Annotated in this window: 97 protein-coding genes and 1 pseudogene (2 of these 98 cut by a window edge); 56 read left to right on the top strand and 42 right to left on the bottom strand. The window is 71.5% G+C overall.

All coding sequences use genetic code 11. The annotated features are described in order from the left end of the window. Window positions 1-164, bottom strand: the 5' portion of a protein-coding gene (locus EDF42_RS10465) for an HAD family acid phosphatase (RefSeq protein WP_123672279.1). Its footprint begins 1,504 nt before the window's first position; 164 of the gene's 1,668 nt are visible here — the first part of the coding sequence; the start codon lies at window positions 162-164; its stop codon lies off the left edge, out of view. Window positions 165-293: 129 nt separating this feature from the next. Between EDF42_RS10465 and EDF42_RS10460 the strand changes: the two genes are divergently transcribed. The 4 genes from EDF42_RS10460 to EDF42_RS10445 all read left to right on the top strand — a co-directional run bounded on the left by EDF42_RS10460 (window position 294) and on the right by EDF42_RS10445 (window position 5,059). After that, window positions 294-1,289: a Gfo/Idh/MocA family protein gene (locus EDF42_RS10460; protein WP_123338902.1), complete on the top strand. Its 996-nt coding sequence runs from the start codon at window positions 294-296 to the stop codon at window positions 1,287-1,289. A 73-nt stretch (window positions 1,290-1,362) separates the two neighbouring features. After that, window positions 1,363-2,871: a D-alanyl-D-alanine carboxypeptidase/D-alanyl-D-alanine-endopeptidase gene (gene dacB / locus EDF42_RS18950; RefSeq protein WP_185040886.1), complete on the top strand. Its 1,509-nt coding sequence runs from the start codon at window positions 1,363-1,365 to the stop codon at window positions 2,869-2,871. A 23-nt stretch (window positions 2,872-2,894) separates the two neighbouring features. After that, entirely contained in the window at window positions 2,895-3,515 is a 621-nt protein-coding gene (locus EDF42_RS10450; protein ID WP_111084202.1) for an isochorismatase family protein, read from the top strand. 74 nt (window positions 3,516-3,589) lie between these two features. Continuing rightward, a complete protein-coding gene (locus EDF42_RS10445) occupies window positions 3,590-5,059 on the top strand; it encodes an NAD-dependent succinate-semialdehyde dehydrogenase (RefSeq protein ID WP_123672487.1) in 1,470 nt (489 codons plus the stop codon). Window positions 5,060-5,078: 19 nt separating this feature from the next. On the opposite strand, the gene EDF42_RS10440 is transcribed toward EDF42_RS10445, so the two are convergent. From EDF42_RS10440 to EDF42_RS10390, 10 genes and pseudogenes are all read right to left on the bottom strand, one after another. Continuing rightward, entirely contained in the window at window positions 5,079-6,932 is a 1,854-nt protein-coding gene (locus EDF42_RS10440; RefSeq protein WP_123672278.1) for an ABC transporter ATP-binding protein, read from the bottom strand. A 7-nt stretch (window positions 6,933-6,939) separates the two neighbouring features. Then, the gene (locus tag EDF42_RS10435) at window positions 6,940-7,155 is read right to left on the bottom strand and encodes a helix-turn-helix domain-containing protein (RefSeq protein ID WP_123292166.1); all 216 of its coding nucleotides are present in this window, start codon (window positions 7,153-7,155) and stop codon (window positions 6,940-6,942) included. A 245-nt stretch (window positions 7,156-7,400) separates the two neighbouring features. After that, window positions 7,401-8,780: an MFS transporter gene (locus EDF42_RS10430; RefSeq protein ID WP_123672277.1), complete on the bottom strand. Its 1,380-nt coding sequence runs from the start codon at window positions 8,778-8,780 to the stop codon at window positions 7,401-7,403. Window positions 8,781-8,968: 188 nt separating this feature from the next. Beyond that, a pseudogene (ribA, locus tag EDF42_RS10425) lies at window positions 8,969-9,616 on the bottom strand (GTP cyclohydrolase II); the annotation flags it as partial. Window positions 9,617-9,645: 29 nt separating this feature from the next. After that, complete coding sequence (gene ribD / locus EDF42_RS10420; RefSeq protein WP_260235429.1) at window positions 9,646-10,770, bottom strand: bifunctional diaminohydroxyphosphoribosylaminopyrimidine deaminase/5-amino-6-(5-phosphoribosylamino)uracil reductase RibD; 1,125 nt, start codon at window positions 10,768-10,770, stop codon at window positions 9,646-9,648. 180 nt (window positions 10,771-10,950) lie between these two features. Next, window positions 10,951-11,508: a GNAT family N-acetyltransferase gene (locus EDF42_RS10410; RefSeq protein ID WP_185040885.1), complete on the bottom strand. Its 558-nt coding sequence runs from the start codon at window positions 11,506-11,508 to the stop codon at window positions 10,951-10,953. Window positions 11,509-11,510: 2 nt separating this feature from the next. Then, window positions 11,511-12,521: a tryptophan--tRNA ligase gene (trpS, locus tag EDF42_RS10405; RefSeq protein WP_111084195.1), complete on the bottom strand. Its 1,011-nt coding sequence runs from the start codon at window positions 12,519-12,521 to the stop codon at window positions 11,511-11,513. Between the two features lie 42 nt (window positions 12,522-12,563). Continuing rightward, entirely contained in the window at window positions 12,564-13,406 is an 843-nt protein-coding gene (locus EDF42_RS10400; protein ID WP_123672273.1) for an exodeoxyribonuclease III, read from the bottom strand. Between the two features lie 273 nt (window positions 13,407-13,679). Beyond that, window positions 13,680-13,952 (bottom strand): HPr family phosphocarrier protein, encoded by a 273-nt coding sequence (locus EDF42_RS10395; RefSeq protein WP_123338909.1) that lies wholly within the window; start codon window positions 13,950-13,952, stop codon window positions 13,680-13,682. A 69-nt stretch (window positions 13,953-14,021) separates the two neighbouring features. Further along, on the bottom strand, window positions 14,022-14,792 hold the full coding sequence (locus tag EDF42_RS10390) for a DeoR/GlpR family DNA-binding transcription regulator (protein ID WP_111086639.1): 771 nt from the start codon (window positions 14,790-14,792) through the stop codon (window positions 14,022-14,024). Between the two features lie 252 nt (window positions 14,793-15,044). On the opposite strand from EDF42_RS10390, the gene ptsP reads away from it, so the two are divergent. The 4 genes from ptsP to EDF42_RS10375 all read left to right on the top strand — a co-directional run bounded on the left by ptsP (window position 15,045) and on the right by EDF42_RS10375 (window position 19,995). After that, window positions 15,045-16,700 carry a phosphoenolpyruvate--protein phosphotransferase gene (gene ptsP, locus EDF42_RS10385; RefSeq protein WP_123672272.1) on the top strand — a complete coding sequence of 552 codons (1,656 nt, stop codon included), beginning with the start codon at window positions 15,045-15,047 and terminating at the stop codon, window positions 16,698-16,700. Between the two features lie 65 nt (window positions 16,701-16,765). Next, a complete protein-coding gene (locus tag EDF42_RS10380; protein WP_185047005.1) occupies window positions 16,766-18,304 on the top strand; it encodes a PTS mannitol transporter subunit IICB in 1,539 nt (512 codons plus the stop codon). Between the two features lie 90 nt (window positions 18,305-18,394). Continuing rightward, window positions 18,395-18,832, top strand: coding sequence for a PTS sugar transporter subunit IIA (locus EDF42_RS19240; RefSeq protein WP_027466426.1), 438 nt, complete (start codon window positions 18,395-18,397; stop codon window positions 18,830-18,832). Beyond that, window positions 18,829-19,995: a mannitol-1-phosphate 5-dehydrogenase gene (locus EDF42_RS10375; RefSeq protein WP_123672271.1), complete on the top strand. Its 1,167-nt coding sequence runs from the start codon at window positions 18,829-18,831 to the stop codon at window positions 19,993-19,995. The genes EDF42_RS19240 and EDF42_RS10375 overlap by 4 nt, the downstream gene beginning before the upstream one ends. Window positions 19,996-20,067: 72 nt before the next feature. Here the strand turns inward: EDF42_RS10375 and EDF42_RS10370 are convergent, their stop codons facing one another. Then, window positions 20,068-21,027, bottom strand: coding sequence for a diacylglycerol kinase family protein (locus EDF42_RS10370; RefSeq protein ID WP_123672270.1), 960 nt, complete (start codon window positions 21,025-21,027; stop codon window positions 20,068-20,070). 186 nt (window positions 21,028-21,213) lie between these two features. On the opposite strand from EDF42_RS10370, the gene EDF42_RS10365 reads away from it, so the two are divergent. From EDF42_RS10365 to EDF42_RS10345, 5 genes are all read left to right on the top strand, one after another. After that, complete coding sequence (locus EDF42_RS10365; RefSeq protein WP_185040884.1) at window positions 21,214-22,479, top strand: ice-binding family protein; 1,266 nt, start codon at window positions 21,214-21,216, stop codon at window positions 22,477-22,479. Between the two features lie 10 nt (window positions 22,480-22,489). Next, window positions 22,490-23,422, top strand: coding sequence for an NADP-dependent oxidoreductase (locus tag EDF42_RS10360; RefSeq protein WP_123672486.1), 933 nt, complete (start codon window positions 22,490-22,492; stop codon window positions 23,420-23,422). 132 nt (window positions 23,423-23,554) lie between these two features. Beyond that, window positions 23,555-24,100, top strand: a complete 546-nt coding sequence (locus EDF42_RS10355) for a DUF805 domain-containing protein (RefSeq protein WP_123672268.1) — start codon at window positions 23,555-23,557, stop codon at window positions 24,098-24,100. A gap of 70 nt (window positions 24,101-24,170) precedes the next feature. Beyond that, complete coding sequence (locus EDF42_RS10350; RefSeq protein WP_111086632.1) at window positions 24,171-24,749, top strand: DUF805 domain-containing protein; 579 nt, start codon at window positions 24,171-24,173, stop codon at window positions 24,747-24,749. Further along, on the top strand, window positions 24,746-25,447 hold the full coding sequence (locus EDF42_RS10345) for a DUF805 domain-containing protein (protein WP_185040882.1): 702 nt from the start codon (window positions 24,746-24,748) through the stop codon (window positions 25,445-25,447). Before EDF42_RS10350 ends, EDF42_RS10345 begins: the two co-directional genes overlap by 4 nt. Window positions 25,448-25,517: 70 nt before the next feature. Here EDF42_RS10345 and EDF42_RS10340 read toward each other — a convergent pair whose 3' ends face one another. From EDF42_RS10340 to EDF42_RS10315, 6 genes are all read right to left on the bottom strand, one after another. Beyond that, complete coding sequence (locus EDF42_RS10340) at window positions 25,518-26,162, bottom strand: TNT domain-containing protein (protein ID WP_111086631.1); 645 nt, start codon at window positions 26,160-26,162, stop codon at window positions 25,518-25,520. 52 nt (window positions 26,163-26,214) lie between these two features. Beyond that, window positions 26,215-26,985, bottom strand: coding sequence for a succinate dehydrogenase iron-sulfur subunit (locus EDF42_RS10335; RefSeq protein ID WP_123292177.1), 771 nt, complete (start codon window positions 26,983-26,985; stop codon window positions 26,215-26,217). Window position 26,986: 1 nt separating this feature from the next. Next, complete coding sequence (sdhA, locus tag EDF42_RS10330) at window positions 26,987-28,780, bottom strand: succinate dehydrogenase flavoprotein subunit (RefSeq protein WP_123338916.1); 1,794 nt, start codon at window positions 28,778-28,780, stop codon at window positions 26,987-26,989. A gap of 49 nt (window positions 28,781-28,829) precedes the next feature. Continuing rightward, the gene (gene sdhD, locus EDF42_RS10325; RefSeq protein WP_111086628.1) at window positions 28,830-29,276 is read right to left on the bottom strand and encodes a succinate dehydrogenase, hydrophobic membrane anchor protein; all 447 of its coding nucleotides are present in this window, start codon (window positions 29,274-29,276) and stop codon (window positions 28,830-28,832) included. A gap of 11 nt (window positions 29,277-29,287) precedes the next feature. Continuing rightward, complete coding sequence (sdhC, locus tag EDF42_RS10320; protein ID WP_123672267.1) at window positions 29,288-29,737, bottom strand: succinate dehydrogenase, cytochrome b556 subunit; 450 nt, start codon at window positions 29,735-29,737, stop codon at window positions 29,288-29,290. Between the two features lie 78 nt (window positions 29,738-29,815). Then, window positions 29,816-31,051, bottom strand: coding sequence for a glycosyltransferase family 1 protein (locus EDF42_RS10315; RefSeq protein ID WP_235035928.1), 1,236 nt, complete (start codon window positions 31,049-31,051; stop codon window positions 29,816-29,818). Window positions 31,052-31,207: 156 nt separating this feature from the next. Here EDF42_RS10315 and EDF42_RS10310 point away from each other — a divergent pair, with 156 nt between their 5' ends. The 16 genes from EDF42_RS10310 to EDF42_RS10230 all read left to right on the top strand — a co-directional run bounded on the left by EDF42_RS10310 (window position 31,208) and on the right by EDF42_RS10230 (window position 48,911). Next, window positions 31,208-32,323, top strand: coding sequence for a mannose-1-phosphate guanylyltransferase (locus EDF42_RS10310; RefSeq protein ID WP_123672266.1), 1,116 nt, complete (start codon window positions 31,208-31,210; stop codon window positions 32,321-32,323). A gap of 84 nt (window positions 32,324-32,407) precedes the next feature. Then, window positions 32,408-34,342, top strand: coding sequence for an alpha/beta hydrolase (locus EDF42_RS10305; protein ID WP_221181019.1), 1,935 nt, complete (start codon window positions 32,408-32,410; stop codon window positions 34,340-34,342). Window positions 34,343-34,478: 136 nt separating this feature from the next. Further along, on the top strand, window positions 34,479-34,856 hold the full coding sequence (locus EDF42_RS10300) for a hypothetical protein (protein WP_148053795.1): 378 nt from the start codon (window positions 34,479-34,481) through the stop codon (window positions 34,854-34,856). Window positions 34,857-35,381: 525 nt separating this feature from the next. Next, window positions 35,382-35,741, top strand: coding sequence for a hypothetical protein (locus EDF42_RS10290; RefSeq protein WP_148053796.1), 360 nt, complete (start codon window positions 35,382-35,384; stop codon window positions 35,739-35,741). Window positions 35,742-35,975: 234 nt separating this feature from the next. Further along, window positions 35,976-37,040, top strand: a complete 1,065-nt coding sequence (locus tag EDF42_RS10285) for a BMP family protein (protein ID WP_123292183.1) — start codon at window positions 35,976-35,978, stop codon at window positions 37,038-37,040. Between the two features lie 140 nt (window positions 37,041-37,180). Further along, window positions 37,181-38,701, top strand: a complete 1,521-nt coding sequence (locus EDF42_RS10280) for an ABC transporter ATP-binding protein (protein ID WP_123338925.1) — start codon at window positions 37,181-37,183, stop codon at window positions 38,699-38,701. A gap of 55 nt (window positions 38,702-38,756) precedes the next feature. Next, on the top strand, window positions 38,757-40,118 hold the full coding sequence (locus EDF42_RS10275; RefSeq protein ID WP_185002773.1) for an ABC transporter permease: 1,362 nt from the start codon (window positions 38,757-38,759) through the stop codon (window positions 40,116-40,118). After that, a complete protein-coding gene (locus EDF42_RS10270) occupies window positions 40,115-41,404 on the top strand; it encodes an ABC transporter permease (protein ID WP_123672263.1) in 1,290 nt (429 codons plus the stop codon). Before EDF42_RS10275 ends, EDF42_RS10270 begins: the two co-directional genes overlap by 4 nt. Window positions 41,405-41,570: 166 nt before the next feature. Further along, entirely contained in the window at window positions 41,571-41,969 is a 399-nt protein-coding gene (locus EDF42_RS10265; protein WP_123339066.1) for a cytidine deaminase, read from the top strand. Window positions 41,970-41,974: 5 nt separating this feature from the next. Then, window positions 41,975-43,273 (top strand): thymidine phosphorylase, encoded by a 1,299-nt coding sequence (locus EDF42_RS10260; protein ID WP_123672262.1) that lies wholly within the window; start codon window positions 41,975-41,977, stop codon window positions 43,271-43,273. A 120-nt stretch (window positions 43,274-43,393) separates the two neighbouring features. Further along, entirely contained in the window at window positions 43,394-44,506 is a 1,113-nt protein-coding gene (locus EDF42_RS10255) for an adenosine deaminase (protein WP_123672261.1), read from the top strand. 3 nt (window positions 44,507-44,509) lie between these two features. Then, entirely contained in the window at window positions 44,510-44,956 is a 447-nt protein-coding gene (locus EDF42_RS10250; RefSeq protein WP_123672260.1) for a PTS sugar transporter subunit IIA, read from the top strand. Then, window positions 44,953-45,231, top strand: a complete 279-nt coding sequence (locus EDF42_RS10245) for a PTS sugar transporter subunit IIB (RefSeq protein ID WP_123672259.1) — start codon at window positions 44,953-44,955, stop codon at window positions 45,229-45,231. Before EDF42_RS10250 ends, EDF42_RS10245 begins: the two co-directional genes overlap by 4 nt. A 53-nt stretch (window positions 45,232-45,284) precedes the next feature. After that, window positions 45,285-46,127 carry a purine-nucleoside phosphorylase gene (locus EDF42_RS10240; RefSeq protein ID WP_123338930.1) on the top strand — a complete coding sequence of 281 codons (843 nt, stop codon included), beginning with the start codon at window positions 45,285-45,287 and terminating at the stop codon, window positions 46,125-46,127. Beyond that, window positions 46,124-47,800, top strand: a complete 1,677-nt coding sequence (locus EDF42_RS10235; protein ID WP_123338931.1) for a phospho-sugar mutase — start codon at window positions 46,124-46,126, stop codon at window positions 47,798-47,800. Before EDF42_RS10240 ends, EDF42_RS10235 begins: the two co-directional genes overlap by 4 nt. A 157-nt stretch (window positions 47,801-47,957) precedes the next feature. After that, the gene (locus EDF42_RS10230; RefSeq protein ID WP_123338932.1) at window positions 47,958-48,911 is read left to right on the top strand and encodes a hypothetical protein; all 954 of its coding nucleotides are present in this window, start codon (window positions 47,958-47,960) and stop codon (window positions 48,909-48,911) included. 114 nt (window positions 48,912-49,025) lie between these two features. Here the strand turns inward: EDF42_RS10230 and EDF42_RS10225 are convergent, their stop codons facing one another. Both EDF42_RS10225 and EDF42_RS10220 read right to left on the bottom strand, forming a co-directional pair. Continuing rightward, complete coding sequence (locus tag EDF42_RS10225) at window positions 49,026-50,810, bottom strand: biotin carboxylase N-terminal domain-containing protein (RefSeq protein ID WP_123338933.1); 1,785 nt, start codon at window positions 50,808-50,810, stop codon at window positions 49,026-49,028. A gap of 79 nt (window positions 50,811-50,889) precedes the next feature. Beyond that, window positions 50,890-51,684: a nucleoside triphosphate pyrophosphatase gene (locus EDF42_RS10220; protein ID WP_123672258.1), complete on the bottom strand. Its 795-nt coding sequence runs from the start codon at window positions 51,682-51,684 to the stop codon at window positions 50,890-50,892. A gap of 14 nt (window positions 51,685-51,698) precedes the next feature. On the opposite strand from EDF42_RS10220, the gene EDF42_RS10215 reads away from it, so the two are divergent. From EDF42_RS10215 to EDF42_RS10200, 4 genes are all read left to right on the top strand, one after another. Beyond that, window positions 51,699-52,958: a class I SAM-dependent RNA methyltransferase gene (locus tag EDF42_RS10215; RefSeq protein WP_123672257.1), complete on the top strand. Its 1,260-nt coding sequence runs from the start codon at window positions 51,699-51,701 to the stop codon at window positions 52,956-52,958. 131 nt (window positions 52,959-53,089) lie between these two features. Beyond that, complete coding sequence (locus EDF42_RS10210; protein WP_111086608.1) at window positions 53,090-53,806, top strand: response regulator transcription factor; 717 nt, start codon at window positions 53,090-53,092, stop codon at window positions 53,804-53,806. Between the two features lie 242 nt (window positions 53,807-54,048). Then, complete coding sequence (locus EDF42_RS10205; protein ID WP_148067723.1) at window positions 54,049-55,224, top strand: sensor histidine kinase; 1,176 nt, start codon at window positions 54,049-54,051, stop codon at window positions 55,222-55,224. Then, a complete protein-coding gene (locus tag EDF42_RS10200; protein ID WP_123338937.1) occupies window positions 55,221-56,270 on the top strand; it encodes a hypothetical protein in 1,050 nt (349 codons plus the stop codon). Before EDF42_RS10205 ends, EDF42_RS10200 begins: the two co-directional genes overlap by 4 nt. 767 nt (window positions 56,271-57,037) lie before the next feature. On the opposite strand, the gene EDF42_RS10195 is transcribed toward EDF42_RS10200, so the two are convergent. Both EDF42_RS10195 and EDF42_RS10190 read right to left on the bottom strand, forming a co-directional pair. Continuing rightward, complete coding sequence (locus tag EDF42_RS10195) at window positions 57,038-57,292, bottom strand: acyl-CoA carboxylase subunit epsilon (protein ID WP_123292197.1); 255 nt, start codon at window positions 57,290-57,292, stop codon at window positions 57,038-57,040. Window positions 57,293-57,305: 13 nt separating this feature from the next. Next, the gene (locus EDF42_RS10190; RefSeq protein WP_123672255.1) at window positions 57,306-58,901 is read right to left on the bottom strand and encodes an acyl-CoA carboxylase subunit beta; all 1,596 of its coding nucleotides are present in this window, start codon (window positions 58,899-58,901) and stop codon (window positions 57,306-57,308) included. Window positions 58,902-58,975: 74 nt separating this feature from the next. On the opposite strand from EDF42_RS10190, the gene EDF42_RS10185 reads away from it, so the two are divergent. The 4 genes from EDF42_RS10185 (at window position 58,976) to EDF42_RS10170 (ending at window position 63,666) form a co-directional block, all read left to right on the top strand. Further along, window positions 58,976-59,776: a biotin--[acetyl-CoA-carboxylase] ligase gene (locus EDF42_RS10185; RefSeq protein ID WP_123672254.1), complete on the top strand. Its 801-nt coding sequence runs from the start codon at window positions 58,976-58,978 to the stop codon at window positions 59,774-59,776. Between the two features lie 4 nt (window positions 59,777-59,780). After that, the gene (locus tag EDF42_RS10180; protein WP_185002771.1) at window positions 59,781-60,329 is read left to right on the top strand and encodes a PH domain-containing protein; all 549 of its coding nucleotides are present in this window, start codon (window positions 59,781-59,783) and stop codon (window positions 60,327-60,329) included. 65 nt (window positions 60,330-60,394) lie between these two features. Next, window positions 60,395-61,702 (top strand): UDP-glucose/GDP-mannose dehydrogenase family protein, encoded by a 1,308-nt coding sequence (locus EDF42_RS10175; RefSeq protein WP_123672253.1) that lies wholly within the window; start codon window positions 60,395-60,397, stop codon window positions 61,700-61,702. A gap of 74 nt (window positions 61,703-61,776) precedes the next feature. Next, a complete protein-coding gene (locus EDF42_RS10170) occupies window positions 61,777-63,666 on the top strand; it encodes a glycosyltransferase family 39 protein (RefSeq protein ID WP_148067721.1) in 1,890 nt (629 codons plus the stop codon). Here the strand turns inward: EDF42_RS10170 and EDF42_RS10165 are convergent. Further along, window positions 63,641-65,188: a DUF2142 domain-containing protein gene (locus EDF42_RS10165; protein ID WP_123672251.1), complete on the bottom strand. Its 1,548-nt coding sequence runs from the start codon at window positions 65,186-65,188 to the stop codon at window positions 63,641-63,643. The genes EDF42_RS10170 and EDF42_RS10165 overlap by 26 nt on opposite strands. Window positions 65,189-65,198: 10 nt before the next feature. After that, window positions 65,199-65,714, bottom strand: a complete 516-nt coding sequence (locus EDF42_RS10160; RefSeq protein WP_123672250.1) for a GtrA family protein — start codon at window positions 65,712-65,714, stop codon at window positions 65,199-65,201. 116 nt (window positions 65,715-65,830) lie between these two features. On the opposite strand from EDF42_RS10160, the gene EDF42_RS10155 reads away from it, so the two are divergent. The 5 genes from EDF42_RS10155 to EDF42_RS10135 all read left to right on the top strand — a co-directional run bounded on the left by EDF42_RS10155 (window position 65,831) and on the right by EDF42_RS10135 (window position 71,925). Beyond that, on the top strand, window positions 65,831-66,967 hold the full coding sequence (locus EDF42_RS10155) for a 5-(carboxyamino)imidazole ribonucleotide synthase (RefSeq protein ID WP_123672249.1): 1,137 nt from the start codon (window positions 65,831-65,833) through the stop codon (window positions 66,965-66,967). 274 nt (window positions 66,968-67,241) lie between these two features. Then, the gene (locus tag EDF42_RS10150; RefSeq protein ID WP_123672248.1) at window positions 67,242-69,215 is read left to right on the top strand and encodes a glycoside hydrolase family 6 protein; all 1,974 of its coding nucleotides are present in this window, start codon (window positions 67,242-67,244) and stop codon (window positions 69,213-69,215) included. Window positions 69,216-69,281: 66 nt separating this feature from the next. Then, complete coding sequence (locus EDF42_RS10145; RefSeq protein WP_123672247.1) at window positions 69,282-70,403, top strand: glycosyltransferase; 1,122 nt, start codon at window positions 69,282-69,284, stop codon at window positions 70,401-70,403. A gap of 55 nt (window positions 70,404-70,458) precedes the next feature. Beyond that, window positions 70,459-70,926 (top strand): 5-(carboxyamino)imidazole ribonucleotide mutase, encoded by a 468-nt coding sequence (gene purE, locus EDF42_RS10140; RefSeq protein ID WP_123339067.1) that lies wholly within the window; start codon window positions 70,459-70,461, stop codon window positions 70,924-70,926. Window positions 70,927-71,163: 237 nt separating this feature from the next. Then, entirely contained in the window at window positions 71,164-71,925 is a 762-nt protein-coding gene (locus EDF42_RS10135) for a glycoside hydrolase family 16 protein (protein WP_123338947.1), read from the top strand. A gap of 24 nt (window positions 71,926-71,949) precedes the next feature. Here EDF42_RS10135 and EDF42_RS10130 read toward each other — a convergent pair whose 3' ends face one another. Together EDF42_RS10130 and EDF42_RS10125 are read right to left on the bottom strand one after the other, a co-directional pair. Then, window positions 71,950-73,092: a glycosyltransferase family 1 protein gene (locus tag EDF42_RS10130; protein WP_123338948.1), complete on the bottom strand. Its 1,143-nt coding sequence runs from the start codon at window positions 73,090-73,092 to the stop codon at window positions 71,950-71,952. Window positions 73,093-73,149: 57 nt separating this feature from the next. Continuing rightward, window positions 73,150-74,205: a YbhN family protein gene (locus tag EDF42_RS10125; RefSeq protein WP_123338949.1), complete on the bottom strand. Its 1,056-nt coding sequence runs from the start codon at window positions 74,203-74,205 to the stop codon at window positions 73,150-73,152. Between the two features lie 29 nt (window positions 74,206-74,234). Here EDF42_RS10125 and EDF42_RS10120 point away from each other — a divergent pair, with 29 nt between their 5' ends. Then, a complete protein-coding gene (locus EDF42_RS10120) occupies window positions 74,235-75,413 on the top strand; it encodes a glycosyltransferase family 4 protein (protein WP_123672246.1) in 1,179 nt (392 codons plus the stop codon). 4 nt (window positions 75,414-75,417) lie between these two features. Here the strand turns inward: EDF42_RS10120 and EDF42_RS10115 are convergent, their stop codons facing one another. The 6 genes from EDF42_RS10115 to EDF42_RS10090 are packed head-to-tail and all read right to left on the bottom strand — an operon-like array spanning window position 75,418 to window position 83,333. Then, window positions 75,418-76,575 (bottom strand): acyltransferase, encoded by a 1,158-nt coding sequence (locus EDF42_RS10115; RefSeq protein ID WP_123672245.1) that lies wholly within the window; start codon window positions 76,573-76,575, stop codon window positions 75,418-75,420. Window positions 76,576-76,598: 23 nt separating this feature from the next. Next, window positions 76,599-77,549: an NAD(P)-dependent oxidoreductase gene (locus EDF42_RS10110; RefSeq protein WP_123672244.1), complete on the bottom strand. Its 951-nt coding sequence runs from the start codon at window positions 77,547-77,549 to the stop codon at window positions 76,599-76,601. After that, window positions 77,546-78,397, bottom strand: coding sequence for a dTDP-4-dehydrorhamnose reductase (gene rfbD / locus EDF42_RS10105; protein ID WP_123672243.1), 852 nt, complete (start codon window positions 78,395-78,397; stop codon window positions 77,546-77,548). The genes EDF42_RS10110 and rfbD overlap by 4 nt, the downstream gene beginning before the upstream one ends. A gap of 44 nt (window positions 78,398-78,441) precedes the next feature. Then, entirely contained in the window at window positions 78,442-79,428 is a 987-nt protein-coding gene (rfbB, locus tag EDF42_RS10100) for a dTDP-glucose 4,6-dehydratase (protein WP_123338954.1), read from the bottom strand. Between the two features lie 49 nt (window positions 79,429-79,477). Then, window positions 79,478-82,402 (bottom strand): hypothetical protein, encoded by a 2,925-nt coding sequence (locus EDF42_RS10095; RefSeq protein WP_123672242.1) that lies wholly within the window; start codon window positions 82,400-82,402, stop codon window positions 79,478-79,480. Beyond that, on the bottom strand, window positions 82,392-83,333 hold the full coding sequence (locus EDF42_RS10090; RefSeq protein WP_123672241.1) for a glycosyltransferase family 2 protein: 942 nt from the start codon (window positions 83,331-83,333) through the stop codon (window positions 82,392-82,394). Before EDF42_RS10090 ends, EDF42_RS10095 begins: the two co-directional genes overlap by 11 nt. A gap of 129 nt (window positions 83,334-83,462) precedes the next feature. Here EDF42_RS10090 and EDF42_RS10085 point away from each other — a divergent pair, with 129 nt between their 5' ends. The 3 genes from EDF42_RS10085 (at window position 83,463) to EDF42_RS10075 (ending at window position 86,888) form a co-directional block, all read left to right on the top strand. Further along, the gene (locus tag EDF42_RS10085) at window positions 83,463-84,071 is read left to right on the top strand and encodes a dTDP-4-dehydrorhamnose 3,5-epimerase family protein (RefSeq protein ID WP_123338957.1); all 609 of its coding nucleotides are present in this window, start codon (window positions 83,463-83,465) and stop codon (window positions 84,069-84,071) included. 22 nt (window positions 84,072-84,093) lie between these two features. Then, window positions 84,094-84,957: a glucose-1-phosphate thymidylyltransferase RfbA gene (gene rfbA / locus EDF42_RS10080; RefSeq protein WP_123338958.1), complete on the top strand. Its 864-nt coding sequence runs from the start codon at window positions 84,094-84,096 to the stop codon at window positions 84,955-84,957. 128 nt (window positions 84,958-85,085) lie between these two features. Then, a complete protein-coding gene (locus EDF42_RS10075) occupies window positions 85,086-86,888 on the top strand; it encodes a glycosyltransferase (protein WP_123672240.1) in 1,803 nt (600 codons plus the stop codon). Between the two features lie 33 nt (window positions 86,889-86,921). Here the strand turns inward: EDF42_RS10075 and EDF42_RS10070 are convergent, their stop codons facing one another. From EDF42_RS10070 to EDF42_RS10050, 5 genes are all read right to left on the bottom strand, one after another. Further along, entirely contained in the window at window positions 86,922-87,776 is an 855-nt protein-coding gene (locus tag EDF42_RS10070; RefSeq protein ID WP_123672239.1) for a glycosyltransferase family 2 protein, read from the bottom strand. Then, window positions 87,773-88,945, bottom strand: coding sequence for a glycosyltransferase family 1 protein (locus EDF42_RS10065; protein WP_221181018.1), 1,173 nt, complete (start codon window positions 88,943-88,945; stop codon window positions 87,773-87,775). The genes EDF42_RS10070 and EDF42_RS10065 overlap by 4 nt, the downstream gene beginning before the upstream one ends. 92 nt (window positions 88,946-89,037) lie before the next feature. Further along, window positions 89,038-90,153, bottom strand: a complete 1,116-nt coding sequence (locus EDF42_RS10060; protein WP_221181017.1) for a glycosyltransferase — start codon at window positions 90,151-90,153, stop codon at window positions 89,038-89,040. Next, window positions 90,072-91,301, bottom strand: a complete 1,230-nt coding sequence (locus EDF42_RS10055) for an ABC transporter ATP-binding protein (protein WP_123338962.1) — start codon at window positions 91,299-91,301, stop codon at window positions 90,072-90,074. Before EDF42_RS10055 ends, EDF42_RS10060 begins: the two co-directional genes overlap by 82 nt. Before the next feature lie 3 nt (window positions 91,302-91,304). After that, window positions 91,305-92,204 (bottom strand): ABC transporter permease, encoded by a 900-nt coding sequence (locus tag EDF42_RS10050; RefSeq protein ID WP_123338963.1) that lies wholly within the window; start codon window positions 92,202-92,204, stop codon window positions 91,305-91,307. A 206-nt stretch (window positions 92,205-92,410) separates the two neighbouring features. Between EDF42_RS10050 and EDF42_RS10045 the strand changes: the two genes are divergently transcribed. Together EDF42_RS10045 and EDF42_RS10040 are read left to right on the top strand one after the other, a co-directional pair. Further along, window positions 92,411-92,977, top strand: coding sequence for a hypothetical protein (locus EDF42_RS10045; protein WP_123672237.1), 567 nt, complete (start codon window positions 92,411-92,413; stop codon window positions 92,975-92,977). Then, window positions 92,977-95,490, top strand: coding sequence for a hypothetical protein (locus tag EDF42_RS10040; protein ID WP_123338965.1), 2,514 nt, complete (start codon window positions 92,977-92,979; stop codon window positions 95,488-95,490). Before EDF42_RS10045 ends, EDF42_RS10040 begins: the two co-directional genes overlap by 1 nt. A 256-nt stretch (window positions 95,491-95,746) precedes the next feature. Here EDF42_RS10040 and EDF42_RS10035 read toward each other — a convergent pair whose 3' ends face one another. After that, a complete protein-coding gene (locus EDF42_RS10035) occupies window positions 95,747-97,063 on the bottom strand; it encodes a glycosyltransferase (RefSeq protein WP_260235428.1) in 1,317 nt (438 codons plus the stop codon). Here EDF42_RS10035 and EDF42_RS10030 point away from each other — a divergent pair. Beyond that, complete coding sequence (locus EDF42_RS10030) at window positions 96,986-99,697, top strand: glycosyltransferase (protein WP_395865419.1); 2,712 nt, start codon at window positions 96,986-96,988, stop codon at window positions 99,695-99,697. The two genes, EDF42_RS10035 and EDF42_RS10030, sit on opposite strands and share 78 nt — an antisense overlap. After that, entirely contained in the window at window positions 99,694-100,446 is a 753-nt protein-coding gene (locus EDF42_RS10025) for a polyprenol monophosphomannose synthase (protein ID WP_123338967.1), read from the top strand. Before EDF42_RS10030 ends, EDF42_RS10025 begins: the two co-directional genes overlap by 4 nt. Window positions 100,447-100,518: 72 nt before the next feature. On the opposite strand, the gene EDF42_RS10020 is transcribed toward EDF42_RS10025, so the two are convergent. Together EDF42_RS10020 and EDF42_RS10015 are read right to left on the bottom strand one after the other, a co-directional pair. After that, the gene (locus EDF42_RS10020; RefSeq protein ID WP_123672235.1) at window positions 100,519-102,396 is read right to left on the bottom strand and encodes a hypothetical protein; all 1,878 of its coding nucleotides are present in this window, start codon (window positions 102,394-102,396) and stop codon (window positions 100,519-100,521) included. Window positions 102,397-102,515: 119 nt separating this feature from the next. Then, the gene (locus EDF42_RS10015; protein WP_123338969.1) at window positions 102,516-103,817 is read right to left on the bottom strand and encodes an O-antigen ligase; all 1,302 of its coding nucleotides are present in this window, start codon (window positions 103,815-103,817) and stop codon (window positions 102,516-102,518) included. A gap of 103 nt (window positions 103,818-103,920) precedes the next feature. On the opposite strand from EDF42_RS10015, the gene EDF42_RS10010 reads away from it, so the two are divergent. Then, entirely contained in the window at window positions 103,921-105,300 is a 1,380-nt protein-coding gene (locus tag EDF42_RS10010) for a hypothetical protein (protein WP_148067719.1), read from the top strand. A 9-nt stretch (window positions 105,301-105,309) separates the two neighbouring features. On the opposite strand, the gene EDF42_RS10005 is transcribed toward EDF42_RS10010, so the two are convergent. Together EDF42_RS10005 and EDF42_RS10000 are read right to left on the bottom strand one after the other, a co-directional pair. Continuing rightward, window positions 105,310-106,689: an O-antigen ligase gene (locus EDF42_RS10005; RefSeq protein WP_185040878.1), complete on the bottom strand. Its 1,380-nt coding sequence runs from the start codon at window positions 106,687-106,689 to the stop codon at window positions 105,310-105,312. Window positions 106,690-106,719: 30 nt separating this feature from the next. Next, window positions 106,720-108,852 carry an acyltransferase family protein gene (locus tag EDF42_RS10000; RefSeq protein ID WP_123338972.1) on the bottom strand — a complete coding sequence of 711 codons (2,133 nt, stop codon included), beginning with the start codon at window positions 108,850-108,852 and terminating at the stop codon, window positions 106,720-106,722. A gap of 45 nt (window positions 108,853-108,897) precedes the next feature. Between EDF42_RS10000 and manA the strand changes: the two genes are divergently transcribed. From manA to EDF42_RS09975, 5 genes are all read left to right on the top strand, one after another. After that, window positions 108,898-110,106, top strand: a complete 1,209-nt coding sequence (gene manA, locus EDF42_RS09995; RefSeq protein WP_123338973.1) for a mannose-6-phosphate isomerase, class I — start codon at window positions 108,898-108,900, stop codon at window positions 110,104-110,106. Between the two features lie 75 nt (window positions 110,107-110,181). Continuing rightward, the gene (gene galE, locus EDF42_RS09990; RefSeq protein WP_123339070.1) at window positions 110,182-111,144 is read left to right on the top strand and encodes a UDP-glucose 4-epimerase GalE; all 963 of its coding nucleotides are present in this window, start codon (window positions 110,182-110,184) and stop codon (window positions 111,142-111,144) included. A gap of 188 nt (window positions 111,145-111,332) precedes the next feature. After that, window positions 111,333-111,665, top strand: a complete 333-nt coding sequence (locus EDF42_RS09985; RefSeq protein ID WP_395862573.1) for a WhiB family transcriptional regulator — start codon at window positions 111,333-111,335, stop codon at window positions 111,663-111,665. 96 nt (window positions 111,666-111,761) lie between these two features. Further along, window positions 111,762-114,599, top strand: coding sequence for a glycosyltransferase family 2 protein (locus tag EDF42_RS09980; protein WP_148067717.1), 2,838 nt, complete (start codon window positions 111,762-111,764; stop codon window positions 114,597-114,599). Then, window positions 114,596-115,343 carry the 5' portion of a DUF5719 family protein gene (locus EDF42_RS09975; protein ID WP_123672232.1) on the top strand. 656 nt of this gene lie beyond the right edge of the window, so 748 of the gene's 1,404 nt are visible here — the first part of the coding sequence; its start codon is at window positions 114,596-114,598; its stop codon lies off the right edge, out of view. Before EDF42_RS09980 ends, EDF42_RS09975 begins: the two co-directional genes overlap by 4 nt.

Here is a 115,343-nt window from a genome sequence, read left to right as displayed (position 1 = left end):
GCCATCGTGAAGTGCGTCCGCGGCGTCAGGCCGGCGTCGGCCGAGTGCCCCGGTCCGTGTCCTGGGTCGCCCCACCCGTGTGCACTGGCCGGACCGCCGACGAGGGTGGACGTGAGGACGATCGCCGCGCTGGTGGCGACGACGGAGAGGACGGAACGGCGCATGGAGGACCTGCACACCTTCGACTCGAGGAGGAGTGACCCCCAGATGGGGGACCTCGCAGCACGTTAGCTGGCAATCACCCGTGGAGTCCATACCAAAGTGCTGCGGCCGGTCCTGGTAGACATGGCCGCATGACGGTTCGCTGGGGAGTCATCGGCACGGGCGGCATCGCCCGGTCCTTCGTGGGCGACTGCGTCGCCGCGGGCATCGAGTTCACGGCGGTCGGCAGCCGCACCCGCGACGGTGCCGAGGCGTTCGCGGCGGAGTTCGGCATCCCACGGGCGCACGGCTCCTACGAGGACCTCGTCGCCGACGACACGGTCGACGCCGTGTACGTCGCGACCCCGCACGTCCGGCACGCCGAGGACGCCCTGCTCGCGATCCGCGCCGGCAAGCACGTCCTCGTCGAGAAGGCCTTCACGATGACGGCGGCCGAGGCGCGGACCGTGGTCGATGCCGCCCGTCGAGCGGGCGTCGCGGTGACCGAGGCGATGTGGACCCGGTTCCTGCCGCAGATGGCGATGATCCGCGAGGTCCTGGCCGAGGGGCGCATCGGCCGGCCGGTGCTCGTCGAGGCGACGCACCACCAGGCCCTGCCCACCGACCCGTCGCACCGGCTGCGCGATCCCGCCCTGGGCGGTGGAGCCCTGCTGGACCTGGGCGTGTACCCGGTGTCCTTCGCCGTCGACGTGCTGGGCGTGCCCACCTCGCTCGTCGCGGCCGGCACGCTGAGCGAGCAGGGCGTCGACACGCAGATGGGCATCGTCCTGACGCACGAGGGCGGTGCGCAGTCGGTGATCCACTTCGGGATGGACGTGCGCAGCCCGAACACGGCCTCGGTCATCGGCGAATCGGGGCGCATCGACGTCGACTCGACCTGGTACACCCCGACAACGTGGCGGATCCGGGACCGCGACGGTGTCGTGGTCGAGGAGTTCGACGCGCGTGAGGAGCTGGCCGGCTACGGCCACGAGGCGCGCGCGTTCGAGGCGATGGTCACGTCCGGCGTGCACGAGGGCGGTCCGATGGACGCCGAACAGTCGGTCGCGATCATGGCCGTCATGGACGAGGCCCGCCGCCAGGTCGGCGTGCACTACCCGGCGGACGACCCCTCCACAGCGCCCTGATCCGGGTCGCGTCGTCCACATCGGGACGATCCGGCCTGGAGGCTCCTGCCGCAGTTCCGTAGGATCGGTCGCGATGTCCGAGCAGCAGCCCACCCCGCCTTCCGTACCGGAGCGTCTCCGCGCCGCCGTCGCCGCCGCGCGCGCCTCCGCCGTGCGCCGCCCGGTGCCCTGGATCGCCGGTGGGCTCGCAGCCCTGCTCGTGGTCGGTTCGGGCGGGGCCGTCGCGGTCGCCGCGGCGATGACACCGGACACGGGCACGACGGCCGCGCGGGAGACCACGTCGACCGCGACCGCGACGCCGAGCCGGTCGACCGCCACCACGAAGCGACCGACGAGCACGCCGACACCGACCCCGGACGCCCGCGCCGTGCCGAAGGACCCGGCGGGCCCGTCCGCCCTGCGCACCTGCTCGATCGCCGGTGCGGCATCGGCGAGCGGTCTCGGCGCGTTCGAGGGGTACGTCATGGACGCGAAGACCGGCGAGGTCCTGTTCTCGAAGGACGGCGACAAGGCTGCCCAGACCGGCAGCGTCATGAAGACCCTGACGACGGCGACGGCGCTCGCGGTGCTCGGCGGCGACCACCGCATCCCGACCACGGTCACGCAGGAGTCCGGCGGGACCATCGCGCTGGTCGGGCACGGCGACGCCACCCTGTCGGCCGGCAACGGCACGGTCTACCCGGGGGCCCCGACGCTCGCGCAGCTCGCCCAGCAGGTCAAGGCGACGGTCGGCGACACCCCCGTCACCACCATCGTCACCGACGACACGTACTGGAGCGACGCCGACGCGTGGGACCCCACGTGGCCGGTGTCCGAGCGCACCATCGGGTACCAGCCGAAGGTGACGGCGCTCATGGTCGACGGTGACCGGGCGAACCCGGCCGCGGCGACCTCGCCCCGGTCCGAGGACCCGGTCGGCCGTGCGGGCACCGCGTTCCGGACGGCACTGGCGAACGCCGGGGTCGCCGGGGCGGGGTCGGCACAGATCGTCAAGCGCGCCACGACGAGCACGAACACCATCGCGACGGTGTCCTCGCAGCCGGTGTCGACGCTGATCGGGCAGATGATCCCGAACTCGGACAACACCCTCGCCGAGATGCTCGCCCGGGTGTCGTCGAAGGAGTCCGGCTCGAACGGGTCGGCGGCGTCGCTGACCTCGGTGTACCGGTCGGCGCTCGGTTCCTACGGCGTCGACCCGGCCGGCATCGTCATCAAGGACGGCTCGGGCGAGAGCGCCGCCAACGCGGTGTCGCCGAACTTCGTCGCTCATCTCATGGTGCAGGTCGCCGCCGGTGCGAAGGGCCTCGGTACCCTCGCGAATGCCCTGCCCGTGTCGGGGCAGTCCGGCACGCTGGCCAGCCGCTTCACCGGTGCGAACGCCGTCGCCCGCGGCAAGGTGCACGCGAAGACCGGGTGGATCGACAGCGCGAACACCCTCGGCGGGTACATCGACGCCGCAGACGGATCGCGCCTGACCTTCGCGTTCTACGCCATCGGGTCGTCGCGCGCGGCCGCGCTGCCGGCGCTCGACGCGGTGACCGCGGCGGCCTACTCGTGCGGGAGCAAGCTCACCGACTCCTGAGTCACCGGGTGTTGGATGGGCCCATGGCACGGGCTCTCCTCATCGTCGATGTCCAGAACGACTTCACCGAGGGCGGTGCGCTCGGTGTCACCGGGGGCGCGGCCCTCGCGGAACGGATCAGCGCGTTCCTCGGCCGGCACGCCGAGGAGTACGACCTGATCGTCGGCTCCCGCGACTGGCACCACGGCGACGACGACAACGGCGGACACTTCGCCGGACCCGAGGGCCCCGACTTCGTCGACACGTGGCCTGTGCACTGCGTGGCCGGCACACCGGGCGCCGAGTACCACCCGGAGCTCGACACCGAGCCGATCGACGTCGACGTCTTCAAGGGCCAGGGCACGCCGGACTACTCGGCGTTCCAGGCACGGACCGAGGCGGGCGTGCCGTTGCCGGAGATCCTGACCGAGCACCGGGTGCACTCCGTCGACATCGTCGGCATCGCCACCGACCACTGCGTCCGGGCCTCGGCCCTCGACGCCCGTGCTGCCGGCATCGACGTCGCGGTCTACGAGGACCTGGTGGCCGGCGTCGACGACGAGCGCAGCGCCCGCGCGCTCGACGACATCCGAGCGGCCGGCGGGCACGTCGACCGCAGCGACATGGACGAGGGGCTTGCGAACCCCGGAGGAGCTCAGCTGTGACCGAGACCAACACCGACACCAGCACCGAGACCGACACCGGCAAGAGCGGCACGACCGGCGACCTCACCGCGACCGTGGGCGACGACCACGTCACCGTGCACGGCGTCCCGACCGGCCTGTTCATCGGCGGGTCCTGGCGCCCGTCGGCGAGCGGCGCGACGTTCGCCGTCCGCGACCCCTCGACCGGCGACGTGTTGGCCGAGGTCGCCGACGCCACCCCCGAGGACGGCATCGCCGCGCTCGACGCCGCGGTCGCCGCGCAGCAGGAGTGGGCGGCCACCGCACCGCGCCAGCGCTCCGACTTGCTGCGCCGTGCGTTCGACCTGGTCCGCGCGCACGAGGACGACCTGGCTGCCCTGATGACGCTCGAGATGGGCAAGCCCCTGGCCGAGGCCCGCGGCGAGGTGGTCTACGGCGGCGAGTTCCTCCGCTGGTTCTCGGAGGAGGCCGTCCGCATCGGCGGCGACTACCGCACCAACCCCGAGGGCACCGGACGCGCGATCGTCCTGAAGCGTCCGGTCGGCCCGGTGTACGCGATCACCCCGTGGAACTTCCCCCTCGCCATGGCGACCCGCAAGATCGGCCCCGCACTGGCGGCCGGCTGCACGGTCGTCGTGAAGCCGGCGGACCTCACGCCGCTGACCACGCTGTTCCTGGTCGAGCTGTTCCGCCGTGCCGGGCTGCCGGACGGCGTGCTCAACGTGGTGCCGTCCCTCGACGCCAAGGGCCTGTCCGAGCCGATCATCGCCGACCGCCGCCTCCGCAAGCTCACCTTCACCGGGTCGACGCCGGTCGGGTCCGCGCTCCTCAAGCAGGCGGCGGACAACGTGCTCAAGACGAGCATGGAGCTCGGCGGCAACGCCCCCTTGCTGGTGTTCGACGACGCCGACCTCGACGCCGCCGTCACCGCTGCGATGCTCGCGAAGTTCCGGAACGTCGGCGAGGCCTGCACGGCCGCCAACCGGTTCTTCGTGCAGGAGGGCATCGCCGACGCGTTCGTGGCCGCCCTCACCGCGAAGGTCGACGCGCTCCGCATCGGCCGGGGCACCGAGGACGGCACGACGATGGGGCCGCTCATCGACGACCGTGCAGTGGACAAGGCTGCCGGCCTCGTCGACGACGCGGTCACCCGCGGCGCGCGGCTCGTCACCGGCGGACACCGCGTCGAGCGGCCCGGCACCTACTACGCGCCCACGGTGCTCGACGACGTGCAGCCGGGGTCGGAGATCCTGACGACCGAGATCTTCGGACCGGTCGTGTCGATCACCCGCTTCGCGACCGAGGACGAGGGCATCCGGCTCGCCAACGACACCGAGTTCGGGCTCATCGCCTACGCGTTCACGACGGACTTCCCGCGCGGGCAGCGGCTCGCCGAACGCCTGGAGACCGGGATGCTCGGGCTGAACACCGGCGTCGTGTCGAACGCAGCGTTCCCGTTCGGCGGGGTGAAGTCGTCCGGTCTCGGCCGCGAGGGTTCGCACGAGGGCATCGAGGAGTACCTCGAGACCGTGTACGTGCTCACCCCGGACCCGTTCGCCGCCTGAACGGGCCCGACGGCGGGGCTCAGACCAGCAGCTGGTGCTTCGCCAGGTCGCGGTAGAGCGGCGTCGACTCGACGAGCTCGGAGTGCGTGCCGGCGCCGACGACCCGGCCGTGCTCGAGCACGACGATGACGTCGGAGTCGACCACGGTGGACAGGCGGTGCGCGATGACGAGCAGGGTGCGGTCCTCGGCGACGGCATCGATCGCCAGCCGCATCTTCTGCTCGTTCACGCCGTCGAGCGACGACGTCGACTCGTCGAGCAGCAGGATCGGGGGAGCGGCGAGCAGGGCGCGGGCGATGGCCAGCCGTTGACGCTCTCCGCCCGAGAGCATCACGCCGTCCTCGCCGACCTGGGCGTCGAGTCCACGCGGGTCGCGGTGCAGGACCTCGCCGAGGTTGACCGCCTCGAGCACGCGGACGCAGTCGTCCTCGGTCGCATCCGGCGAACCGAGCAGCAGGTTCGCGCGGATGGTGCCAGCGAGTACCGGTGCGTCCTGCTCGACGTAGCCGATCTGGGCGCGGAGCTCCTGGCGGTCCATGCCCCGGACGTCGATGCCACCGAGCCGGATGACGCCCTCGGTCGGGTCGTAGAACCGCTCGATCAGGGCGAGGGTCGTCGACTTGCCAGCACCCGACGGACCCACGAGTGCGACCCGCGAGCCGCGGGGAACGCGGAACGACACGTCGTGGAGCACCACGTCGTCGGCCGGACGTTCGTCGGCGAGGCGATCCGGGCCTCCCGGTCGATCCACCGCGCCGGACGCGACGGCGCCGTCCGGACCGGACGCATCCGCTGCAGCCGTGTACCGGAACGTGACGTGCTCGAACGTGATGGCGTCGTCGGAGGCGACCGCGGCGGCGGGGCGCGCAGCGGCGTCGTCCTGCGCCTCGGTCGGCAGGTGCAGGATCTCCTCGATCCGGCCGAGCGCACCGAGCGCCTGGGCGACCGCGACAGCGGCGCCCATCGCCTGGCCGAGCGGCATGATCATCATGAAGAGCAGCAGGATGAACGTGATGAGCGTGGCGATGGTGATGGTGCCCGCGGCGACCTGGGCCCCGCCGACGCCGAGCACGGCGATGAACGCCACCTGCATGACGATGCTCGCGACCGGCACGACGAACGCGGACATCTTCGCGATGTCGAGGCCGCGCTGGTAGGCCTCGGTCGCGTGTCCGTCGACCTCGTGCACCTCGCGCTCGGTGGCACCCGCCGCGCGGATGGTGCGGACGGCGCCGATGCCGCGCTCGACCGCCGCGGTCAGGTCGCCGACCTTCTCCTGCGCACGCTTCGACGCGACCCGGATGCGCCGGCTCAGTCCGCCGACGACCACGATCGCGACCAGGACGATGACGACCACGATCACGAGCAGCAGCGGGTCGATGATCGCCATCGCGATGATCGCGCCGATGAACGTGAGGGCGCCGCCGATCGACTCGATCAGGCCCTGGGTCAGCACGGCGCGCAGGAGCGTGGTGTCGCTGCCGACGCGGGACACCAGGTCGCCGGTGCGACGGGTGTCGAACTCCGAGATCGGCAGGTTGAGGATGCGGGCGATGAGCTTGCGGCGCGTGGAGAGCACGACGCCCTCGCCCGCACGCTGGAGCAGGAAGTGCTGCACACCGTTCAGGACGCCGGCGACCAGGACGAGTCCGACGAGCAGCCAGACGAGCGTGCTGAGCGTGTTGCCCTGCTGCACCGCCGTGACGACCTGGTTGACGAGCAGCGGCTGCGCGAGCGACGCCCCGGCGCCGAGGATGCTCAGCACGATGATGACGACCATCGCCGGCTTGTTCTCGAACAGGTAGGACAACAGGCGGCCGAAGGTGGCGCGGGGGCCGTCGGTCTTCTTGGGGCGCGCGAAGGGGAGACTCATCGTGTTCCTAGTTTCTGCCGTACTTCTTGTGCACTGCCTGTCGGCTGACACCGAGCAGGGTCGCGATCTCCTGCCACGACGCCCCGGCGTTCCGGGCGGCACGGGCAGCGAGCTCTTCGGTCCGGTCGAGTTCACGGCGGAGCTCGCGCACGTTGGCGAGGGCGGAGAACGGGTCGTCCCCGGAGGCTCCGGCCGCGAGGCTCGTGATGGTCGGTCGGTCCATGGGTGTCAACCTACATTGACGCGCCGACAACTGTCAACCTGAGTTGACGGACAGGGTCGGTGTGTCGGCATCGGAGACGCCGGCGGCTTCGTTCGACGCCTCCGAGTTCGCGAGACGCCGCCGCATTCGGCGGCGTCTCGCCGACACGACGGCGTCTCGCGCCGGGAAGTGGGCGTGCGCGCACGACGGACGGGAGGCCCGGTGCCAGCTGGCACCGGGCCTCCCGTCCATCAGGTGGTCGCGTTTCAGGCGTCGGTGAAGTCCTCGCTCTTCGTCTCGCGGACGAAGAGCAGCGCGACGAGCGTCACGACGGCGGCGATCGTCAGGTACAGCCCGACCAGGAAGATGTTGCCGTCGGCCTGCCACAGCGCCAGGGCGATCGTCGGTGCGAGCGAGGCACCGAGGATCGACGCGACGTTGTACGCGATCGCCGAGCCGGTGTACCGGACGTTCGTCGGGAACAGCTCCGGCAGCAGCGCACCCATCGGCCCGAAGGTCAGCCCCATCAGGGACAGGCCGACGATCAGGAACGTCACCACCGTGATCGGACCCTGCGACGCCGCGAACCAGAACTGGAACGTCAGACCGAACAGCGCGATGCCGATCGTGGTCGGGATGAGGGTCTTCCGGCGCCCGAACTTGTCGGCCAGGATTCCGGCGATCGGGGTGAAGATGCCGAAGAACACGACGCCGATCATGAGCAGCGTCAGGAACTCACCGCGGCTGTAGCCGAGGCCGACCTTCGGGACGAGCGGACCGGCCTCGGCACCGGTGGTGCCGTACGACAGCGTGAACGTGGTCATGAAGTAGAAGAGGACGTACGTCGCGACCATGCCGAACGTGCCGACGATGAGCGCCTTCCACGAGGTGCGGAACACCCGGCCCAGCGGGATCTTCGCGACCGTGCCGGACTCCTGCACGCCGCGGAACACCGGCGACTCGACGAGCTTGAAGCGCACGTAGAGCCCGACGATGACCAGGACCGAGGAGAGCAGGAACGGGATGCGCCAGCCCCACGCCTGGAAGTCGGCGTTCGGGGTGCCGTCGGCACCGGCGGGCATCGCGGCGTTGATCGCGATGAACAGGCCGTTCGCGAGCAGGAAGCCGATCGGTGCGCCGAGCTGCGGCATCGAGCCGAAGACGCCGCGCTTGCCCTTGGGGGCGTTCTCGGTGGCGAGCAGTGCCGCACCGGACCACTCGCCGCCGAGGCCGACGCCCTGGGCGAAGCGCATCACGGCGAGCAGGACCGGTGCCCACACGCCGATGGTGCTGAACGTCGGCAGGCAGCCGATCAGGAACGTCGCGGTGCCCATGACGAGCAGCGACGCGACGAGGGTGGTCTTGCGGCCCACCCGGTCACCGAAGTGCCCGAAGATGATCGACCCGATCGGCCGCGCGAAGAAGGCGAGGGCGAACGTCACGAACGACGACAGCTGCGATGCCGTGGGGTCCTCGTTCGGGAAGAACAGCGTCGGGAAGACGAGGACCGCGGCCGTCGCGTAGACGTAGAAGTCGTAGAACTCGATCGAGGTGCCGACGAGACTGGCGATGACGACGCGCGAGCGCGGGTTGCCTGCTGGTGCCGGAGCTGAGGTCGGGGTTGCTGGTGCCGGTGCGGCGGTCATGGGTGTCGTGTGGTCTTCCGTGGTGCGCACTCCTGGTAGGGAGCACGGATACCCGAAACGGCGGACACCGATCGGTTCGCGCAGGGTGGCGCGGGCACCGATCGGGTGCGTTCGGTTGGTGGGGGACCGCTTGTGACGGAAGACAACATCGTACGACAGATGTCGCCCACCTGCGAATCAGCCCAGAGTCAGCTGGCGGCTCCTGCGCTGGCGCCCGCCCCGGCGCCGGCCTCGAGGTGGGCGGGCAACTGGTGCCCCATCCGGTCGCGCTTGGTGTCGAGGTAGCCGGCGTTCTGCGCCGAGACACCGACCACCAGCGGCACGAGTGACTCGACGGTGATGCCGTGCTCCTCGAGCTGGCGACGCTTCTCGGGGTTGTTCGAGAGCAGTCGCACGCGGGTGATCCCGAGTTCGGCGAGGATGCCCGCGGCGCCGCCGTACGCACGGGAGTCGGCCGGCAGCCCGAGCGCCAGGTTGGCGTCGAGCGTGTCGAGGCCGTCCTCCTGCAGGCGGTAGGCCTTGAGCTTGTTGATGAGCCCGATGCCGCGTCCTTCCTGCCCGCGCAGGTAGACCACCACCCCGCCTTCGGCAGCGATGGTGTCGAGCGCGGCGTCGAGCTGGGGCCCGCACTCGCACTTCAGCGAGCCGAACGCCTCGCCGGTCAGACACTCGGAGTGCACGCGGACCAGGGCGCCGTCGGACGGGGCGGACCCGTCGGGCAGCGCGCCGATGATCGCGACGTGCTCCGCGCCGGTCACGAGGTCGCGGTAGGCGCGCATCTGGAACGTGCCGTGGGTGGTGGGGACGTTCGTCGACACCTCGAACTGGACGGGGCTGCCCGGGGTGGAGGAGGTCAGCGCGTCGGTCATGGGGTGCTCCGGTCGTTCGTGGGCCCGTCGTCTCCGAACCCGGGTGCTGCGTCGTGCTGCTGCGGTGTCTGCTGCTGCGCTGTCTGTGGTGGCGCTGTCTGTGGTGGCGCTGCCTGCGGCTGCGCTGTCGCGCTGCGTTGCGGTCGGGCTCGGACCAGCAGGTCAGGGCCCAGGCTGGTGGTCGATAGTACGTCCAACCGCCGACGCCCGGACATGCTTCCCACCCCGAGGTCGTCGAGGGCGACCCGGGGTCCGCCGAGCAGGATCGGGGCGACGTACACGAGGTACTCGTCGACGAGCCCGGCGGCGATGAGCGCGGACGCGACGGTGGGGCCGCCCTCGACGAACACCGAGTGCACCCCGTGCCCGCGCAGGGCAGCGAGCGACGCGGCGAGGTCGTGCCCCGGCAGCGTCACGAGCCCACGGGGGTGTCGACGGACCGCGGCGTCGTCGGGGACGGCGCGGTCACCGAGCACGACCGCGAGCGGCTGGTCGGCGAGGAGTTCACCCGCGTCACCCCGAGCGGTCAGGCTCGGGTCGTCGGCGAGCACGGTGCCGGTGCCGACCAGGATCGCGTCGTGCGCGGCACGCTGCTCGTGGACGTGCTGTCGGGCTGCGGCGCCGGTGATCCACTTGCTCGTGCCGTCGGCCGCTGCGGCGCGGCCGTCCAGGCTCGAGGCCCACTTCACGGTCACCCACGGGCGTCCGAGGCGGACCGACAGGAGCCACCGTTCGAGGAACGCCTCAGCCTCGTCGGCGAGCACACCGGACACGACGTCGACCCCGGCGACGCGGAGTCGGTCGGCACCGCCGTGCACGTCCGCGCCCGGATCGTCGATCGCGTACACGACACGGGCGACCCCGGCCTCGATCAGGGCGACGGCGCAGGGGCCGGTGCGGCCGGTGTGGTTGCAGGGCTCGAGGGTGACGACGGCCGTCGCGCCGCGGAGCTGTGCCGGATCGACCTTCGCCATCGCGTCGACCTCGGCGTGCGGGGTTCCGGCGCCCTTGTGCCACCCCTCGGCGAGGACGTCGCCGGCGGGGGAGAGGATCACGGCGCCGACCCGTGCGTGGTCGCCCACGACGGGCCCGAGGGCCGCGAGTTCGAGCCCGCGGCGCATCGCCCGGACCTCGGTGGGTCGTGCCGTGTCGCTCACGGATCGAGCCTACCGGCGGTGGATCGGTGACGCGTCATCGTCGGGAACGCGGCGTCATGCGGGACCGGGTCACGGAGCGCTGCGTCACGCGGGGCCGAGTCACGGAGCGCTGCGTCACGCGGGGCCGAGTCACGGAGCGCTGCGTCACGGAGCGTCGGGCCACGGGAGGTCCGATGCGGGCGCACCGTCGGCTCGGCGCAGGGCGGTCCACGCGGTCGTCGGCCCGCCGTCGCGTCCGGGGATCCGGGCGGGCCCGGCGCCGGTGAACGAGAACCCGGCGCTGCGGGCGACCGAGGCCGACGCCGTGTTGCCCTCGTAGCACTCCCAGTAGACGTCCGGAGCACCGTCCTCGAACGCCCAGTCCACGACGAGCTCCACCGCATCGTGCATCAACCCGGCACCGCGGGCCGAGGGCGCCAGCCAGAAGCCGAGGTCGCGGCCGGCGGTGCGGTAGCCGATGATCCCCTCGAGCCAGGAGGACCCGCTGCGACGGATCGCCCAGGTGTACTCGCGGTCCGACGCCCAGCCAGGACCGACCAGGGCGTCGACGAAGGTCCGTGCGTCCTGTTCGCGGTACGGCGTGGGGATCGTCGTCCAGCGGACGATGTCCGGGTCCTGACAGGCGTCGGTGATCGCCGCGGTGTCCGCCCGGGTCGGGACGTCGAGTCGGACCCGGGCGGACTCCAGCGTGACCGGCAGCACGGTCAGCCGCGCGAGCGCGGGACGAACCCGATCCGGTCGTACACGCGCGCCAGGGTCTCCTGCGCGATGGACTCGGCACGGTCCGCGCCGACGGCGAGCAGTCGGTCGAGCTCCGCCGGGTCGTCGAGCAGCTCGAGCGTGCGGGTGCGCACCGGCTCGAGCTCGGCGACGACGGCGTCGGCGACCGCGCCCTTGAGGTCCCCGTAGCCCTTGCCCGCGAACGATGCCTCGAGCTCGGCGACGGGGGTCCGGCTGAAGGCGGACAGGATCGCGAGCAGGTTCGTCACGCCCGGCTTCGCCTGCCGGTCGGAGCGGATCTCGCGCTCGTCGTCGGTGACGGCCGACTTGATCTTCTTCGCGGTGCGCTTCGGGTCGTCGAGCAGCCGGATCAGGCCGCTGTCGGACGCCGCCGACTTGCTCATCTTGCTCGTCGGGTCCTGCAGGTCGTAGATGCGCGCCGTCTCGGTGCCGATCCGGGCCTCGGGCACGACGAACGTGTCGCCGAACCGCGAGTTGAAGCGTCCGGCGAGGTCGCGGGTGAGCTCGACGTGCTGCCGCTGGTCGTCGCCGACCGGCACGACCTTGGTGTCGTACAGCAGGATGTCGGCGGCCATCAGGACCGGGTACGTGAAGAGCCCGACCGACGCGGCTTCGGACCCCTGCCGCGCCGACTTGTCCTTGAACTGGGTCATCCGGCTCGCCTCACCGAACCCGGTGAGGGTGTTGAGCACCCAGGCGAGCTCGGCGTGGGCCGGCACGTGTGACTGCACGAACAGCGTCGACTTCGTCGGGTCGATGCCCGACGCGATGTACTGCGCGGCCGTCGCCCGGGTGCTCGCGCGGAGCTCGGCCGGGTCCTGCGGCGAGGTGATGGCGTGCATGTCGACGACGCAGTAGATGGCGTCGAAGTCGTCCTGCAGGTCGCGCCACTGCATGAGCGCCCCGACGTAGTTGCCGAGGTGCAGCGAGCCGGCGGACGGCTGGATGCCCGAGAAGATGCGGGTCTTGGTCATGGTGGTGTTCCTGTGGGTCAGGTGGAGCGCAACGAGTGGGGATCAGAGTTCGTAGTCGACGACCACGGGGGCGTGGTCGGACCATCGCTGGTCGTACGCCGCGGCGCGGTCGACCGTGTACTCCGTGACCTTCGCCGCGAGGTCGGGCGTGGACATCTGGTAGTCGATGCGCCAGCCGGTGTCGTTGTCGAACGCCTGGCCGCGCCAGGACCACCACGTGTACGGTCCGTCGACGTCGCCGGCCTGCGCACGCCCGACGTCCACCCAGCCGAGCCCCGGGCCCGTCGAGCCGTCAGCGCCCTCGACCGGTTCGCCGTCGGCACCGAAGAAGCGCGAGAAGTAGGCACGCTCGCGCGGCAGGAAGCCCGCTCGCTTGACGTTGCCCTTCCAGTTCTTGATGTCGCGCTGGTCGTGCCCGACGTTGAGGTCACCGACGACGACGGCGAGTGGGTTGTGCGCGCGGAGGGCGGGCAGCCGCTCGGTCATGGCGTCGAGGAACTTCCACTTCTCGTCCTGCTTGGGGGTGTCGACCTCGCCCGAGTGCACGTAGGTGGACACGACCGTGACCGTGGTGCCGCCGATCTCGTAGTCGGCTTCGAGCCAGCGGCCGGCGGAGTCGAACTCGTCCGGTCCGAGGGCGACGCGGTGGATCTGGGCGGAGTGTCGCGAGGCGATCGCGACGCCGGCCCGGCCCTTGGCGGTCGCCGGGTCGTGCACGATGTCCCACTCGTCGCCGAGCAGACCGGCCAGGTCCTCGCTCGACGCACGCACTTCCTGCAGGGCGAGCACGTCGACGTCGCGGGTGGCGAGCCAATCGCCCATGCCCTTGCGGAAGGCGGCGCGGACGCCGTTCACGTTGACGGATGCGAGGCGCAGGCGTGTCATGCCGACCACCTTATCGGCGGGCGCCGACAGCCCCGGACCGCACCGGTTCGAGGTTCCACGACTCGCCGCGTGCCGTCCGCCGAGGTTCCACAGACCGACGTGGGGGACGCCGAGATGACGAGATTTCGGAACCTCGGGGAACGGGGCGGGCGCACCCCGGGGCGGGCGGGGCGGGCGGGGCGGGCTCGGGCACGGCAGTGCGGGGGACCGCACGACGGACGAGAGGCACGGTGCCAGCTGGCACCGTGCCTCCCGTCCGTCGGATCCGCGCGATCAGGCCGCGTCGTGGTCCGTCTGCAGGAACTCGACCAGGCTGTCGGCGGTGGTCTCGGCGTCGTCGCCGGTCACGGTGAGGCCGACCTCGTCACCGTTCTCGATGCCCAGGCCGAGCAGGGCGAGGATGCTGCCGGCGTTGCCGGACTTGTCGCCCTTGGCGATCGTGACCTGGTGGCCGGAGGCCGTCACGGTCTGGACGAAGAGGGACGCGGGGCGCGCGTGCAGGCCGGACGCGCTGGCGACGGTCACGGTGCGGGTGGCTTCGGACATCGATGTACTCCTGTCGATGGGTGGTGCGCTCATGCTAGCGAGCGCCGGATGGGTGGGTCGGGCGAGCGGTCAGGGTCGACCGGGCCAGAACACCTCGGTGCCGGCGGCTTCGACCTCGCGGACCAGGTCGAGGTTGACGGCGGGATCGGTGATGATCGTGTCGATGGCGGCGAGGGGTGCGACGCGGCCGAACTCCTCGCGGCCGAACTTGGTGTGGTCGGCGAGCAGGATGCTGCGGCGGGCGGACTTGATCATCGCCGACTTCACCGCGGCCTCGGCCATGTTGTGGGTCGTCAGGCCGCGCTCCGGGGTGATCCCGTTGATGCTCACGAAGGCGACGTCGACGCTCACCATGCCGATGAGCTGGTGCGTCCACGTGCCGACGCCGGCCAGGGAGTCGCTGCGGATGTTGCCGCCGAGCAGGTGCAGGTCGATGCCCGGCCGGTTCGCGACGGCCATCGCGACGGGGAGGGAATGCGTGACGACGGTGAGTCCGCGGTCCGTCGGCAGCATCTCGGCGAGGCAGATGGTGGAGGTGCCGGCGTCGATCATGATCGAGCCGTTCTCCGGCAGCTCCTCGAGCGCGGCCTCGGCGATGACCATCTTCTCGGCCTGGTTGATGCCGCCCCGGTCGCCGACACCGGGGTGGATCGTGATGCGTTCGACCGGGATGGCGCCGCCGTGGGCACGTCGGACCAGTCCCCGTCGCTCCAGCGAGGTGAGGTCGCGGCGGATGGTCTCGGGCGTGACCTCGAGCAGCTCGGCGAGGTCCTTGACGTCGACCCGCCCCTGCGCGCGCGCCTGCTCGACGATGCGCTGGTGGCGTTCTGGTGCGTACATCGGACCTCGTCGTCTCCTGGTCGGAACGGAACGGACATGACCGGGCACGAACCCGACGGAAACGAGCCGGAGCGGCGGGCCGTCAGACGCAAACGGGCATCTGTTTCTGCATTTTTATCCCCGGATGTGTTTGTTTGTCAACGCGGATCGGGGTAGTGTGCTGCTCAGCCGCACCGGCGAGGTCCCGTCTCAGCCGTGCGCGCACCGAACGAACACCCCACCGCAAGCGCGTGTGAGATGAAGGAGTCTCGAATGTCCGAACTGCTCGGCACCGGCGTCGGCCGCGGCGTCGCCCACGGCCCCGTGCTCCGCATGGCGGACCCGCTCGGCGAACCGTCGAAGGACGCCCTGACCGGTTCGGCGGACGACGCGAAGCAGGCCGTGCACGACGCACTGGCCGCGGTGGCCGAGGACCTCAACAAGCGCGGACAGCTCGCCGGCGGCGACGCCCAGGCCGTGCTCGAGGCGCAGGCGCTCATGGCGCAGGACCCGACCCTCCTCGACGACGTGCACACGCGCATCGACGGCGGCACCAACGCCGAGCGTGCCGTGTACGAGGCGTTCGCGCAGTTCCGTGACCTGCTCGTCGGCATGGGCGGCTACATGGGGGAGCGCGCAGCCGACCTCGACGACGTCGCCCAGCGCATCATCGCGAAGCTCCGTGGCGTGCACGCCCCCGGTGTCCCCGAGTCGGACACCCCGTTCGTCCTCGTCGCCCGTGACCTCGCTCCGGCCGACACCGCCCTGCTGGACCTCGACAAGGTCCTCGCGCTGGTCACGCGTGACGGCGGCCCGACCTCGCACACCGCGATCCTCGCCCGCGCCAAGGGCATCACCGCGATCGTCGGCGTCACCGGTGCCGACGACCTGGTCGACGGGCAGTCGATCGTCGTCGACGCCGTCGCCGGCACCGTCGTCACCGAGCCGTCCGACGCCCTGGTGGCCGACGTCGAGCAGCGCATCGCCGACAGGCTCGCCGCGGCCGCCGCACCGCTCACCGCCGGTGCCCTGGCCGACGGCCACGTCGTGCCCCTGCTCGCGAACCTCGGCAGCCCCGCCGACGCCGCGGGCGCCGTTGCTCTCGGTGCGGAGGGCGTGGGGCTCTTCCGCACCGAGTTCCTCTTCCTCGACTCGCCGAAGGCGCCGACCGTCGACGAGCAGACCGAGTCCTACCGTCAGCTCCTCGCCGCGTTCCCGGGCAAGAAGGTCGTCGTCCGTGCGCTCGACGCCGGTGCCGACAAGCCGCTGCCGTTCCTGACCGACAAGGACGAGGAGAACCCGGCGCTCGGCCGTCGCGGACTCCGTGCGCTGCGCAACCACCCCGAGGTGCTGCGCGACCAGCTCGTCGCGCTGGCCCAGGCGGACGCCGCGACCGAGGCCGACCTCTGGGTCATGGCCCCGATGGTCGCCGACGCCGAGGAGACCGAGTACTTCGTCACCCTGGCCCGCGAGCTCGGCATCCGCACCGCCGGCGTGATGGCCGAGGTGCCGTCGCTCGCCCTGATGGCCGAACAGGTCTTCCAGAACGCGGACTTCGTGTCGATCGGCACGAACGACCTGACCCAGTACACGATGGCCGCCGACCGCATGCTCGGCACCGTCGCGTCCTACCAGGACCCGTGGCACCCCGCCGTCCTGCGCCTCGTCGCCCAGCTCGGAGCGGCCGGTGCCGACGCGGGCAAGCCCGTCGGCATCTGCGGTGAGGCCGCAGCCGACCCGCTGCTCGCCGTCGTGCTCGTCGGCCTCGGCGCCACCACCCTCTCCATGACCCCCGCGGCCCTGGCCGACGTGCGCGCCGAACTCGGTCAGCACACGCTCGAGCAGGCCCGCGAGATGGCCCAGGCGGCACTCGCCGCGTCCACGGCGGCGGCCGCGAAGTCCGCCGCAGCGGCCGCGCACGCCGTCTGAGCCGCACCATCCCCAACACCCCGTCCGCACCAGCAGCAGCTCCACCACACAGAAAGTCACCGCACATGACAACGTCGTCCGTTGCAGCGCCCGACGCACCCGCGAAGTCGCGGGGCGGCGCACGCGTCGCCGTTCAGAAGTTCGGCACGTTCCTCTCCGGCATGGTCATGCCCAACATCGCGATCTTCATCGCGTGGGGCCTGATCACCGCCTTCTTCATCGAGACCGGATGGACCCCCGTCGGGATCCTCGGCGGGTTCGGTGAGACGGACGGTGTGGCCAACATCGGTCTCGTCGGCCCGATCCTGACGTACCTGATCCCGCTCGCGATCGCCTTCCAGGGTGGCCGGATGATCTACGAGACCCGCGGCGCCGTCGTCGGCTCGATCATGGCGATGGGTGTCATCCTCGGCGCCAACGGCACGATCATGATCCTCGGCGCGATGATCTGCGGGCCGCTCGGCGCGTACCTCATCAAGCAGATCGACAAGATCTGGGACGGCAAGATCAAGCCGGGCTTCGAGATGCTCGTCAACAACTACGCGGCCGGCATCCTCGGCTTCGGGCTGGCGATGGTCGGGTTCTTCTGGCTCGCCCCGCTGTTCAAGCTCATCGCCGAGGGCCTCGGCGACGCGGTGAACTTCCTCGTCCAGCACTCGCTGCTGCCGCTCGCCAGCGTCATCATCGAGCCGGCCAAGGTGTTCTTCCTGAACAACGCCATCAACCACGGTGTGCTCGACCAGCTCGGCGCCCAGCAGGTGCAGGACTCCGGCAAGTCGATCCTGTTCCTGCTCGAGGCGAACCCCGGCCCCGGTCTGGGCATCCTGCTCGCCTTCACCTTCTTCGGTGTCGGCATCGCCCGCTCGACCGCTCCCGGTGCGATCCTCATCCAGTTCTTCGGTGGCATCCACGAGATCTACTTCCCGTACGTGCTGCAGAAGCCGGTCCTGTTCATCGCCGTCATCCTCGGTGGTGCGACGGGCGTCGGCACGAACGTCCTGTTCGGCTCCGGCCTGGTCGCCCCGGCATCGCCCGGATCGATCTTCGCCGTGCTGACGGCGACGGCGAAGGACAGCTACGTCGGCGTCATCCTGTCGGTCGTCCTGTCCGCAGCGGTCACCTTCGCGGTCGCGTCGTTCTTCCTGCTGGCCAGCCGCAAGCGCGACCTCGCCAACGGCGGCGGTGACATGACCGCAGCGTTCGACAAGATGCAGGCCACCAAGGGCCGCGACGCGAACGCCGCGACCGCCGGGCTCTTCGGCGGCACCGCCCCGGCCAACTCGGAAGAGGCAGCCGCCGCCGGCACCACCGCCACCGCGACGAAGGTCCAGAACCTCGTGTTCGCCTGCGACGCCGGCATGGGCTCGAGTGCGATGGGCGCCAGTGTCCTGCGCAACAAGATCAAGAAGGCGGGCATCGAAGGGGTCACGGTCACCAACAAGGCGATCGCGAACCTGTCCGGTGACGAGGACCTGATCATCACGCAGGAAGAACTGACGGACCGCGCCAAGCAGAAGAACCCGAACGCGCAGCACGTGTCGGTCGGCAACTTCATGAACGCGCCGCAGTACGACCAGGTCGTCGACCAGCTCAAGAACCAGTAACGCCACCACCAGTAACGAAGTGCAGTATCGGAGGGGACGGGGACATCCCCGTCCCCTCCCTCACGTCCTCGAACACCAAGGAGAACCACGATGCCCGTCCTGCAGGAGAGCCAGATCCGGATCCACACCGAGGACACCGCGCCGACCAAGTCGGAGGCGATGAAGGAGGCGGCCGAGATCCTCGAAGCTGCGGGCGCGGTCACCGCTGACTACTACCCGGCGATGCTCGAGCGTGAGAAGAGCGTGTCCACGTACATGGGCAACTTCCTCGCCATCCCGCACGGCACGAACGACGCGAAGGACGCCATCAAGTCGTCCGCGCTGTCGTTCATCCGCTACGCCAGCCCGATCGACTGGGACGGCAACCCCGTGCGCTTCGTCGTCGGCATCGCCGGCGTGAACAACGAGCACCTCGACATCCTGTCCAAGATCGCGATCGTGTTCTCCGACGAGGACGAGGTCCAGAAGCTCACCGACGCGGCCGACACCAGCGCGATCCTGTCGATCCTCGGCGAGGTCAACGAGTGAGCACCACCGACCGGGGCACCGCCGTCCACTTCGGTGCCGGCAACATCGGCCGCGGCTTCGTCGGGCTCCTCCTGCACGAAGCGGGCTACGAGGTCGTCTTCGCCGACGTCGCCGCGCCGCTCATCGACGCCCTCGCCGCCGCCGACTCGTACACCGTGCACGAGGTCGGCACCGGAGCGCAGGACCACGAGGTCACGAACTTCCGCGCCCTGAACAGCGCGCAGGACGAGGACGGCGTCGTCGCCGAGATCGCCGCTGCCGCGATCGTCACCTGCGCGGTGGGCCCGAACGTCCTGAAGTTCATCGCCCCCGTCATCGCACGGGCGCTGCAGCAGCGCGACGCGGACGCTGCGCCCATCGCCGTGATGGCGTGCGAGAACGCGCTGAACGCCACGGACCGTCTGCGCGAGTTCATCGTCGGCGCGCTCCCGGCCGAGGGCCGTGACGCGGCGCTCGCGAAGGCCGTCTTCGCGAACACCGCCGTCGACCGCATCGTGCCGGCCCAGCCCGAGGGCGCCGGACTCGACGTCACCGTCGAGACCTACTTCGAGTGGGCCATCGACCGCACGCCGTTCGGCGGCAACGAGCCGGAGATCCCCGGCGCGCACTACGTCGACGGCCTCGCTGCCTCCATCGAGCGGAAGCTCTTCACGGTGAACACCGGGCACGCCACCGTCGCGTACCACGGCTTCGTCGCCGGGGCCGACAAGATCTCCGACGCCATCGCGATCCCCGCCGTGCGTTCCGAGCTCGAGTCCGTCCTGGCCGAGACGAGCGACCTGCTCGTCCGCCGCCACGAGCTCGACCCCGAGGTGCACCGCGCCTACGTCCAGGCGATCATCGCCCGGTTCGAGAACCCGCACCTGCCCGACACGGTGACGCGCGTCGGCCGACAGCCGCTCCGCAAGCTGTCGCGCGACGAGCGCTTCGTCTCGCCCGCCGCGGCGCTGGCCGAGGACGGCACCGAGCCGACCGCACTGCTCGACGCGATGGGCGCGGCGCTCCGCTTCGACGTCGCCGACGACGAGCAGAGCGTCGAACTGCAGGCGCTCCTGGCCTCGGACGCGTCCGATGCCGACGTGGTGACGCAGATCACCGGCCTCGCCGCGGAGCACCCGCTGCACGCAGCGTTCGCGGACCGGGTGCGTGTCGCGCGCGGCTGACGCTCTCGACGTGGCCCAGTGATGACGGGAGGCCCGGTGCCAGCTGGCACCGGGCCTCCCGTCTTCACGTGGTCACCGCGACCGCCCCGCCCGGATGGTGAGTCCGCCGTGGTCCACCGTCAGCCGCACCGCCACCACGGAGCCGAACGGGTCGCCGTCGAGCTGGACCTGCTCGGGCTGGTCCAGCTCGAGGTCGAGGACCCGTGCGCTCGTGTACCGCAGCGTCCGGGTGGCCGGGATGAGCCACGACAGGAACCGGCCGAACCCGGTCCGGTGGAAGAAGCGGTTCAGCGACAGGCCGTAGCCGACGCCGGCCCAGCCGACCGTCCGACCGGGGCGGAACGCGACCGCGTCGAGCACCCCGTCGTCCGGCTTCGCGGCGGGCAGCAGCAGGACGCCGGCGGTCAGGGTGCCGCAGTTGCCGACGATGACGGTGTGCGCCCGCATCGTCCGGGTGTCACCGTCGTCGAGGCGGTACCGCAGGTCGATCTGCCGGTTGCCGATCACGGACCGCATGATCGGGTCCGAGTACGCGAGCCAGCCGAACCGCTTCTTGAGCCGCGCGTTGGTGTTGGCCGCCATGTTCGCGTCGAGGCCGATACCTGCCATCACCAGGAAGGCGTGGCGATTCGTCGTGCCCTGCGGGTCGGTGAGCTCGGCGAAGGCGAGGTCGACCGGCCGATCGGTCCCGCTGAAGGCGGCTCGGACCGAGCCGGCGACGTCGTTCAGCGGGATGCGGAGGTTCCGGGCGTACAGGTTCCCGGTGCCGACGGGGAGCACGGCGAGTGGCACGCCGGAGCCGTGCAGCACCTCGGCTGCGACGCGCAGTGTGCCGTCGCCACCGACGACCAGGACGACGTCCGGCGCGGTGGCGAGCGCATCGAGCGCGGCGGCACGGCCGTCGTCGGACGCCGCGGTCTCGAACCACGTCGTGGGATCCCAGCCGTTCCGGCCCGCCTCGGCCCCGACGGTGTTGCGGAGCACCCGCAGGTCGACCTTGGACGGGTTGACGACGATCGCGGCGCGCGGCATGGAAGGACGATACCGAACAGCCGTCGCGGTCCAGATCGGACGGATCCTGTCCACCATCGGCTGATCCGGGCGAAACTGGGAGTCCGGAGCGCAGATCGCATGTGATCAGAACACACTCGGGACACGGTGAACGCCGGGTGTCTCCGACGTCCGATCGGCTCTTCGCCATCTCAGGCAGGGGCCTCCGTGGCCAGATCGCCCATCTTCCGTTCCATCGTCGTCGTCAGTACCGGGATCGGGTTGGCCGCGGTACTCGCGCTCGGCGCCTCCTCGGCCGCGTCGGCCGCCACCATCATCGACGGCCCCGTCGGTCTCGGGACCGCGGCGAGCTACGGCGTCCTCGGCGCGCAGACCGTGACGAACACCGGGCCGACCGTGGTCAACGGTGACCTCGGCGTCTCGCCCGGTACCTCGATCACCGGCTTCGGCGGCACCGGCAACGGGACCGTGAACGGCACCGTGCACCAGACCGACGCCGCGGCCGCGCAGGCCCAGTCGGACACCACGACCGCGTACAACGTGGCCGCTTCGCTGACGCCGACCCGGACCGGGCTCCAGGAGCTCAACGGGCTCAGCCTCAGCCCGGGCGTCTACAACGGCGACACGCTGCAGCTCGCGAACACCGGCCAGCTGACCCTGGCCGGCAGCGCAGACTCGGTCTGGGTGTTCCAGGCCGCGTCGACCCTGACGATCGGGTCCGGCACGAGGATCGTCATCACCGGTGGCGCGAGTTCGTGCAACGTGTTCTGGCAGGTCGGCAGTTCCGCGACCATCGGCAGCGCCGCCCAGTTCCAGGGCACCGTCCTCGCGGACCAGTCCGTGACGGCGACGACGGGTGCGACGGTCGTGGGCCGGCTGCTCGCCCGGAACGCTGCGGTGACGCTCGACGACAACACCATCACCCGTCCGACCAACTGCCCGGCTGCCGGCACGCCGTCCGAGAGCGTCGCACCGACGATCACCTCGGGCACGCCGACCGACGCCACCGCGGGCACGCCGTACTCGTTCCCCGTCACCGCGACGGGCAACCCGGCACCCACGTACTCCGACGGCGGGACCCTGCCCCCGGGCCTCACGATCAACCCGGACACGGGTGTCATCTCCGGGACGCCCACCACGCCGGGCACCACGACGGTGACGATCACGGTCGACAACGGCACGGCACCGCCGGACACCGAGACCTACGTCGTGACCGTCCGTGCGCCGGCACCGACGCCCACGGCGACGCCGACCGCTTCGGCTCCCGTGCCCACCGCTCCCACGTCGACAGCACCCGCGGTCCCGGTCATCGGTGGCGGCGACACCGGCGGCGGCACGACGGAACTGGCCTTCACCGGCAGCGACCCGACGATCCCGCTCGCCGCGGCAGGCGCGATGCTGCTCGCCGGCATCGCCGTGATGGTGCTCCGTGCACGGACCCTCCGTGCACACCGCCGGCGGATCGGGGCGTAGCGTCGGCCGCATGACGAAGCACTGGGTGGCACCGCGGTTCGGCGGCAGCGAGGTCCTCGAGTTCGTGGACACCGAGGTCGCCGCACCCGGACCCGGCGAGGTCACCATCGCGGTCCGCGCCGCCGGCATGAACCCCGCCGACACGAAGCACACGCGGCAGGGCGACCCGGCCGACCTGCCGGTGCCCGTCGGCTACGAGGTCGCCGGCGTGCTCACCGCGGTCGGACCGGACACCACGATCGCGTCCGGCGGGGGAGCGGTCGGCGACGAGGTCCTGGCGTTCCGGGTCGCCGGCGGTTGGACGTCGTCCCTCACCGTCCCGGCGGCGGACGTCTTCGCGAAGCCCGCCGGGCTCGGCTTCGCCGAGGCGGCGAACCTGTTGCTCGCGGGCTCCACCGCAGCCGACATGCTGCGTGTCACCCGTGCCGCGGGCCGCGACACCGTGCTGGTGCACGGTGCCTCCGGAGCAGTCGGCGTCAGCCTGCTGCAGCAGCTCCGCCTGCTCGGCGCGCGCGTCATCGGCACCGCCTCCGAGCGGGGTGCGGACGTCGTGCGACGCTTCGGCGGCGAATGGGTCGCGTACGGCGACGGCCTGGAGGTACGGGTCCGGTCGCTCGCACCCTCCGGCATCGACGTGGCACTGGACTGCGTGGGCACCGACGAGGCCGTCGACGTCTCGCTCGCCGTGGTCGCGGACCGCGACCGGATCGTCACGATCGCCGCGCAGGCGCGCGCCGCCGAGGCGGGGTTCGCCGCAGTCGGTGGGGCGCAGCCCGCGAGCAAGGCGTTCCGCGACTCCGTGCGACAGCGACTGATCGACCTGGCCGGGGCCGGACAGCTCGAAGTGCCGGTGGCGCGGACGTTCCCGCTCGCCGAGGCGAAGGCGGCCGCGGAGCTGCTGGAGTCCGGGCACCCCGGCGGCAAGCTGGCACTGCTGCCCTGAGTCGGTCGGAGCGCCGGTCGGAGCGCTGTCGGAGCGCAGTCGCTGCGCTGTCCTCCGCTGGGGGGACGCGTCCGGTCGCCGCCGCTGCCAGACTCGACGGTGATCGCAGTCGGCCCCGGAAGGAACGAACCAGTGAGTGACCAGTACCCGCCGCAGAACCCGTACGGCCAGCAGCCCGGACCGTACGGCCAGCAGCCCGGACCGTACGGCCAGCAGCCCGGACCGTACGGCCAGCAGCCCGGACCGTACGGCCAGCAGCCGACCGGCCCGCGCCAGCCCCCGCTGTGGGCGCCGTGGTACGGGATCCCGTTCGTGCAGGCGTTCCCGCGGTTCTGGAAGAAGTACGTCCGGTTCGACGGCCGCGCGAGCCAGTCGGAGTTCTGGTTCTGGGCCCTGTGGTACGTCATCGGCTCGGCGGCCACCGGCATCGTCGGTGGGTTCTTCAACGTGCTGCCGTTCTTCGACGACGCGTCGAACGGGTTGAGTGGGTTGTGGGCCCTGGCCTGCGCACTCGGCTTCATCGCGCTGACGGTGCGACGACTGCACGACGTGAACCTGAGCGGGTACTTCGCCTTCCTCTTCATCATCCCGCCGCTCGGCGTCCTGTTCTCGCTGATCGTCGGTCTGATGGGCTCGAACCCGCAGGGGCAGCGGTACGACGAACCCCACCGCGGGTAGCGAGCGACGGCCGCGCGACGGTTCTGGTTGACTCGGACCCGACTACCAGCCAACGATCGAGGGGGACACCGTGAGTGACCAGTACCCGCAGAACCCGTCCGGCCAGCAGCCGGGCGGCCAGCCGAACCCGTACAACGGAACGCCGCAGTACGGCCAGCAGCCGGCGACCGGCCCGAACGGCGAGCCGCCGATCTGGGCCCCCTGGTACGGGATCTCCTTCGGCAAGGCCGTCGGACGCTTCTTCAAGAAGTACGCGACCTTCAGTGGCCGGGCGAGCCGCAGCGAGTTCTGGTGGTGGTACCTGGCGAACGCGATCGTCGGCATCGTCCTCGGCATCCTGTACGGCATCGGCATCGCCACGTCGGAGCGTTCGACGGTGTCGATGTCGACCGCGACCTCGGCGAGCGTGCAGTCGACCGTCACCAGCCCGTCCGCGCTCTTCGTGATCGCCGGCATCCTGATCGGGCTCTGGGGCCTCGCGATCATCATCCCGACGCTCGCCCTCGGCTGGCGACGCCTGCACGACGCGAACCTGCCCGGTGCCCTGTGGATCATCGCGATCTTCGTCGGCATCGTCGGCATCGTGTTCGGCCTGCTGCCCTCGAACCCGCAGGGGGAGCGCTACGACCGACCGACCGGCGCTCGATGAGCAACGACACACCGCAGTGGGGCCAGCCCGGCGGCGACCAGCCGTCGGGGCCGCCCGACCCCGGGCAGCAGCAGCCGGGGTACGGGCAGCAGCCCGGTCCCTACGGGCAGCAGCCCGGGTACGGCCAGCAGCCTGCCCAGTACGGTCAGCAGCCCGGGTACGGCCAGCAGCCCGGGTACGGCCAGCAGTACGCCGACCCGTACCCGCAGGCCGGCCCGCCGATCCCGGTCGGGCCCGACGGGGCTCCGCCGCTGTGGGCACCCTTCTACAGTGCCGGGTTCCTCGACGCCTTCACCCGGTTCTTCAAGAAGTACGCCCGGTTCGACGGGCGCGCCAGCCGCAGTGAGTACTGGTACTGGGTCCTGGCGAACGCGATCGTGACCCTCGTTCTGTACGGCGGGTTCATCGCCGGCATCATCTCGTGGAGCGTCTCGGCCTCGACCACCGACGAGTACGGCTACACCCAGACCGAGGGTGCACCCCCGGCGTGGATCTTCATCCTGCTCGTCTTGTACGGCCTGTGGTGGCTCGCGACCCTCATCCCGAACATCGCACTGGGGTGGCGCCGCGTCCACGACGCGAACCTCGCCGGGCCGCTCTGGCTCATCGGGATGTTCGTCGGCATCGCCGCGATCGTGTTCGGCTGCCTGCCGCCGAACCCGGCCGGTGCGCAGTACGACCGTCCCGACCAGGCGTAGCACCACACAACGGCAATCGGCCCGCACTGCGCGAACGCGCGGTGCGGGCCGATCTGCGTCGTGCGCGGACTCAGACCACGCGGAGTCGAGCCAGTGCACCGTCGACGACGAGGTCGCGGACGGTGACCGTCGGATCGGCGATCTGGAAGCGGAGCGCGCCGCCCGGCTGCTCGAACCACGGCTGCACGAAGCGGACGTTCACCATGAACGGGCGCTCGACCAGGTAGCGGTGGGTCTCCGGGACGCCGGCGACGTGCGGCGGCAGCGACCGGCTCGGCAGCGGGGTGTCGAGGGGGTGCAGCAGGTAGCCGTCCGGACCACCGATGCGGTCGACGGGGACGCCCGCGGGGATCTGGATGGTCAGCCCCTGTTCGCCGGCCTGCGACACCTGCTGCGCCAGCTGCGGGTACGTCGACGCCGCACGGTCACGGAGCCCGTCGAGCTCGTGCCGGGCGATGTCGCGCGGAGCCGGGAACGGCCGGTTCAGGAACCGACGGAGCATCTCGACCGCGTCCTCCTCGCCGCGCGCGGTGGCGAGGCGGCGGGCCGTGCCGTAGTCGACGACCTCGAGCGCGAACTCGTCGGACGCCTCGGCCGGGACCACGCGGAGCGCGCCCTCGACCGGCGGCTCGTGCAGGGTCTCTCCGGGGAGCTGCACGTAGCGGATCGTGTAGCCGAGCTGGTCGAGGATGGGGCGGGTGGCCGCGAACGTCATGGAGCGGAGCCTATCGGTGGAGTCGATGTCGAGTCTTGGACGCCCCCGAGTGTCAGGCGCGACCCCGCATGACGGCCTGCTTGACCTCGGAGATCGCCTTCGTCACCTGGATGCCACGGGGGCAGGCGTCGGTGCAGTTGAAGGTGGTGCGGCAGCGCCAGACCCCTTCCTTGTCGTTGAGGATGTCGAGGCGGACCTCGGCGGCGTCGTCACGCGAGTCGAAGATGAAGCGGTGCGCGTTCACGATCGCGGCCGGGCCGAAGTACTGCCCGTCGGTCCAGAACACCGGGCACGACGAGGTGCACGCGGCGCAGAGGATGCACTTCGTGGTGTCGTCGAAGCGTGCGCGGTCGGCCACCGACTGGATGCGCTCCTTGCCCGGGGTGGGCGCCGTCTTCGGCTGCAGGAACGGCTGGACCTCGCGGAAGGACTTGAAGAAGGGCTCCATGTCGACGACGAGGTCCTTCTCGAGCGGCAGGCCCTTGATCGCCTCGACGTAGATCGGCTTCGAGACGTCGAGGTCCTTGATCAGGGTCTTGCACGCCAGCCGGTTCCGCCCGTTGATGCGCATCGCGTCCGAGCCGCAGACGCCGTGCGCGCAGGAGCGGCGGAACGTCAGGGAGCCGTCCTGGTCCCACTTGATCTTGTGCAGGGCGTCGAGGATGCGGTCGGTCGGCAGCATCATGACGTCGAAGTCCTGCCAGCGCGGCTCGTCGTCGACGTCGGGGTCGAAGCGCCGGATGATGAGCGTGACGGAGAAGGACCCGGGAGGCGCGTCGGTGGTGTCGGTCCGGGGTGCGTCGGAGACCAGGGTGTCGGTCATCTCAGTACTTCCTCTCCATCGGCTGGTACCGGGTCACGACGACCGGCTTCCAGTCCAGCGTGATGTGGTCGTCGGCGAGTGACGAGTGCGGGTCGCCCGTCAGGTACGCCATCGTGTGCTGCATGTAGTTCTCGTCGTCGCGCTTCGGGTAGTCGTCGCGCATGTGGCCGCCGCGGCTCTCCTTGCGGTTGCGGGCCGAGTAGACGACCACCTCGGCCAGGTCGAGCAGGAACCCGAGCTCGACGGCCTCGAGCAGGTCGGTGTTGAACCGCTTGCCCTTGTCCTGCACCGAGACCTGCATGAAGCGGTTCCGGAGCGTGTGGATGGTCTCGGTGACGCGGGCGAGGGACTCATCGGTGCGGAACACCTGGGCGTTCTTGTCCATCTCGTCCTGCAGCTCCTTGCGCAGGACGGCGATGCGCTCGGTGCCGGTCGAGGCGCGCAGCTGGTCGAGCATCGCCCGGACGCCGGCAGCGGGGTCTTCGGGCAGCGGGAGGAACTCGGCGGTCTTGACCCACTCGGCGGCGTTGTTGCCCGAGCGCTTGCCGAACACGTTGATGTCGAGCAGCGAGTTCGTGCCGAGACGGTTCGAGCCGTGCACCGAGACGCACGCGCACTCGCCGGCGGCGTAGAGGCCGGGGACGACGGTGGTGTTGTCGTAGAGCACCTGCGCGTCGGTGTTCGTCGGGATGCCGCCCATCGCGTAGTGCGCGGTCGGCATCACCGGCACCGGCTCGACGACGGGGTCGACGCCGAGGTAGGTGCGGGCGAACTCCGTGATGTCCGGGAGCTTGGTCTCGAGGACCTCGGCACCGAGGTGCGTGCAGTCGAGCAGGACGTAGTCCTTGTTCGGGCCGGCACCGCGGCCCTCTGCCACCTCTTGCACCATGCACCGGGCGACGATGTCGCGTGGGGCGAGGTCCTTGATGGTGGGGGCGTAGCGCTCCATGAAGCGTTCACCGGAGGCGTTGCGCAGGATCGCACCCTCGCCACGAGCGCCCTCGGTCAGCAGGATGCCGAGGCCGGCGAGGCCGGTCGGGTGGAACTGGAAGAACTCCATGTCCTCGAGCGGCAGGCCCGTGCGCCACACGATGCCGACGCCGTCGCCGGTCAGGGTGTGCGCGTTCGAGGTCGTCTTGTACATCTTGCCGAAGCCGCCGGTCGCGAAGATCATCGCTTTGGCGTGGAACACGTGCAGCTCACCCGTGGCGAGCTCGAACGCGACGACGCCGGCCGGCTGCTTGCGCGTGACGCCGTCTTCGCCCACGACGTCGACCATGATGAGGTCGAGCGCGTAGAACTCGTTGTAGAACTCGACGCCGAGCTTGACGCAGTTCTGGAACAGCGTCTGCAGGATCATGTGACCCGTGCGGTCAGCCGCGTAGCAGGCGCGACGGACCGGTGCCTTGCCGTGGTCGCGGGTGTGGCCGCCGAAGCGACGCTGGTCGATCTTGCCCTCGGGCGTGCGGTTGAACGGCAGGCCCATGTTCTCGAGGTCGATGACGGCGTCGATGGCTTCCTTCGCCAGGATCTCGGCGGCGTCCTGGTCGACCAGGTAGTCGCCGCCCTTGATCGTGTCGAAGGTGTGCCACTCCCACGAGTCCTCTTCGACGTTCGCGAGGGCCGCGGCCATCCCGCCCTGCGCCGCACCGGTGTGCGAGCGGGTCGGGTAGAGCTTCGAGATGACGGCCGTCTTCGCCTTCGGGCCGGCCTCGATCGCGGCACGCATGCCCGCGCCTCCTGCGCCGATGATGACGATGTCGAACTGGTGGTGGTGCACGGTGGTCTCGGTCACAGGGGTCTTTCCGTAGACGGTGGGAAGGCGGTCGGCAGCGGGGATGGTGCTACTGCGCCGGGCAGAAGGAGGGCAGGTCCGCGGCGGCTGCGCCGGCGGGGCACGGGTCGAACGTCCAGCAGACGAGCAGGCCGAGGACGATCAGCACGACGCACGCGATGAGGATCGCGGCGAGGAGCGTCTTCCGGATGCCCGGCTTCGACACGTAGTCGTTGACGATCGTGCGCATGCCGTTCGAGCCGTGGATCAGGGCCAGGACGAGCATGAGGGAGTCCCACACCTGCCAGAACGGGTTCGCCCACTTGCCGGCGACGAAGGCGAAGTCGATCTGCTTGACACCCTCGCCCGCCACCATGTTGACGAAGAGGTGGCCGAAGATCAGCACGACGAGCAGGACGCCCGAGCCGCGCATGTAGATCCAGCCCCACTTCTCCCAGTTGGTGGAGCGGCGGGCGGCCGAGGCGGAACGGGGAGGTTCGACGATCTGCGTGGTCATCAGGTGCCCCTCTAGTTGAAGTCCGCGAAGAGGTTCATGAGCTGGCGGGGCAGGAAGCCCGCGATCGCGATCGCCCACAGGACGATGACGACCCAGAACATGGCCCGCTGGTACTTCGGCCCCTTGGACCAGAAGTCGACGAGGATGATCCGGAGCCCGTTGAACGCGTGGAACACGATGGCCATCACCAGGGCGATCTCGCCGATGTTCATGATCGGGGTCTTGTACGTGCCGATGACCGCGTTGTACGCCTCGGGTGAGAGGCGCACGAGAGCCGTGTCGAGGATGTGCACGAGCAGGAAGAAGTAGATCGCGACACCGGTGATCCGGTGCAGGACCCACGACCACATGCCGGTCGACCCGCGGTACAGCGTGCCCTCGAGTTTCCGAGAGGCGCGGGGCGCCTCGATCGTGACTTCGGGGACGGCGGTCGCCGTACCGCCGCCGGTGGGCTCAGCCATGAGCTCGTCCTTCCATAGGACGGGCTCGCCCGATCGGCGAGCCCTTGCCGTTCGTGTTCGTGTGGAACACGTCCCATCCTATGCGCGGGTGCTGACCTTCTCGTCCCGACCGGCCCGCAGGCCCCGACCCACGGGCGGCGCGCCGATGTTCCTGGCCGTGTCGTGGTGCCCCAGGAGCTGGTCGCCGACGGCCTCCCACGTGGTGCCCTCGACCCGGAGACGACCCGCCGATCCCATCCGTTCCGCGAGTGCGCGGTCGTGGTGGAGCCGCAGGACCGCCTGTCGGAGGGCCTGCGGTGCGTCGGTGTCGTAGAGCTCGCCGTCGAGTCCGGGGGCGACGAGGTCGAGCGGACCACCCGACGCCGGCGCGATCACCGGCAGCCCCGAGGCGTGCGCTTCCTGGAGGGTCTGCCCGAAGGTCTCGGCCGGACCGGTGTGCACGAAGAGGTCGAGCGAGGCGTACGCGTCGGCGAGGGCGTCGCCGCGCAACGGTCCGGTGAAGGTGACGTCGAGGTGCCGCAGGCGTCGCTCGAGCAGCGCCCGGGACGGCCCGCCGCCGGCCACGACGACGCGGATGCCGGGGATCCCGCCGAGCTCGGCGAGCCGTTCGACCTCCTTCTCCGGCGCCAGCCGCCCGACGTAGCCGACGATCGTCTCGCCGTGCGGGGCGATCCGGCGCCGGAGCGCCCGGACGTGGGCGGACTCCCGTCGGGCCGGGTGGAAGAGCTCGGTGTCGACCCCGCGCCCCCAGCGGGCGACGCGGGGGACCCCGTCCTCGGCGAGCATCGCGGCGGTCGCGCTCGACGGTGCGAGCGTCAGCGAGGCGCCGGCGTGGATGCGGCCGAGGATCCTGCGGACCAACGGGACGGTCGCCGTCAGGCCGTTGCGGCGGGCGAAACCGGCCACGTCGGTCTGGAAGACGGCGACGGAGGGGATGCCGAGCCTCCCGGCTGCCGTGATCGCGCGTCCACCCAACAGGAACGGACTCGCGGCGTGGAGCACGTCGGCGCCGGAGGCGGCGAGGATCGTGTCGAGGACGGGGTGGGGGAGTGCGACGGGGAACTGCCGGTACGCGACGGCGGGGATCCGGTGCACGTCGAAGGAGCGGTAGCGCTCGACACTGCTGCGGGACCGGAACTGCGCGAGCCCCGGGGTGTCCGGTGCGATCACGACCGCGCGGTGGCCACGGCGTTCCAGGTGGTCGAGGACCGCCAGGACGCTGGTGGTCACGCCGTTGAGGGTGGGCAGGAAGCTCTCGGTCACGACGGCGACGGTCCGGGGGGACGTGCCGCGCTCCACGCTGCGTGCGCTCATGGTGCTGCCCATGCTCCGGGCGTCACGTGACCCCGCGGGGCCGACGACGTGAACGGGGCGGAGGCGGCGGGTGAACAACGACGTGCGGGAGCCCGCATGCGGGAATCGTGCGGAGACCACCCAGGATCCGCGCGGCAGGACCGGTACGGTGAGCGCGTGGCTGACGCTCTCGAAGACTTCTACGCGATCATCCCCGCAGGGGGCATCGGATCGCGCCTGTGGCCGCTGTCGCGCGCGGACGCACCCAAGTTCCTGCACGACCTGACCGGGTCCGGCACCTCGCTGCTCCGGCAGACCTGGGACCGGCTCGCTCCGCTCGCGGGCGAGCAGCGGATCATGGTCGTGACCGGACGGGCGCACCGCGTCGCCGTCGAGTCGCAGCTTCCCGGGGTCGAGGACCACAACGTGGTGCTCGAGAGCGAGCCGAAGGACTCCACGGCGGCCATCGGCCTCGCCGCGGCGATCCTCGTGCGCCGCGAACCCGACGTCGTCATCGGCTCCTTCGCCGCCGACCACGTCATCGGTGACGCCCGCGGCTTCCGCCGTTCCGTGCGCGAGGCCGTCGCCGTCGCCCGCGCCGGGTACATCACCACCATCGGCATCACGCCGACCGAGCCCGCGATCGGCTTCGGGTACATCCACGCGCACGGCGACACCCTGGACATCGAGGGCGCACCGACCGCGCACGCCGTCCGGTCGTTCGTCGAGAAGCCCGACCTGGACACCGCACGCTCGTACGTCGAACAGGGCACGTACCTGTGGAACGCGGGCATGTTCATCGCCCGCGCCGACGTGCTGCTCGAGGAGATCGGCCGGAACAACCCGACGCTGCTGGCCGGCATCAACGAGCTCGCGGACGCCTGGGACACCTCGGCCCGCGGGGCGGTCGTCGACGCGGTGTGGCCCACGCTCGAGAAGATCGCGATCGACTACACCGTCGCCGAGCCGGCCGCCGCGGCCGGCCGCATGGCGGTCGTCCCCGGTGACTTCGACTGGGACGACGTCGGCGACTTCGCCTCGCTCGCCAAGCTGCAGTCCGGTGGTCGCCCGAACAACCTCGCCGTGCTCGGTGACGGCGCGCGGATCCTGGCCGACTCGTCGAGTGGCATCGTGATCTCGCACAGCCAGCGGCTCATCTCGCTCATCGGGGTCGAGGACATCGTCGTCGTGGACACCCCCGACGCGCTCCTCGTGACCACCAGCGCGAACGCGCAGCGGGTCAAGGGTGTCGTGGATGCGCTCAAGATCAGCGGCCGCGGCGACGTCCTCTGACGACGTCGCACCGGTCGTTCGTCCGGTGATGTTTCAGGTGTAGGGTCACTGGGGGAGCGACACGGGGAGGACACGGGGGCGATGGTGGACATCGAGTTCGACGCGGGGGACGCGTCAGCACTGGCAACGGCGGTACGGGCAGCAGCAGCGACCCTCCGCGGGCAGGGCGGGAGCCGTTCGGGAGCGGCGGAGTCGGCGCTGGCGGACTTCGCAGGCTCGTACGCCGACCGATTCCGTGACGCCGTCGTCATCGAGGCGGAGGACCGAGGCAAGCTCGTCGGGGTGCTGACCGATCTCGCGTCCGGGGTCGACCGAGCCGCCCAACGCGCCGAGCAGGAGCGTGAGCGCGTCCGCGCGCACGCCGCCTGGAAGGTCCGAGAATCCGAGCGTCAGCGGTCGGCCGCGGACGCGCTCGCCGGACCGTTCTCGGGAGCGGCGGTCGATCTCTGGGGGACGTTGGTCGACCGGGAACCCTCGAACGAGCCGCTCACTCGACCAACCGTCGACGCCGAGTTCCGCGGCCGTGAACGTGCTCGGTACGGAGCCGGCGCGAGCCGAGGGAAGAGCTCCGCCGACCCGGCGGCACTGCGCGCGTTCGTCTCGACGGTGGCAGGGCTGGACGCCTCGGCTTCGGCGGAGGCGGCGCGAGTGCGATCGGCTTGGTCGTCGTTCCGGTCCTCGTGCGCATGGGTACAGGTCGACCGCGGCAGCATGCCCGCCGGATTCGATCGGTACACCGGGGAGAACGACGAGGACCGGTCCTGGATCGCCAAGACCGCCCAGGCGTTCGAGGATGCAGGCGGCGGCGCGCTCGCCGACGCGGTGCTCGACATCGCTGCCATGGGACGGGCAGCCCCCGCCGTCCAGGGGTTGCTCGCGGCGGGCCTGACGCCGGCGCAGGTCGCTGCGAGGTGGGCAGCGCTCGGTCTGACCAAGGCAGACGCCGATGCCCTTCGCGCGCTGCCGATGTCGGTGCTGTCCGAGCTCGGCAACCTGGAGGGCATTCCGTACTGGGCTCGGAGCACGGCAAACGTCGTGCTGTTGAACCAGCGATTGGGCGACGTCGAGCTCGAGATCGAGAGTCTTCTGGCATCAGTGGCGTCCACGGGCGACGAGGGTGCCGCACGCGCGGCGGCACAGCGGATCGCGGCGCTGAAGACCGAGCTGAAGTCCCTGCGCAACATCAACGCGACGATGGCGAAGAAGGGGGCGGAGGGGGAGCGGTACCTCATCTCGCTCACCGACGACCAGCCCCCGCTGGCGGCCGTTTCGATCGGTGACCTCGACACGGCTGACTCCGTGACGTGGGCCGTTCCGGGGATGGACACGACGACCGCGGACATGAGTTCGTGGACGATGGCGGCGCAGAACATCTACGACGAGCAGGGGCGAGCTGCTGTCGATGGCGGGTTCTCCGGGACCCACGCAGTCGTCTCCTGGATCGGGTACGACACGCCGACGCCCGCAGAAGTTCTCTTCATGGGGAAGGCGAAGCGGGGCGGAGGGCAGCTTGCCGAGTCAATCCGTGGATTGGGGGCCGTGCGCACAGAGCGGATGCCGGAGACGAATGTCGTCGCGCACTCGTACGGCACGACCACGACGGCCGTCGCGTTGTCGCAACGAGGCGTTCACGTCGATCGGTTCGTGGCGCTCGGTTCAGCGGGGCTGCCGGACACTGTCGATTCAGCAGACGAACTGCACGCCGGACACGTGTACGCGGCACAGGCGAAGGACGCACCAGTGGGGCAGGCCGGTCAGGGTGACGAGTGGGCTGTCTTCGGACGAGACCACAGCGTTGCGCATCATGTCGACCCAACGTCCGGGGACTTCGGGGCAACCGTGTTCGGTGCCAACGGCACGACGGCGGCTGACGGCAGGAAGCTGAAACCGGTCTTGCACCACGACCCGTTGAACAGTGACCTCAAGGGGTACCTCGACCGTGACACGGAGACGATCTACAACGTCGGGCGAGCGACGATCGGTTTGGACGACGAGCTCACCCCGCCAGGATCACGGTGACCGTGCGCAAGCAATGAGGAGAACGATGACCGTCGTAACGCCCGTCGGACGCGTGGCTGCGAGCGCGATGGCGCTCGTGGCGCTGGTGACCGTGCTCGCTGGGTGCGCCCGGCACCCCGAGGAGAGGAAGCCGTCCGTGAACCCTGAGACCGCGAAGCAGCAGATGATCGACGCCGTCGACGAAGTCACCGGGCGCCTGGGCGGTGAGTGGAAGCCCCGGACCGGGCCGGATTACGCCGAGAGATGTCAGCTGCCGGACGGTGAGGACGGTGCGCACTGGGTGTACCTCACTGGCCGGGCGGACGGCGGCGACCCGCAAAATGACGCCGCGGAGACGGCTGATCGCTGGGAAGCACAAGGGATGACGATCGAACGCTGGGGCAAGGGAGACCGCCCGGCGATCGTCGGTCGTGGCGGAGGCTCGGTGGAATCGATCAGTCTGTACGCTTACCCGGGCAACTACACCGTGCAAGCCCTCTCGCTCTGCTTCCCGGGCGACGCCGACGAGCTGTGACGCAGGGCCGTCTCCCGGGCCCTGCGACGGGCACATCCGCCCGCGCGACCGTCTCGGGGATGACTGGGAAGCCCGTACGGGACCGGACGCGCCGGAAGGCTGCACACTTCCGGGCGGTGAGCCGGGCGCCCACCTGCGATACCTGACGGGCAGCGCGCGGACAGGGAGTCCCGAGACCGACGCTGCTGGAATGGTGCAGCACTGGGAGGCGCCGGGCACGGGCATCGTCCAGCGCGACTCGAGTGATGGACGCGCGGTACTCAGGAGTGGAGGAGGCAATGTTTTGTCCATCAGCGTCTACGCCTACTCGGGGAACTCCACGGTCCAAGCCGTCTCGCTGTGTTTCCCGGGCGACGCGGACCGTCTGTGATGCTCGGTCAGGGCCGCCGGTGCAACTCCTCCGCCGTCGCGTTCGTCCTGGGCGCCGTGGCGATAACGCTCGCCGGGTGCGTTCTGCGCGAGCCGGACGTGAGTGCGCCACCTCCGACGGAGCCTCCAATCGACGCTGACACCGCGAAGCAGCAGATGATCGATGCCATCGACGACGTCACGAAGCATCTGGGCGGCGTGTGGAAGCCTCGCACCGGCCCTGACGCTCCTGAGCACTGTGAGCTGCCTGACGGGACGCAGGGCGCCCACTGGGTGTACCTCACCGGCCGGACTTCAAGGGGCGACTCGCAGGACCCGGAATCTGACGCGAAGGCGACGCTCGCCCGCTGGAAGTCCCAGGGAATGAAGGTCGAGCGCTGGGCTGACCCCGATGGACCTGCGATCGTCGGCCGCGGAGGTGGCTCGATCGACTCGATCAACCTCTACGCGTTCCCCGGCGACTACACCGTCGAAGCCATCTCGCTGTGTTTCCCTGGTGACGCCGACGAGCTGTGACCTCCAGGGATCCGCCGCTTCGGCGACGTCCTGTAGCGCTCCACCGACAACCCCCTCGAACTGGGGGTCCGAGCGTGACCCCGCGTTACGGGCGCGTTTCGGCGCGGTCGCGATCCCGTAACTGATCCGTCCGGTGCTCAGAACGGGTCCTGTACCGGCCGGGCGGTCGTGTACTGTCGCCACGATCGCCCGGAACGCACGTGGTCCGGGCACGCTCCCCGGAGGAACCCACCCGTGACATCTCGTACCCGACGCGTCGTCCTCAGCGGCTTCGCGCTCCTCGGCACCGCCGCCGTCCTCGCAGGCTGCGCCTCGGCGCCGTCCGACACGACGACCGCCAAGAAGACCGACTTCCGCCCCTGCATGGTCTCCGACGCCGGTGGCTTCGACGACAAGTCGTTCAACCAGCTCGGCTACGAGGGCATGAAGGACGCCGCCAAGGACCTCGGTGCCACCTACAAGGAAGCCGAGTCGAAGGACGCCACCGTCTACGACTCGAACATCCAGCAGCTCATCGGCCAGAACTGCAACCTCGTCGTGACCGTCGGCTTCAACCTCGCCGACGCCACGAAGAAGCAGGCCGCCGCGAACCCCGACACCGACTTCGCGATCATCGACGACAGCTCGATCGACGCGAAGAACGTCAAGCCGATCACGTTCGACACCTCGCAGGCCGCGTTCCTCGCCGGCTACGCAGCGGCGTCCTACTCGAAGACCGGCGTCGTCGGCACCTTCGGCGGCATGCAGATCCCGACCGTCACCATCTTCATGGACGGCTTCGCGGACGGCGTGAAGTACTACAACGAGCAGAAGGACAAGGACGTCCAGGTCAAGGGCTGGAACGTCGACACCGGCAAGGGCTCGTTCACCGGTGGCTTCGAGGCCGGCACGCAGGCCAAGTCCGTCGCACAGACGCTCCTCGACCAGGACGCCGACGTGATCCTGCCCGTCGGTGGCCCGATCTACCAGTCGGCTGCCGAGGCCATCAAGGACGCCGACAACGGCTCCGTCCTGATCGGTGCGGACAGCGACCTCTACGAGGCCGACCCGCGCTACAAGGACATCGCCTTCACCTCGGTCGAGAAGGGCATGCGCCCGGCCGTGAAGGACGTCGTCGAGCAGGCGGCCGACAAGAAGTTCTCGAAGACCCCGTACGTGGGCACCCTCGAGAACGAGGGCGTCGGCATCGCGCCGTTCCACGACTACGAGTCCAAGGTCGACAAGGGCCTGCAGGGCGAACTGGACGACATCAAGGCCGGCATCATCGACGGCTCGATCAAGGTCAAGACCCAGTCCTGACCCGACGAACGCGGGCGAGGGGCTTCCCTCGCCCGCGTTCTCGTGCGCCCGAGCGGTGCACGTGAGACCGTGCGCCCGCGTGGCGCACTCGAGACCGTGCGCCCGCGTGGCGCGCGCGAGACAGAAATAGACTCCCGAACATGAAGCTCGAACTCCGCGGCATCACCAAGCGGTTCGGCGCCCTGGTCGCCAACGACCACATCTCGCTCACCGTCGAGCCGGGTGAGGTCCACTGCCTCCTGGGTGAGAACGGCGCCGGCAAGTCCACCCTGATGAACGTCCTCTACGGGCTGTACGACGCCGACGAGGGCCAGATCCTGCTCGACGACGTGGTCCAGGACTTCGACGGCCCCGGTGACGCCATGCGCGCCGGCATCGGCATGGTGCACCAGCACTTCATGCTCGTCCCCGTCTTCACCGTCGCCGAGAACGTCATGCTCGGTCAGGAGCAGACCACCTTCGGGGGCCGGCTCGACCTGGCCGGCGCCCGCAAGCGGGTCACGGAGATCTCCGACCGCTTCGGGTTCGACGTCGACCCCGACGCCAAGATCGAGGACCTGCCCGTCGGCGTCCAGCAGCGCGTCGAGATCATCAAGGCGCTCTCCCGCGACGCCTCAGTGCTGGTGTTCGACGAGCCGACGGCCGTCCTCACCCCGCAGGAGACCGACGAGCTGATGGGCATCATGCGGCAGCTCCGCGAAGCCGGCACCGCGATCGTCTTCATCACCCACAAGCTCCGCGAGGTCCGCGAGGTCGCCGACCGCATCACGGTGATCCGGCTCGGCAAGGTCGTCGGCGAGGCCTCGCCCGCGGCGACCAACAACGAACTGGCCGCGATGATGGTCGGCCGCGCCGTCTCCCTCGTCGTCGACAAGACGCCGTCGACCGGTGGCGAGGACGCCCTGGTCGTCGAGGGCCTCACCGTCACCGACCCGTCCGGCATCGTGCTCGTCGACGACGTGTCGTTCTCGGTCCGTCGCGGCGAGGTCCTGGCGATCGCCGGGGTGCAGGGCAACGGGCAGACCGAGCTGACCGAGGCGATCCTCGGTCTCGAGCCGGTCCACGCGGGCCGCATCACGCTGGACGGCAAGGAGCTCACCGGCCGCAGCGTCAAGCAGGTGCTCGACGCCGGCGTCGGGTTCGTCCCCGAGGACCGCAAGGAGGACGGCCTGGTCGGCGAGTTCACCATCGCGGAGAACCTCATGCTCGACCGGTCCGACCACGACCAGTTCGTCCGCGCCGGCACCATCCGTGCCGCCGAGCGCGACGCCTTCGCCGACGAGAAGATCGCCGAGTTCGACATCCGCACGCCGGGCCGCGCGACCGCTGCCGGTCGGCTGTCCGGCGGCAACCAGCAGAAGATCGTCCTCGCCCGCGAGCTCAGCCGCGAGCTCCGGCTGTTCGTCGCCGCGCAGCCCACGCGCGGCATCGACGTCGGGTCGATCGAGTTCGTGCACAAGCGCATCGTCGCCACCCGCGACACCGGTGTGCCCGTCATCGTCGTCTCCACCGAGCTCGACGAGGTCGTGGCACTGGCCGACCGCATCGCCGTCATGTACCGCGGCGGCATCGTCGGGATCGTGCCGGCGACCACCCCGCGAGACGTCCTCGGCCTCATGATGGCCGGCGAGATCCCAGAAGGAACGGAGCTGGCCGCATGACCGGTTCGGCCGGCGAGATCCAAGCCACATCCACGACCGGAACGGAGCTGGCAGCGTGACCGCGCAGGACCCAGACAACACGCAGCCCACCGCCGACACCGAGGCAGACGCCCCGCTCACCGACGACCGTCTGCAGGAGTCCCCGGAGACCCCGCACCTGATGACGGACTCGGCGGACGACACCGAGCGCCGCAACGGCGCCCCCGGCACCGACCGCTGGCACGCCGCGATGCAGAGCATCCTGAACGGCTCCGTGCTCGTCACGGTCCTCGCGGTCGTGCTCGCCCTCGTCGCCTGCGGCATCCTCATCGCCCTGACCGACGAGAACGTCCGCGCCACGGCCGGATACTTCTTCGCCCGTCCCGCCGACATGCTCCAGGCCATCGGCACCGCGGTCGGCGGCGCCTACTCGTCGCTGTTCCAGGGCTCGGTGGTCAACTTCGGCGCCACCAGCTTCCAGCAGGCGATCGCCCCGCTCACCCGGTCGATCGACTACGCGGTGCCGCTCGTCGTCGCCGGCCTCGGGATCGCGCTGTCCTTCCGCGCCGGGCTGTTCAACATCGGCGGCCAGGGCCAGATCCTGATGGGGGCCGCGGCCGCCGGCTGGGTCGGGTTCTCGTTCGACGGACCCGCCGCGATCCACATCCCGCTCACGATCGTCGCCGGCATCGTCGGCGGTGCGGTCTGGGGAGGGATCGTCGGTGTCCTCAAGGCCCGCACGGGTGCGAACGAGGTGGTCGTCACGATCATGCTCAACTACGTCGCGCTCTACCTGGTCAGCTACCTGCTCCGGACCCCCGGTCTGCTCCAGGCCCCCGGCAGCAGCAACCCGATCTCCCCGGCCACGAAGGACAGCGCGCTCCTGCCGCAGCTCTTCGGCGAGCGGTACGGCGTGGACCTCGGGTTCATCGTCGCGATCATCGCGGTCGTCGTCGTCTGGTGGCTCGTCAACAAGTCATCGCTCGGCTTCCGGTTCCGCACCATCGGTGAGAACCCCCGCGCCGCCCGCGTCGCCGGCATGAGCGTGCCGGCACTGACGATCTGGGTGATGGTCATCTCCGGTGCCCTCGTCGGCATCGCCGGTGCCTACCAGGTGCAGGGTGCGGTCACGACGGGCTTCACCTCGGGCATCGACGCCGGCATCGGCTTCGACGCGATCACCGTCGCGCTGCTCGGCCGCTCGAAGCCGTGGGGCGTGTTCTGGGCCGCGATCCTGTTCGGCGTGCTGAAGAACGGTGGCTACGCCATGCAGGCCGCCAACGGCATCCCGATCGACATCGTCGGTGTCATCCAGGCCCTCATCGTCCTGTTCATCGCGGCGCCGCCGCTCGTCCGCGCGATCTTCCGGATCCCGCAGCCGGGAGCCCGCCAGCGCACGAAGACGAGCAAGAACAGCAAGAAGGCGGTCGCCGCGTGAGCACCCTCAGCCCCACCGCGGCGCCCGCGTCGCCCCTGTCCGACCGTCCGGTCGAGACGACCCGCAGCTGGAAGCTCCCGATCGGGTACGCCGTGTTCACGCTGCTCGCGGTCGTGTTCTTCGTCCTGCTCAGCCGTGCCGGCACGACCACCTTCCGGCTCGCGAACGCCGGCGACTTCGTCGCGCTGCCGAACGTCCCGCTGTCGGCGGCACCGACCGGCTACGTCGTGGTCGTGCTCCTGGCGATCGCCACGGTCTACGCCGTCGTCGAGGTCCGCGCCTACCGGCACGTCCCGCTCTGGGTCACGTCGGTCTTCGCGATCGTCTTCGTCGTCGGCTTCTTGACGTGGGCAGCGGCCGGCGCGACGATCCCGCTGCCCGGCCTGCTGGTCGGCGCACTCGGGCTGAGCGTCCCGCTCGTGTTCGGTGCCCTCGGCGGCGTCATCTCCGAGCGGGTCGGCGTGGTGAACATCGCCATCGAGGGCCAGTTCCTCGCGGGTGCGTTCACCTCGGCGCTCATCGCGTCGCTCACCGGCTCCGCGTGGGTCGGGCTCGTCGGCGCGCTCGTCGCCGGTGTGCTCGTCTCGTTCATCCTGGCCGCGTTCAGCATCAAGTACCTCGTCGACCAGGTCATCGTCGGTGTCGTCATCAACGCCCTCATCTCGGGGCTGACCGGCTTCCTGTACTCGCAGGTGCTGTCCCCGAACGAGACCACGCTCAACGTCGGCGTCCGGTTCCCGAAGTTCGAGATCCCGCTGCTCCACCAGATCCCGGTCATCGGTCCGGTGTTCTTCGAGCAGAGCGTCATCGTCTACCTGGCGTACGTGGCCGTCGCGGTCGTCACCTTCGGCCTGTTCAAGACCCGCTGGGGCCTGCGCCTCCGCGCGGTCGGCGAGCACCCGCAGGCGGCCGACACGGTGGGCATCAACGTCACGAGCACCCGGTTCTGGAACGTGTCGCTCGCCGGCGCGATCGCCGGCCTCGGTGGTGCGTACTTCACGCTCGACGCGGTCGGACCGTTCACGAAGGACATGACGGCCGGCGCCGGCTACATCGCCCTGGCCGCCGTCATCTTCGGTCGCTGGGACCCGATCAAGGCCACGCTCGCGGCGCTGCTGTTCGGCTTCGCGTCGAACCTGCAGAACACGCTCGGGGCGATCGACTCGCCCGTGCCGAGCGAGTTCCTGCTGATGCTGCCGTACGTGGTGACGATCTTCGCGGTGGCCGGCCTCGTCGGACAGTCGCGTGGCCCCGCCGCGTCCGGCAAGCCCTACATCAAGAGCTGACGGCCAGGAGGCACGGCACATGACCGACACGCACGCTGCGGACGACGGCACGGCCGCGTCCACCGACGCGATCGCCTGGACGGACCCGGCCACGGCCCTGCGCGCGGGAGGCGGCGACACCGCCGCCGACGGGGCGGACGCAGCCACGGGCCTCCCGGTCGACGACGTGGACTGGGGCGCCCTCCGCGACGCCGCCACGGCCGCGATGCGGCGCGCCTACGCGCCGTACTCGTCGTTCCCGGTGGGCGCCGCGGCGCTCACCGACGACGGCCGGATCGTCTCCGGCTGCAACGTCGAGAACGCGAGCTACGGGGTGACGCTCTGCGCGGAGTGCTCGCTCGTGTCGCAGCTGCACATGACCGGCGGCGGCAAGCTCGTCGCGTTCACGTGCGTCGACGGCGACGGGGCGACCCTCATGCCGTGCGGCCGCTGCCGCCAGCTGCTGTTCGAGCACTCGACCGAGGGCATGCTCCTCGAGACGGTCTCGGGCATCCGCACCATCGACGAGGTCCTGCCCGACGCGTTCGGGCCGCGCACCCTCGCCACCTACCAACAGGAGCACTGATCCCCATGGCCGTCGAGCCGTTCGACACCGTCGACCTCATCCGCACGAAGCGATCCGGCGGCGCCCTGAGCACCGCCGAGGTCGACTGGCTCGTCGACGCGTACACGCGCGGCTACGTCGAGGACCCGCAGATGGCCGCGATGGCGATGGCGATCTTCCTGAACGGGATGGAGCGGCGCGAGGTCAAGGACCTCACGCTCGCGATGATCGCGTCGGGGGAGCGGATGTCGTTCGGGTCGCTCGGCAAGACGACCGTCGACAAGCACTCCACCGGTGGGGTCGGCGACAAGATCACGCTGCCGCTCGCACCGCTGGTGGCGTCGTTCGGCGTCGCGGTGCCGCAGCTGTCCGGCCGTGGCCTCGGTCACACCGGCGGGACGCTCGACAAGCTCGAGTCGATCCCCGGGTGGCAGGCGGCGCTGTCGAACGACCGGATGATGGAGATCCTGTCCGACGTCGGTGCGGTCATCTGCGCCGCCGGCTCCGGCCTGGCACCGGCCGACAAGAAGCTGTACGCCCTGCGGGACATCACCGGCACCGTCGAGTGCATCCCGCTCATCGCGTCGAGCATCATGTCGAAGAAGATCGCCGAGGGCACCGGTGCGCTCGTGCTCGACGTGAAGTTCGGTTCCGGTGCGTTCATGCCGACCTACGAAGCGTCGCGCGAGCTCGCGCAGACGATGGTCGACCTCGGGAACGACGCCGGGGTGAAGACCTCGGCGCTGCTCACCGACATGGAGGTCCCGCTCGGGCTGACGATCGGCAACGCGCTCGAGGTGCGGGAGTCGGTCGAGGTGCTGGAGGGCGGCGGTCCGGCCGACGTCGTGGAGCTGACCGTCGCACTGGCCTCGGAGATGCTGACGCTCGCCGGGCTGCCGGACGCCGATCCTGCGGCTGCGCTGGCCGACGGCCGGGCGATGGACACCTGGCGCCGGATGATCTCCGCGCAGGGTGGGGACCCCGCCGCCGCGCTGCCGGTCGCCCGCGAGCAGCACGTCGTCACGGCGCCGTCGTCCGGTGTGCTGGCGCAGCAGGACGCCCTGCCGTTCGGCGTCTCGGCCTGGCGCCTCGGTGCCGGTCGTGCCCGCGCGCAGGACCCGGTGCAGGCCGGGGCGGGCATCGAGCTGCACGTCAAGCCCGGTGACACCGTGACCGAGGGGCAGCCGCTCTGGACGCTGCACACCGACGACGCCTCGCGGATCCCGCGCGCGCTCGAGTCGCTCGAGGGTGCGTGGTCGATCGGCTCGTCCGACGCAGCCGTGGCGGCTCGCGGGCCGATCGTGCGGGAGCGCATCACGGGCTGAACGCGACCGTCCCACCGACTGGAGGCTCTCTGCACACGTGTGGAGAGCCTCCAGTCTGTGCAGGGGTCTGTTGTGCACAGGTGCCTGCGCGTGGTCGGTGACCACCGATAGCCTGGTCGCATGAGCGCCGACGCCCCGACCTACCGCCTGCCCGACGCCGGGGCGGTCATCAACGACCTGCCGAAGGTCTCGCTGCACGACCACCTCGACGGCGGCCTGCGCCCCGCGACGATCGTCGAGCTGGCTGGTGCTTCGGGTGTGACGCTGCCGACCACCGACCCGTCCGAGCTCGGGCAGTGGTTCGCCGACCAGTCGAACTCGGGCTCGCTCGTCGAGTACCTGAAGACGTTCGACGTCACCACCTCGGTCATGCAGACGGCACCGCAGCTGACGCGCATCGCCCGTGAGTTCGTCGAGGACCTGGTCGCCGACGGCGTCGTCTACGGCGAGGTCCGGTGGGCCCCGGAACAGCACCTGCAGGGCGGGCTGACGCTCGACGAGACGGTCGAGGCCGTGCAGGCCGGCATCGAGGAAGCGGTCGACGCCGCCGGCGGCCGCATCCGGGTCGGCCAGCTCGTCACCGCGATGCGCCACGCCGACCGCTCGCTCGAGATCGCCGAGCTCGCCGTCCGGCACCGTGACAACGGGGTGGTCGGCTTCGACATCGCCGGTGCCGAGGCCGGGTTCCCGGCGTCGAACCACCGTGCCGCGTTCGACTACCTCGCATCCGAGCTGTTCCCCGTCACCGTCCACGCGGGCGAAGCCGACGGGCTCGCCTCGATCCGGTCCGCGCTCGTCGACGGCCGCGCGCTGCGCCTCGGGCACGGCGTCCGGATCTTCGAGGACGTCACCCTCTCCGACGCCGGTGACGGCTCGACGCTGGCCTCCCTCGGCGAGGTCGCGTCGTGGGTCCGCGACCGCGAGATCCCGCTCGAGGTCTCGCCGTCCTCCAACCTGCAGACCGGTGCGATCGCGGCCTGGGGCGACGACCTCGCCGACCACCCCTTCGACCTGCTCTACCAGCTCGGCTTCCGGGTCACGGTGAACACCGACAACCGCCTGATGAGCGGGACGTCGCTGTCGAAGGAACTCGCACTGCTCGCCGGCACGTTCGGCTACGACCTCGACGACCTGGCGGCGTTCCAGATCAACGCGGCGCTCGGGTCCTTCCTGCCGCTCGAGGACCGCGAGGAGATCATCGCGACCATCACCTCCGGGTACTCGGAGGCCTGACGCATGGGACTGCCGCCGCTGCCGGACTCCGCCGTCCTCCTCCGGGCCACCGCGCCCACCTGGCGTGACGCGATGCGCCTGGCCGGCGGCGCGCTCGTCGCGTCCGGAGCCGCGACCGACGAGTACACGGACGCCATGATCGGCATGGTCGAGGAACACGGGCCGTACATCGTGATCTCCCCGGGCCTGGCGTTCGCCCACGCCCGACCGGGCGGCGCAGTCCTGCGCGACGGGCTCGCCGTCGTGACCCTCGAGACACCGGTCGCGTTCGGCCACCCGCACAACGACCCGGTCCGCGTGGTCCTGGGGCTCGCGGTCGCCGGGGTGGGGACGCACCTCGAGTCCATCGGCGAGATCGCGAACCTGTTCAACGACCAGACCGCCACGGGGCGGATCGCCGACGCGACGACGGCGGACGAGGTCCGCACGATCATGGGGGTGTCCGCGTGAAGATCGTGACCATCTGCGGCGCGGGCATCGGCTCGAGCGGGATCCTCAAGGTGAACGCCGAGAAGGCGTTGTCCACCCTCGGCCTGCAGGCATCGGTCGTCGCGGCCGACGTGGCCTCGGTGCGCGACGTGTCCGACGACGCCAACGTGATCCTCACGAGCCAGGAGTTCGTCGAGGCGATCGGCGACACCTACGCCGAGGTCATCGTGATCCGGAACCACTTCGACCAGGGCGAGATCACGGCGGCGGTGGACCGGGCGCTCGGCGAGCACTGAGGCGGGTGCGGCGGCGGCCGCTGGGGCGGGCGTCCGCCCTTTAGAGTTGGGGCATGAGCACCGAGAACCCGCTGAACGACCCCGCTGCCGACCCGTTCGAGGTCGCGCGGGACGCCGCCGCCGTCATCGCCGCGAAGTCCGGCATCGAGCGGCACGACATCGCCCTGACCCTCGGCTCGGGCTGGGGCAAGGCCGCCGACATCATCGGTGAGACCGTGTCCGAGATCCCGGCGGACCAGGTCCCCGGGTTCAGCGCCTCGGCCGTGCCCGGACACTCCGGCACCATCCGGTCGATCCGCCTCGCCGACGGCCGCCACGCGCTCGTCATCGGCGCACGCACGCACTACTACGAGGGCCACGGCGTCCGCCGGGTCGTGCACAGCGTCCGTACCGCCGCGGCCGCTGGTGCCACGGTGATGGTGCTGACGAACGGTGCCGGTGGCATCAAGGAGCACTGGACGCCCGGCACGCCCGTGCTCATCAGCGACCACATCAACCTGACCGCCGACAGCCCGCTCGAGGGCGCGACGTTCATCGACCTCACCGACCTGTACTCGTCCCGGCTGCGCGAGGTCGCCCGCTCGGTCGACCCGTCCCTGGACGAGGGCGTCTACACGCAGTTCCGCGGCCCGCACTACGAGACCCCGGCCGAGGTCCAGATGGCCAAGGCCATCGGCGGGCACATCGTCGGCATGTCCACCGCACTCGAGGCCATCGCCGCCCGACAGGCCGGCATGGAGGTCCTCGGGTTCTCGCTCATCACGAACCTCGCCGCCGGCATCCAGAAGACGCCGCTGTCGCACACCGAGGTGCTCGAGGCCGGCAAGCAGGCCGAGCCCGTGATCGCGGACCTGCTCGCCCGCGTGGTGACCGCCCTCGGGCAGCCGGCGTCGTGAAGATCGACCTCGACCACGTGCTCGGGACCGCTCGGTCCTGGCTCGCGCAGGACCCGGATCCGCAGACCCGCGACGAGCTGACCGCCGCGATCGACGACGCCTCCGACGGCTCCGGCCCGGCCGTGCAGGCCCTGGCCGCGAGGTTCGGCGGCCGGCTGCAGTTCGGTACCGCCGGACTCCGCGCCGAGCTCGGCTACGGCCCGCTCCGCATGAACCGGGTCGTCGTGTCGCAGGCCGCTGCCGGGCTCGCACGCTTCCTGATCGACACGGGCCGGTCGCGCAGTGTCGTGATCGGCTACGACGGCCGGGTGAACTCCGACGTCTTCGCGCGCGACTCCGCCGAGGTCATGCGCGGCCTCGGGCTCGAGGTCACGCTGCTGCCGGTCGCCCTGCCCACGCCGGTGCTCGCGTTCGCCGTGCGGCACCTCGACGTCGGCGCCGGGGTGATGGTCACCGCGAGCCACAACCCGCCCCGCGACAACGGGTACAAGGTCTACCTCGGACAGGACGACGACGGGTCGCAGATCGTGCCGCCGGTCGACGGCCGCATCGCGGACGCCATCGACGCCGTCGCGGCGGGGTCGATCACGGACCTACCCCGGGGCACCGACTACACCGTCGCGTCGTCCGCGCTGCTCGATGCCTACGTGGCCGCGACGGCCGCCATCGTGCCGGCCCCGACCCTGGCGCCGCAGGAGCAGCCGAAGGTCGTCTACACGGCGATGCACGGTGTCGGGTGGGAGACCGCACGCGCGGTGTTCGCCGCCGCCGGGTTCGCGTCGCCCGCGGTCGTGCCGGAGCAGATCGAGCCGGACGGAGCGTTCCCGACCGTGTCGTTCCCGAACCCGGAGGAGCCCGGCGCGATGGACCTGGCGATCGCCCGCGGGCTCGCCGTCAGCGCTGACCTCGTCATCGCGAACGACCCCGACGCCGACCGGCTCGCGCTCGCGATCCCGGCGGTGTCCGACTCCGGGGACCCGACCTACCGCCGCCTGTCGGGCAACGAGGTCGGGTGGCTGCTCGGCTGGCAGGCTGCCGTCCGCGCGTCGGAGACCGGCGCCACGGGCACCCTCGCAGCGTCGATCGTCTCGTCGCCGGCGCTGGCCCGCGTCGCCGCCCGCCACGGTCTGGAGTACCGCGACACCCTGACCGGCTTCAAGTGGGTCTCCCGGGTCCCCGGGCTGCTCTTCGGGTACGAAGAAGCGCTCGGCTACCTGGTGGACCCGTCGGTCGTGCGCGACAAGGACGGCATCTCGGCGGCGCTGTCGCTGCTGTCGTTGGCGTCGGACCTGGCCGCTGCCGGATCGTCGATCGCCGGGCAGCTCGACGCCTTCGCCGCCGAGTTCGGGGCGTTCGCGTCGGGGCAGGTCGCGACCCGCGTGGACGACCTGTCCCGCATCGGCGAGATCATGGCCTCGCTGCGGTCCGCGCCGCCGTCGTCGCTCGGCGGCCTGGAGGTCCGCACCGTGACGGACTACGTCGACGGGGTGGAGGGCTTCCCGCCGTCGGACATCCTGCGCTACGACCTGACCGGTGACGCGCGCGTGATCGTCCGACCGAGCGGCACCGAGCCCAAGGTCAAGGTCTACATCGACACCGTCGCGGAGACCCCCGCCGAGGCCCAGCGCCTCGTCGACGCCCTCGCGGCGTCCGTCCGCCCCCTGGTCTCGTAGGGCGCTGCCCCGTTCCTTCGTGTTTGCGCCCCGCTGCGGGCATCGCGCCCCGACTCTTCAGGTCGCGATGCCCGCAACGGGGTGCGCTGCCCCGTGGCCTGTCCACAGATCGCGCAGACCCCGCTCGGGACGGACCGTGCGTCGCGATCATCGGAGCATGGAACACGAACCCATCTCGACCGTCGGCCTCGCGCAGGACCCCGGTCGTGCGTCGGCGATCCGTCGCGCAGCGGATGCCGGCGCCCTCGTCCGAGTGCACCGTGGCACGTACATCGGGTCGGGCGAGTGGGCCTCGATGACGGAACGCGAACGACATCGCATGCTCGTGCGGAGTGTGCTCGCCGGCGGGACGGGCTCCGTCGTGGTGTCGCACCGGTCAGCGGTCGCCATGCTCGGACTGCCGTGGATCGGGGCGTTCGGCGAGCGTGTCACGGTGACCGACCCGTCCCGGGACCGGGGCCAGGTCAAGCGGAGCATCCAGCGCATCGGCAGCGCCGGCCGGCGACCGTCCTCCGTCGAGGTCGACGGTGTACCCGTCACGACGTTGATCGAGACCGCGGTCGACGTCGCCCTTCGCGAACACCCGTGGCGTGCCATCGTCGTGCTCGACGCGGTCCTGCGGCGCGGCGTCGAGCGGGCGACGATCCTCGAAGCGCTCGGGAGTCGTCGTGCTCGCGGGCATCGACGCGCGCGGGAACTGGTCGAGTACGCGGATCCGCTCGCCGAGTCACCGGGGGAGAGCATCACACGGTGGGGTGCGCACGTGCTCGGCGCACCGGACCCGGTACTGCAGCAGGAGTTCCGGCACGACGGCCTGCTCCGCGACCGGGTGGACCTGTGGTTCGCGGAAGCCGGGGTGATCGTCGAGTTCGACGGCCGGGTGAAGTACGACGACCCGCGGCGAGGGCGCACGGCGGCAGACGCCCTGGTCGACGAGAAGCGCCGTGAGGACCGTCTCCGCCGTCGTCGAGGGGTCAACGGCTTCGCACGGGTGATGTGGTCGGACGCGATGCCTGCGGGGCAGCTCCCGCGGATCCTGCACGATGCCGGGGTGCCGCTCGGACCGAACTGGGGTACTGCCTGGCGTCATGCTGCGAGCCGCGCCCTCTGACGGTCATTGCGCCCCGAAGAGTCGGGGCGCGATGACCGCAGCGGGGCGCAACCCGAGCTGACGAGCCGCGACGGCCCGCGACGGCCCGCGACGGCCCGCGACGGCCCGCGCGGCCTACGCCAGCTCGAGCAGCACGTGACCGGACGAGACCGTCTGGCCGACCGGGGCGTTCAGCCCGGTGACGACGCCGTCCTTGTGGGCCTGCACGGGCTGCTCCATCTTCATGGCCTCGAGCACGACGAGCAGATCGCCCTTCACCACGGTGTCACCCTCGGCGACCGCGAGCTTCACGACGGTCGCCTGCATCGGCGACGCGACGGACCCGCCGGACTTCGCGATGCCGCCCTTGACCGCCGACGAGCGGCGCTTCGGGGGAGCGGAGGGACCGGCCGGACGACGACCGGCGACACCGGCGGCGGCACCGCCACCGACGATCGACGGCATGGTGACCTCGATGCGCTTGCCCTGCACCTCGACGACCACTGAGTCGCGCGAAGCCGGCGCCGGCAGTTCTTCAGGAGAACCGCTCCACGCCGGGATCCCGCCCACGAAGTCGGTCTCGATCCACTGCGTGTACACGGAGAACGGCGAGGAGTCATCGGTCGCGAACGCCGGGTCCGACACGACCGCACGGTGGAAGGGCAGCACGGTCGGCAGGCCGGTGACCTCGAACTCGGCCAGTGCACGACGCGAGCGCTCCAACGCCTCGGCGCGGGTGGCACCGGTGACGATGAGCTTCGCGAGCATGGAGTCGAACGAACCGGACACGACGTCGCCGCTCACGACACCGGAGTCGACGCGGACGCCGGGGCCCGACGGCGCGTTGAAGGCGTGCACGGGGCCGGGCGCGGGGAAGAAGTTGCGGCCCGGGTCCTCGCCGTTGATGCGGAACTCGAACGAGTGCCCGCGGGGCGTCGGGTCGGAGTAGTCGAGCACGCCGCCCTCGGCGATGCGGAACTGCTCGCGCACCAGGTCGATGCCGGTGACCTCTTCGGACACGCAGTGCTCGACCTGCAGTCGGGTGTTGACCTCGAGGAACGACACCGTGCCGTCGGCGCCGATCAGGAACTCGCACGTGCCGGCACCGACGTAGCCGACCTCGCGCAGGATCGCTTTCGACGACTCGTACAGGCGCTCCTGCTGCGCATCCGTCAGGTACGGCGCGGGTGCTTCCTCGACGAGCTTCTGGTGCCGGCGCTGCAGCGAGCAGTCACGCGTCGACACGACGACGACGTTGCCGTGCTCGTCCGCCAGGCACTGGGTCTCGACGTGGCGCGGCTTGTCGAGGTACTTCTCGACGAAGCACTCGCCCCGACCGAACGCCGCGATGGCTTCACGCGTCGCCGACTCGAACTGCGAGGCGACCTCGTCGCGCGTCCGTGCGACCTTCAGGCCACGGCCACCGCCGCCGAAGGCCGCCTTGATGGCAACCGGCAGGCCGACCTCGTCGGCGAACGCGATGACCTCGGAGGCGTCCTTGACGGGCTCGATGGTGCCGGGGGCGAGCGGCGCGCCGACCTTCTCGGCGACGTGGCGCGCGGAGACCTTGTCACCGAGGCGCTCGATCGAGTCGGGCGACGGGCCGATCCAGGTCAGTCCGGCGTCGATGACGGCACGGGCGAAGTCGGCGTTCTCGGCAAGGAACCCGTAGCCCGGGTGCACGGCGTCTGCGCCGGACCGTCGGGCGACCGAGATGATCTTGTCGATGACGAGGTAGGTGTCGGCGCTCGTGGTGCCGTTCAGCGCGTAGGCCTCGTCGGCGAGGCGGGCGTGCAGGGCGTCACGGTCCTGGTCGGCGTAGACGGCGACCGATGCCTTGCCTGCGTCGCGGGCCGCGCGGATGATGCGGACGGCGATCTCGCCGCGGTTCGCGATGAGGACCTTGCTGATACGGGGCATGAGACATCAGCGTATTCGTGCAACGGGAGCACGAATTGACTGGCACCCACAAAGAACCGTGCCGAACAAGTGCGGATGTCTACAGTGACCAGAACTCGTGCCAGCGGACGCCGAAGCCGCGGAGCAGCATCGACCGCAGCACCGGCAGGGACAGCCCGACCACCGCCGACGGTGCCCCGTCGATGCGCGAGATGTACGCCGCCGCCCGCCCGTCGATGGTGAACGCCCCCGCGACCTCGAGCGGCTCGCCCGTCGCCACGTACGCGTCGATCTCCTCGGCGGACAGGTCGTCGGCGAACGTCAGCACGGCGCTGTCCACGGCGACCACGCGGTCGCCACCGGCGGCCACGGCCGACCCGCCGGGCGCGACGTCCCCCAGCTCCGGCACGCCGGCAGGAGACGTCACCAGGCTGCGGACGGGAGGCACGGGGCGGACCGCATCCGGGCCTCCCGTCCGTCCCGTGGCCGGGTCCAGGTCGCGGCGCCGGTCGTCGCGTCGTCGATCGATCACGCAGTGTCCACTCCACAGCGTCCCGCCGCCGGCGGCGAGCATCTGCCGCCAGCGCTCCCGGGCCACCGACGGGTCGTGCGGCTTGCCGTACAGGCGCCCGTCGACCTCGAAGGCGGAGTCGCCGCCGAACACGAAGCCGTCGACCGGCGACCCGGCGACGTCGGCGTCCGCGACGGCCGACGCCTTGGCGACGGCCAGCAGCGACACGAGCTCCGGGCCGGTCAGGTCACGGCCGAGCGCGGCGGCGGCCGCGGTCGCCGCGGCGTCCTCGTCGACCCCGGGCGACACGAGGACGGGCTCGATCCCGGACTGGGCGAGGAGTGCTCGGCGGGCGGGGGATGTACTCGCGAGGTACAGACGCATGGGACCATCGAACCATGGGTGAATCCGTCGGAACGCTGCTCGAACTCGACGTCACCGGGATCGCCCACGGCGGCATCTCGGTGGCACGGCACGAAGGCCGGGTGGTCTTCGTCACGGACGCGATCCCCGGGGAGCGCGTCGTCGCCCGGGTGACCGAGGACCGGAAGAAGTCGTTCTGGCGCGCCGACACCGTCAGCGTCGTCACCCCGAGTGAGCACCGCGTCGACCACGTCTGGGCCGAGGCCGCGCTCGACCGCGACCCCGAGACGCGCCCGGGCGGTGCCGAGTTCGGCCACATCGCCCTCGCACACCAGCGCACGCTGAAGCACGACGTGCTCGTCGACTCGTTCTCGCGGTTCGCGCACACGGACCTGGCATCCGTGCTCGGCTCGGACGTCGTCGTCGAGGCCGCACCCGGTGACGACGCCGCGAACGGCCTCGGTTGGCGTACCCGGGTCCGGCTGCACGTCGACGAGCACGGCACCGCCGGCCCGTTCGCCGCGCGCTCGCACTCCGTCATCCCGGTCACCAGCCTGCCGCTCGCGAACGACGCCGTGCAGCAGAGTGCGCCGCTCGGCCGTGGCGTGATGCCCGGCTCGTCGGTCGTCGACGTGCTGGCACCGAGCGGCTCCGAGGGGGCGCGCCTCGTCATCGACGAGCAGAAGCCCACCGTGGTGACCGAGGTCGTGGGGGAGCGCACCTTCGCGGTGGACGACAACGGCTTCTGGCAGGTGCACCGTGCCGCGGCGTCGGTGCTCACCGAGGCCGTGCAGGACCTGGTCGACCGCGACCGGCTCGACCCCGAGGGCACCCACCTGGACCTGTACGGCGGCGTCGGCCTGCTCGCCGCCGCGCTCGGCGACCTCGTCGGCCCGAAGGCGCGCCTCACGAGCGTCGAGAGTGCCGCACGCGCGACCGAGCACGCGCAGGAGAACCTCGCCGAGTGGCTCGGTGCGCGCGCCGAGACCGGCCGGGTCGACCGCTGGCTCGCGAACACGGTGGCGAACGCCTCGCGCGCCGAGCAGGACCGGTTCCGCGCCGGCACGATCGTCCTCGATCCGCCGCGTGCCGGTGCCGGTCGTCAGGTCGTCGAGCAGATCGCGGCCCTGCACCCGTCGCAGGTCGTCTACGTCGCCTGCGACCCGGTCGCGCTCGCCCGCGACGTCGCGACGTTCGCCGACCTGGGGTACAAGCTCGAGGCGCTGCGGGCGTTCGACCTGTTCCCGCACACCCACCACATGGAGGCCGTGGCGCGCCTGACGCCCGCGCGCTGACGGGCAACCGGGCGGTTTCGTCCGCGTGGCGCGTCCGGTTTCCCCGGACCTGAGTCCAGCCTGGGTATCCTGGGCGCTGATGGCGATCCGGTTTCAGGGGCCGGGGACGCACATCGGAACGAGAGGCCACAGTGGGAGCAGGAACGACAACCGCAGCCGAGACGTCGGGCACGGCCACCAGGCCGGTCCGGGTCGCGATCGTGGACGACCACGAGTCCGTGCGACTCGGGATCCAGGCGGCGTGCCAGAACGAGGGCTTCGAGGTGGTGCTCACCGCCGCGAGCGTGCCCGAGTACGTCCAGAACCTCGACGGGCGCGAGGTCGACGTCGTCGTCCTCGACCTGTCACTCGGTGACGGCTCGACCGTGACCGAGAACGTCAAGGGCGTGCAGGGGACCGGCTCCGCCGTGCTCGTGCACTCCATCGCGGACCGCGTCGCCAACGTCCGTGAGGCACTCGCAGCAGGGGCTGCCGGTGTCATCCCGAAGTCGTCCGCCACGAAGACGGTGATGGCAGCGGTCGCCACCGTCGCGCGTGGTGACGTGCTGAACAACCTCGAGTGGGCGAGCGCCATCGACGCCGACCGCGACTTCGCGAAGGCCCAGCTCGGCCGGCGCGAGCGCGAGATCCTGCACCTGTACGCCTCGGGCCTGCCGCTCAAGCTGGCGGCGCAGCAACTCGGCATCGGGTACTCCACGGCTCGTGAGTACCTCGACCGCATCCGCGTGAAGTACGTCGAGGTCGGTCGCCCGGCCCCGACGAAGGTCGACCTCCTGCGGCGGGCGGTCGAGGACGGCATCCTCCCCGGGCTCGACTCGGGCATCGACCCCGACGGTGACGGTCGCTGAACACGATGGCGAGCGCGGCTGAGCCGGCGTCGCGCCGGGGGAGCGGCCCGGGGACCGGTCGTGGGACCGGTCGGTGGTTCGGCCGCGGGTCGGGCGGCGCTGGTGCGGCGTCTGGCCGCGCCGGCCGCGTCCCAGCAGGCTCGGGTCGTGTTCCCGGTGGCGACCCGGTCGGCTTCGGGGGCGGCGCGCCGTTCGGTGCCGACCCGTCACGCAGCGTCCGCGCGTCGATCACGCAGGCGTCGGTGGAGCGTGCCTTCGCGATCCTGCTGGCGATGACCGCGGTCGGCCTCGGCATCGTCGACACCCCTGCGGTCCTCGCCCAGTTGCCGTACCTCGACCCGTTCTGGGGCCCGGTCGTCGCGATCGCGCTCGGGGCGTCGTTCGTCCTGGTCGGGGTCTCGGCGTTCGTGCCGCGGGTGGCGCAGTTCGCGCAGATCCTCTGTGCCCTGCTCTTCCTGGTCGCGTTGACCACGTGGCCGCTCACGGTACAGGACTCGATCCCGTCCACGCAGCAGCCGTGGCCGTGGTGGTTCTGCACCGTCGGCTCGACCGCGGCGGCCTTGGGCTTCGCCACCTGGCGGGCCACGATCTACACCGCACTGGTGCCGGCGATCTACGTCGTCCTCCGGCTCACCCCGGTCGGCGGCGACGCCGGGCTCGTCCGTGCGCTGCTCGACGGCGTCTACACGGCGCTGCTCAGCGGTGCGGTGCTCGTCATCGCCGTGGTCCTCCGCCGTGCCGCTTCGTCGGTCGACACGGCGCAGTCGACCGCGGTCCGCCGGTACTCGCTCGCCATCCGCGAGCACGCGGTCGAGGTGGAGCGCGTGCAGGTCGACGCGATCGTGCACGACAGCGTGCTGACGACGCTGCTCTCCGCTGCGCGGGCCGACACGCTCGACGCGAAGACCCTCGCCGCCCGCATGGCACGGAACGCCATCGACCACCTCGAAGCCGCAGCAGCAGACGGCCCGGACGACGACACCCCGGTCTCGCTCGCCGACCTCCGCACCCGCATCGGGGAGGCGATCGGTGCCCTCGCGGTGCCCGTCCGGCTCGTCCCCGCCCTGGCCGGGTCGCTCCGGCTGCCGGCGTCGGTCGCCGACGCTCTCGCGTCAGCAGCACTGCAGGCGGCCGTCAACAGCGTCCAGCACGCCGGTGGGCCCGACGTCGCCCGGTGGGTCCGCGTCGAGCAGCACGACGACGGCGTGCACATCGAGGTCGGTGACGACGGTCGCGGGTTCGACATCGCGGCAATCCCGTCCGAACGACTCGGGGTGCGGCGGTCGATCATCGAGCGCGTCGCCTCCGTCGACGGCCGTGCCGAGGTGCACACCGCCCCGGGCGAGGGCACCCGAATCGAGCTGCGCTGGTCGCCGACCACGCCGTCCACGCCCACGACGACGGGAGCCGCAGCGTGAAGGTCTCCCTGCCCGCGAGCATCGCGCTCGGCCTGGCGTCGCTGTTCTCCCTCTACCACCTGGTCCTCGCCGTCGCGTCGCTGCAGCGCGTGCACGACGTCGGCCCCGTGATCGCCTGCATGGTCCTCTACGCAGCGGCCACCGGCACCGCGCTGTTCGTGCCCGGCAAGGTCCTGCCGGTCTGGACCGCGTGCTTCTCGCTCGCCACCGCGATCGTGATGCCGCTGGTCGCGGCACCCGTCGTCGACCTGTCGAGGCCGCCGGGGCCCGCCACGTGGTGGATCGCCGCCGTCGGCACGCTGATGGTCGTCCTCGTCGTGCGGGGTCGTGGGCCGTTCGCCTGGGCCGGCGTCCTGTTCCTCGCCGTCTACTCAGTGGCCTGGGCGGGCCCCGACGCGCTCGGGACGCTCGGGGTGCTCGGCAGCGTGGCCTGGGTCGCGATCGCCACGGTGTTCGCCATCGCCATGAACCGAGCCATCCGGAACACCCGTGAACTCATGCGCGCTGAACAGGAGACCGCCGACTGGCAGGCTGCGCAGGACGCCCACGTCTTCGAGCGGCAGTTCCGCCTGAGCCAGACCACGCGGATGGCCCTGCCGATGCTGCAGCGGATCATCGACTCGTGCGGTGACCTCGACGAGGCCGATCGGGCAGAGTGCCTGCACCTCGAGCAGGCCATCCGCGACGAGATCCGCGGCCGCTCCCTGCTGTCCGAGGACGTCCGCGACGAGGTCATGCGCCTGCGCCGCCGGGGCGCGACGGTGCAGCTGCACGACGACGGCGGTCTCGACGAGCTCGAGGTCGACGACGTCCGCCGCATCCACGCCCGCATCGCCGAGGCGCTCCGCCAGGCGCGCGAGGCCGACAACGTCATCGTCCGCACCGTCAGCGAGGGGTCCGACTCCGCGGTGACGGTCGTCGGGCTCAAGCTCGACACGGCCGCGAGCGAGTCCGCCGCCCTCGGAGCGGGCATGGAGGACGACGACGGCGACGAGGACGACTCCGTGGCCCTCTGGCTCGAGATCCCGCGGCACGAGCCCGCCTGAGGCGCGCTGCGCCTGCTCGAGCGTGGTCGTGTGCGGCGTCGCGCGCGGCGAGACGGAAGCGACGAGGTCGATGTCGTACGACATCGAGGGTGTCGCTCGTGCGCGCGCGCAACTGTTGTGTCCGCGTGCCGACGACGTCCTCGACGTCGTACGACGTCGAGGACGTCGTTCCGGGTCCGTGGGACGCGCGCGCGGCGGTGGACAGGACACGTGGCGGCCGGGAGGCGCGTGGCGGCGCCGCCACGGGCCTCCCGGCCGCCACGTGGTCGCGCCGGGCTGGCGCCGACGGCTGACGCGACAACACGGACGTCGTACGACGTCGGAGGCGTCGCTCGTGCGCGGGTGCAACTGTTGCCGGCGCCGGGGGACGACACTGTGGACGTCGTACGACGTCGAGGATGTCGTTCCACATCGACGGCCGGCGCGAACGCCCCCGGAAACGGGGAACGGGCCGGTCGTATCCGACCGGCCCGTTCACGACCCGAGGCTGAGCGACAACCCGAATGTCGCCCTGCCTCGCAGCGGGCGGTGGCGTCGTACCCTAGTCGGCCACCGACCTGCGATGTTCTTCGTTGAAGGACACCGAACACCAGTAACTATGCCAACCCACAACCCCTGTGTCAGTCGTCATTATGGGGGACAAATTCGGCATTTCCGGTCCTCTTCGGCGATTCATGACCCCCGTGCGAGGGGATACCGACCGGGAAGTGCAGCCTGCAACGTCCGCCGGGTCGGGGACACCAGGGGTACAGCGAGGTCAAGGTCCGTCAGCGGAGCGAACGGCCCCAGGCGCCGGGGCCGTGGTCGAGCGGGCGACGCAGCCCGCGGGCCGAGGCCTGCCACCCGGTGCGCGGCTCGTCGACGACCTCGGCGCGACCGGCTGCTGCGGCCTCGTCGGCCTGGCGCTGCAGCACGGCGACGACCGCTGCGAGCTCCTCGGGGGTGGGCTCACCGGAGACCACCCGGACGTCGGCCACCGAGGCGGGCTCGTCCGAGGGGACCGGAGCTGCGTGACGACCCATCAGTGTGCACCCATCAGAGGGGGATGTTCCCGTGCTTCTTGGGCGGCAGCGTTGCACGCTTGCCGCGCAGGGCACGCAGCGCCTTGATGACCGAGACGCGGGTGGCGTGCGGCTGGATGATGCCGTCGAGCTCACCGCGCTCGGCCGCCAGGTACGGCGACGCGACGTTGTAGGTGTACTCGTTCGCGAGCTTCGTGCGGACCGCAGCGACGTCCTCGCCGGACTCCTCGGCGCGCTTGATCTCGGCGCGGTACAGGATGTTGACGGCGCCCTGACCACCCATGACGGCGATCTCGGCGGTCGGCCATGCCAGGTTGATGTCGGCGCCGAGCTGCTTCGACCCCATCACGATGTACGCGCCGCCGTAGGCCTTGCGCGTGATGACGGTGACGAGCGGGACGGTGGCCTCGGCGTAGGCGTACAGCAGCTTCGCGCCGCGGCGGATGACCCCGGTCCACTCCTGGTCGGTGCCGGGCAGGTAGCCGGGGACGTCGACCAGGGTCAGGATCGGGATGCCGAACGCGTCGCAGAACCGCACGAAGCGGGCTGCCTTCTCACCGGCGTCGATGTTCAGCGTGCCGGCCATGGCCTGCGGCTGGTTCGCGATGATGCCGACGGTGCGGCCCTCGACCCGGCCGAAGCCGATCAGGATGTTCGGCGCGAAGAGCGGCTGGACCTCGAGGAACTCGCCGTCGTCGACGACGTGCTCGATGATCGTTGTGACGTCGTACGGCTGGTTCGTGGAGTCCGGGATCACGACGTCGAGCTCGTGGTCGGCGTCGGTGGTCTCGAGCTCGGGGGCGACGTCGTAGGCGGGGGCGTCGGACAGGTTGTTGTCCGGCAGGAACCCGATGAGCGAGCGGGCGTAGTCGAGCGCGTCGGTCTCGTCCTCGGCCAGGTAGTGGGCCACGCCGGAGACCGCGTTGTGGGTCTGCGCGCCGCCGAGCTCCTCGAAGCCGACGTCCTCACCGGTGACGGTCTTGATGACGTCGGGGCCGGTGACGAACATGTGGCTGGTCTTGTCGACCATGATCACGAAGTCGGTGAGCGCGGGGGAGTACACCGCGCCGCCGGCCGCCGGGCCCATGATGATCGACAGCTGCGGGATGACACCGGACGCCTGTGTGTTGAGGCGGAAGATCTCGCCGTACTTGCCGAGCGCGACCACGCCCTCCTGGATCCGGGCCCCGCCGGAGTCGAGGATGCCGATGATCGGCACGCCCGTCTTCAGCGCGTGCTGCATCACCTTGATGATCTTCTCGCCGGCGACCTCGCCGAGCGAACCGCCGAAGACGGTGAAGTCCTGCGCGTACACGGCGACGTTGCGGCCGTGGATCGTGCCGACGCCGGTGACGACGGCGTCGCCGTAGGGGCGCTTGGCGTCCATGCCGAACGAGGTGGTGCGGTGGCGGACGAACTCGTCGAACTCCACGAAGGAGTTCTCGTCGAGCAGCTGCTCGATGCGTTCGCGCGCGGTGCCCTTGCCCTTGGCGTGCTGCTTGGCGATCGCGGACTCGCCCGCAGCGGTCACGGCCTCGTGGTACCGCTCGCGGAGGTCGGCCAGCCGGCCTGCCGTCGTCGAGAGATCGGGGGTGTCTCCTGAAGTCACCCGCTCACCCTACCGGCGGCGACGTCGGGGCCGGTTGGAGGACCCCCACGGTTCCTGCCCGTACATTTGCGTGCATGTCCACATCCCCGTCGTCGTCGTTCCCCGCCACCAGCGAAGCGGTCCGGTCGGCGGGCGCGACCCTCACCGTCCCCGACGAGACCGGCTCGACGAACGCCGACCTGCTCGCCGTGGCACCCGAGCAGCAGCACGGCAGCGTGGTCGCGACGCTCCACCAGACCGCGGGCCGCGGACGCCTCGACCGCACGTGGAGCGCACCGACCGGCGAGGCCCTGGCCGCGAGCCTGCTCGTGCGCGCCGACCTCGCCGACCACGACCGTGGCTGGCTGCCCCTCGTCGCGGGTGCCGCCATGCGTGACGCGATCGCACGGGTGCTGCCCGCCGGCGCCGACGTCGCCGTCAAGTGGCCGAACGACGTCCAGGTCGCGGGCGACAAGGTGTGCGGCATCCTCTGCCAGGTCGCCTCCGACGGCAGCATCGTGGTCGGTGCCGGCGTGAACCTCACGATCCCCGCCGACCGCCTGCCGACCCCGACGTCGACGTCGCTGCTCGTGGCGGGCGCGGTCGACGACGCCCCCGCGTTGGCCGACGCGGTCCTGTCCGCCTTCCGGGAAGCCGTCCTGGAGGCCGTGGCCGGCCTGGTCGCCGGTGGTCCCGCCGCCGAGTCGGTCCGGTCCCACGTCCGTGCCGCGTGCGGCACGATCGGTCGCCGCATCCGCCTCGAGCTGCCCGACGGCACCGTGGAAGAGGCCGACGCCACCGGCATCGACGACGAGGGCCGCATCACGATCCGGGATCGAGCGGGTGACTCCAGGGGCGTCGCCGTGGGGGACGTCACCCACCTGCGGTATGCATGACGGCATGACCGCCGAGCCGCCGCCCGAACGCGTCGTCGCTCGCCTGCGACCGCACGCTCGTCGGCTCGTGCGCCCTGCGGTGTTCGTCGTGCTGGTCACGGTCGCCGGCGGGTTCGGCTTCGGAGTGTTCCAGGCGCAGTTGGCGTGGCTCAACGCCGTCGTCGCCGGACTCGTCGTGGTGCTCGTGGTGTTCGGTGGCGCCGTGCCGTTGTTCCGGTGGATGTCCGAGCGGTACGTCGTCACGACCCGGCGGCTCGTCGTCGTGCACGGACTCGGCACACGGACCCGGCGTGAGCTCCTGCACTCCCGCGGCTACGACGTGACGGTGCGGCGGCGCGGGCTCCAGGGCGTGTTCCGCTCCGGCGACGTGCTGGTGTTCCCGGGCGACGACCCCGCCGTGGTGCTCGCGGACGTGCCGCACGCCGACCTCGTGGTGGCCGTCCTGCACGACCTGGTCGAGGCGTACGAGGCCCGTCGTCGGCACCGCGAACCGGACTGGGACGAGATCGTCGGCGGGCCGGACCGACCGCCGTGGGGCGACGTCCGCGCCTGACCGCGGGCGCGACCCGGTGGGCGGCCAGTGTGTCACTTCGATCAGAAACCGGTACCGTCTTCGTCGTGCGTATCTCTGTCATCGGCTGCGGGTACCTCGGTGCCGTGCACGCCGCTTCCATGGCCAAGCTCGGACACGAGGTCGTCGCCGTCGACGTCGACCCGACCAAGATCGAGCGGCTCGCTGCCGGCGAAGCCCCCTTCTTCGAACCCGGGCTCCCGGAGATCCTGACCGAGGCGCTCGCCTCCGGCCGGATCCGCTTCACCACCGACATGGCCGAGGTCGCCGGTGCCCGCGTGCACTTCCTCGCCGTCGGCACCCCGCAGAGCCCGACCGGTGCCGCGGACATGACCTACGTGGACGCCGCGGTCGCCGCGCTCACGCCGTACCTGTCCGCCGGCGAGTTCGTCGTCGGCAAGTCGACCGTCCCGGTCGGCACCGCCGCACGCCTCGCCGCCGAGGTGTCCGAGGCCGTGCCCGGGGCGACGCTCGTCTGGAACCCCGAGTTCCTGCGTGAGGGCTTCGCCGTGCAGGACACCATCAGCCCGGACCGCTTCGTCTACGGTGTGCCGGACGGTGCCGCCGGGCACGCCGCCGTCGACGCCCTCGACGAGGTCTACGCCGAGGCGCTCGCGTCCGGCACCCCCCGGCTCGTCGTCAACCTGCCCACCGCCGAGCTCGTCAAGATCAGCGCGAACGCGTTCCTCGCCACGAAGATCTCGTTCATCAACTCGATGGCCGAGATCGCCGAGGTCGCCGGCGCCGACGTCACCGCGCTCGCCGACGCCATCGGCCACGACGCCCGCATCGGCCGCAAGTTCCTGAACGCCGGCCTCGGCTTCGGCGGCGGCTGCCTGCCCAAGGACATCCGGGCGTTCCAGGCGCGGGCGAACGAGCTCGGCGTCGGGGAGTCCCTGGCGTTCCTGGCCGACGTCGACGCCACGAACCTGCGTCGTCGTGCGCACGTCGTCGAGCTGGCGCAGGAGCTGCTCGGCGGTGTCGTGACCGGCAAGCGCGTCGCGGTGCTCGGCCTGGCCTTCAAGCCGAACTCGGACGACGTCCGTGACTCGCCCGCCCTCGACATCGCCGCACGCCTGCACGAGCTCGGTGCCACGGTGTCGGCCTACGACCCCGAGGCCGTCGTCACCGCGCGTCGCGTGCACCCGGAGCTCGACTTCGTCGAGACGGCGGCGGACGCGCTGTCCGGCGCGGACCTGGTCCTCGTGCTGACCGAGTGGACCGAGTTCCGCGAGCTCGACGCGACCACGGTGGCATCCCTGGTGTCGAGCCCGGTCGTCATCGACGGCCGCAACTGCCTCGACCGCGACGCCTGGACCGCAGCGGGCTTCACGTACCGCGGCATGGGGCGCTGAGCGACATCGCGACGACGGGGGACGTGACCACGGCCGGGACACCGGAGGTGACCGGCGCGGACACGGAGTCCGCCGTGGGGCCACGTGCCGTCGCGCACGCCGCGGCACCGCACGCACGGCCGCGCGGGCGCCGGCGGCAGGTCGGCGCCTTCCACGAGGGCCGCCGGCCGTCGCGCGCATCGCTCGTGGGCAACGGGGCGCTCCTGGTCGTCGCGTCGGTACTGGTGGGCGTCGTCGCGTACCGGACGCGGCTCGAGGTGACCAACATCGACGGCATCTCGTACATGTCGATCGCCGAGCAGTACGCCGGCGGTCACTGGGCGGACGCCGTCAACGGGTACTGGTCCCCGATGGCGTCGTGGCTGATGGCACCGGTGATGCTGCTGGGCGCCGGGCCGAGCACCGCGTTCGCGATCGTCAACCTGGGCGCGAGCATCGCGGTGATGGGCATCGGTGCCTGGCTGCTGCTCCGCACGACCGGCAACGGCTGGACGGCCGCGTGGTCGATCGTGGCCACCGCTCCGCTCATGATCGCCAACGTGGCACTGCAGACCCCGGACACCCTCGTGCTGGCGTGGGGGCTCGTCTTCGTGTGGTCGCTGCTCGCCGCCGACCGCGCCTGGCACGGGTCCGTCCGGCGGATCGTCCTGGCAGCCGTGGTCATCGGCTTCGTCTGCGCGCTCGGGTACTTCACGAAGGCGTTCCTGGTCCCGGTGTTCCTGGTGGTCGTCCCGGTCTGGGCACTGGTCCGCTGGTTCCAGGACCGGCGTGACGCGCGCGAACTCCGCTCCCTCCTGCTCCCGACCGTCGCGCTCGTCGCCGTGGTGGTGCTCTCCGCTCCCTGGGTCATCGCGCTGTCGGCCAAGTTCGGCGGCGTCGAGCTCGGATCGTCGCTGACCGTCAACGTCTCGAAGAAGTTCTCGGACGCGTCCGGCTCCGACTACGACGACGTCCGCATCCCGTCGCCGCCCAACGACCTGGCGGTCTCGCCGAACGAGGACCGCACGCCGTCGCTCTACGAGTCGCGCGTGTACACCGCCGAGCGCGAGCTGCCGATCCGCCTGCCCGCCGGCACCCCCGTCGCGGAACCGGTCGAGAGCAGCACGACGACGCTCGTCGGCAAGCTGACCTACTACGTCCAGGAACGGCTCGAGGCGCTGCCGTTCTACTTCGCCCGCATCGGGTCGTTCGCGCCCTTCGCGCTGGGCATCGGCGTCGTGTTCGTCGGGGCGGCGATCGCGGGTGTCGTGCACTACCGGCGGTTCGTGTTCGCGAGCATCGTCGGGATCTTCTCCGGCGTGTACCTGCTCGGGTACGCGGGCATCGCCACGGTGGACACGCTGGGCGGCAACGCCCGGTACTACCTGCCGCTCTTCACGGGGTCGGTGCTCATCGCCGGTGCGCTGCTGCCGACGTTCTGGCGGGCGGCACGTCGTGGCCGCCGCGTCCGACAGGTCGTCGCGGTGCTCGCGTGCGTGCTGCTCGTGGTCGCCTCGTACAGTCAGAACGTCAACAACGTCAGGGCGCCGTTCTCGACGTTGGCGGTCCGCCCCACGGGGTTCCCGGCCGGGCAGGTGCTCGGTGGGGTCGTCCACCCGGACGAGCCGCTCGTCGAGTCGTTGCGTGCGGCCGACGTGATTCCCTCCGGCAGCAAGATCCTCGGCACGAACACCCGCAACACGGTGCTCATCGCGTTCCGTCTCGGGGCGCAGATGTACGGCGAGGACGGGCAGGCGTACGACTACCAGGACCCGGCGTTCGTCGCCCTGCTCCGAGAAGCCGGCATCCAGTACTTCCTCAACTACACGAACCCGCGCAACCCGCAGGTCCGCGACTACTCGGCCATCGGGCCCGTCGTCGGCACGTTCCCGGTGTACCAGGTGTGTTCCGACGAGAAGGGCGCCCCGGTGCAGTCCTGCTCGGTCGACGTGATCCAGGTCACCGGGACGGGGACGGGGAACTGACCGGCACCGGCCGGACCCGCCACGCCTGCTGCACGCCGACGGTCAGTCCGACGGCGACCAGGACCGCCAGGACGACGACCACCGCGAACGGCACCGGCCCGGCCGCTTCGTAGCGGTCGACGCTCGCGGCGGACACCGGCCCCCGTGCGGCGTTCCAGAACCAGCCGGAGACGACGACGAGTCCCCACAGCCCGACCGTCGGCAGGCCGATGGCGAGGACCCGCACGGTCGCCGTCCGCGCCGCACCGGTCAGGGGGAGCCGTCGCCACGCGATCGCGCTGAGGACCACGAGGCACACGATCGCCGGGAACACGTAGCGGCCCTGCGTCCCCGCGACCTCGGTCGTCCGCAGGTACGCCTGCGCGCTGCTGACCGTCTGCAGGAGCAGCAGGAGTGCGGGGAAGACGGCCAGGCACCGCGCCGGGATCGCCGTCCCACCGCGGCGGAACGCCCAACCGAGCACCACGACGAGGGCGACGACGGTCAGCACGGCGGTGAGCGTGTCGCCGATGCTGACCTGGGCCCGTTGCCCGGGGGAGCCCCAGAAGGTGCGTGCGAGCGTGCCGAAGCTGACGTCCGCGAAGTGCGGGACCGACGGGTGCTCACCCGCGGGGAAGGGACGGTCCGGCCGGATCGCCGCGTAGCCGTCGGGCTGCAGGGTGTGGAACACCACGAGGTTGCGTACCCACCACCACGCGCCGAGCGCCGCCGCCACGGCGAGCGTGCCCGCGGTCCGGAGCAGACGGGCGGCCAGGGGCAGGCCTCCTGCCCCTGCCCCGCCCACCAGTACCACGAGCGCCACGAACGGGATCGCGGGCAGCCCGGTGCCCTTCGTCGCCACGAGGACACCGAGCGTGGCACCGAGGCCGAGCAGCGTGCGACGGCGGAGGTCACCGGTCAGCACGCGGGACGCGAGCCACACGACGAGTCCGCCGAAGAGCAGTACCGGTGCGTCGTTGGAGACCGAGGCACCGATCGACGCGAGCTGCGGCACCGCGAAGAGTGCGAGGGTGCCGAAGACGGCGGCCCGCGGCGAGCGGGTCACCCGGCGGACGGCAGCCCACGCCAGCAGGGCGAGGGGCGTGACCAGGGCGGCGTCGAACAGACGGAGTCCGACGAGCGCGTGGTCCCACCGGAGCGAGCCGTGGTGCAGGACCCGGAGCACCAGTGCATCGGCGACGTAGGCGGTCGGCGGGTGCTGGGTCATCTGGTCGACCGTCTCGGAGTCACCGGGGTGTGCCGCGAGCAGCGCGCCGACGGTCGACCACGACGACGCGTCGCCGGAAGCCTGCTCCTGCTGCGCTGCCCGCACGGCGTTCGACACGTGCAGGGTCCCGGGGGCCGGCCAGCCGGAGCCGGTGGCGACGTGCAGCGCGGCGTCGAAGTGTGCGGGTTCGTCCGGGGCCTGGAACGCCGGCACGACGAGTGCCCAGAGGACGAGCCAGAGGCCGAAGGTCGCCGTGAGGACCGCGATCCGCACGGCCTCCGACCGGGTGACGGTGGGGTGCGGTGCGTGTTGCATCGCGTCGAGACTACTGGCCGGAGACCTCGGACCGGGCCGCCGGGGCGATCGACACGTCGTCGACCGGCGTCGCGACGGTGGCGGCGTCCCGGTCCCGACCGCCGCGCTCGGGGTGGTAGACCCACACCTTGTAGAGCCAGAACCGGAACGCGGTCCCGAGCACGAGTCCGATCACGTTGCCGGAGACGTTGTCCGCCAGCGCCGACGTGAAGCCGAGGACGTAGTGCGAGATCCCGAGGCACCCGAGCGAGATGACCATGCCGCCCAGCGAGACGACGACGAACTCGATGCCCTCGCGGGTGGCGACGGCACGGCGCTGCTCGCGGAACGTCCAGTAGCGGTTGCCCATCCAGTTCACGAAGATGGCGACCACGGTCGAGACGACCTTCGCCCAGAACGGCCCGGAGTGGACCTCGTCTGGGTTGAGCACGGTCGCCCGCAGGACGTTGAAGATCGTGGTGTCCACGACGAAGCCGACGGCGCCGACCACACCGAAGCGTGCCAGCTGGGCAATGAGGCGCCGCACGTGCCCTCCAGGATCCGTAGAGTTGTCACGGGCCGTGCACGACAGCGCGACCTGAACAGCGATTGTAGGCAACGCGTTCTCACCGCTCGGTGTGAACGCCGGAAGGATCACACAGCATGGCGTTGCGCGTCGGGGTCATCGGCGGAGGACAGCTGGCACGGATGATGGTGCCGGCCGCCGTCGAGCTGGGGATCGACATCCGGGTCCTCGCCGAGGGACCGGGCATGTCGGCATCGATCGCCGCCACGGCCGAGGGCGACTACCACGACGTCGAGACCGTCCTGGCGTTCGCCCGCGACGTCGACGTCGTCACCTTCGACCACGAGCACGTGCCGCAGGACGTCCTGCGCGCCCTGGTCGACGCCGGCGTCGCCGTGCGCCCCGGCCCGGGCCCGCTCGCGGTCGCCCAGGACAAGATCACCATGCGCACGAAGCTCAGCGAGCTCGGCCTGCCCGTGCCGGACTGGGCGGCGGTGCACGACCCGGACGAGCTTCGCGCGTTCCTCGACGAGCACGGCGGCCGTGCGGTCGTCAAGACGCCGCGCGGCGGCTACGACGGCAAGGGCGTCCGGGTCGTGTCGGACCCCTCCGACGTCGACGACTGGTTCATCGCCGTCGCCGAGGCCGGTGGCGGCCAGGCGCTGCTCGCCGAGGAACTCGTGCCGTTCACCCGCGAACTCGCGCAGTCCGTTGCCCGACGGCCCTCCGGTCAGGTCGTCGCCTGGCCCCTCGTCGAGACCGTGCAGCGCGACGGGGTCTGCGCCGAGGTCATCGCCCCGGCACCCGACAGTGCCGGACGCATCGCCGACGTGACCGAGTCGATCGCGGTCCGGATCGCCGAGGAGCTCGGGGTCACCGGTGTCCTGGCCGTCGAGCTGTTCCAGACCGACGACGAGTGCATCCTGATCAACGAGCTCGCGATGCGCCCGCACAACACCGGGCACTGGACGATCGACGGTGCGACGACGAGCCAGTTCGAGCAGCACCTGCGTGCCGTGCTCGACCTGCCGCTCGGCGCCACGGGCTCGTTCGCCTCGGCCGCGGTGATGGTCAATGTGCTCGGCGGACCGGCCGACGGCGACCTCGCCGCCCGGTACCCGGCGGCACTCGAGGCCTTCCCCGAGGCGAAGTACCACTTCTACGGCAAGGCACCACGACCCGGTCGGAAGATCGGACACGTCACGGTGCTCGGCGACGACGTCGACGACGTCGTCTACCGGGCGCGCGCGGCCGCGGCGCACTTCGACGACTGACACCGGGTCCGTCGACCGGGCGGATGACGGACGGGGCCCACGCCGCCGGTACCGGAGCGACGCGCCAGCGGTGGTCCGGCCGTGCCGGTGACGGGAGGCCCGTGGCGACGCCGCCACGGGCCTCCCGTCCGTCTGCGGGTCGCGTCCAGGGCTCAGATGCGTCCCCAGGGCTGCCGACACCCGCTCGGGTGGCACCCGCACTGGCGGGTGGTGACCGGCAGCGGCCCGTGTTCCCATGGACCGGTCAGGGGTCGACCGTCCGAGGAGTGTGTCCATGCGCCGCCGTCCGCGCCGTGCTGTCGTCTGCGGCACCGCCGTCGCACTCACCGCCCTCGCCGGCGCGCTGCTGCCGGTGAGCGGCGCGTCCGCTGCCACGTCCGCCACGACGATCCGGTCCGCATCGGCTGCGTCGCTGTACGGTGCCGGTCCGTACCGGTCACCCACGAGCGAAGCAGCCAAGGCGGCCACCGCGCTCGCCACCGCGGATCCCGCCGGTGCCGCCGCGGCCTCGACGATCGCGCGGTACCCCGTCGCGACCTGGCTCGGCGAGTGGACCCAGGGCGCCCAGTTGACCTGGACGATCAGCGCTGCGGTCACCGGCGCCGACGATTCCGGTACCACCCCGGTGTTCGTGTTGTACGCGATCCCGGACCGGGACTGCGGCGGGTACTCCGCCGGTGGGTTCTCGGAAGCCTCCTACGACGCCTGGGTCGACCAGGTGACCGCCGCGCTCGCTGGACACCGCGCCGCCGTCGTCGTCGAGCCGGACTCGCTCGCGATGCTCAGCAACGCGAAGTGCAGCACCACGCTCGACGAACAGCGCTACCGGATACTCTCCCGCACCGTCGCCGGGCTCACCGCCGCAGGCGTGCCGGCGTACCTCGACGCCGGCAACTCCAACTGGGTGCCGCCGGCGACCATGGCGGCCCGGCTGAACAGCGCGGGCGTGCAGCAGGCCCGCGGGTTCTTCACCAACGTCGCGAACTACTACCCGACCGCCCAGGAGCAGGCCTACGCGCAGAAGGTGTCCGCGGCGACCGGGGGCTCGCACTACGTGATCGACACCTCGCGGAACGGCCAGGGCTGGCGGGGGACCTGGTGCAACGGTCCCGGCGCCGGGCTCGGCACCTCGCCCCGGGTCGTCGCCGACGGCACCGCCCTCGACGCCCTGCTGTGGGTGAAGACCCCCGGCGCGAGCGACGGCACCTGCAACGGTGCCCCGGCCGCGGGCACGTGGTGGTCCGCCTACGCCCAGGCCCTGGTCGCGAACGCCCGACTCGGCGCACCCGCGGCCGACCTGGCGCCCCGGGGATCGCTCGAGGTCGTCGCCGGCACCGGGGGCGGCGTGCGGGTGACGGGGTGGGCCTACGACGAGGACGACCCCACGCAGTCCGTCCAGGTGCGCGCGACCGTCGACGGCGCGGCGGCCGGCACCACCAGCGCGGACGGCGACCGACCCGACGTCGACGCGGTCGCCGGGGTGGGCCGGGCCCACGGGTTCTCGGCCGTGGTCCCGGCCGCCGAGGGCACGCGCCGCGTCTGCGTGACGGCGGTGAACACCGGCGCCGGCTCCGACACGACGCTCGGTTGCGCGTCCGTCCGGGCGTACCGGCACGACCCGTCCGTCGCGCTCGAGTCGGCGCAGGTCGCGGTCGGCGGCATCGCGGTCAGCGGGTGGGCCTTCGACGGGGACGACGTGACGAGCACCACCGCCGTCGCGTTCACGGTCGACGGGAAGGCCGTGTCGACCCTGTCGGCCGGCCGTGCGCGGGCCGACGTCGACCGCACCTGGGGAGCGGGGCCGTCGCACGGGTTCGCGGGGACCGTGACGGCCGGTGCGGGCAAGCACACCGTCTGCGCGGTCGCGCGGAACGTCGGGCCGGGTGCCGATCGCGTGTCGAGCCCGTGCCGGACGGTCACCGTGCCGGTCGCCGCCCCGGTCGGTCGGCGGGACGCGGTCTCCTCCGACGCGGCCGGCCGGGTGCGCGTGCGCGGCTGGACCTTCGACCGCGACGCTCTCGAGCGTCCGGTCACGGTGCGCGTGACGGTCGGTGGCTCGGTCGTCGGGAACGTGGTCGCGGACCGGAAGCGGAGCGACGTGGACCGGGTGCACGGCGGCGGTGCGCAGCACGGGTTCGACGGCGTGGTGCGGGTCGCCGCCGGCAGCCGATCGGTGTGCCTGACCGCGGTCGGGATCGGCCGGGGCGGCGACACGTCGCTCGGGTGCGCGACGGTGCGGGTGCGCTGAGGCACGGCGCGCCTGCGACGTAGCGCGTGCGGGCGCGCCCGTGGCTCGGTGCGGGAGGATGGCGGCATGCCACGTGATCTCGTCCGCCGGGCCGCTCGCCGACTCCGTCGCGCCGTCGTCGGTGCGCCGACCCGCCCCGAGCCGTCGTCGGTGCTCGCTCGTGCGCCGCTGCCGGTGCTCGGGTACGTCGTCGCCGGTGCGGACGGTGCGCATCCGGCGTCCGCTCACGTGCGCGTCGTCCGGCGCACCGAGCACCTGGCGGCGAGCGGCACGACAGCGGTTCGCCAGGTCGACCCGGCGGCGTTCGTCGACGGGACCGACACCACCGCGTACGCCGCCGTGCTGGTGCAGCGCGACATCCTGCCGCGCGACGCCGTGCAGCCGTTCCTCGACGCCGCCGCAGCCCGCGGGGTCCGCGTCGTCGGCGAGGTCGACGATGACTTCTTCACCGAGTCCGGGCGCCGACGGCTCGCACGGGCCGAGTACGACCCGGACCGACTCGCCTCGATCGACGCGCTGGTCCGCGGCGCCGACACCGTGGTGGTGAGCACACCGGAACTCGCCGACGTCGTGCGCCCGGTCGCCCGCGACGTCACGGTCGTGCCGAACGCCCTGGACCCCGGGCTCTGGACGCCGGGCGCCGCAGAGCACGACGACGAGCGCCCCGACGGTGAGCACCGGGTGCTCTACATGGGCACCCTCACCCACGCCGCCGACCTCGAACTCCTGCGCGACGTGTTCACCGACCTGACGACCGCGGACGGCACACCGATCCGGCTCGAGGTCATCGGGGTGACCGCCGAGGGCGGTGCCGACTGGTTCCGCCGGGTCGAGGTGCCGGACGGCCACTACCCGGCGTTCTCCCGCTGGCTCGTCGCCCACCGCGAACGGTGGCGTGCCGGTGTCGCCCCGTTGCGCGACGAGGAGTTCAACCGTGCCAAGAGCGACCTGAAGTTCCTGGAGTACACCGCGCTCGGGCTCCCCGCGGTCGTCTCGGACCGGCCGTCGTACGCCCTGGCCCGGGCGCACGGAGCCGTCGTCGTCCCCGACGACCCCGCAGCCTGGCGGGACGCCGTGCATGCCGCCGTCGAGCGCGGGACGGCCGACGAACGGGCCGTCCGGTGGGTCACGGGGGAGCGGACGATCGGCCGCGAGGACGACGCCTGGCGCCGGGTGCTGCTCGGCTAGGCTCGTCCGCGTGACCGACACCGCCGCACCCGCTCAGCCGCTCGTCTCGATCATCATGGGGTCGGACTCCGACTGGCCGACGATGCGCGCGGCGGCGGACATCCTCGCCGAGCTCGGCATCCCGTTCGAGGCGGACGTCGTGTCGGCGCACCGCACGCCCGACAAGATGACCCGGTTCGCCCGCGGTGCCGCCGACCGTGGCATCCGCGTCGTGATCGCCGGGGCCGGCGGTGCGGCGCACCTGCCGGGCATGGTCGCGTCGATGACGACGCTCCCCGTGATCGGTGTGCCCGTGCAGCTCGCCCGACTCGACGGCCTCGACTCCCTGCTGTCGATCGTGCAGATGCCCGCCGGCATCCCCGTCGCGACGATGGCCATCAACGGCGCGGCGAACGCCGGGCTGCTCGCCGCGCGCATCATCGGGTCCTCCGAGCCCGCCGTCGCCGCACGTCTGGCGGAGTACGCGATCGGGCTCGAGCGCCTGGTCGAGGAGAAGGCCGCGCGCCTCCGCGACTCGCTCTGACGGCCGTCGTCGACCCGGATCGCGCCCCCGGACGGGGGACGGACGACGGTGCTGAACGGGTCCTCACGGTGGCAGACGGAACGGTCTGCAACCCCCGCGTACTGGGGATAAAGCGACCCTGTCAACCCCGCGCGCTGGCTGCATTCGACAACTACCTTGTACCGCGGGAGGCCGAACGCCGGCCCTCCGGCACCCACGGGAACGGGTGCCGACCGTCACATCAGGGAGTGACAACGCATGCAGAAACGCGCCACGAAGCGAGCCGCACTCACCGTCGTGCTCCTCAGCGCCGCGCTCGTCGCGGGGCCGCTCGGTCAGGGGACCACCGCGACGGCAGCCACCACCTCGGCTCCGGTCGGCAACATCGGCAAGTTCACACAGACCTTCCGCGAGGACTTCCGGACCACGGCCGCAGCCAAGGGGAAGTTCGCGAAGTCCTACGCCAAGTCGTGGCAGCCGTATCCGGACGGCACGGGCGGCATGTACTACTCGGGGACCCAGATCAGCGCGATCAACGGCTCGATGGACGTGCGGCTCGACGGCAAGCGCGGCGCCGCCGGCACCTTCGGGTCGCCGACCGGAGCATGGGGCCACAAGGGCGGGAAGTTCACCGTCCGTGCGATGGCTGCCGGCGGCAACGGGAACGGCGCCGCGTTCATGCTCTGGCCGTCCTCAGACACGTGGTCCGACGGCGAGATCGACTACCCCGAGTCGAACTTCGAGACCGCGCCGATGCTGCACCACCACTCGATGACCCCCGGCCGCGAAGCGACGGCGACGAGCCTGAGCACCGGGACGACCTGGCGGTCGTGGCACACCTACTCGATCGAGTGGATCCCCGGCAAGTCGGTGTCGTACTCCCTCGACGGCAAGGTCATCAAGACGGTCACGAAGGACGTCCCGACGACCGCGCACCGGTACATGTTCCAGGTGGGCAACTGGGGCGGCGTCGGGCACCTGTACATCGACTGGGTCACCACGTACTCGTACACGGGCTGAGGCGGTCCGGGCGGTCGGACCGCCTCAGAGGTCCGCGTGCAGCTGCCAGGTCTCGGCGGCCGAGTCGGCCCAGTCGTACATCCGGGCTCGGTCGGGTCCGGCGACGGCGAGCTGACCGGCCAGCAGCGGGTCGTTGACGACCTGGTAGACGGCCTGCGCGAGGCGCTCGGGGTACGACTCCCGCGGCCCGCGGGCGACGGTCACCCCGGCGTCCGAGGCGACCTCGGCCACGGCCGGGTCGTCGGAGTGCACCACCGGCGTCCCGAAGCTCATCGCCTCGATGACGGGCAGCCCGAACCCCTCGGCCAGGCTCGGGAACACGAAGACGGTGGCACGGTCGTACGCGACGGCGAGGTCGGCGTCGTCGATGCGGCCGAGCACCTTCACCCGGTCGCGCGACAGTCCGGCGCGCTCGGCGGTGCCGTACACGTCGACGTCGCCCCAGCCGTCCGGTCCGGAGATCACGAGGGGGATGTCGGCGGGGGCGTCTGGGTGGGCGAGCGCCTCGATCAGCGACGCGAGCGCCTTGCGGGGCTCGAGGGTGCCGACCGCCAGGACGTACCGGTCGGGCAGGCCGAGCCGCTCGGCGCGGACGTCGGCGTCGACCGGCAGGCGGAGCCGGCCGCTCGGAGCGCCGCCGATGACCCGGAGACGCTCGTCGAACCGGTGGATCTCGTTCAGGGCGCTCGCGACCGCGTGGGTGGGCACCACGACGGCGTCGGCGTGCTTCCACGCCCGCTTCACCATCGCCTTGTGGAAGTGGACGCCGCGCGGCGTCAGGGTCTCCGGGTTGGTCCACGGCACCGTGTCGTGCACGGTGACGACCGTCTGGCGGCCCGGGTCCTGGAAGCGGTTGTGCTTCACCAGGGGCGCGAGGACGCTCGGTGCGTGCACCATGCCCTTCGCGACGCCGCCGACGACTCCGCCCTGCCAGGCGAGCGAGAGCTCACGGCGCGGCAGCGCGAGACGGTCGAGCTCCACCAGTCCGGGCAGGAGCGTGCGGATGTGGGCGAGCTCGTCGCGGCTGACCGCCGACACGATGCCGGCGACGTCGCAGCCGGCCGGGGCGTTGTCGATCAGGTGACGGGTGAGCTCTTCGGCGTAGCGACCGATCCCGCCCGGGACCGGTGCGACGACCTGGTCCACGACGACGTGCAGAGTGGTCATGCGGTGCGCCTCCTCGTGGTGCTGCCGTGCGCACGGCGCGGTCGGTAGCCGACCATATCAGTCGGTTCGGGGAGGGACCGGAGCGCCGCCGCGACGTGCGACGGCGGCCGTCACCCGACGGTGCCGGGCCGCGAGCACCGCACCGGCACCGGCGAGCACGACGTCGCCGATCGTCATGAACACCCGGCTGATGACGGCGAGGGCGAGGGGGGCAGAGCCGCCGGCGACGCTGCCGAGGAGGAGCACCAGGATGCCCTCACGCGGCCCGATGCCGGCCGGGGCGATGACGACGACGAACCCGACGAGCCACGCCACGGCGTAGGCGCCGACGGCCACGGGGAACAGCGTCGGCGAGTCGGCCCCGAACACCCGCAGCACCACGGTCGCCTGCACGCCGTACGCCACCCACATCACGAGCGACCAGACCAGCGACATCGCCGTGCCGGACCAGGTGAGCGTGGTGTCCTGGGCGGGACGGCGGAGCACACGGAACGCCAGCGCGATGAGCCGACCGAGCACGGGCGGCGTCAGGCACACGAGCCCGATCACGATCACGGGGATGAGCCACCAGAAGGTCGCGAACCCGGTCGACGACGCGAGGAGCACCGCGATGATCCCGACGATCGCGGCGGTGACCATGCTGACGAGCATCGAGGCGAGCGCGGCGACGGCGCTGCCGGTGCGCTGGAGCCCGTGCGCCCGCCCGAGCTCGGCCTGAGCGGCGATCGACCACACGCCGCCGGGGATGTACTTGCCGAGTTGGCCGACGAAGAAGATGGACGACGCTGCGGCGAGCCGGACGTGGTACCCGCTGGCTGCCATCATCGCGCGCCACGACAGCATGTTCGCGACCAGGGCGACGATCGTGAAGACGATGCCGACGAGGACGGTGAGCGCGTCGAGCCGGCCGAAGTCGCGGGCGATGGCGTCCCACTGGCGCGCGATGCTCCAGACGAGGAACGCCACGGCCACGACGGCCGCCACCCACTTCACCACGGTGAGCACGCGGGCGCGCCGACCCCTGGTCGGGACCGCGCCGATCGCGGCGTCGGAGGAGGTGTCGAGCGGGTCCTGGGACCCCGCGGCCGACCCCGTAGGCTGTTGTGCGTCCATCGACCGACAACTCTAAGGGAGCGCGCTGGATGCGACCCGATCCGGATCTCCGTCCGACCCTCCTCGTCGCTGCGTCGACCTTCCCGGCTGAGGCCGGCGACGGCACGCCCGGCTTCGTCCTCGACCTGGCGATCGCGCTGTCGGACGAGTACCGCGTCGTGGTGGTCGCCCCGATGACGAAGGGTGCCAGCGCACACCAGCGGATCGGTGACGTCGAGGTCCGGCGGTACGGGTACTTCCCGGCCCGCTGGCGCGACCTCGCCGACGGCGCCATCGTCGACAACCTCAAGGCGAAGAAGTCCCGCTGGTTGCAGGTGCCGTTCTTCTTCGTGTCCATGGCAGCCGCCCTCCGACGCGAACGACGCCGCTCGCAGCCGGACGTCGCGCTGCTGCACTGGATCATCCCCCAGGGCGCCGTCGGTCAGCTCGTGCTCGGCGACCTGCCACGTGTGGTGACCACGCTGGGTGGCGACCTCTACGCCCTGCGTCACCCGCTCCTGCAGGCCGTCAAACGGTCCGTGATCCGCAGCGCCGCCTCCGTCACCTGCATGAGCACCGACATGGCGCAGGAACTCGGCAAGCTCGGCGCCCGCGACGAGCAGGTGCACGTCGTCCCGATGGGCGTCGACCTCGACCCGATCACGCGCGCCGTCGAGCGCGAGACGCGTGTGCCCGGTCGGGTCCTCTTCGTCGGCCGACTCGTCGAGAAGAAGGGCGCCACCGTCCTGCTCGACGCCCTCGACCGGATGACCGAGCAGCCGGCCCAGGTCGCCGTGGTCGGCGACGGCCCGTTGCGTGCGCAGCTCGAGGCACGTGCGGGCTCGGTCGTGACGTTCCTCGGCGCGCGCGGCAAGGAAGCGCTCGCGGCGGAGTACGCGACGGCCTCCATCGCGCTCTACCCGTCCGTGCCGGCCGCGAACGGCGACCGCGACGGCCTGCCCGTCGCCCTGCTCGAGGCCATGTCCGCCGGCTGCGCGATCGTGGCGTCGGCGGTGCCCGGCATCGTCGACGTCATCGAGGACGGTGTGAACGGTCTGCTCGTCGCTCCCGGCGACGCCGGCGCGCTGGCCTCGGCGGTCGACCGCCTGCTCGCCGACCCGGAGCTCGCCGAGCGGCTCGGCCGCGCTGCCGCGCAGACCGCCGCCGCGCACACCGTCGAGGCCGTCGGCGACCGCTACCGCGACCTGCTCGCCGCCGCGCGCGCCTGAGCCGCTAAGCCGCCCGGCGGTCGTCGTCCCGCAGACCGGCGTCCGCGCCGTCGTCGCGCGGAGCGGCCGGCCCCACGCGCCCCCGGCGCACGGTGATGGTCTTCGCCACGCGCTTCGCCAGGCGGTGCGCCGGCAGCTCGACGAGCCGCGCGAAGAGCCCGGCGACGACGACCGCCACGGGGATCGCGATGATCGGGGTCAGCCACGGCACCGACGTCGGCAGCAGGAGCGCGACCGACACCGTGATCGGCTCGTGCACCAGGTACAGGCTGAACGACAGCCGGCCGAGGGCTCGCGGCACGGGCCCGAGCATGACCCGTTCCGCCGGCAGCCACTTGCCGCACAGGAGCACGATGAGACCTGCCGAGGCGAGGACCACGATCGGCACGTGCAGCCCGACCATCGAGCGGGGGACCCACCACTCGAAGGTGATGCCGAGCACCGCCAGCGCGGCGAGGACCCACCCCGGACCGCGTCGGATCTCGGGGATCCGTTCCCAACCGGCGGCGAGGGCCGAGCCGAGCAGGAACATCGGCAGGTACATCAGCCAGTCTTCGTGGACCTGTCGCCCGTGCGCCGACAGCAGCAGCGCGGCGACGGCCGTGAGCCACCAGACCCGGCTGGTCGCCTTCGCCAGGAGCACGAACACCGGCAGCAGGAGCGAGAACGCGACCTCCCACGTCAGGGACCACAGGGGGCTGTTCAGCCGCGTGGGCGACCACAGCGTCACGTCGCCCAGCAGCCCGCCGGCGGTGAGCGGCTCGACGTGTCGGAGCAGCCAGCCCGACGCACCGGGGTCGGCGGTCCGCGGCACGAGCAGGAACAGGACCAGTGCGAGTGCGACCGAGGCGACCACCGGCACGTAGAGCCGCAGGAGCCGGCTCGGGTAGTACGCGAACCAGTCCTGCGCGCGTCGGAGCGACGGGAGCGTCAGGACGAAGCCGCTCAGCACGAAGAAGACGAAGACGGCCTCGCCGCCGGCCCAGAACAGGTGCAGTGGGGAGTCCACGAGCCACGCGCGGCTGGACGGCACCGGCAGACCGTTGTTGCCGTCGGACAGCGACGGGACGACGAGCAGGCCGTGGTGGATCAGGACGACGGCAGCGGCGACGCCGCGGAGCCCGTCCAACGACCCGATGCGGCCGGCGGGTCGATCACGCATGACGTGATCCTACTGCGCCGTGCCTACTGTTCCGCGTGGTCGGCCCCGGCTGGTGCGTGGTCCGCGCGGATCGCGTCGACGGTCGCCGCGACGCCCTGTCCGAAGGGGACGAAGGTGCGTTCGCCGACCTGTGGGAGCACGTCGGACCGCATCCGCAGGTCGAGCCCCTGGAAGGTGGCGGACGGATCTGCGCCCTCCCGGATGTCGAGGCGAGTGCCGAGTGCGTGCTCCACGGCGTCGATCACGTCCGCGATGGTGGCCGGTTGCCCCGACGCGAGGATCTTCGTCACGACGGGCGTCGCTGCGGCGTCCTGCTCGACGAGGTCGAGGGTCCGGACCACCATGTCCACGGCGTCGTCGATGTACAGGTAGTCGCGTGTGGTCGACATCGGCACGTAGATCGACGACGGGCGACCCTCGAGGTGCGCGAGGGTCAACTGCGAAACGAGCCCCTGCGGCTTGCGCAGGTTCGCCCCCGGCCCGTACAGGTTCGAGATCCGACCGACCACGAGACGCGAGCCGGTGTCGTGCGCCCACTCGCGGAACTGTCCCTCGACCGCCAGCTTCGCGTGCCCGTACGGGGCGAGCGGCACGGGTTCGGTCTGCTCGTCGAAGGGCGGTGTCGCGCTGCCCGCGTACACCGCGCCGGCGGAGGAGGCGAAGAACACCGTGCCGGCGCCGGACCGGTCGTCACGGGTGGCGTCGAGCACCCGTGCGATGAGTCGCTGCTCGGCGTCGAAGACGTCGGCACCGGTCGCGACGACGCCGGTCCCCGCGCACCACAGCAGCCGCCACGGTTCCGGACCGGAGCGGACCACGCGGAGGGCGTCGACCAGCGCGGAGACCGCAGCGTCCTGGTCGTCCCAGGGCACGCGCGCGACGAGCGGGTCGGTTCCGGACGCCACGAGCGACCGGCGGACCGCTCCGCCGAGGAACCCGCCGGCGCCGACCACCAGGGTGGACGGCACCGTCATGCGCTGAAGACCCCGGCGGCGGTCGCAGCGTGCAGCGCCTCGCGCCAGTCGCGCATCGGCGCCAGGCCGGCGCGGGACCAGCCGTCGTGGCCGAGGACGCTGTAGGCGGGGCGGGGTGCCGGACGGACGAAGGCGGCGCTGTCGGTCGGCAGGACCCGCTCCGGGTCGAGGCCGTTCTCCGAGAAGATCGCCCGGGTGAAGTCGTACCACGACCCCTGCCCGCTGTTCGTGCCGTGGTAGATCCCGGCCGGGGCGTCGCCGTCGACCAGCGCGACGATCCGTGCCGCCAGGTCACCGGTCCACGTGGGCTGCCCGACCTGGTCGGTGACGACGCTCACCGTCTCGTGGGACGCCGCGAGCCGGAGCATCGTCGCCGCGAAGTTCGGACCGTGTGCGCCGTAGATCCACGCGGTGCGGACCACGTACGACGAGTCCGGTGCGATCTCGCGCACCAGGGCCTCGCCGGCCGCCTTGGACCGTCCGTACGCGTTGACCGGGTCGGTCGGCGCGTCCTCGGCGTACGGCGCGGTGCCGTTGCCGTCGAAGACGTAGTCGGTCGAGACGGTCACGAACTTCGCCCCGTGCCGCACGGCGGCCTCAGCGAGCAGCGCCGGACCGGTCGCGTTCACCGCGTGGGCGGTGTCCTCGTGTGACTCGGCGTCGTCCACCTTGGTGTAGGCGGCCGAGTTGATGACGACGTCGTGCCCGGCGACCGCGGCGTCCACGGCCGCCGGGTCCGTGATGTCCAGCTCGGCACGGGAGCGCGCCGTGACCTCGCGGCCGGCCAGGGCCTGTCGCAGGTCGTGGCCGAGCATGCCGGCGGCGCCGGTGATGAGGTACCGGGTCATGGTGTCGCTTCCGTGTCGGTGGTGGTCGGGTGGGGGACCGCTGCTCAGGAGAGCGCGGCACGCTCCTTGAGGGGCTCCCACCAGGTGCGGTTGTCGCGGTACCACTGCACGACGTCGGCGAGGCCCTGCTCGAACGGCACCTGCGGCTCGTACCCGAGCTCTGCCTGGATCTTCGAGATGTCGACCGAGTACCGGAGGTCGTGGCCGAGGCGGTCGGCGACGCGGTCGACGTACGACCAGTCCTTGCCGGTCGCGTCGAGCAGGAGCTGCGTGAGCTCCTTGTTCGTCAGCTCGGTACCGCCGCCGATGTTGTAGATCTCGCCGGCGCGGCCCTTGGTGAGCACGAGCGCGATGCCACGGGTGTGGTCGTCGACGTGCAGCCAGTCGCGGATGTTGTTGCCCTCGCCGTACAGCGGCACGTGCCGGTCGTCGATGAGGTTCGTGACGAACAGCGGGATGACCTTCTCGGGGAAGTGGTACGGCCCGTAGTTGTTCGAGCAGCGGGTGATCGAGAGGTTCAGCCCGTGGGTCCGGTGGTAGCTGCGCGCGAGCAGGTCGCTGCCGGCCTTCGACGCCGAGTAGGGCGAGTTCGGCTCGAGCGGGCGCTCCTCGTCCCACGAACCCTCGCTGATCGAGCCGTAGACCTCGTCGGTGGACACGTGCACGAAGCGCTCGGTGCCGTGGCGGAGCGCCGCGTCGAGCAGGCGCTGCGTGCCGACGACGTTGGTCTCGACGAAGATGCCGGAGTCGCGGACCGAACGGTCGACGTGGGACTCGGCGGCGAAGTGCACGATCGCGTCGATGCCCGGGATGACCTCGTCGAGCTTCGCGGCGTCGCGGATGTCGCCCTCGACGAAGGTGTAGCGCGGGGAGTCCGACACCGGGGCGAGGTTCGCCAGGTTGCCCGAGTAGGTCAGGGCGTCGTAGACGACGACCTCGGCACCCTCGAGTCCGGGGTAGGCGTCCTGCAGGGTGCGTCGGACGAAGTTCGAGCCGATGAAGCCGGCTCCGCCGGTGACGAGGATCTTCACGTGATCTGGTTCCTTTTCGGAGTCGGTGACGGTGGATCGATTGACGATGCTAGTGGGTCGCGCTCGCGGCGTCGTCGCCCGGTCGCCTGCGGCGGCGTCGGACGAGCACGGTCACGACGGTGCAGGTGAGGATCGTGAGCAGGACCGTGGCGCCGCTGAGCAGGTACCCGGTCCGGGCTCCCGGCACCGCGTACTGCAGTGCGACGGTGTGCTCGCCCGCCGGCACCCAGACCGCACCGCCGGCGTCGTCGGCTGCCACCAGGTCCGTCGACGCACCGTCGACGGTGGCCGTCCACCCCGCTCGCTGCAGGGAGTCGGAGACGACCACCCAGCCGGCTGCGGTGGCGTCGACCTTCGCGACGGTCCGGTTGACGTCGTCGCCCTGGACGGTGATCCGTGCGGTGCCGTCCGGGTCGGCGGTGTGGCTCGACGGCTTGCTGAGGACGACCGTGGACGCCGGCAACGACTTGTCGGCGAGGGTCCGGATGCGTGCGGTGGCGGTCCGTTCGACGACCTGGTCGGAGGCCCACCGCACCCGGTCCACGGCGTCGCTGCGCTCGTAGATCGTCGCGTCGCCGGTGTGCACGACCGTCACGCCGTCGCCGTCGTCCGGGCGCGTGATGCTCATCACGGCGTCGCCGGCGTCGTCCGTGCCGATCGGGACGAGCTTGTCCTGCCCGGTGACGCTGATCCGGATGTGCCACGAGGTCGAGGCCGGGATCTCCGAACCCTCGAGCGCGACGTTCCGTGGCCCACCGAGCCCGGGGACCCAGCTCGACGTGGACGCGAGCGTCTCGCCGGAGTCGTCTGCGACGATCGCGACCTCGAGCGTCATGCCCCCGGCGGAGGTCGTGGGCGCCGGCGGCCCGGTGAACGTGACGCCGTTGACGGGTCCGGTGTGGCTCGCCGAGTCGACCGACGGGTTCGCCGCGGTCAGGTCGGACCACTTCGTCTGGGAAGCGCCCGGCTCGGCCGTGCCGGCGAGTGGCGCGGACGGGTCGGCCACCAGGTACTTCGTGCTGACCCGGTCGAGGATCCCCGACGTGGCGAGTGACGGGATGAGGTTCGGCTCGAACGACAGGTACGTCGCCGTCGGGTAGGTGTCCGGGTCGACCGCCCGCATCAGTTCCTTCCACTGGGCGGTCTGGAAGGCGTGGCCGGTGGTCTCGCGGATCTCGTAGTACGACGACGACCCGGGGAGCATCGCGCTGCCGGTGGTGGCGTAGCGGCCCTGGTCGGCGACGTGCTTCCGCAGGTAGTCGATCGCCGGGGTGGTCGGGTAGAACGTCGACTTCGGCGCGATCGGCCACCAGGGCTGCGTCGCGATGACGGCGGGCACCGCGACGAGGGCGACGACGCCGACCGACGCGATCGTCGTCAGGACCCGAGACCGCAGCACCCACACGAGCAGGACGAGCACCACGGTGGCGGCGCCGAAGATCCCCACCCAGAGGATCTCGACCTTGGTGCGGTGCACGTACTCCTCGGAGATGAGCGGGATCGCGAGCAGCGTCTGCGCGCCGACCCCGACCGCCACGAAGAGCACCACGGCGATCGCCAGGACGCGACCGGTGCGTCGGAGCGGTCCTGCTGCCCGGAAGCGCGCGAACTCGTCACGCAGGTTCTCGGGCTGCGCCACGCGGCCGAAGCCGACCCCGGCCAGCGCGGCCGCGAGGAACAGCACGACGACGCGTGCGCGGCCGATCGGGTTGGTGTCGAACACCGGGAGCTCGCGGACGGCTGACAGGACGGGGCCGCCCAGGTAGACGATGACGACGGCGAGCGCGAGCATCGCCGCGACCATCGCGACGACGCCGTGCGTGCGGCGTCGGACGAGGTCGTGCCGTGCCCGGACGTCCGGGGCGGCGTCCTCGGTCCGGAGCGCCGGGGTGGGGAGCGCCGGTCGGATGAGGACCGCCGCTGCGATGAGCACCACGGCGGCGATGCCCAGGTACGAGTACTCCTCGACCGGGTTGCGGATGCCCCACGCCGGTCCGGTGCTCTGCACGAACGAGATGTCCGGCACCCAGGCGCTGACGAGCGGTGGGGTACCGAGACCGTTCGGGCCGCTCTGCCCGCGTCCGCTGAAGTCGACCAGGCTCGTCGCGTTGATGGCGAACGGGACGAGTTGCCAGGCGGACAACAGCAACCCGAACACGATGCCGCCGACCGCGATGACCCCGCTGCGCACGACGGGCAGCACGCGGCGGTGGGCGACGATCGTCCGGACCAGGAAGTACAGGCCGCCGATGAAGAGCGCGTACCCGACGATCGCGGGGAAGCCGCCGAGCAGCATCGACGCGAGCGGGACCCCCACCGCGATGACGTCGCGCGCGCGGAGCTCCACCGCGGCACGGTCGATCGCCCAGAACAGCAGCGGGATGCAGGCCGCCACACGGGTCTGCGGCCAGTTCGCCCACGCGACCATGAAGCCGGACGACGAGTAGACCAGGGCGGCGATCGCCCAGCCGGCGCGGGGGACGCCCCACCGGCGCAGCAGGAGCGACATGCCGACGGTGACGACGACGACCTCGAGCAGCTTCACCATGCCGGGCGCGTACGACAGCGGCAGGCACCACCACGGCAGCGAGAGCGGCGACCAGGCACCGGAGTCGGGGATCCCGCCGAGTTCGGCGCCGCCCGCGACGTAGGGGTTCCACGCGGCGAAGACGCCCTCGTGGGCCAGGCGGGTGAGGAGCGAGGTCTGCGGTGCGACCGTGTCGATCGTGTCGCTGTTGAGGATGTTCGTCGACGTGGTCATCGACCGGAGCGACTCGCCCCACGGGGTGTACCGGGCCAGGAGTCCGGTGTTGAGGAAGGTGCCGTGCCCGATCAGGGCGGGACCGAGGGTCCAGACGACGAAGGCGGCGAGCCCCGCCCAGGCGGCGATCTCCACCCAGCTGCCGGGGCGGCGCAGCCAGAGCGCGAAGCGGGTCCGTCGGTCGAGCACGGACGCGCCGCGCTCAGTCGCCATACCGCTGCAGTTTCTGCAGGTCGAGCTGCTCCTCGGCCAGCGTCCGGTTCAGCCTGGTCAGGTCGGCGACGACGCCGATCACGATGCTCAGGACCGCGGTGATGAGGAGCACGACGCCCAGGATGATGGACTGCAGGTGGTTGCCACCGGTGTGCATCGCGAGGAGGACGAGGTACCGGACGAGCGGCCAGGCGCCGAGGACGCCGAGGATCGCGGCCACCCACAGGAACAGCGCCATCGGCCGGTACATCAGGTACACGCGGGCGATCGCCGAGCCGGACTGGAACATGTGCTGCCAGATGTTCTTGAACAGCCGGGACTCGCGGGTCTTCGGGTTCGTCGTGATCGGCACGGACGCGATCGCCAGCCGCTTGTAGCCGGCCTGCACGATGGTCTCCATGCAGTAGCTGAAGCGCGTCACGATGTTCAGCCGGATGAGGGAGTACTTCGAGTACGCACGGAACCCGCTGGCGGCGTCGGGCAGGTCGAGCCCCGCTGCACGGCTGGCGACCCACGAGCCGAAGCGCTGCATGAGCTTCTTGAAGCCCGAGAAGTGCTCGATCGTGCGCGTCTGCCGGTCGCCGATGACGATCTCCGCCTGCTTGCGCAGGATCGGCTGGACCAGCTCGGCGATCTGCGACTGCGGGTACTGGTTGTCGCCGTCGGTGTTCACGACGATGTCGGCCCCGTGCAACAGCGCGTAGTCGACGCCGTCACGGAACGAGCGGGCGAGCCCCATGTTCGTGGTGTGGTGCACGAAGTGCTTGACGCCGTGCTCCTTGGCGACCTCGACGGTGCGGTCGGTGCTGCCGTCGTTGATCACCAGGATCTCGATCTCGTCGATGCCGTCGATCTCCCGCGGGATGGAGTCGATGACGCTGGCGAGGGTGTTCTCCTCGTTGAGGCAGGGGATCTGGATGAAGAGCTTCACGGGTTCGCAGTGTCTCGTTTCTGGGGTCCGGCAGGTGCGCGAGGCCAGGACAGCCTATGCGAACCCACGGTTCGGTGCAGGTCCGGCCTGCCGACGGTGGTCGACCGGACGGCTTGGTAGGGTGCAGCAGTGCAGATCCGCGAACTGAAGATCCCCGGCGCGTGGGAGTTCACGCCCGTCCAGCACGGCGACGCACGAGGAGCATTCCTCGAGGCGTACCGCGCCGACGTCCTCGAAGAGACGGTCGGTCACCCACTGGACCTCCGACAGGTCAACATGTCGATCTCGGCGGCCGGCGTCGCCAGGGGCATCCACTACGCCCTCGTCGCGCCGAGCCAGGCGAAGTACGTCACCGCCGTCCGCGGGGCGTTCATCGACTACATCATCGACATCCGGGTGGGGTCGCCGACCTTCGGGCAGTGGGACTCCGTCCGCATCGACGACGTCGACCGCAAGGCCGTCTACCTGTCCGAGGGCCTCGGACACGCGATCGTCGCGCTCGAGGACCACTCCACCGTGAACTACCTCGTGAGCGCCCACTACAACCCCGAGCGCGAGAAGGGGATCACGATCCTCGACCCGACCGTCGGCCTCGAATTGCCCGAGGGCATCGGCGAGCTCGTGCTGTCCGACAAGGACACCAGCGCACCGACGCTCGACGAAGCCGCCGCAGCGGGTCTGCTGCCCATCTACGAGGAGTGCGTGGCCTACACCGAGTCGCTCCGCACGACGAAGTAACGAACGAAGGAAGCGCACTGCGATGAAGGGCATCATCCTCGCCGGGGGTTCCGGCACCCGTCTCTGGCCGATCACCAAGGGCATCAGCAAGCAGCTCATGCCGATCTACGACAAGCCGATGGTCTACTACCCGCTGTCGACGCTCATGATGGCCGGCATCCGCGAAGTGCTCGTCATCACGACGCCGGAGTACAACGAGCAGTTCAAGGCCCTGCTCGGCGACGGCTCCGCCCTCGGCATGGAGATCCAGTACGCCGTGCAGCCGTCCCCGGACGGGCTCGCGCAGGCGTTCGTCATCGGCGAGGACTTCATCGGCGACGACAGCGTCGCCCTCGTGCTCGGCGACAACATCTTCCACGGGACCGGACTCGGCACGAGCCTGAAGAAGAACACCGAGGTCGCGGGTGCGACGATCTTCGCGTACCACGTGGCCGACCCGAAGGCGTACGGCGTCGTCGAGTTCGACGATGCCTTCACGGCGGTCTCCATCGAGGAGAAGCCGGCCGAGCCGAAGTCGAACTACGCCGTCCCCGGCCTGTACTTCTACGACAACAAGGTCATCGAGATCGCCAAGACGATCGAACCGAGTGCGCGCGGCGAGCTCGAGATCTCCACGGTCAACGAGCGCTACCTCGAGGCCGGCGAGCTCGGTGTCCAGGTCCTCGACCGCGGCACGGCCTGGCTCGACACCGGCACGTTCGAGTCGATGATGCAGGCGTCCGAGTACGTGAAGGTCATCGAGGACCGGCAGGGCTTCAAGATCGGGTGCATCGAGGAGATCGCCTGGCGCAACGGCTGGATCGACGACGAGCAGCTGTCCGCGCTCGCCGCACCGCTCGTCAAGGGCGGCTACGGCGTCTACCTCCAGCGCTTGCTCGGCGTCTAGTCACCGCTCGGCTGGTCCCCCGCATGGCCCCTGGTCCTGGCTGGTTCGGTCGCCGTCGTCGCGGGACGACGGCGACCGTCCACCACGATCCCGTTCCAGCGCCCGCGACGCCGGCTGCCGTCGTCCGCGTGGCCGGTTTCGTGGGCCCGCTGTCGCAGCTCGACCGCGCGGTCACCGTGCTGCTGGTGAGCCGGTCCGACCGGTACGACCGGCTGCCGGCCGCGGTGACGGCGGCCCGTGTGGCGTTCGGCCCGGACGTCGACGTCCGGGCCGTCGGCTACGTGGCGGACGCATCACCCGTCGGGGAACCGGTCCGCGGTGTGCCGTGGGTGCTGCGCGAGCCGGTGGACGGCATCGGGTCCGCGATCAACGCGGGGGTCTCGTCCGGGGTGGGCCGGGTGCTGCTCGTCGTGGACTCCACCGTCGGCGTGACCGACCAGGACCTCCAGGTGCTCGCGGCCGCGGGCACCGACCGTGTGGCGCAGGCTCGCGTGTGGACGGCGGACGGCGGGCGCCGACACGGTGCTCGGCTGCTCCGGCCCGGGGCGCTGCCGTGGACCGACGACGGCACGGCCGGTGCGGGGTCGGGGGACCCTGGTGCACCGGACGCAGCGGCGCCCGTGGACGCCTCGGTCGCCGCGGCCGTCGACCGTGCCCGCCTCGCGGACGGCATCCGCACCGTGCCGGTCTTCGCGGCGGACCAGCCCGTGCTCGCCGTGCCGGGGTCCGCGCTGGTGCCGGCTCCGTGCCTCCCGGACGAACGGATGACGCTGACGGCCTGGAGCCGCGCGGTCGCGGACCGGACCGGGCACGCCGCCGTCGTCACCTGGGCCGTCGAGCGCTCCGCTGAGGCCGGCCGCACGGTCGACGGGGCCGTCGTCGACGCCTTCGCCGGCTGGCGGGACCGCCGGCCCGACCCGCGCGGGTTCGCCGTCACGGCCGGGCCGCCGCTGCCGCCGTGGGGCGCGCGGCCCGTGGCACCGACGCCCCGCTCGCAGAGCGACGGCGACGAGCTGTCGTGGTCGCTCAAGATCGCCGCTCCCGCGGGGTCCGATGGTGACGGCTGGGGCGACGTGCACTTCGCGGCCGAGCTGGCCGGCGCCCTCGAGCGGCTCGGGCAGCGCGTCCGGATCGACCGGCGGGACGCCCACGTGCTGGACGACGACGCCGCCGACGACGTGACCCTGGTGATCCGCGGACTCGACCGGGTGCCGCCGAACCCGGCGTCCGTCAACCTGCTCTGGGTGATCAGCCACCCCGACGACGTCACGGACACCGAGCTGCGTTCCTTCGACGTCACCTTCGCCGCCGGTCCGGTGTGGGCGGCTGCGGCCGGGGTGCGTTCGGGCGTACCGGTCCGGACGCTGTTGCAGGCGACCGACCCCGCGGTGTTCCACACGGGTGCGCGGTCGACGAGCAGCGCCGATGCCGACCGGGTGGTGTTCGTCGGGTCGACCCGCGGAGCCGCACGTCCGGTGGTGTCGGATGCGGTGGCGCTCGGTGCGGACCTGCGGGTGCACGGGCCCGGGTGGGGACCGCTCGTGCCGGCGGGGGCACTGGGTGAACCGTCGCTGAGCCGGGCCGAGGTCGCGACGGCCTACTCCTCGGCACGCCTGGTGCTCAACGACCACTGGCCGGACATGGCCGCTGGCGGCTTCGTGTCGAACCGGGTGTTCGACGTGCTGGCGTCCGGGGGAGTCGTCGTGACGGACGCGGTCGCCGGGCTCGCCGAGGTCCTCGACGTGCCGACCCTGGCGGTGGCGGGTTCCCGCGACGAGCTCGCCGTCCTGCTCGATCCGGCGCGACCGTGGCCGTCGGCTGCTGCGCGCGCCGTCGTGGCCGAGCGCATCGCCGCGGAGCACTCCTTCGACGCGCGCGCCGGGGTACTGCTCGAGGCGGCCCGCACCGAACGAGCCCGCCTGCGTCGCTGACCCCGGAGACCGACCGACCGACCGGGGTGCCGGCTACTTGCGGGTGACCCAGCGGGCACGGAGCGACAGGCCGGCGCGCAGCACCAGGCGCAGCGGCAGCAGCCACCACGCCCCGTACTTGCGCGACAGGAACCGGTACGCGCTGCGGTGGTGCTCGATCTCCATCCGGCGCCGGTTCGACGACGTCGAGTGCGCCCCGGTGTGCGTGACCACGGCGCTCGGCACGTACACGTTCGCGCGACCGGAGCGACCGACACGCTGGCCCAGGTCGACGTCCTCGAAGTACATGAAGTACGACTCGTCGAAGCCGTCGAGCTGCCGGAACAGGTCGGTGCGGATGAGGAAGCACGCGCCGGACAGCCAGCCGGCCTCACGCTCGACGACCTGCGTGGTGGACCAGTACCGCTGGCTCCACGGGTTGGCGGGCCAGAACCGCGAGAACGCCGCGTGGCCGAGCCCGGTCCGGAGTGACGGCAGCTGGCGGGCGGACGGGTACGTGTCGCCCTGCTCGTCGAGGATCCGCGGTCCGAACGACCCGCCGGACGGCAGGCGGTCGGCGGCGGCGACGAGCGCGTCGATCGACCCCTCGCCGAGCACGACGTCGGGGTTCGTGACGAGCAGGAACTCGGGGCGTACGTCGGGCAGGACGTCGTCGAGGGCGCTCAGCGCGGCGTCGATGCCCCCGCCGTAGCCACGGTTGCCCCCCGATGACACCACGACGGCACCGTAGGACTCACCGATCGCCCGCAGTGCGTCGATGTCGGCTGACCCGTTGTCGGCGATCACGACGGCGACCGGCTCCGAGGACGCCGCCGCGACGCTCGCCAGGAACGGCCGGATGGTCTCGCCGGTGTTGTAGGTGACCGTCAGCACGGCGACGCGGATCACCGGGTACCCCCGGCCCGAGCGGCCTCGGCCACGGCCACGGCCGAGTAGGCCTCGACGTGCACGGCTGCCGTGGCCTCCCACGTGAACGAGGCGGCCCGGGCCAGCGCGGCCGCCCGGTGCGACGCGACGAGCGACGGGTCGTCAAGCAGCCCCGTCATGGCGGACGCCAGTGCGGGGGCGGACGGCTCGGTGTACACGGCTGCGTCACCGCCGACTTCGGGCAGCGACAACCGGCGGGTGGTCAGGACGCACGCGCCGGAGGCCATCGCCTCGACCACCGGCAGGCCGAAGCCCTCGCCGAGGGAGGGGTAGACGACGAACTCCGCGCCGCCGAGGTAGCCCGCCAGGTCCTCGAGGGGCAGGTACCCGGCCTCCATCACGTGGTCGTCGGGCTGCAGGGCGTCGAGTCGTGCGATCGCGGCCTCGTCCCAGCCCCGGGCCCCGGACAGCACGAGCCACGGCGTGTCCGCACCCGCCGTCGTCCGCGCGGAGCGCACCGCGGCGTAGGCGTCGAGCAGTGCGGTGACGTTCTTGCGGGGCTCGATCGTGCCGAGGAACGCGATCCAGGGCGCGCCCTCGGGCAGCGTCGCCGCGATCCGGGCGTCCTCGACCTCGGCGGTGGTCGGCTCGTGGAAGACGGCACGGTCGACCCCGAGCGGTGCGACCCGGACGTCGGCGCGGATGCCGCCGACGACCCGCGCGGCCTCGGTCGCGGTGGCCGCGCTCGGCACGACGACGACCGGCCGGGTGCGCAGCGAACGACGGCTCCACCAGGTGAAGAACGTGCGCTTCAGCCGGGAGTGCCACTCGGGGTTCGAGAAGAAGGTGGCGTCGTGCAGGGTGACGACGGAGCCGCCGCGCCACGCGAACGGGAACGTGTAGTGCGGGGAGTGCAGTACCTGCGCGCCGAGGCGACGGCCCAGCGCCGGCAGTCCGGTCTGCTCCCACAGGAACCGGAGCGGCACGGAGTCGGTCCAGCCCGGCGCGGTGTGCACGGTCGCGTGCGGCGCGACGGCGGCGAAGTGCGGAGCGTGCACGGGCCGGACGACCAGGTGGACGTCGAGCGACGGGTCGGTCAGGTGCGACACGACCCCCTCGACGTAGCGACCGACGCCGCCGAGTTCGCGCGGTACCGCGGTCCCGTCGACGAGGACGGTGAGCTGCGGCACGCGTGGGTCCTTCCGGACGGGGCCGCCGCGGTCGGGACCGTCGGCGGGGGAGTGGGAGTGGGCTGGGGAGAGACCAGGATAGCCCGCCGCGCTCATGCGCCCGGGTCCACGCTGCGGCGTGGGACGGACGCGCGACGCGTCTCGCGGAGCCGCCGGGCGAGGTGCGACGGGAGCGCCCCGACGACGTCCGCGAACGCTGCCAGGACGAGCCGGGCCTCCCGTCGGGTGGAGGCGGACAGCAGCCCGCGCAGGCCGCGGAAGAGGGTACGGGCGCCGGCGCGCAGGACGGTGTCCCACGGTGCGTGCCAGAGTGCGACGACCATCCGGTTCCGAGCGTTGCGGAACAGGAACAGGTCGCTCTGCACCCCGGAGGACGCCGAGTGGTCGTGCTCGACGACCGCGTCGGCCGCGTGCTCGACCCGCCAGCCGCGTCGGCGGAGTCGCCACGCGAGCTCGGTGTCCTCGTAGTACATGAAGAGCGACTCGTCGAGCAGGCCGACGTCGTCGAGGGCGCTCCGCCGCAGGGCGGAGGCCCCGCCGGAGAACCCGAAGACGTCGACGTCGGCGACCCGGTCGACGGGCGCGAACCAGTCGCGGTCCATCCCGTTGCCGTCGCGGTCGACGCGCACGCCGGTGGAGTTCAGGCGGACCTCGCCGTCCGCCGACGGCGTCCAGAGGCGGCCGTCGTGGCCCTGCAGCACGCGCTGGTCGGGTACGGGCGTCGCGTCGACCGGGAGGCCCGTCCAACGTCCGGCGAGCACGATGCGGCCCGTCACGGCCGCGACCTCGGGCCCCGCCTGCGCCAGGTGGTCGCGGAGCGCCCGGACGAAGCCCGGCGCCGGGACGGCGTCGTTGTTGAGCAGGACGACGACGTCGGCGTCCGCGTGCCGGATGCCGGTGTTCGCGCCGGCCGCGAAGCCACCGTTGTGCCCCCGCGCGATGACGGTGGCACCCGGCAGGTCGCGGCGGAGCACCGCGACGGAGTCGTCCGACGAGCCGTTGTCGACGACGACCACCTGGTCGGCCGCGCCCTCGGCGAGGACGGCGCGGACGGCCGCGGTGGTGAGGTCCGCACGGTTCCAGTTGACGACGACGACCGCGGTGCGGGACGCGTCGTCGACGGGCGTCAGTCGAGCTCCTCGATGGAGGGCTTCGCGTAGACGCTGCCGACCGCGTCGCCGAACGAGGGGACCTCGAACGAGTCGCACTCGGGCAGGTCGTGCAGGTGCCGGCCGGCCGAGTCCATCATCGAGACGTTGATGAAGTACTTGCCGGTGCCGAAGTTCGTGTCCGCGATGCGGAGGCGGAGCTTCTTGCGGCCGTGCAGCGGCTCGAGGTGGATGCCCATGATGCCGGTCGTGGTGCCGTAGACCACCTGGCCGGACGTGTTGTTGACCTGGACCGCTGCTTCCCAGTCCTCGACGCCGTCGAGGTGCTCGAACTCCATGTCGACGAGCAGGTCGTCACCGGGGGTGACCCCGTCGCGCGGCCCCTTGCCGTCGGCGTGCACCGAGGCCTGCAGGACGGTGCCGCGACCGACCGCGACGTCGGCGCTGAGTTCACCGGCACGACGTTCCTCGAGCACGTCGCGGAACAGGCTGACGGCACCGATCGGGTCTCCGTCGTGCAGGACCTTGCCCTTGTTCAGGAGCACGACGCGGTCGCACATGTCCTGCACCTGGCTGAGGGAGTGCGTGACGATGATGATCGTCTTGCCCTGCTCCTGGAACGAACGGATGCGGTCGAGGCACTTGCGCTGGAAGGCCTCGTCACCGACGGCGAGCACCTCGTCGACCAGCAGGACGTCGGGGTCGGTGTGCACGGCGACCGCGAAGGCGAGTCGCACGTACATGCCCGATGAGTAGAACTTCACCTGGGTGTCGATGAAGTCGCCGATCCCGGAGAACGCCAGGATGTCGTCGAAGCGCTCCTCGGTCTCCTTGCGCGTCAGGCCGAGCAGGCTCGCGTTCAGGAAGACGTTCTCGCGGCCGGAGAGGTCGGGGTGGAAGCCGGCACCGAGCTCGAGCAGGGCCGCCAGGCGTCCGCGGCGCGAGACCGTTCCGGAGGTCGGCTGGATGATCCCGCCGATCGCCTTGAGCAGCGTCGACTTGCCCGATCCGTTCTGGCCGATCAGCCCGACGGTGGTGCCGGCCTGGATCGACACGGTGACGTCGTCGAGTGCCCAGAAGTCCTGACGGTGCTTGCGGCCGGCGCGACCGAGCGTGACGATCCGCTCGCGGATGGTGTTGTCCTTGCGGACGACGAACCGCTTGCGGACGTGGTCGATGACGATGACGTCGGGGCGCTCGGCGGTGGCGCCGGACGTCGACGGGGCGACGGGGGTGCTGATGGCCATGGTCTAGAGCTCCTGCGCGAAGTTGCCCTGCAGGCGGGAGAAGACCCGCTGCGCGCCGATGAGGCAGAACAGCCCGATCACGAGGGCGATGCCGAGCCGCATCATCAGGTGCGGTGGGTAGTCGACGGGGGTCGGGTGGATCCAGATCGCGTTCTGGAGTCCGAGCACCGACAGGGTGAGCGGGTTGTTGGTGTAGACCGCCAGCAGCCACTGCACCTTCAGCTCGGCGACGACCATCGAGTACGAGTAGACGATCGGCGACGCCCAGAGGAGGACCATGAGCCCGACGTCGATGACGAACTGCACGTCGCGCAGGTACACGTTGAGCGCCGACAGCACGAGGCCGATCGCTGCGCCGTACACCAGGATCACCAGCAGCGACGGGATGAGGTAGATCAACCCCTCGTGCCAGGGGAAGACCCCGAGCACGATCGTCGCGGCGATGAGGATGGCGAACTGGATGAGGAAGTTGACCAGGGCCGCGCCGACGCTCGCGAGGGGGAAGACCTCGCGCGGCACGTAGACCTTCTTGATCAGCCCGCTGTTGCCGACGATCGACCCGGTCGACCCGGCGACGATCTCGCTGAAGAGCGTGTAGGCGGTCAGGCCGGTGAAGACGTAGATGGCGAAGTTGTCGATCGCGCGTGACGAGCCGAGGATCTTGCCCATCACGAAGTAGTAGATCATCAGCTGGGTCAGCGGGCGCACGAGCGTCCACACGAACCCGAGTGCCGAGTCCTTGTACCGCGCCTTCAGGTCGCGGCGGATGAGCATCCCGAGCATCTCGCGCTGTCCGAAGACGTCGCGGAGTTCTCGCCAGGTACCTCGGAAAGCGCTCGTCGGAGCGCCGATCACGACGAGGGGCTCCTTGGCGAGCGCCGCCATGCGGGCTTGATCGACCATACGTCTCTTCGTTCGGTGGGGGCAGGACCGGAACAGCATACTCACTGGACCGCTGAGGTCGGGGCGCGCACCCTCTGCCGGACGACACCCGTCGTCCGCCCCCGTGCGGGGGCCAATGTGCGCGACAACAACCCTCAACCTTCACTTTGGGGTTACCGTTGACGCAACCCGGACCCTTGTCAACAACCACAGGACGGCCCGAAAGCATGCAGCAAGTTCCACGGTCGATCGCTGCGCTCGCGGTGGTCGGTGCGCTCAGTCTCTTCACGGCGGGGTGTTCCGCCGGCGACGATCCCGGCCCCACGGCGAGTCCGACGCGGACCGTCAGCCCCTCGCCGAGCGCTTCGGCGCCGTCGTCGGCCCCCTCGTCCACCACGTCCGGCCAGCCGACCGCGGAACCGTCCGACGACGACGTACCGACGGCGTTCCCCGGCAGCGGCCAGACGAACGAGCCCGACACGGACCCGTCGGACTTCCCGGCCACCGCGCTCGTGACGTTCTCCGGTTGGGACACCACCAGCAAGACCCTGCAGGCGGGTGGCCTGGTCTCCGGCACGACGGACACGTCCGGCACCTGCACGTTCGTCGCCACCAAGGGCGGCACCACCCGCACACTGACGAGCAGGGCCGAGGCGAGTGCGTCCTCGGTGAACTGCGCGCAGGTGTCGTTCCCCGCGAGCCAGGTGTCCACCGGGACCTGGTCCATCACCCTCGAGTACTCGGTCGGGTCGAAGTCGACCACGTCCGAACCGATGACGGCGGAGGTGCCGTGATGCGTTCCATCCTGACCGACGACGGTCCACGACGTCCCCTGCGCTCGGTGCTCGGCATGGTCGCCGCGCTCGCGATCGCGGTGAGCGGCCTGACCATCGGCACGATCGTGTCGGAGCGGACCACGACGGAGTCGGCGTCCGCCGCCGTCGCCGCGAACTTCGACCCCGGCAACATCATCAGCGACGCCAACTTCTACAACGGCAGCGCGATGAGCGGCTCCGCCGTCCAGTCGTTCCTGAACAGCGTCGCCCCGAACTGCAAGCAGGCGTCCGGCGGCCCCGCCTGCCTGAAGAACTTCACCCAGAACATGAGCGCCATCGGGGTCGTCCCGAACCGCTGCTCGGCGATCGCTGGCGGCAGCAAGTCGGCCGCCACGATCATCGCCCAGGTCGGCGCCGCGTGCGGGATCAGCCAGAAGGTCCTGCTCGTCCTGCTGCAGAAGGAGCAGGGGATCGTCGCGACGAACTCGCCGACGAGCTACATGTACCTGCACGCCACGGGCTTCGCGTGCCCGGACACCGCACCGTGCGACCCCGCGTACTTCGGGTTCGGACAGCAGGTGTACGCCGCGGCGTTGCAGTTCAAGCGCTACCAGGCCTCGCCGACGTCGTGGGCGTACCAGGCGGGCCGCAACAACGCGATCCTGTACAACCCGAACGCCGCGTGCGGCCGCAAGACGGTCAACATCAAGAACCAGGCGACCGCGGCCCTGTACATCTACACGCCGTACACCCCGAACGCCGCAGCGATGTCGAACCTCTACGGTTCCGGCGACTCGTGCTCGGCCTACGGCAACCGCAACTTCTGGCGCATGTACACCGACTGGTTCGGCTCGCCCACCGGCGGATCCTCGCCGATCGGCTACATCGACTCCCAGAGCGGCGGCGTCGGCGGCACCATCGCGGTCCGCGGCTGGACCGCCGACCCGGACACGACCGACCCGATCAAGGCGCAGTTCTACGTGGACGGCGTGGGCAAGGCCTCGGTCCTGGCGAACGCCGACCGGACCGACCTGGCCTCGCGGCTCGGGGCGAACAACACCCGGCACGGCTTCCAGACGACGCTCACCGGCATGACGCCCGGCAAGCACACCGTGTGCGTGTTCGGCATCAACGTCGGCGCGGGGGCGAACACCCTGCTCAACTGCGGCGACGTGACCGTACCCGCCTCGGCCCCGGTCGGCAGCCTCGAGACCGTTACCGGCGGGACCAGCACCATCGCCGTGAGCGGCTGGGCGCTCGACCGCGACTCGTCCGCCGCGACCGCCTACAAGGTGCAGGTCGACGGGGTCGGCGCGATCGCCGCGACCGCCGACGTCACGCGCAGCGACATCGCCGCGAAGTACCCGGGTGCCAGCTCCACCGTCGGGTTCTCCAGGACGATCCAGAAGGTCGCCGCCGGATCCCGCACGGTCTCGCTCTGGACCCAGGACAAGCCAGGGGCGACCTGGGTCAAGGTCGCCCAGAAGGTGACGACCGTCACGGCGGCGACCGGGACCTCCGGAGCGGTGAAGGGTGGCTTCGAGTCGGTCACCGGCGGTGTCCGCACCGTCGCGGTGAAGGGCTGGGCGATCGACCCGGACACCTACGCACCGGTGAAGTACAAGGTCCACGTCGACGGCGTCGGCGTGGCGGCCGGCAGTGCGAGCGCGGCGCGCAGCGACGTGGCGAAGGACTACCCGAAGTGGGGCGCGTCGCACGGGCTCGCCACCACCCTGGGGAACATCGAGCCCGGCAAGCACACGGTCACCGTCTGGTGGCAGGACCTGCCGAGCGGCACCTACGTCAGTGCCGGTACGAAGACCGTGACCGTGGCCGCCCCGCCGTCGAGCGGCGCCACCGGGAAGACCGGCGCCGTCACCGGTGCGTTCGAGAAGGCGACCGCCGGACCGAACACCGTCGCCGTCACGGGCTGGGCGATCGACCCGGACCGGTACGACCCGGTCAAGTACAAGATCCACCTCGACGGCGTCGGTGCCACGGCGGGCAGCGCGAGCGCGGTCCGCACGGACATCGGCGCGGCGAAGCCCGGCTGGGGCGACGACGTCGGGCTCGCGGTCACGCTGACGGGCGTGCGGGCGGGGACCCACACGGTCACCGTCTGGTACCAGGACCTGCCCGGTGGGAACTACGTCAGCTTCGGCACCAAGTCGGTGACGGTCAAGGAGGCCGTACCGGCGGCGACGGGCAAGACCGGGGCCGTGTACGGGGCGTACGACGCCGCGACCGGGGGCAAGGGGACCGTCGCCGTGAAGGGCTGGGCCATCGACCCCGACACGTTCAACCCGGTCAAGTACAAGATCCACCTCGACGGTGCCGGAGTGGCAGCGGGCAGCGCGAACGCGGTCCGTGCCGACGTCGAGAAGGTGCACCCGGGCTGGGGCTCCGACGTCGGACTCGCGGTCACGCTCACCGGCGTGAAGCCGGGCAAGCACACCGTGCGGGTCTGGTACCAGGAGCTCCCGGGCAGTGCCTACAAGGACTTCGGGACGAAGACGGTCACCGTCTCGTAGCGGGGCCACCAGACGGACGGGAGGCGCGGTGCCAGCTGGCACCTGGGCCCACGCCGGCCGGTTCCGGGCCGACGCGCCAGCGGCGGTCCGGCCGTGCCCGGTGGGGAGCCTCCCGTCCGTCTGCACCGCCGTCCCGGGGCGACGCGCAGGCGGTGGACCGGCCGTGCCCGGTGGGGAGCCTCCGTCCGGCTGCGTCCCGTCCCGGGCGCGCGGCCGGTCTCGGAGCCGCTCCGGGCTCGAAGTCGTTCCGGCGTCGTCAGGCGCGTCGGCGGAGCGCGCGGGCGACCCCGCCGAGGCGGTCGAGGACCCGGAACTCGGCGGAGTGCGTCAGCGCGTCGTACCGGGTCGCGATCGCGTCGCGTTCGGCCTCGGCGTCGTGCTGCGCCCGTTCGGCGTCCTTGCGTGCCCGGTCGAGGACGGCGACCGCCTCTTCCGACACGATGAGTCGCCGGTTGATGTCCTCGACCCCCGCACGGTGCACGTCGCGCTCCTGCTCGGTCGCGCGGAGCACCTCGCGCTGCTGCGCGGCCCAGCGGAGCACGGGATCGCCGGTACCGGTCCGTGCCGCGGCGCGCGCGATCGCCGCCTCGAGCGACGGGCCGACCTGCTCGGCGCGGGCCGTGTAGGAGTGCCGCGCCAGCACGACGGCGCGGAGCCGCGCGACCAGGGCGTCCCGTTCGGCGGTCGGCATCGCGATCGCACGCTCCAGGGACAGGGCGTCGGTGAAGACGGGGACGTCGGCGAGTCCGAGCTCGTCGAGGCCGAGCGCGCACGAGGTGACGGGCAGTGCCCCACACGCCAGCGACTCGTAGAGCCGTGAGTTGAGGGTGCCGAACGCGGCTGCGGGCGCGATGACGTCGTCGACGACGAACGCGGCGGCGCGGTACACCGCAGGCAGGGCGAAGTACGACACCGCCGGTCGGAGCTCCACACCGGGGGCAGCGTCGACGTGCTCGACGTTCGCGGCGAACCAGACGATCGGCTCGGGCGGGGCGACCTGCTGCAGCACGTCCTGCACACCGCGGCGCGCTCCCCAGAAGTTGACCGTCGTGACGGTGCGGTCGGTCCGCGGCGGCGTCGTCCCTTCCGCGTCGGTGGTGAAGAGGTCCAGGTCGACGCCGATCGGGACCACCTCGACCGGCACGTCCACGACCCGGGCGAGTGCGTCGCGCGCGATGGACGATGACGTCCACACCGCGTCGAACCCGGCGGTGTACGGCGCGCTGGCCCACTGCGCCGTCCAGTTCCGCACCCAGGCCACCGTGGCGGTCCGCGCCGGCACGAGTCCGGGGACGAACGACTCGATCATGCTCACGAGCACCGCCGTGTCCTCGGGGACGTCCTCGGCCCACCGGTGGATCGGCCAGAGGTCGACCCCCCAGCCCTCGGCCAGCAGCGCCCGGGCCAGCCCGAGCGCGACGAACAGGTCGCCCTTCCCCTCGGTGGTGTCGTCGGTCGACACCGCGAAGCGGATCGTCCCCCTCGACCCCGACGCGTGGTCGCCGCGGGCGATCGCCGCGTACTCGGCGGCCAGGGGGGACGAGACGGGGGAGGACGGGATCGCGTGGTGCATCACCGTGCCATTGTGCCCGAAGCGCAGCCCGCCTCGGCCGAGCGCCGTGCTGCGCCTTGTAGGGTGTTGTCGGCTGCCGGGCATCCCCGACGGCCGGATCACCGAACCGTGCCACAGGCGCGGCAGCAGCTGGAGGAACTCGCCGTGACAGAGCGCAAGCCAGGAGTCGTGTCCGTCGTCCTCGTGAACTACAAGGGCACGGACGACACACTGACGAGCATCGCCGAGCTCCGCAAGCAGGACTGGCCGCAGGACCGGCTCGAGGTGATCGTCGTCGACAACGGCTCCGGCGCTGAGCACGTCGGGCGGCTGAAGGCCTCCGACCTCGACTTCACCTTCATCGACTCCGGTGCGAACCTCGGCTTCACGGGCGGGTGCAACCTCGGTGTGGAGCACTCCTCCGGCGAGATCGTGGCCTTTCTCAACAACGACGCGCGTCCCGACACCGGCTGGGTGCGCGAGGCGATGGCGACCTTCGCCTCCGGCGCCGACATCGGCGCCGTGGCGTCGAAGGTCCTGGACTGGGAGGGCGTCAACGTCGACTTCACCGAGGCCGCGATGACCTGGTACGGCATGGGCTACAAGCCCTTCGCCGGGTCGCCGGACACCGGGCGCTGGGAGTCGGAGACCGACGTGCTCTTCGGCACCGGCGCGGCGATGTTCATCCGCGCCGAGCTCTTCGAGCAGCTCGGTGGCTTCGACGACCGCTACTTCATGTTCTACGAGGACGTCGACCTCGGCTGGCGCCTTAACCTGCTCGGCTGGCGGTTCCGGTACCAGCCGAAGTCGGTGGCGTTCCACAAGCACCACGCGTCGATGAACAAGTTCGGCGACTTCCGTGAGACCTACCTGCTCGAGCGCAACGCCCTGTTCACGCTCTACAAGAACCTCGGCGACGAGCAGCTCGCCGCCGCGCTGCCCGGTTCGCTGGCACTCGCCGTCCGCCGTGCCGTGGGCCGCGGCGAGCTCGACTCCACGTCGCTCGACCTGCGGAACCCCGGCGACGACAGCGTCCCGACCATCCCGGTCCCGAAGACGAGCATGGCCGGCATCTACGGCGTCGACCAGTTCGTCGAGCAGCTGCCGTCGATGACCGAGTCGCGCCGCGAGATCCAGGCGAGCCGGGTCCGCAGCGACCGCGAGCTCCTCCGCCTGTTCGGCAACCGCGACGAGCCCGCGTACCCGATCGAGAACTACCTGGCCGGCTACGACAAGATCGTGCACTCCCTCGGCGTGCTCGACGTCGGCACCCGTCGTCGCATCCTCATCATCACCGGGGACTCCATCGGCGAGAAGATGGCCGGCCCGGCGATCCGCGCCACGCAGATGGCGAAGCAGCTGGCGAACGAACACGACGTGCGGGTCATCAGCCTGACCCGCTCGTCACCGATCGACCCGTCGTACGACGTCGTCACGGTCCCGCACCGCCACCCGCGGCAGATGGTCGAGCACGAGGCCTGGGCCGACGTCATCATCGTCCAGGGGCACGCGCTGCGGCTGTTCCCGGTCCTCGAGTCGACCCGCAAGATCCTCGTGGTCGACGTCTACGACCCGCTGCACCTCGAGCAGCTCGAGCAGGGCCGCAGCGACGACGTCGACCAGTGGAACCGGCAGATCCTCGACGCCTCGGACACCCTGAACCACCAGCTCGAGCTCGGCGACTACTTCATCTGCGCGTCCGAGCGCCAGCGGATGTTCTGGCTCGGGCAGCTCGCGGGCTCCGGCCGGGTGAACGCCCGGACCTACTCGCGCGACCCCGACCTGCGCTCGCTCATCGGCGTGGTGCCGTTCGGCCTGTCCTCGACCCCGCCGGTCCACGACCAGCCGCGGGTCAAGGGCGTCGTGCCGGGCATCGGCAAGAACGACAAGCTCGTCGTCTGGGGCGGCGGCATCTACGACTGGTTCGACCCGATCACCCTCGTGCGCTCGATCGGTCAGCTCGCCGAGCGGAAGCCGAACGTCAAGCTGTTCTTCATGGGCGTGCAGCACCCGAACCCCGACGTCCCCGAGATGGACATCGTCGCCAAGGTGCGTGCCGAAGCGGACGCCCTCGGACTCACCGGCAAGAACGTGTTCTTCAACGACGCCTGGATCCCGTACGAGGAGCGCGGCGCCTACCTGCTCGAGGCCGACGCCGGCGTCTCGACGCACTACGAGCACCTCGAGACGACGTTCTCGTTCCGCACCCGGATCCTCGACTACCTGTGGGCGCGCCTGCCCATCGTGACGACCGCCGGCGACTCCTTCGGTGACCTCGTCGCTGCCGAGAAGCTCGGTGTCGCCGTGCACGAGCAGGACGTCGACAGCCTCGCCGACGCCCTCGAGACGGCGCTCTTCGACAAGAAGGCGCGCGCCGAGTTCATCGGCAACGTCGACCGCATCCGTGAGCAGTTCACGTGGGAGAACGTGCTGGCGCCGCTCGTCGACTTCTGCCGGAACCCCGTCCGCGCCGCCGACAAGTCGGTGCGGGACACGGTCGCCGTGGTCGAGGCGCACCAGATGCGCGTCCGCGTGCCGGAGCGCAAGAAGCTCTCGGGTGTCCGGTACGACGTCGGCCGCGCGGTGCACTACTTCCGCACCGAGGGTCCGCGCAGTGTCGCGGGCAAGATCAAGCGCCGCCTGCAGAACCGGTGACCGCTGCGGACGCCGCGGCCCTCGTCGTCATCCCGACCTACGACGAGGCCGAGAACGTCCGTGCCGTGATCGCGGCCGTGCTCGGTGCGGTGCCGGCGGCGCACGTCCTGGTGGTGGACGACGGCAGTCCCGACGGCACCGCGGACGTCGTCCGCGGCATCGCCGGGGCCGACGCGCGCGTGCACCTGCTCGAGCGGAGCGGCAAGCTCGGTCTCGGTACTGCGTACGTGGCCGGGTTCCGCTGGGGCCTCCAGCGCGGGTACCCGGTCCTGGTCGAGATGGACGCCGACGGGTCGCACCCCGCCGACCGGCTCCCGGCGCTGCTCGATGCGGTCCGTGCCGACGAGACGGTCGCGCTGGCGATCGGCTCGCGGTGGGTGCCGGGCGGGTCGGTGGTCGACTGGCCGCTGCATCGCCTGGCGTTGAGCCGCGGTGCGAACGCCTACGCGCGGATCGTGCTCGGGGTCGACGTGCGTGACGTCACGGCGGGGTTCCGCGCCTACCGGGCGGCCACGATCGCGCGGATGGACCTCGGCTCGGTCGACTCGAAGGGCTACTGCTTCCAGGTCGACATGACGCTGCGGGTCGCCGACCTGGGCGGCCGGATCGTCGAGGTGCCGATCCGCTTCCGGGACCGCGTGCACGGCACCTCGAAGATGAGCCGTTCCGTCGTGGTCGAGGCCGTGGTCCGCGTCACCGGGTGGGGGCTGCAGCGTCGGTTCGGCCGCTGGCGCGGCTCGCGTCGCTGACGCATCCGGTGCGACGGACAGGAGGCGCGGTGCCAGCTGGCACCGCGCCTCCTGTCCGTCACCGGTCGCGTCTCAGACGCAGCTGACGTCGTAGTCCTGGTTCCCGACGACGTACTGGGCCATCCGCACCTGGCTGCCGGCCGTGAGCCCACCGGCCGAGCAGGCCTTCTGGGCGGCCGCGACGCCGTCCGCGCCGACGGCGATCCAGCTCGGCAGTCGGTAGATCGTGCTGCTGCTCGGTACGGTGCCGAAGAGCGTGCTCCACTCGGACGGCGACGAGTAGACGCCGGCGGTCGCGCCGATGCTCACGAAGTACGCGGTCATGCCCTCGAGGGTCGCGCGGTTGAGCGCCGCCGTCTTCTGCCACGAGCCGTCGGTCTCGGCATCGAGCCACCACCGGTAGGAGCCGGGCGATGCGACGCCTCGACTTTGCGCATCGTCGTAGGCGCGGTTCCAGCCGTACATCCACGAGCACTGGGTGGATGTGAGCGCAGCGTCGCCCGGCACGCAGGTGCCGTACGGATTCCGCGCCGTCGCGCCGCTCGGGTCGACGTTGTTCGTCGGCCACGAGGCGCGGGAGTTCGACGGGTGGTCCTTGAAGTACTGACCCGGGTTGGCGGTGTTGACGTACAGCTGCGTCTTCGGCTGCGACGTGCCGCCCACCGAGCCACCGGCCCACGCGAGTTGTTGCGCGAGGAAGTCGTTGGTGTTGTTCGCGAGACCGTGGTTCACACCGACGATGCCGAAGGCCTGCCCCACCGGGTAGTTCGACGACGAGCCCCCTTGCGGCCAGGACACGTCGGCGCCGAACCCGGTGCCGCTCGAGCCGTCCAGGAAGTAGCCGGCGACGTCGAGGTGCAGCTGCGCCGAGCCTTTCGAGACCTTCGCCTGCACCCGGCGGTCGGTGCTCGACCCGGTGACCTTGGCCATCACGAGGTTCGCGACGGGCGACCCGGCACCGAAGAGCTGGGTCGCGACCTGCGGGTCCTGGCCGGCCGGGGTGACGCGCAGGTAGGCGTCGGTCGTCGGCTTGGTGACCTCGGCGTTCGCGACGACCGCGGTCGCCGTGCCCGGGACGCCGGCGGTGCCGGAGAGCCGAATGGTGCCGGCGGTCGTCGACACGGCACCGGCGAAGGCGCGGGTGGTGTCGATCGGCACGAACACCGAGCCGGTCGACGCGTTCGAGTAGTAGCCGGCGACGTCCATGTAGACCGTGCCGGTGCCCTTCGAGAGCTTGACCTGCGCGGCACCGTCGACGAGCTTGACGATGGCGAGGTTCGACAGCGACTGCCCCGCCGAGTACAGCTGCGTGACGACCTGCGGGTCCTGGCCGGCGGGCGTCACCCGGACGTAGCCCGCCGCCGTGGGGCCGCTCACCTCGACGTTGACGGCGACGGCCGTGGCGTCCGCGGGGACGCCGGCGAGGCCGGCGAGGGGGACCGGGACCGGTGTCGTGCCGACGGTGCCGCTGAACACCCGCGCCGCGTCGAGCGGCGTGTACGTCGCGCCGGAGCCGTCGGCGTAGTAGCCGGCGACGTCGAAGTAGCCGTTCGCGGTGCCGGCGGACAGCTTCGCCTGGATCGATCCGTTCACCAGCCGCACGGTCACCAGGTTGGCGATCGTCTGCCCGGCGGCGAAGTCCTGCGTCGCGACGGTGGCGTCCTTGCCGGCGGGGGTCACGCGCACGTACCCGGCGACGGTCGGCTTCGCGACCTCGACGTTGACGACGACGGCCGTGGCGTTCGCGGGGACCCCGGCGTTCCCGGCGATCCGGACGACCTTCGGCGTCGTCGTGAGCCCGCCCGACCAGACCCTGGTCGTGTCGATCGGCGTGTACCGACCGGTCGTCGGTGCCGCGGCCTGTGCGGTCGAGACCGGGACGACCACGGCGACGGCGGTGGCGACGAGCGCGGTGGTCAGGGCGAGTGCGAGGCGACGGTGCAGACGCATGTGGTGGTTCCCAACTTCGTGGACCGTCCCCCTGACGGTCTCCGGCAGTCTAGGTGCACGGTGCAACTCCGGGGAGGGCACACGGGTGCGGTGTGCCGATCGACACACGCCGCGCGGACTCAGCCGCGCGGCAGGTGCCGCCGCCACGACCGACGTCGCGCGGCGATCACCAGCACGGCCACGAAGACCATCAGCCCGGCGCCGTGCAGCAGGTAGCTCTCGGCCGTGCTCGTGACCGCCAGGAGCACCAGGACCGCGGCGGGCCACACGTAGGCCACGCCGGGGAACGTCGTCGCCGTCACCCAGGCGCGGGCGAAGGCGAGCAGCGCCGTCACGCCCAGCAGGATCGTGCCGGCGAGCCCGATCTGCAGCCAGGCGTCGATGAACGCGTTCAGCCCCGAGGTGAACCGGTGCCCGGCGGGGTCGATGAAGGTCACGTACGGGACCACGGCCTCGTGCGGCCACGTCCCGACCCACCCCCACCCCTGGATCGGGAACTGCCCGACGAACACGCGGATCTGCGACCACAGGTCCAGGCGGGTCGCCGTCCCGCCGGCTGCCCCGATCTCCGCCAGCACGCGGTGCCGGGCGAGCACGCCCACCACGAGCATCAGGAGCACCGTCCCACCGAGCACGCCGTTCACCACCGGCCGCGTCGTCGGTCGGGCGTGCCGGAGGGACCACAGGGCGAGTGCGGTCACGGCGAGGGCGATCATCGCGAGGCCGGTGATGGGGGACTGCACGAGCATGAGCGCGATGACGGCGAGGGCGGTGGAGCCGATCGCGCGCCACCGCGTCACCGACCGGGTCAGGAACTCGACGACGAAGGTGACGAGTGCCATCGCTGCGATGAAGCCCATGAAGTTGCGGGTTCCGCCGATGCCCTGGATCGGACCGCCGTACGCGATGTTGCCCTGGATGCCGAACGCGGGGATCGGCAGGTCGAGGACGAGGCCGGAGAGGACCTCGAGCCCGAGCCCGGCGACGAGCAGGATCCGGAAGGCGTCACCGGAGGCCCGGATGAGCTGCACGAGGTCTCGGCCGAGCGCCAGGTACAGGCCGAGGCCGATGAAGCACACGGTGGCGACGAGCCCGCGGAGCGCCACCCAGGAGTACTCGCTCCACAGGACACTGAGCGCGCAGTACCCGACGAACGCCAGGAGCGAGAGCGGCAGGACACCGTGCCACTCGATCCGGTAGCGCTGCCCGAGCAGGCTCAGACCGGCCAGGACGAAGAGACTGACGAGCACGGCCCAGACGCCGGCACGCCCGACCAGGGCCCCCACCGTCGGCTGCCCGAACGCGAACAGGACGATGACCGTGGCGAGGGCCTGGCTGAACCGCCCGCCGGCGGAGAACCCGATCCAGGCGGAGAGGTAGCGGCGCGCGAGCACGTGGTGCGTCAGCCGTCCGTCGGTCACGAGTCCATCTTGGTGCACGGACCTCGGCGCGAGGTCATCGCGGAGCGTCGATATGGCTGATACGCGATGACTCGACTAGCGTCGTCGCACGATGCAGCGTGCCGTGACCACGACCCTCCGCCGTTCCGGCACGCTCCGTGCGGCAGCGGCGGTCCTCGTCGGCCTGGCCACGACGTCGCTCGCCTGGTGGCGTCTCGGGCCGGTGACACGTGGCACCGCGTGGGCGGAGGACGGCGGCGTCTTCCTGCGCGAGCGGCTCGCGCTCGGGCCCGTGGACTCCCTCCTGCACCCCTACGCCGGGTACCTGCACCTCGTGCCGCGCCTGCTCGTCGACGCCGCGTGGGCGCTGCCCGTCGAGGAGTACGCGCGTGCGCTGTCCGCCGCTGCGTGCCTGGTGGTCGGCGCGGTGGCCCTCACGGTGTTCCTGCTCGCGCGCGACGTCGTGCCGCAGTGGCCGCTCCGGGCACTGCTCGCCGCGGTGCCGGCCCTGCTGCCGCTCGCGCCCCACGAGATCAGCGGGAACGTCGCGAACCTGCACTGGTTCCTGTTGTTCGCGTGCCCCTGGCTGTTCGCGTACCGGGCACGGTCGTGGTGGGCGTCGGGCATCGTCGCCGTCCTGACCGGCTTCGTCGTCCTCACCGAGCTGCAGACCGTGCTGTTCCTGCCGATGCTGCTCCTCGCGTGGTTCCCGCTGCGCGATGCGTCCGGCGTCCGGGCGTGGCCCCGCGCCGTCCCGGTGACGCTCGTCGTCCTCGCCGGCGGCGCTGCGCAGATCGTCACCGCTGTCACCGACCACCGGTCGCGGGCCCCGGGGGCCCCGGCGTTCGCCGACGTGGTCGCCGGGTGGCTGCTGCAGCCGGTCGCGGGCATCTGGTCGCCGGACGTCGGCGCGGTCGCTCGGGTCGTCGTCACGCACGGTTGGGGCGCCGTGCTCGTCCCCGTGCTCCTGGTCGCCGCGGCGCTGGTCGCCGCGGTCGTCGTCGGGTCCTGGCGGGCACGCTGGACGGTCCTGGCGCTCGCCGTGGTCTCCGGTGGCGTCTGGTGGGCGGCGCTCGTCGCCAACGCCGGCGAGGTGCAGGCATGGGCACACCCCACGCCTGGGCTGGCTGCCGTGCCGCCACTGCGGTACGCGGCCGCCTCCGGGCTGCTGCTGCTCGCCGCGGCGGTGGTCGCAGCGAGCGTCCTGCTCGGTCGGGGGCGTGGCGCGACCGACGGCGCACGGCCGGCGCACGGCGGATCCCGGTCAGGAGGCCCGGCTCGCTCCGGGCGGGCGCTGGCCGGTTGGTGCGTGGTCGCGGTCGTGGTCGTCGCGACGCTGGGCAACGTCGCACCCGGCCCGACGCGGCGCAGCGACGGCCCGGTGTGGGCGACGCAGGTGCCCGCCGCGATCGAGGCGTGCGCGGGGGACCCGACACGGAGCGTTGCGATCCGCAAGGTGCCGTGGTCCGCACAGGTGCCGTGCGCCCGGTTGCTCGAGCACTGACGGCGGGCGTCAGCGCACGGTCGGCAGCCGGAACTCGCGTCGTGCGGACGGAGTGCGTGGGCCGTCGCCGGCGGAGAGCGGCTCCTCGCCGACCAGGACGATCCGGGTCTTGATCGCGATCAGCGCGAACAACACCCAGTTGCCCTGGTACAGCAGGCGTGACTCGGCGACGGACTGCACGACGAGGGCGACGACGACGAGCAACGGCAGCAGCGACACCGGGTCGAACGGCCTGGGCGACTGCGTGGCGTCGTACCCGATCCGGGTGGCCGACGACCACGAGCGGTCCAGCGTGGTGACGACGTACAGCGCGAACAGAACGAGCCCGATGATGCCGGTCTGCATCCAGACGTCGAGGTACGCGTCGTGGGCCTGCAGGTACGTCACACCCTTGCGGTGGGCAAGGTCGGCGAGCGTGGGGACGTCCGGCCACCAGTAGCCGATCCAGCCCCACCCGACGACCGGGTGCTGGTCGATGAGTCCGAGGACGCGGGCCCAGATGTCCCCGCGACCGGTCGCGTCGGCACCCTTGCCGAGCAGCTCCGACACCGTCCCTCGCGCCACGAACGCTCCGCCTGCGGCGACGACCGCGCCGACCAGCACGACCAGGTAGCGCGGGGTCCGGTGTCCGGTCGGGACCCGCCGGATCCAGAGGGCGACCAGGAGCACGACCGCCACCACGACCGCGGCGGCGAGCACGGTCGACGAGCGGGTCAGCACGAGGACGGCGCCGACGACGACCAGCCAGGCGACGGCACGGTTGCGACGCATCCGCCCCTCGGCGAACTGCACCGCCACGGCGATCGCCGCGAGCAGCGCGACCATCGCGAGCAGGTTCGCGTTGCCGGGCAGCCCCTGGATGCGACCGCCGGTCAGGAGCTCCGCGCGCGAGAAGTAGAACGCGTCCGGGATGTCCCGGTCGCCGTAGTCCGTCCAGACCGGCACGATCGGGTGCCGCACGACGACCGCCACCACGGCCTCGAACAGGAGCGAGCCCATCACCACCCAGCGGAAGGCAAGGCTCATCGCGTCGAGGATGCGACGCCAGGTCAGGGTCGACGCGACCGCCAACGCCATCGCGGCACAGATCACCTGCGCGGCGATGCTCGCCAGCGTCGCCGGGCGCCAGTGCGACCAGACGACCGACACCAGGCACCAGGCGAGGAAGAACCAGAGCGCCCACGGTGTCCGGACGAGCGGCGGCTTCGCGCGGACCAGGATCGTGACGCCCCACGCGGCGACGAGTGCCCAGACCGCCGCTGCGCCGAACCAGGTCAGGGTGTTGGGGAAGGCGTCCCCGGCGAACAGGACGAAGAGGAGCGTCGCACCGAAGGCGAACGCCTCGCGCTCGGGTACGGTCCCGCGCGACAGCGGCCAGGTGTTCGTCACGACGCCAGGGTACGTGCTCATCGGCGGCCGCTACTCCCGGAAGGCCGCGAGCGTGCTGGCGATCTCGTCGCCGAGGTACGGCGCCAGGGTCGTCGCGAAGGTGTTCGTCAGGTGGGTGCGGTCCCGGTGCACGAGCACCCCGCCGATGACCGCCGGGCAGATCGTGTCGGTGCAGTAGTAGCGCGACAGGTCGATCACGCGCGCCTTCCCGGGCATCCGGGCCGCCGCCTGCTCCGAGCCCTCGAACAGGCTGAAGCCGACCGAGCGACTCGAGTCGCACTCGCTCGTCGTGGGACCGGACATCTGGCCGACGCAGGCCACCACGTCCGGGCGTGCCGTCGGGTTGTCGCGGAGGGCCAGGATCGGGATGCCGGCGTCGGCCGGAGCCTGCCAGGCCGCCACCATGCCGTCGACGACGGCATCGGCGTCCGACTGTCCAGCGGCGGGCACGACGGGTCCGTTGCCGGTCGAGTGCGTGACGATCACGCCGTCCAGGTCGCTGTGCGAGCGGAGGTACGCCATCGCGTTCTGCTTCCAGGCGGCGCAGTCGTCGACCTGCTTCTCCGTGTTCGCCTTCTGCACCGCGGTGGTGAGGTAGCAGCTCTGGTGCCCTGCGACGTCGATGCGCCAGTTCCGGGCCTTCGCGATCTTCTCGTAGGTGTCCACGAAGACGTTGTTGTGCGAATCGCCGATCGCGATCAGGTGTTCCGTGTACCCGGTCTTCGGACCGAGGGCGCAGACGTTGAACGCGCTCGAGTCGTTCGACCAGCACGCCGGCCGGTTCGAGTCGTCGTCGAGGGCGTTCGAGGCGGCCGGCACCCGGACGTCCGCGAGGGCGGGGTTGACACAGGGGTCGGCCGACGAGATCAGTGCGGCGGCACCGAAGCACCGGACGTCTCCGGTGCTCAGACGCTGCTGGAACTCGGCCGCCTGCACCTGCTGCACGTGGAGTGCGGTGAGGGACGCGGCGCCGAGCGCGACGACGAGCACGGTGCTGAGGGCCCCGTACAGAGCGACCCGGCGCGGGCGGAGTGCGCGCACCCAGCCGGAGAACCGGAGGGGCTCCTCGATGCACAGCGTCGTGACCGAGGCGACGACCACCGCGCCGACGAAGATCGCGACCTTGTCCTTGGTCGTGAGCTCGTGCCGGAGCACGATCGGCAGCAGGACGACGGCGGGCCAGTGCCACAGGTACACGGCGTAGGAGATGCGCCCCAGGAACCCGATCGGGGTGATCCGTCCGATCCGCTGCAACCCGGAGTGGCCGCCGAACAGCACGACCAGCGTGGCGGACACCACGGGGAGCGCGGCCGCGATGCCGGGGAACGGGGTCGCCGCCGTGATCACGAACAACGACGCCACGAGGCCGGCAGCGCCGAGCCACGCGCCGACGACCCGGACGGACCGGGCCGGGCCGGTGCGGGGCGCGGCCAGCGGGATCGTCGCGGCCAGGCCGCCGAGCGCGAACTCCCACGCCCGGGTCGCCGTCGAGAAGTAGGCGACCCCGGATGCGGTCTCGGTCTGGACGACGCTCCACGCCAGGGACAGCACCACCACGGCGCCGAGCAGCACCTGCGCGACCACGACCGGGGAGACCCCGCCCCGACGGAGACGGCGGGCGCTCCACAGTGCGGCGAGCAGCAGGAGCGGGAGGACGATGTAGAACTGCTCCTCGACGGACAGCGACCAGAAGTGCTGGAACGGGGACGCCTGGTTGCCCTGCGCCAGGTAGTCCACCGAGTCGGCGGCCAGCTGCCAGTTCTGCACGTAGACCGTCGAGGCGATGAGCTCACGGCCGTACTGGCCCCACAGTGCGCTGGGCACCCAGATCAGCACAGCGGTCCCCGTCGCGGCGATCGTCAGGAAGGCCCCGGGGAGCAGTCGCTTCGCACGTCGGGCCCAGAAGCCGGCGAGACCGATCCGGCCGGTGGCGGTCAGCTCGCGCAGCAGGTGCCCCGTGATGAGGAAGCCGGAGATGACGAAGAACACGTCCACCCCGACGAACCCACCGGGGAGCCTGCTCGGCCAGAGGTGGTAGAGCACGACGGCGAGCACCGCGAACGCGCGGAGGCCCTGGATGTCCCATCGGGTCGGGTCGGTCGTGCGGGGGGACGAGGTGCGGAGGGACCCTCGGGTCGGCGACTCCACCGTGCGTGCAGACATCGCGGAGATTCTAGTGTCGCGCGTCGCGCCGGTAGGCTCTGGCCCATGTTCCTCGGCATCACGAACACCCCCCGCGACTACGCCTGGGGCTCGGTCACCGCGATCCCGGAGCTCCTCGGGCGCACCGTCACCGGCGCCCCGCAGGCCGAGCTCTGGCTCGGTGCGCACGCCGGCAGCCCGAGCGTGGTCGTCAACCCGGCGATGGTCGGCGGCGCCGACACCCTGCGCGACTGGATCGAGGCGGAGCCGCAGGACGCCCTGGGCGCTGACCGCACCGGGCTGCCGTTCCTGCTGAAGGTGCTCGCGGCGGCGGCGCCCCTCTCGCTGCAGGCGCACCCGACACCGGAGCAGGCCGAGGCCGGCTTCGCGCGCGAGGAGCGCGAGGGCATCGCGGTCGACGACCCGGCGCGCAACTACAAGGACCCGTTCCCGAAGCCCGAGCTCGTCGTCGCCCTGAGCGAGCGGTTCGAGGCCCTGAGCGGCTTCCGCCCCGTCGAGGAGACCCTGGCCGAGGTCCGCGTGCTCGATGCCGGCAGTGGTCGGCTCGGCCCGCTCGAGGTGCACCTGCAGCACGGCCTCGAGGACACCGTGCGCTGGCTCGAGACGGCCGACGAGTCCGCGCTCGCCGTCGTGCAGGCGGCGAGCGACCTCGCGATGGCACTCGACGACGACCTGCTCACGCCGAACACCGCCACGGTCCGCGACCTGGCAACGAGCTGGCCCGGCGACCCCGGCATCGTCGTCTCCCTGCTCATGCACCGGGTGACGCTCACCGCGGGGCAGGCGATGTACCTGCCCGCCGGCAACATCCACGCCTACCTGGACGGCCTCGGCATCGAGCTGATGGCGCCGTCCGACAACGTGCTGCGCGGGGGACTGACGCCGAAGCACGTCGACGTGCCCGAACTCCTGCACGTGCTCGACTTCACGGCGTACCCGGCACCGGTCCTCGAGCCCGAGCGCCTGGCCCCCGGCGTGGACCGCTTCGCGCCAGAGGGCGTCGGCTTCGCGCTGCTGCGGGTCGATGGGGACGGACGACCGGTCGGACTGAGCACCGGCGGCGTGGCTCCGCTGACCGGACCGTCGATCGCGATCTGCACCGAGGGCGTCGTGACGCTCGTCGGCGCGACGTCCGCCACGCTGCTCCGCAAGGGCGAGTCCTGCTTCATCACGCCGGACGAGGGTGACGTCACGGTGGAGGCTGACTCGTCGAACGGCGTCACGTCGACGGTCTTCATCGCCACCGGTCGGTAGCGCGGAGCCGCACGCCCTGGCGCGGTCCCGCACGCCGCCACCGGGGCGCCGCGTCCGTCCGCTAGCGTGGCGACCATGAGTTGGCTGGTCACCGGCGGTGCCGGGTACATCGGGTCCCACGTCGTCCGAGCACTGCGCTCGGCCGGCATCGACACGGTCGCGTTCGACGACCTCTCGAGCGGTTTCCGCGCGTTCGTGCCGGACGACGTGCCGTTCGTCGAGGGCACGATCCTGGACGGCGAGCTGGTCGCCCGCACCCTGCGCGAGCACGACGTCACCGGCGTGGTGCACGTCGCGGGCTTCAAGTACGCCGGCGTCTCGGTCGAGCGTCCGCTGCACACCTACGAGCAGAACGTCACCGGCATGGCGACGCTGCTCCGTGCGATGGCCGAGAACGGCGTCACGAAGGCCGTCTTCTCGTCGAGCGCCGCGGTGTACGGCACCCCGGACGTCGACGTCGTCGTGGAGTCGACCCCGAAGGCACCCGAGTCCCCGTACGGCGAGTCGAAGCTCATCGGCGAGTGGCTGCTGCGCGACATGGAGGTCGCCGCGGGTTTCACGACGACCTCCCTCCGCTACTTCAACGTCGTCGGGTCCGGCGAGCCCGACCTGTACGACGCCAGCCCGCACAACCTGTTCCCGCTCGTGTTCGACGCACTGCTGGCCGGCCGCACGCCCCGCATCAACGGCGACGACTACGCCACCGAGGACGGCACCTGCGTCCGCGACTACATCCACGTCGCCGACCTCGCGCACTCGCACGCCGTCGCGGCGCAGAAGCTCGAGGCGGGGGAGCCGCTCGAGCAGGCGTACAACCTCGGCAGCGGCGACGGTGTGAGCGTCCGGCAGATCATGGACGCCATGGCGAAGGGCACCGGGATCGCCTTCGAGCCGGAGGTCGCTCCCCGCCGCCCCGGTGACCCGGCGCGCATCGTGGCCACCGGCGAAGCCGCGACGCGCGACCTGGACTGGGCGATGCGCCACACCCTGGACGAGATGGTCACGAGTGCGTGGGAGGCCCGCCGCAGCGCCTCCTAGTGGCTGAGGACGTGTCAGTTGTCCCCCGAAACCCCGACAGACCGGGTGCGACACGCCCAGACGGGGGACATGACACGCCGAAGCGGTCAGTGCCTTCTATGATCCGCGACTTGACTCAGGCGAATGACACCGCTGTAATTACAGGCAACGACTTCAATCGTTGTGGTCCCGTTATCGAGACGTCAGGGGTGATCAGGGTGAACAGTTCCGACTTCCACGCCGGAGTTCCGGAGGACTGGCACGTCGACCCCGTGGCGCTCGGCGTCCCGGGTGTTCGACGGCCGGAGACGGACGACGAGGAGAACCCGCTCGCGTGGCAGGTCGACTCGTTGTGCGCACAGACCGACCCGGAGGCGTTCTTCCCCGAGAAGGGCGGCTCCACGCGCGAAGCGAAGAAGATCTGCACGTCGTGCGAGGTCCGGGCGCAGTGCCTCGAGTACGCACTCGAGAACGACGAACGCTTCGGCATCTGGGGCGGCCTGTCCGAGCGCGAGCGTCGCAAGTTGCGTAAGCGCGCCTGACGGTCCCGCACCGCGCGGTGAGCGCGCCCACAGGTTCACGGCGCGCCGCCGTCCGCAGCGGACGCCGTGCCTCCAGACCGTAGAGTGACGCCCGTCATGCAGCCCAGAGTCACCGCGATCCTCGTCGCCGCCAACGGAGCGGCCCACCTCGACCGGACCCTGGACGCACTCGCGGCCCAGACCCGCCACCCGGAGAACCTGGTGGTCGTCGACGTCGGGTCGACCGACGGCTCCACCGCGGGACTGTCCTTCGGCGGGTCCGCCGAGCTCCTGCGCCTGCCGGCCGGACGCCCCTTCGGCGAGGCCGTCGCCCGCGGGGAGCGCGAGGCTCCGCCCACCGTCGCGGACGAGCCCGTCGACGAGTGGCTGTGGCTGCTCGGACACGACAACGCACCGGCGCCGACCGCGCTCGCCGACCTGCTCTCCGCCGTCGAGATCGCGCCGTCCGTGGTCGTGGCGGGTCCGAAGCTCGTCGCCGACGACGACCCCTCCATCATCCGCGCGTTCGGCGAGAGCATGACGCGCTTCGGCCGCTCCATCGGCCTCGTGCAGGACGAGCTCGACCAGGGCCAGCACGACCGGCACACCGACGTGCTCGGCGTCGCCGCTGGCGGCATGCTCGTGCGCCGCTCGGTGTGGACCGAGCTCGCCGGTTTCGACCCGGCGCTGCCCGACGTCGACGCCGCCCTCGACTTCTGCGTCCGGGTCCGCCTGGCCGGGCACCGCGTGGCCGTGGTCCCCGAGGCGAAGGTCACCACCGCCGGTCCGGTCGAGGAGTTCGGCCGCAAGCGCGTCTCCGAGGCCCGCCGTGTCCGCATGCACCGGCAGGCGCAGCTGCACCGCCGGATGACCTACGCGCCGGGTGGACTGCTCTGGCTGCACTGGCTCACCCTCGTCCCCTTCGCACTCGGCCGGGCGATCGGCCACCTCGTCGCCAAGCACCCGGCGGCCGTCGTCCCCGAGCTCGCCGCGGCGTTCGCGGTGGCGTTCGGCGGTGGCACCGGTCGGGCGCGTCGGAACCTCGCCCGCACGAAGAAGCTCGGCTGGGCCGCCGTCGAACCGCTCCGGGTCAGCTGGCGTCGGGTGCACGAGCACCGGACCACCTCGCGGGACGTGGAACTCGCCCGGGTCGAGGACGCACCGATCGCACGGGCGTCGTTCCTCGGCGACGGCGGGATCTGGGTCGTGCTGGCCGCGGCGGTCCTGAGCGTCGTGACGCTCTACCCCCTGCTCGGCTCGCCGGCGCTGACCGGCGGCGGCCTGCTGCCCCTCAGCACGAGCGTCGGGCAGCTCTGGCAGAATGTCGGGTACGGCTGGCACTCCCTCGGCACCGGGTTCACCGGCCCCTCCGATCCGTTCGCCGCCGTGCTGGCGGTCCTCGGTTCGATCGTGTTCTGGTCGCCCTCGACGTCCGTCGTGCTCGTGATGCTCGTCGCCTTCCCCGTGTCCGCGCTCGGCGCGTGGTTCGCCGTCCGCAAGGTGACCACCCGCAAGTGGGTTCCGGTGATCGGGGCCGCGCTGTACGCCATCGCGCCCTCGCTCGTCGGCGCGGTCACGACGGGTCACCTCGGCGCCGTCATCGCGCACCTGGTGCTGCCGTGGCTGTTCGTCGCCGTGCTCGAGGCGCACCGCTCGTGGGCGTGGGCGTCCGGCGCCTCGCTGCTGTTCGCGGTCGCGGCGGCCTCGGCACCGTCGGTGCTGCCGGTCCTGCTGGTCGCGTGGCTCGTCGCGCTCGTCGTCGGGTGGCGCCGTGCACACCGTCGGGCCTTCATCCCGGTGCCGACCGCGGTGCTCTTCCTGCCGCTCGTCCTCGCCCAGGTCGCCCGCGGCAACGTCCTCGCCGTCTTCGCCGATCCCGGCGTCCCCTCGGCCACCCGTGCGCCGTCCGCGCTGCAGCTGGCCATCGGACAGCCGCTGCCGGACTGGAGCGGGTGGCTGCCCGCAACGTCCGGGCTCGCCGCCGTCGGCACGTGGCTGCCGATCGTGATGGCCGTCCTGGCCGTGCCGATCGCCGCCGCCGCCATCGGCGCGATGCTCGGACACCGCTGGGCCGTCGCCGGCTCGGCGCTCGTCGTCGCACTGCTCGGCTTCGGCACGGCGTTCGCCGCCACCCACGTGGCCGTCACCGGCGTCGGGTCGACCACCACCATCGTGTGGCCGGGCAGTGGCCTGTCGGTGTACTGGCTCGCGATCGTCGTGGCTGCCTGCATCGGGATCGACGTGCTGCCGAAGGCCGCACCGGTCACCGGGCTCGTCGCGACGGTGCTCGCTGGTGTGGCGGTGGCCCCGGCGTTCGCCGCGTTCTACCTCGGCAACGCCGCCATCCAGCCGACCACCGGCCGGGTGCTCAGCGCGTACGTGAACGCCGAGGCGCAGGCGAACCCCGACGTCGGCACGCTCGTCGTGGTGCCGCAGGACGACGGGTCGCTCGCGGTCGCGCTCGAACGCGGACAGGGCGCCACCCTCGACGACCAGTCGACCCTCGACGCCACCGCCCTGCGGTTGAGCGAGTCCGGCGCCCGGCTGACGACGCTCGCCGGCAACCTGGCGAGCCGAAGCGGCTACGACCCACGACCGGCGCTGCAGGAACTCGGCATCAGCTTCGTCCTGCTCGACGACGCCGGCGACGACCCCGAGGCGCAGACGGTGCACGACCGGGCCGCGGGCGCGATCGGGCAGAACGCCCTCTTCACGAGCATCGGTGAGACCACGAACGGTCAGCTGTTCCACTACGAGGGCGACGTCGACCGGACCACCACCGGGTCCGCCGCGGCCCGTGCCACGCACGTCCTCTACCTGGTCGTGCTCGGCGTGGTGTTCGGGGCGGCGGCGCTGCTCGCCGTGCCGACGGCCCCGCGCCGCCGCCGCGCCACCTCGAACGTCATCGAGGCCGAGGAACCCGCGACCACCTTCGACGAGGAGCGCGACGAATGAGCACCACCACCCGCTCCGTCCGACGCTGGGTCGTCCGCGGCACCGCGACCGCGATCGCCGTCGTCGTCGCTGCCGGCGCCGTCACGGCTGCGCACGCCTACGGCACCGCAGCCGAGCCGGGTCGCCCGGCCGGCCGGACCGTCACCCCGGTGCCCGCCGACGCCGAGCGCGTCTGCGCCGGCAGCGCCCTGCGGTTGTCCGACGACTCCGGCAACGACGCCACCCAGGCGAGCACCGTCGGGTCGGCGACCGTGTCCACGGCGACGACCGGTTCGACCGTCGAACGGTCCGCGCTCGACCCGTCGTCGACCGGCGGCAGCGACCCGCGCCTGCTGACCGCCCCTGCGGGCGACAGCACGCCCCAGGTCGCGGGCAGCAGCTACCAGAGCGTGTCCAGCGGCGACCTGGTGGGAGCGGGCGCGGCGTCGTGCGACGACCCGTCGCAGTCGACCTGGCTCGTCGGCGGCTCGACGGAGACCGGGCGCACCAGCCTCGTCACCCTGTCGAACCCGACGGACGTGAACGCCACCGTCGACCTGGCGATCTACGACGGCGCCGGCACGGTCAGCGCCCCCGGCACGACCGGCATCGTCGTCGCCCCGAACACCCAGAAGGTCGTCCCGCTGTCCGGCTTCGTGTCCGACCAGGGATCGACCGTCGTGCACGTGTCGTCCTCCGGCGGGCAGATCGTGGCCCACATGCAGGAGACCGTCGTCCGCACGCTGACCCCCGGCGGCTACGACA

The organism is Curtobacterium sp. PhB172 (assembly GCF_003752545.1).
Lineage (GTDB): Bacteria > Actinomycetota > Actinomycetes > Actinomycetales > Microbacteriaceae > Curtobacterium.
Note: the sequence above shows the minus strand (reverse complement) of the source record. Positions and strands in the feature narration are given on the sequence as shown.

Coding starts and splice junctions, on each gene's coding strand:
- EDF42_RS10435 (WP_123292166.1), bottom strand. CDS start 7,155: ATGGACCGACCGACCATCACGAGCCTCGCGGCCGGAGCCTCCGGGGAC.
- EDF42_RS10155 (WP_123672249.1), top strand. CDS start 65,831: ATGGCGTTGCGCGTCGGGGTCATCGGCGGAGGACAGCTGGCACGGATG.
- EDF42_RS10195 (WP_123292197.1), bottom strand. CDS start 57,292: ATGGGTCGTCACGCAGCTCCGGTCCCCTCGGACGAGCCCGCCTCGGTG.
- galE (WP_123339070.1), top strand. CDS start 110,182: ATGAGTTGGCTGGTCACCGGCGGTGCCGGGTACATCGGGTCCCACGTC.
- EDF42_RS10120 (WP_123672246.1), top strand. CDS start 74,235: ATGCGACCCGATCCGGATCTCCGTCCGACCCTCCTCGTCGCTGCGTCG.
- EDF42_RS10130 (WP_123338948.1), bottom strand. CDS start 73,092: ATGACCACTCTGCACGTCGTCGTGGACCAGGTCGTCGCACCGGTCCCG.
- EDF42_RS10040 (WP_123338965.1), top strand. CDS start 92,977: ATGCGTTCCATCCTGACCGACGACGGTCCACGACGTCCCCTGCGCTCG.
- EDF42_RS10185 (WP_123672254.1), top strand. CDS start 58,976: ATGTCCACATCCCCGTCGTCGTCGTTCCCCGCCACCAGCGAAGCGGTC.
- EDF42_RS10460 (WP_123338902.1), top strand. CDS start 294: ATGACGGTTCGCTGGGGAGTCATCGGCACGGGCGGCATCGCCCGGTCC.
- EDF42_RS10050 (WP_123338963.1), bottom strand. CDS start 92,204: ATGGTCGATCAAGCCCGCATGGCGGCGCTCGCCAAGGAGCCCCTCGTC.
- EDF42_RS10390 (WP_111086639.1), bottom strand. CDS start 14,792: ATGTACGCACCAGAACGCCACCAGCGCATCGTCGAGCAGGCGCGCGCG.
- EDF42_RS10165 (WP_123672251.1), bottom strand. CDS start 65,188: ATGCAACACGCACCGCACCCCACCGTCACCCGGTCGGAGGCCGTGCGG.
- EDF42_RS10345 (WP_185040882.1), top strand. CDS start 24,746: ATGAGCAACGACACACCGCAGTGGGGCCAGCCCGGCGGCGACCAGCCG.
- EDF42_RS09980 (WP_148067717.1), top strand. CDS start 111,762: ATGCAGCCCAGAGTCACCGCGATCCTCGTCGCCGCCAACGGAGCGGCC.
- EDF42_RS10370 (WP_123672270.1), bottom strand. CDS start 21,027: ATGCCGCGCGCCGCGATCGTCGTCAACCCGTCCAAGGTCGACCTGCGG.
- EDF42_RS10145 (WP_123672247.1), top strand. CDS start 69,282: ATGCCACGTGATCTCGTCCGCCGGGCCGCTCGCCGACTCCGTCGCGCC.
- EDF42_RS10215 (WP_123672257.1), top strand. CDS start 51,699: ATGGGTGAATCCGTCGGAACGCTGCTCGAACTCGACGTCACCGGGATC.
- EDF42_RS10150 (WP_123672248.1), top strand. CDS start 67,242: ATGCGCCGCCGTCCGCGCCGTGCTGTCGTCTGCGGCACCGCCGTCGCA.
- EDF42_RS10125 (WP_123338949.1), bottom strand. CDS start 74,205: ATGGACGCACAACAGCCTACGGGGTCGGCCGCGGGGTCCCAGGACCCG.
- manA (WP_123338973.1), top strand. CDS start 108,898: ATGTTCCTCGGCATCACGAACACCCCCCGCGACTACGCCTGGGGCTCG.
- EDF42_RS10250 (WP_123672260.1), top strand. CDS start 44,510: ATGGGACTGCCGCCGCTGCCGGACTCCGCCGTCCTCCTCCGGGCCACC.
- EDF42_RS10035 (WP_260235428.1), bottom strand. CDS start 97,063: ATGCACCACGCGATCCCGTCCTCCCCCGTCTCGTCCCCCCTGGCCGCC.
- EDF42_RS10290 (WP_148053796.1), top strand. CDS start 35,382: ATGATCGATGCCATCGACGACGTCACGAAGCATCTGGGCGGCGTGTGG.
- EDF42_RS10095 (WP_123672242.1), bottom strand. CDS start 82,402: ATGGCGACTGAGCGCGGCGCGTCCGTGCTCGACCGACGGACCCGCTTC.
- ribD (WP_260235429.1), bottom strand. CDS start 10,770: ATGCGCCGCGGGCTCGAACTCGCGGCCCTCGGGCCCGTCGTGGGCGAC.
- sdhC (WP_123672267.1), bottom strand. CDS start 29,737: ATGGCTGAGCCCACCGGCGGCGGTACGGCGACCGCCGTCCCCGAAGTC.
- rfbA (WP_123338958.1), top strand. CDS start 84,094: ATGAAGGGCATCATCCTCGCCGGGGGTTCCGGCACCCGTCTCTGGCCG.
- EDF42_RS10255 (WP_123672261.1), top strand. CDS start 43,394: ATGAGCGCCGACGCCCCGACCTACCGCCTGCCCGACGCCGGGGCGGTC.
- EDF42_RS10315 (WP_235035928.1), bottom strand. CDS start 31,051: ATGAGCGCACGCAGCGTGGAGCGCGGCACGTCCCCCCGGACCGTCGCC.
- EDF42_RS10360 (WP_123672486.1), top strand. CDS start 22,490: ATGACGAAGCACTGGGTGGCACCGCGGTTCGGCGGCAGCGAGGTCCTC.
- EDF42_RS10045 (WP_123672237.1), top strand. CDS start 92,411: ATGCAGCAAGTTCCACGGTCGATCGCTGCGCTCGCGGTGGTCGGTGCG.
- EDF42_RS10240 (WP_123338930.1), top strand. CDS start 45,285: ATGAGCACCGAGAACCCGCTGAACGACCCCGCTGCCGACCCGTTCGAG.
- EDF42_RS10440 (WP_123672278.1), bottom strand. CDS start 6,932: ATGAGTCTCCCCTTCGCGCGCCCCAAGAAGACCGACGGCCCCCGCGCC.
- EDF42_RS10260 (WP_123672262.1), top strand. CDS start 41,975: ATGGCCGTCGAGCCGTTCGACACCGTCGACCTCATCCGCACGAAGCGA.
- EDF42_RS10020 (WP_123672235.1), bottom strand. CDS start 102,396: ATGCGTCTGCACCGTCGCCTCGCACTCGCCCTGACCACCGCGCTCGTC.
- EDF42_RS10230 (WP_123338932.1), top strand. CDS start 47,958: ATGGAACACGAACCCATCTCGACCGTCGGCCTCGCGCAGGACCCCGGT.
- dacB (WP_185040886.1), top strand. CDS start 1,363: ATGTCCGAGCAGCAGCCCACCCCGCCTTCCGTACCGGAGCGTCTCCGC.
- trpS (WP_111084195.1), bottom strand. CDS start 12,521: ATGACCAAGACCCGCATCTTCTCGGGCATCCAGCCGTCCGCCGGCTCG.
- EDF42_RS10335 (WP_123292177.1), bottom strand. CDS start 26,985: ATGACCGACACCCTGGTCTCCGACGCACCCCGGACCGACACCACCGAC.
- EDF42_RS19240 (WP_027466426.1), top strand. CDS start 18,395: ATGCCCGTCCTGCAGGAGAGCCAGATCCGGATCCACACCGAGGACACC.
- EDF42_RS10450 (WP_111084202.1), top strand. CDS start 2,895: ATGGCACGGGCTCTCCTCATCGTCGATGTCCAGAACGACTTCACCGAG.
- EDF42_RS10180 (WP_185002771.1), top strand. CDS start 59,781: ATGACCGCCGAGCCGCCGCCCGAACGCGTCGTCGCTCGCCTGCGACCG.
- EDF42_RS10000 (WP_123338972.1), bottom strand. CDS start 108,852: ATGTCTGCACGCACGGTGGAGTCGCCGACCCGAGGGTCCCTCCGCACC.
- EDF42_RS10220 (WP_123672258.1), bottom strand. CDS start 51,684: ATGCGTCTGTACCTCGCGAGTACATCCCCCGCCCGCCGAGCACTCCTC.
- EDF42_RS10280 (WP_123338925.1), top strand. CDS start 37,181: ATGAAGCTCGAACTCCGCGGCATCACCAAGCGGTTCGGCGCCCTGGTC.
- EDF42_RS10135 (WP_123338947.1), top strand. CDS start 71,164: ATGCAGAAACGCGCCACGAAGCGAGCCGCACTCACCGTCGTGCTCCTC.
- rfbD (WP_123672243.1), bottom strand. CDS start 78,397: ATGACCCGGTACCTCATCACCGGCGCCGCCGGCATGCTCGGCCACGAC.
- EDF42_RS10340 (WP_111086631.1), bottom strand. CDS start 26,162: ATGACGTTCGCGGCCACCCGCCCCATCCTCGACCAGCTCGGCTACACG.
- EDF42_RS10400 (WP_123672273.1), bottom strand. CDS start 13,406: ATGACACGCCTGCGCCTCGCATCCGTCAACGTGAACGGCGTCCGCGCC.
- EDF42_RS10430 (WP_123672277.1), bottom strand. CDS start 8,780: ATGACCGCCGCACCGGCACCAGCAACCCCGACCTCAGCTCCGGCACCA.
- ptsP (WP_123672272.1), top strand. CDS start 15,045: ATGTCCGAACTGCTCGGCACCGGCGTCGGCCGCGGCGTCGCCCACGGC.
- EDF42_RS10110 (WP_123672244.1), bottom strand. CDS start 77,549: ATGACGGTGCCGTCCACCCTGGTGGTCGGCGCCGGCGGGTTCCTCGGC.
- EDF42_RS10115 (WP_123672245.1), bottom strand. CDS start 76,575: ATGCGTGATCGACCCGCCGGCCGCATCGGGTCGTTGGACGGGCTCCGC.
- EDF42_RS10380 (WP_185047005.1), top strand. CDS start 16,766: ATGACAACGTCGTCCGTTGCAGCGCCCGACGCACCCGCGAAGTCGCGG.
- purE (WP_123339067.1), top strand. CDS start 70,459: ATGGGGTCGGACTCCGACTGGCCGACGATGCGCGCGGCGGCGGACATC.
- EDF42_RS10055 (WP_123338962.1), bottom strand. CDS start 91,301: ATGGCCATCAGCACCCCCGTCGCCCCGTCGACGTCCGGCGCCACCGCC.
- EDF42_RS10395 (WP_123338909.1), bottom strand. CDS start 13,952: ATGTCCGAAGCCACCCGCACCGTGACCGTCGCCAGCGCGTCCGGCCTG.
- EDF42_RS10225 (WP_123338933.1), bottom strand. CDS start 50,810: ATGCCCCGTATCAGCAAGGTCCTCATCGCGAACCGCGGCGAGATCGCC.
- sdhD (WP_111086628.1), bottom strand. CDS start 29,276: ATGACCACGCAGATCGTCGAACCTCCCCGTTCCGCCTCGGCCGCCCGC.